This window comes from Caballeronia novacaledonica, from assembly GCF_900258035.1.
Classification (GTDB): Bacteria; Pseudomonadota; Gammaproteobacteria; order Burkholderiales; family Burkholderiaceae; genus Caballeronia; species Caballeronia novacaledonica.
Window position 1 is genome coordinate 1 of the sequence record NZ_OGTP01000002.1, and the last position, 115,343, is coordinate 115,343.

Here is a 115,343-nt window from a genome sequence, read left to right on the forward strand (position 1 = left end):
CGGCGCGGCGGGCGGTGCCGTGATCGGCGCGATCGCGGGCGACGCGGGCAAGGGCGCGGCCATCGGCGCGGCAACGGGCACGATGGCGGGCGGCGTGCGTGCGCGGCAGGACAAGCGCGCGCAGCAGGCGAACGCGCAGGCCCAGACCCAGGGCGCGATGTCCACGTACTATCGCGCGTGGGCGGCGTGCATGCAGGGACGCGGGTATTCGATCCAGTAAGTTCGTTGCGGCGCAAATAGAACAAGGAGCGCGATCATGAAGCGCATGAGCCTCGTTGTCTTGTCGTGTCTTGCGATATCCGCAAGCGCATTTTCCGCCGGGCCCGAAGACGACGTGAGCGTCACGCGCAATGCGAACGGCACCACGCTGCAGGGCGTCGCGAAGATCACGGCGACGATCGTCGGCATCGATCCGGCGAAGCGCACCGTCACGTTGAAGACGAAATCGGGCAAGGTGATCGAGCTCGAAGTGACCAACGAGGCGCGCAACTTCGATCAGCTCGCGCTCGGCGATGTCGTGACGGCGCAGTATCGCGAGTCGCTGACGCTGAGTCTCCTCGAGAAGAACGCGCAGGCGTCGCGCTCGGAGAACGACACGGTCGAGCGGGCGCCGCGCGGCGCGAAGCCGGGCGGCGAGCTTGGCCGGGAAGTGACGGTCATCGCGAACGTGATCGCCGTCGACCGTCATGCGATGCTCGTCACGTTGCGCGGGCCGCGCGGCGAGATCGTGGACTTGCACGTGCAGGACCCGGAACGCCTGAAGCGCGTGAAAAAGGGCGATCAGGTGAAAGCGGTCTATACGGAAGCGCTCGCGATATCCGTCGAACCCGCCACGAGCAAATAGGCGCAACCGCCGGAGCGACCCATGAAACGATGCTTCGCATTGGCTCTCGCACACGTTGCATGCGCGCTCGCGCTCGCCGGTTGCGCGCAGCCCGAGCAGCGCGTGCAACCCGGCATGGATCAGCAGGCGATCGTCGCGAAGCTCGGGCCGCCGAAGGAAACCTACGACCTGCCCAACGGCGGCAAGCGTCTCATGTGGCCCACGCAGCCGATGGGATCGACGACCACCGCCGTCGACCTCGACGCGTCGGGCAACACGGTCAGCGTCCGGCAAGTGCTTCAGGAAAACGAGTTCTATCGGGCCGAGGTCAACAAATGGACGCGCAACGACGTGATGGTCGCGTTCGGCCGTCCGTTCGAGACGGCGTTTTTCAAGCGGATGAATCGCGAGGTGTGGTCGTATCGGTACCTCGAAAACAACATCGACCACATGATCTTCAACTTCTATTTCGATCCGCAAGGCGTGCTCAGGCAGACGCAGAAGCAGCCGGACCCGAAATACGATCCGAGCCAGCGCAACGTGCTTTGACGCGATCCGCTAGAAGCTGACCGCGAAGCCGAACGACACGCCATGCACGTTGTGCCCGAACACGTAGCGCACCATCGCGCGCGTGCGCGTGATGACGACGGGATACTTGCTGCTGTCGAGTTCGAGGCCCACGCCAAGCGATGTCAGGTCGTTGAAACCGAGCACGCCGGCGCTGTTGCCGAAGTAATGCGAATACGCGGTTTCGAGCACGTAGCGCACGGGCCGGTCGAGTGCGGCAAGACCCGTCGGCGCACGCCAGCGCGCCCACAGGCTGAACTGCTGCGCCGCCGCCGAGCCTTGCACCGCGTCCGACGAACTGCCGAAGCTGCGTAAATAGATATCGGTTGCGCGGAGTTCGACGTCGATCTCGTAGTGCTCGCGATAGTGCTCCAGATCGAGCATCAGCGAGCCGCCGAGCCCGTAGGCATTGAGCGCGCCGTCTTCGAGGAACTGGAGATTGGTGTTGGCGACATGATTGAACACGGTCTGCGCGACGCGCAGATCGCTCGCCACACGGCCGATCATGCCGTTGACAATGGGCCGCAGACGCAATTCGTCGGTGATCGGAAAGTCCCAGCCGATGCCGACCGTCGTGCTCACCGTGTTCCATTTCGCCGGCACCGCGCGTTGCTGATTGCCGTCGCTTGCGACGAAGGTCGGATCGTAGCGGCTGTACGCGACCGTGCCTTCGAGATAGAGCGGAAACGAGCGGCTGAGCGTGAAGCCGCCGCCGATCTGCGACTGGCCGAAGCCGGGATTGCCGCTCGTGCCGCTGTTGATGGAGAGGGAACTCGTCGTGACGTCGGGCACCGCGGTGTACGACATGATCGCGAGCACGGCGTTCGCGTAGTTCTTGACGTTGGCGCCGACGACGGCCCGGTCCGGCGCGGCTTGCGCGTGCGCGACGACCGGTGCGACGGCGAGGACGAGCATCGAAAGGATACGCAACCGGCTCGAAGACAGGATCGGCTTTCGCATGTGCGCAGCGCCCGAACGTTGAACGGCTGATTGGTCGTACGTTGCAAACGGCCGCTCCGCTGGTGCGTTGATGCGCTGGTGCGCGATCGCATGCGCGGAGCCGTTGACTGATCCCACGGTCATACGCGGCAAATGTAGCCTACCGATCGCCGCGCGCCAAGCCCGATGTACACACGAACGTTCACACGGCGCCGCAAGATTTCCTAAACTGGAGCTATTCCGCGCAACGCATCCGGGAGACGTCGATGAGACTGAACGAGCCGCGCATGGTGGTTGCCTCGATCGGTGTGTTTATCTGGCTCGCCGGTCTCTACTACACGATCGACGGCCTGCTTTATGACATCAAGCACGAATTCCGCTACGGCATGTGGGCGCTCGGCATCGGCATCGTGATTTTCGTCGTCGCGTTGAATCCGCTTGCGCAGCGCAGATCGGGAAAGCGCGACGGACCGACATGATCGAACCGGCCGGCCGTTCGTGTACTAGGCTATAGAAGCGCCATTGAACTCAACGGAGAACTTCGCAATGGGTGACCTCTGGATTGGCAATGTAGACGAGTCCACGACCGACGACGAAATCCGGCAATTTCTCTGCAATTACGGTTTTCCTCCGTACGATTCGATTCAGCGCGTGCCCGGCACCGGCGAACATCCGGCTGCGGTCGTGACGTTCGACAAGATCGAGCCGCACGTGCTGCGCACCTTTCAGCCGCGCATCCACAACATGTTCTGGAAAAACCGCACACTCGTGGTGCAGGTCATGCCCGAGCGCAACGAAACCTGATGATGTCCCGGCCGGGCACGCGGCTGCACCGTTGAATAAAACCACATGGGGAGACAGCGATGAAAGAAGAGAAGGCTGTCGGCGAGAAAGGCGTGCGCGAAGGCGCGGGCGTGCGTGAGCGTCTGAGCCGCAAGCAGTACGAGAAGGAACTGGCGCGCCTGCATGTCGAACTCGTGAAGCTGCAGGAATGGACCGTCTATACCGGCGCGAAGATTTGCGTCGTGTTCGAAGGGCGCGACGGCGCGGGCAAGGGCGGCACGATCAAGGCGATCACCGAGCGCGTGAGCCCGCGCATCTTCCGCGTGATCGCGCTGCCCGCGCCGACCGAACGCGAGAAAACGCAGATGTACGTGCAGCGTTATCTGCCGCATCTGCCCGCCGCGGGCGAAATCACGCTCTTCGACCGAAGCTGGTACAACCGCGCGGGCGTCGAGCGCGTGATGGGCTTCTGCACCGACGAGCAGGCGAAAACCTTCCTGAAGGGCTTGCCGCTCGTGGAACGCGCGATCATCGATTCGGGTGTGATTCTGATCAAATACTGGCTCGAAGTCGGGCAGGAGGAACAGACGCGGCGTCTCGAAGAGCGCATCCACGACGGCCGCAAGATCTGGAAGCTTTCGCCGATGGACCTGCTCTCGTACAGCCGCTGGTACGACTATTCGCGCGCCCGCGACGAGATGTTCGAAGCCACCGACACCGATCTCGCGCCGTGGTACGTCGTGCGTTCCGACGACAAGCGCCGCGCTCGCCTGAACCTGATCAGCCATCTGCTGGCGAACATTCCGTACAAGTCCGTGCCGCGGGAAAAGGTGAAGTTGCCCAAGCGCCAGAAGCCGGAGGGTTATCGCGAGAAAGACCGGCCGCTGCGGCACGTGCCCGAGCGCTTCTGAGCGCGATACCGGCGCGCGGATGGCTGTTTCATGACGAGAAATAATTCGCGCGCGCGGAGCTGATCGCGGCGGCCGTCGGCAACGGCCAAGCACGCATGTTCCATACCCTCGAACATGTTGTGACGACGTACCCGGAGATTGTTTCGCGCAATGAAGGCGGCGTCACGCGACCTCGCGTTGCCTCTTTTTGCCACTTTCCTGTCGCACATTGCGCATATATTTTAATGATGGTATTCAAGTCATCGGTCCGCGCGTTCGTCTTGTCGGTCCATGCATCTGCTTCCGTCATTCCTTGCACGTTCTCTTCGCGGAGGTCACGTCATGCCGCATGCAGATCAACTGGCGCGAAGCCAGGAAATCGCGGAAAAAGTCGCGCGCATCTTCCAAAAGCGCGCGGAACTGGCGCAGCAGCAGTTCAGCGAGCGCGCAAACGAAGCGGGCACGCGTCTTTTCAGCAACGGCGACGCGAATCGTTTCGACGGCACGGGTCACGCGTATGCGGTCGATCTCATGCAGCGCTCCATTCTCTTCTGGGACACGTTGCGTCAGCGCGGCAACAATTTCATCGAGCAGACGAAGCGCGGTCTCGAACCGGTGCTGCACTTCGCTCATGAAATGCTGCTCGACGGCCGCACCTTCGCGCGTCCCGTGAACTATGCGTTGTTGCGTATCGTGCCGCCCGAGGGCGTGATTATCGATCCGCTGAGACGTCCGTATCTCATCATCGATCCCCGCGCGGGGCACGGTCCCGGCATCGGCGGCTTCAAGGACGATTCGCAAGTGGGCGTCGCGTTGCGTGCGGGTCATCCGGTGTATTTCGTCACGTTCTTCCGCGATCCGCAACCCGGCCAGACGCTGCTCGATGTCTGCGCGGCCGAGCAGCAGTTCGTCAGGCACGTGCGCGAGCTGCATCCCGACAGCGCGAAGCCCGCGATCGTCGGCAACTGCCAGGGCGGCTGGGCCGCGATGATGCTCGCGAGCTCGCAGCCCGACGACACCGGACCGCTCGTCATCAACGGCGCGCCGATGTCGTACTGGAGCGGCGCCTGGCGCGAAGGCGAGGGCGACAACCCGATGCGCTATTCGGGCGGCATGCCGGGCGGCACGTGGCTCGCGTCGTTGACGGCGGACTTAGGCAACGGCAAGTTCGACGGCGCGTATCTCGTCGAGAACTTCGAAAACCTCAATCCCGCGAACTCGTTCTGGGACAAGTACTACACCCTCTTTAACAACGTCGACACCGAGCCGCCGCGCTATCTCGACTTCGAACGCTGGTGGGGCGGCTATTACCTGATGAACCGCGAAGAGATCGAATGGATCACGCGCAATCTTTTCGTCGGCAACAAGTTATGGTCGGGTGAAGTGCGCGGCGTGTCGGGCGCATCGTTCGATCTGCGCGCGATCAAGTCGCCGATCATTCTCTTCGCGTCGATGGGCGACAACATCACGCCGCCTCAACAGGCGTTCAACTGGGTCGCGGACATCTACGGCAGCACGGACGAGATCAAGGCGCGCGGACAGGTGATCGTCGGGCTGATGCACAAGAGCATCGGTCATCTCGGCATCTTCGTGAGCGGCAAGGTCGCGAAGAAGGAATACACGCAGATCGCATCGGTGCTGGAGGCGATCGAATCGTTTCCGCCGGGGCTGTACGGCATGGAGATCGCGGAACGCAAGGGCGAAGGCGGCAAGCCCGAGTACGACGTGAGCTTTCAAGAGCGCCGCCTGGAAGACGTGTCGGCGCGCTTCAATCGATTCGAACGCGTGGACGAACTGCCGTTCGAAGCGGTGAAGCAGGTATCGGATTTCAATCAGCGCGCCTATGAACTGTTCGCGCAGCCCTTCGTGCAGGCGATGGCCAACGACACCACCGCGAGCATGCTGCGCGCGTTCCATCCGTTGCGCGCGCAACGCTGGATGTTCTCGGACTACAACCCGTGGCTCGCATGGCTCGGCCCGGCGGCGCAAGCGGTCAAGGCCGCGCGCAAGCCCGCCAGCGAACACGACGCGCTGCGGCGCGCGGAGCATTGCGGCTCCGACATGATCAGCGCGAGCCTCGACTTCTATCGCGCGATGCGCGATGCGGCGACGGAAGCGATGTTCTTCTCCGTCTACGGCAACATGTTCTCGGTGCATCGCGCGCAAGAGCACGAAGCGCGCGAGCAGGTCAGCGATCCGCGCGATCTGCCCTTCGTTCAGGAAGCGCTCGCATCGGTCGGGCGTGGCGGATACGCGGAAGCCGTCGCGCGCGTCGCGTGCCTGCTGATGCGGCACGACGAGCCGCTGCCGCTCACGCGCATGGTGCTGCGCCAGGAACTCGCGGCCGACTACGCGGAATATCTGCCGCAGATGCCGCGCGACGAATGGCGGCGCATTCGCGGCGAACAGGAAATCGTCGTGCGTTACGAGCCGGAGCAGGCGCTTTCGACCTTGCCCGATCTGCTCGACGACAGCGACGACCGCAAGAAGCTCCTCACGCTCTTCGACAAGCTGCACGCGGACAGCCGCATGCAAGGCTTCGAGCCGACGGCCGCGCAGCACGACATGCTCGTGCGCATTCGCGCGGCGCTGCCGCTCAAAGCCGCGCGCGCGGCCAGACGTCCGGCGGCCGCGCATTGAGGCGTCGGCGGCGCATCTCATGTTCGCACGGGAGGCGATATGACTCATACGCACGAGAAATATGAACTGCTTATCGAGGTGTGCCGGGAGTTGCCCCCGCTCTCCGTGGCGGTCGCGCATCCTTGCGACCGGACCTCGCTCGAAAGCGCGGTCAAGGCGCACGAGATGGGCCTGATCTCGCCGCATCTCGTCGGGCCGCGCGAGCGCATTCGCGAGGTCGCGGAGGAATGCGGACTGAACATCGCGGGCTTCCCGATCGTCGATGCGCCGCACAGTCACGCCTCCGCGGAAAAGGCGGTGGAACTCGTGCGCGAGGCGAAGGCCGAGGCGCTCATGAAAGGCAGCCTGCATACCGACGAAGTCATGGCCGCCGTCGTGAAACGCGATGGCGGCCTGCGCACGCAACGGCGCGTGTCGCACTGTTTCATCATGGATGTGCCGGGCCACACGAACGTGCTCATCATCAGCGACGCCGCGATCAACATCGCGCCGACGCTCGCCGACAAGGTCGACATCCTGCAGAACGCGATCGATCTCGGTCACGCGCTGCGTCTCGAACAGGTTCGCGTCGCGATACTCTCCGCGATGGAAACGGTGAACCCGAAAGTGCCGTCGACGCTGGAAGCGGCCGCGCTCTGCAAGATGGTCGATCGCCAGCAGATCACCGGCGCGCTGGTCGATGGCCCGCTCGCGCTCGACAACGCGATCAATCTCGAAGCGGCGAAGACGAAGAAGATCGATTCGCCCGTCGCGGGGCGCGCGAACGTGCTGATCGTGCCGGATCTCGAAGCGGGCAACATGCTCGCGAAGAGCCTGTCGTTTCTCGCGGGCGCGGATGCGGCGGGCATCGTGCTCGGTGCGCGCGTGCCGATCATCCTGACGAGCCGTGCCGATTCGCTGCAGTCGCGGCTCGCGTCGTGCGCCATCGCATCGCTCGTGGCGTCGAAGCGCCGCGAAGAAACGCAAGTGGCGGGCTGAATCATGGCCGACGTCATTCTGGTTCTCAACGCGGGTTCATCGAGCATCAAGTTCAGCGCGTTCAGCGTCGAAGGCCAGGCGCTCGAACTGGTCACGCGCGGCCAAGTGGAAGGTCTCTTCAGCTCGCCGCATTTCGTCGCGTTCAATGCGAAAGGCGAGAAGGCCGGCGAGCATGCGTGGGGCGACGGCGCGAAGCTCGAACATGCCGACGCGATCGCGTATCTCGGCGCGTATCTGCGCGGTCATGGCGCGGGGCATCATTTACGCGGCGTGGGGCATCGCGTGGTGCATGGCGGCGCGCATTTCACGAAGCCCGTGCTGACGAACCCCGCCGTGCTCGACGAACTCGACAAGCTCACGCCGCTCGCGCCGCTGCATCAGCCGCACAATCTCAAGCCGATTCGCATCATCGCCGAGCGCTTTTCGCATCTGCCGCAAGTCGCATGTTTCGATACGGCCTTTCACGCGACGCAGGCGCCGATCGCGCAGGCGTTCGCGCTGCCGGAATCGATCACGAAGAACGGCGTGCGGCGCTATGGCTTTCATGGTCTCTCGTACGAATACATCGCGAACGCGCTGCCGGACATCGCGCCCGACGCGGCGAGCGGGCGCACGGTCGTCGCGCATCTGGGCAACGGCGCGAGCCTGTGCGCGATACACGCGGGCAAGAGCGTCGCGAGCACGATGGGCTTCACCGCCGTCGACGGCCTCATGATGGGCACGCGCTGCGGCAGTCTCGATCCCGGCGTGATCCTCTATCTGCTCGACGAACTCGGCATGAACGCGCGCGAGATCGAAGACCTGTTGTATCGCGGCTCGGGCCTGCTGGGCGTATCGGGCATTTCGGGCGACATGCGCGCGCTTCTCGCGAGCAGCGATGAGAGTGCGCGCTTTGCCATCGACCTCTACGCGTATCGGATCGCCCGCGAACTCGGCTCGATGAGCGCCGCGCTGCAAGGGCTCGACGCCGTCGTGTTCACGGCCGGCATCGGCGAGCATTCGAAAGAGATACGCCAGCGCGTGTGCGAACAGGCCGCATGGTGGGGCATCGAACTGGACACGAACGCCAACGAAAGCGGCGGCCCGCGCATCAGCACGGCGTCGAGCAAGGTGAGCGCGTGGGTGATTCCGACCAACGAGGAACTGATGATCGCGCGTCACACGCTGGCGCTGATCGGAGGAGCATCTGCATGACGTTGAACTCGTCACAGCCCGTTTTGAAGGGCGCGAAGGCGCTCGTCACCGGCATCGCCAACGAGCATTCGATCGCGTACGGCTGCGCGAAGGCGTTTCGCGAACTCGGCGCCGATCTCGCCATCACCTACGCCGACGATAAAGCGCGCCCGTATGTCGAGCCGCTCGCGAAAGATCTCGAAGCGCCGATCTTCATGCCGCTCAACGCATCGAGCCAGGACGAGATCGACGCGGTGTTCGCGCACATCGCGCACGAGTGGGACAGGCTCGACATTCTCGTGCATTCGATCGCGTGGGCGCCGAAGGACGATCTGCAAGGCGGCCTGCTGAACTGCTCGGCGGAAGGCTTTGCAAAAGCGATGGACATCTCGTGCCATTCGTTCGTGCGCATGGCGCGGCTCGCGGCGCCGCTCATGAAGGACGGCGGCGCGATGTTCACGATGAGCTATCACGGCGCGAACAAGGTCGTGCCGAACTACAACGTAATGGGCCCGGTGAAGGCCGCGCTCGAAGCGTGTGCGCGCTATCTCGCCTACGAGCTCGGGCCGCAGGGCATTCGCGTGCATGCGATCTCGCCGGGACCGCTCAAGACGCGCGCGGCATCGGGGCTCAAGGACTTCGACCTGTTGCTGACCGAAGCCGCGCAACGCGCGCCGCTCGGCGAACTGGTCGACATCATGGACGTCGGCTTCACCTGCGCGTTCCTCGCGACGCCTTTCGCGCGACGGATGTCGGGCGAAACGCTCTATGTGGACGGCGGCGTGAACATCATGGGGTGAGCATGTTCAACTGGCTTTTCAGGCGCGAGGACAACACGTCGCGCAAAGACGTCCGGCAGGCGCTCGATCGCATCGTCGAGGTCGCGCCGCAGGTGAGGCTCGCGAGTCGCTACGAGTCGCGCATCGGTGCGGTCATCGGCAAGACGCTCGATCATGCACAGGAACTCGTCGCCGCGCTGCCCGCGCCGCGCGATGCGACGCCCGGCGCATGGGCGGACGATCCGTATCTGCGCGCGAAGTTCGCGACGCCCGACGACATCGTCAAAGTGATCGGCGAATCGCGCGACGTGCGTGCCTGGTTCGACGACAACATCGCCGCCGACCACACCTTCGCGGTGCTGGGTGCGACGCTCGCCGAGCGGCGCGTGCTCGTCTCGGCCGTCGAGAACGGCGTGATGCGCACGGATGTCGCGCGCACGGCGGTGAGTTTCGACGACAAGCGCGTGCGCTTTTGCAGCGAAACCGACGAGGCGCTCAGACAGGAACTCGTGCAGCGGATCGTCGAGCAGTTCGCGCTCGAAGCGATGTCGCGCGTCGAGCAGCAGGAAGCGCGGCGCGACGTGCTGAAGGAACATCGCGCGTTGCTGGCCGCGCGCATGCAGATGCTCGGCCGGCGCGGCGCCGGTTTCGGCAGCCTGATCGCGTCGACTGATCTATCGGGCGACTCCACGCGGCTTCAGCGCGATTTCGAGGAAAACGACGCCGCGCTCGCCGCGCTGGGCTCGCTCACCGATTCCATCGAGGCGCAGCTTCAGACCATCATCGATCTGCTCGCCGAACCGGCGGCGCTCATCTCGCTCACGCATCGCGAACTGTGCCTGAATCAGATGAACCTGCTGATGGAAGAGCGCTGCGACGGACCGCATGCGGACATCGCGATCGTGCTCGCGCATCTGCCGACGCAGCCGCCGCAAATCCGCGCGGTCGAGATCGTGCGGATCGCGCGGCGCGATGTGCCGCCCGCCGGCGCCGCATTCGACGAAGCCGCGCGTCTCGTGCTCTGACACGCGGCTTTACTGCGGCGCGGCACGCTCGATCGCCGTCGCGATGTCGCGGCTCACGCGCCCGAGCGCGCGGCTGTGCGCGGCCACGAGCGCATCCCAGTCGCCGCCGCTGACGGGTTCGCGCACGAGCGAGCGGCCGGTAGGCCCGTTTTCGTCGCCGAAGCGGCGCGCGGACCAGTGCGCGTCGATCGTCACGGCATCGCCGGGAACGGATTCGAACTGCTGGATATCGACGCGCACGCGCCACGCTTGCGGGTCCGCGATCGCACGCGTCGCGGGCGCCACGCGATCGGAGCCGAGCAGCAACGTGAGATCGCCCGCGATGGCGCTCGCGATGCTGCTGCCAAGCGGCTCGCCCCAGCGCGCGTATTCGTTGAGTGCGACCTCGTTGTTGGTGTTGCGCGTGACGATCTGCGGCCGGTCGACGAGATCGGGAACGGTCACCGGCCCGACGATCACGGGCCGCGAGTTCGTTCGCGCGGACGTCGCGGCGAGCGAGGGATCGGCGCTCAGATGGTAGAAGCTCGCGCGCGGCGAAGCGCAGCCGGCGAGCAGAACGGCGAGAAACAGCGAGAGCAGAGCGGGCCGCATCACTTCTTGTCCTCCGGCTTGCCGCGCAGCAACGCTTCCGGATGCTGCTGCAAATAGTCCGCGAGACTGCGGAACGAGGCCGCCGTGCGCGTCAGTTCGCGGACCGCTTCGGCCGTGTCCTGTTGCAGACCCGAATCCGGCATCAGCGTGGAATGCGCCGCATCGAGCGCGGCGCGCGCGGCGGCGAGCGTGGTCGCGGCTTGCGGCACGACTTCCGTGTTGAGGCCGCGCATCAGCGTGGTCGTGCTGTCGAGCGTCTGCCGCGCGCTCGCGGTGAGTTCTTCGATCGGCAGCTTGTCGATGCGCGTCATGATGCGGTTGATCGAATCCTGAAGCGTGTCGAGGCCACTCGGCGTCGTCGGCAATTCGGGCGGCGAGCGGCTCCAGTCGATGCTCGCCTTCTTCGCGGTCGGGAAGAAATCGAGCGAGATGAACAACTGGCCGGTGAGCAGGCTGCCCGTGCGCAACTGCCCGCGCAGGCCGCGCGCGACGAGCAGGTCCGCGAGCGCATGACGGTCGGCCACGATCCGGCCGCCCTTCGGTTCGCTGGCGAATCGCGACGTGAAGCGCTCCGGATACAGCCGGATTTCGACCGGTATGCTGATGCGCTTCGTGACCGGATCGAAGCGCGTGTTGATGGCCGCGACCTCGCCGACCTGAATGCCGCGGAACTCCACCGGCGCGCCCACCGCGAGCCCGCGCACCGAGCCCGAGAAGTCGAACACGTAGTTGTCGACGATGCGCTCCTGCACGCGCAGCGCTTCGGCGCGTGTCGGGAAGAGGTTGAAGGTCGTGTCGGGCGGCGCTTCCGACCAGCTCAGCGACACGGCGGGCGTCTCGAACGCGAGGCCGCCGATGAGAATCGACACGAGCGATTGCGTGTTCACCTTGAGCCCGTCGGTGCCGAGCGTGACGTCGATGCCGCCCGCCTGCCAGAAGCGCGAATCGGCATTCACGTAGCGGTCGTAGGGCGCGTTGACGAACACGTGCAGCGTGACGCCGCTGCCGTCCTTGTCGAGTTCGAAGGACGTCACCTGGCCGACCTGCAGGCGGCGGAAATACACCGGCGTGCCGACATCCACCGAGCCGAGATCCGTCGCCTTCAGCACGAACTGGCGTCCGGGCACGTCGCTCGCGAACACCGGCGGCGTTTCGAGGCCGGTGTATTCGCGCCGGTCCTGTTTCGCACGCCCGATATCCATGCCGATATACGCGCCCGACAGCAACGTGCCGATGCCCGACACCGAGCCGCCCGCCACGCGCGGCCGCACGACCCAGAAACGCGTGTCGTCGACGAGCATGTTGGTCGCGTCGCGCGTCAGTTCGGCCGTGGCGACCACGTGCCGGTAATCCTTCGACAGCGCGACCGACTTCACGACGCCGATCTCCACGTCCTTGAACTTGATCTTCGTCTTGCCCGCTTCGATGCCTTCGCCCGTCTTGAAGCTGATCGTGACGGTCGGGCCCTGTTCGAGCACGGCTTTCGCGGCGAGCCAGATGCCGATCACGACCGCGATGGCCGGCACGACCCACACCCAGGGAATGCGCCAGCGCTTTTTCGGTGCCACTTCCGCATCTGGGATATCGCCGGGTGTGTTCATCGTCGTTCGTCCCGAGGCGGCGTGAAATCCCAGATGAGGCGCGGATCGAACGACATCGCCGCGAACATCGTCAGCACGACGACCGCGCCGAACGCGATCGCCGCCGGACCGGCCTCGATCGTCGCCATCGCGCTGAACTGCACGAGCGCGACGAGCACGGCGATCACGTAGATATCGAGCATCGACCAGCGGCCCACCAGCTCGACGATGCGGTAGATGCGCGCGCGCTGCACGCTCTGCTGCGTCATGCGCAGATTCGCGGTCGCGGCGAGATAGCCGATCGCGAGAATCTTGAGCATCGGCACGGCGATGCTCGCGATGAACACGATGATCGCGAGCGGCCACGATCCCGAATGCCACAGGTACGCGACGCCGCTCATGATCGTGTCCTTCTGCGCGCCGAAGAGCGAGCTCGTGTTCATCACCGGCAGCAGGTTCGCGGGAACGTAGAGAATCGCCGCGGAACTCAGATACGCCCAGGTGCGCGACAGGCTCGCGGGCTTGCGCAGATGCAGGCGCGCGCCGCAGCGCGGGCAGCACAGATGCTCATGACGCTGCGTGCCGCGCGTGGAGAGCCCGCAATCGTGGCAGACGCAGATGCCGTTCGCCGCCGCCGTGCGCCCGGAAAGCGGCGTGTCGGCGGGCATGCCGGGCGGCGCGCCCTGAACGCGCATCCACATCGCGCGTTCGTCGAACGCGGACGTCGCCGCGACGAGCAGCAGCATCAGCGCGGCGAGCGACCACAGCGCCGGCCCCGTGACCACCGACGCGATATGCGCGAGCTTCACGACCGCGACCAGAAGGCCGAGCATCAGCACTTCGGTCATGCCCCAGTTGCGCGCGACGCGCAGCAGACGGAACACGGCGTCGGCGTGCCACGGCCTGCGATTCAGATACAGCGGCAGCAGCAGCCATACCGTGCCGAACGCCTGCAACGCGGGCATCAGGATCGTCGTGACGAAGATGAGGACGGCGAGCGGCCACATGCCGTCGCGGTAGAGCACGCGCACCGCGCCGATCAGCGTCGTCTCGACGATGTCGCCGTTCACCGCGAGACCGACGATCGGAAACGCATTCGAGATCAGCCACAGCACGCAGGCGGCGAACGAAAAGGCGAGCGCGCGCTCGAAGCCGCGTCCGCGCCGCCGGTACAGCACCGCGCGGCAACGGCAGCAGCGCAGCGTCCCGCCGGGCGGCACGCTGCCTTCGCGCTGCATCAGATCGCATTCGTGACACGCGATCAACGGGCGCGCGTCGCGATCATCGGAAGTGATCGTGTTCATTGCACCGTCTGGGAAGCGGGCTGGCCGGGTTTCGCGGAATCCGCGGACGGCGTCGCCGATTGTTGCTGCGTCGTCATCTTGTCGGCCGCGACGACCCAGCCGCCGCCCATCACCTTGTAAAGCGTGACGAACGACACGAGCGCGGCGGCCTGCGTCTGCGTCTGCGAAAGCTGGGCGTTGAAGAGACTGCGCTCGGCGTCGAGCACTTCGATATAGCTCGTGTAGCCGCCTTCGTAGCGCGCCCGCGCGAGCCGCGAATACGTGGAGAGCGCGGTGACCTGACGGCCTTGCACTTCGAGCTGCTCGTGCAGTTTCTGCGACGCGATGAGCGCGTCGTCGACTTCCTGGAACGCGACCTGGATCGACTTCTGATACGTGAGCAGCGCCGCCTGCTGCTGCGCTTCGGCCGACTGCACCTGACCCGAGATGTTGCCCGCCGTGAAGATCGGCTGCGTGATTTGCCCCGCGAACGACCACACGCGCGACGGCCCCGTGAAGAGCGACGAGAACTGGCCGCTCGCGGTCCCGAACAGGCCCGTCAGCGAAATCTGCGGGAAGTAGAGCGCGCGCGCCGCGCCGATGAGCGCATTGGCCGCGACCAGATCCTGTTCCGCCTGAAGCAGATCGGGACGGCGCTCCAGCAGGTCGGAAGGCAGGCCCGCCGGGATGACGGGCGTCGAAAGCTCGCCGAGCGTGCGGCCGCGCACGATCGGCCCCGGATTCGCGCCGAGCAGCACCGAGAGCGCGTCTTCCTGCTGCGCAATCTGCGTTTCGAGCTGCGGAATCGTCGCGAGCGAGGCTTCGTATTCGGACTGGCTCTGCGCGAGTTCCATCTGCGAGACTTCGCCGCCTTCGAAACGCAACGTGAACACATGCACCGATTCGGCGCGGCTCTGCGTGGTTGCCTTGGCGATTTCGAGCTGCTTGTCGAAGCTGCGCAAATTCAGATACGACGACGCCACCGACGCCACCAGCGCAAGGATCGTCGCGCGCCGTCCTTCCTCGCTCGACAGCAGGTTGGCGCGCGCGGCCTCGGTGAGCCGCCGGTTGCGCCCGAAGAGATCGAGTTCCCACGCCGCCGACACCGACACCTGGAAGTCGTTGTAGACCGGCCCGAACCCTTGCAGCGGCTGCGGTCCCGCCTGCGAAGCGCGCTGCCGCGCGGCCGACGCGCCCGCCGAAATCTGCGGAAACAGCGCGGAGCGCGTCGTCACGAACTGGCCCATGAACTGATCGACGCGCGCCGCCGCGATTTTCACGTCCTTGTTGTTCGCGAGCGCGGTCGAGATCAGATCGTCGAGCACCGGGTCCTGGAACTGCTTCCACCATTCGGTGTTCGCGGTATCGGCGACTTCGGCCGTGGCGAAGCGATACGTCGCCGGGGTATCGACCGGCTGACGCGAGTAGTTCGGACCGAGCAGGCAGCCGGAGAGCGCGAGCGCGGCGGCGAGGGCGACGAAAGTGCGCCGCATGTCAGTCCCCCTTGTCCGGAGCGGACGGCGAGGCGTTCGGGCCGCTGCCCGATGCGTTCTGGGACGGCTTCGCATCGGCGGCGGCGGGCGCTTCGTCGCCTTTCTTCTTCTTTCGCGAGGACATGGTTTCCAGTCCCCAGAAGAACATCGGGATGAAGAACACGGCGATGACCGTCGCGCCGAGCATCCCGCCGATCACGCCCGTGCCGATGGAATGCCGGCTGTTCGCCGACGCGCCCGTCGCGATCGCGAGCGGCACGCAGCCGAGAATGAACGCGAGCGAGGTCATGACGATCGGGCGCAGGCGTTCTTCGGCGGCGGTCATGGCGGCGTCGTAGACGGACGCGCCCGCCTCGCGGTTCATCACCGCGAACTCGAAGATGAGAATCGCGTTCTTCGCGGCGAGCGCGACGAGCATCGTCAGGCCGATCTGGAAGTACACGTCGTTGTTGAGGCCGCGCAGCAGAATGGCGAGCAGCGCGCCGAAGATCGCGAACGGCACCGCCATCAGCACGCCGAACGGCAGGCTCCATTTCTCGTACTGCGCGGCGAGGATCAGGAACACCATGATGAGGCCGAACACGAAGACGAGCGCCGACGAACTGCCCGACTGCTGCGCCTCGTAGGCCTCGCCGCTCCACCCGATGCCGTAGTCCGACGGCAAGCCCCTCGCGATATCTTCCAGCGCCTGCATGACCTGTCCGGACGCGTAGCCGGGCGCGGCGTTCGCCGTGATCTTCACCGCGGGGAAGTTGTTGAAACGCGTGATGAGATCGGGGCCCGTGACATAACGCGTCGTGACCATCGACTTGAGCGGCACCATCTCGCCGGTCTTGCTCTTCACGAAAATCTGCGTGAGATCGTCGGGCTTAATCCGGTATTGCGGCTCCGCCTGCAAGATCACCTGCCAGAGCCGGCTCGACCGGTTGAACTGCGAAACATACAGCGAGCCGAACATCGTCTGCATCGCGCTGTAGACGTCCTCCACGGGCACGCCGAGCGTTTCGGCCTTGTCGCGATCGACATTGGCGAGCAACTGCTGCGAAGACGCGTTGAAGGTCGAAGTGACGCCCGTCAGCTCCGGACGGGCCTTCGCCTTCGCGACGAAATCGTCGATGACGGCGGCGAACTGCCCGATGGTCGCGTCGCCCTTGCTCTGAATCCACATTTCGGTGCCGCCCGTCGTGCCGAGACCCGGAATCGACGGCGGATTCAGCGGCACGACGATGCCCTCCCGGATCTGCGACAAGTGCTTGTACGCGTCGAGAAGCACCGCGCGCGCGTTCTGCGTGCGGATATTGTCGGACTTGTAGCGCTCCTCGAAACTCTTGAAGCCGACGAAGAACGTCGACGAGTTGTTCTTGTTCTGGCTATCGAGAATGCTGAAGCCATCGACGGTCGTAATGCTGCCGACCGCCGGCTGCTTCATGAAGTACTCGGTGACGCGATCGGACACCGCGCCGGTGCGATCGAGCGACGCCGCATCCGGCATGATCACCGCGCCGAGCAGATAGCCCTGATCCTCGGGCGGCAGGAACGCGGTCGGTATGTCGCGCATCATCACGACGGCGAGCGCGATCATGCCGCCAAAGAGCAAGAGCGCGATCGCGAAGCGCTTGATGACGAGCCGCACGGCATTCGTGTAGCCGCGCGTCATGCGCAGGAACTGAGCGTCGAACCAGCGGAAAAAGCCCTTTTTCTCGTGATGTCCGGGTTTCAGCAGCAACGCGGCGAGCGCGGGCGACAAGGTCAGCGCGACGATGCCCGAGAGCACCACCGAGATCGCGATCGTAATGGCGAACTGCTTGTACATCTGCCCCGTGATGCCGCTCAGGAACGCCACCGGCACGAACACCGCGCACAGCACGAGCACGATGGCGACCACCGGGCCGGCCACTTCGTCCATCGCCTGCTTGGCGGCGGTTTTCGGGTCGAGCTTGTGCACGGTCATGTTGCGCTCGACGTTCTCGATCACGACGATCGCATCGTCCACGACGATCCCGATCGCGAGCACCATGCCGAACAGCGTCAGCATGTTGATGGAGAAGCCGAGCGCTTCCATGCCCATGAACGTGCCGACGATCGACACCGGCACCGCGATCACCGGAATCAGCGTGGCGCGCAGGCTTTGCAGGAACACGAACACGACGATCACGACCAGCACGACCGCTTCGAAGAACGTATGCACCACGTCGGAGATGGACGCGCGCGTGAACTCCGTCGTGTCCATCGCGATGGCGTAGTCGATGCCCTGCGGGAACGTCTTCTTCATCTCCTCGAGCGACGCGCGCACCTGCTTCGCCACGTCGAGCGCGTTCGCGCCCGGCTGCTGATAGACGGCGAGCACCGTCGCCGATTTGCCCTGGAAGCGGCTGCGGATCGAATAGTCTTTCTGCCCCAGCTCGGCGCGGCCCACGTCCTTCAGCCGCACGATCGCCGCACCGCCCGACTGCGCGCGAATGATGATGTTCTCGAACTCCGAAGGCTCGGTGAGCCGGCCGGTGGTCGTCACCGCGAAGGACTGCTCGACGGGCGAGCCCGTCGGCGATTGCCCGAGACGGCCCACGGCGAACTGCTGGTTCTGGTTCGCGACCGCGCGCTGGACATCGGCGGCGGTGATGCCGAGTTGCGCCATGCGGTCGGGCTTGAGCCAGATGCGCATGGCGTAATCCGGCGTGCCGAAGATGGCCGACTGGTTCGCGCCGGGAATGCGCTTGAGCGCATCGAGCACATACACGTTCGCGTAGTTCGCGATGTACGTCGCGTCGTAGCGTTCGTCGGGCGAATAGATCGCGATGACCATCATGAACGCCTGCGACTTCTTCTGCACCTGCACGCCCTGCGCCGTCACCGACTGCGGCAGTTGCGGCAGCGCGAGATTCACGCGGTTCTGCACGTCGACCTGCGCGAGTTCCGGATTCGTGCCGATCTGGAAGTACGCGTTGATGGTCAGGTTGCCCGTCGACGAACTCGACGAGCTCATGTAGATCATGTTGTCCGCGCCGTTGACCTGCTGCTCGATCGGCGCGGCGACGTTGTTCGCGACCACGTCCGCGCTCGCGCCCGGATAGGTGGCGGAGATCGTGATCTGCGGCGGCGTGATGTCGGGGTACTGCGCGGTCGGCAGCGCGAGCATGCACAGCGCGCCGCCGAGCGTGATGATGATCGATATGACCGACGCGAAAATCGGACGGTCAATGCAGAAATGTGAAATGTTCATTGGCCTCTTCCGCGCGACGTGCTTCCGATCGTCGTCAGATCAAGTCACTTTTCGGTTCCACCGCTTGCGTTCTTCGCTTGCCCGAGCGACGCCTCCTGCGCGCCCGACGCCGGCGCAGCGGGGGCGGCCGTGACGCGAACCTGCGAGTCCGCGCTGACCCGGATCGCGCCATCGACGATGACGCGTTCGCCCGCTTTCAGGCCGCTCGTGATGAACCAGTCGTCGCCGTGCCATTCGCCGACTTCGATCACGCGCTGATGCGGCTTCGACTGATCGTCGAGCACCCAGACGAAGTGGCTCTTCGCGCCCTGCAATACGGCGCGCTGCGGCAGGAGAATCGCGTTGGGCCGCACCGCGCCCGCGACGCGCGCCTTCACGAACTGGCCGGGCCGCAGCGTGCCCTGCGGATTCGAAAACACGGCGCGCACGAGGAACGTGCCCGTTTCCGTGCTGAAGGCCGGATTCGTGAAGTCGATGCGGCCGGTCTGCGGATACACCGAGCCGTCGGCCTGGATGACGGTCACGTCGAACTTGTTGTCGGATGGAAAGCGCAACTGGCCTTTCTTGATCTGCTCGCGATAAGTCAGCAACTCGTTCTCCGAGATGCTGAAGTTCACCCACATCGGGTCGAGCTGATAGACGTAGGTGAGCAGGCCCGATTGCGTCGGCGTCACGTAGCTGCCTTCCTGCACGCGCGCGAAGCTGGAGAGGCCCTTGAGCGGCGAGCGGATCGTCGTGTAGCTCAGATTGAGCTCGGCGGACTGCACTTCGCCTTTCGCGGCGATGACGGCGGCCTGCGCGCTCTTTTCGTTACCGACGGCGTCGTCGAGATCTTTCTTGCTCAACGCGTTCATCGCGGCGAGCGGCTTCACGCGCGAGAGATTCTGCTGGGTGACGAGCAGGCGCGCTTGCTGCTGCGCGAGCGATCCCTTGGCGGTCTGCAGCGCGGCTTCGAACGGGCGCTTGTCCATGATGAACATCACCTGGCCGGCCTGGACGAGCGAGCCTTCGGTGTACAGGCGCTTTTCCAGGAAGCCGTCGACGCGCGCGCGTATTTCGACCTCGCGCGAACTCTGCGTCTGCGCGGTGAATTCGAAATCGACGGGGGTGGACTGCGCGGCGACGGTCACGGCGGTGACATCGACGGGAGGCTTCTGCGCTTCGGGCGGCGGCTTCTTGCACGCCACGAGCATGAGCGACGCGATCGCGGCGGCTGCAACGAAACGCAGCGCGCGCGTCGGGCGCGACGGGTGAGCGAACGAGCAGCAGTCCAGCATCTTTTCCGACACGAACGCCATAGGCGCCTCCCTCTTGGGATGGCCGATCGTTGATCAGCGAGCGCGCCGCTGGGGCGTCTCGCCACGACATGCTCGCGGTGTGCGTTTCAGCGAATGCGTGCATTCGCCAAGCGATGAAATCGCGCGGGACAGGACTTTCTGGCGACGTCAGCGAGCGCGAGCCTGATGCTTGTGGTGTGTCGTAGCTGCCTCCGGTTTTGACGGTCGAGTTATAGCCAGAGATGCTCAGGGTTCGCCACGATGAGTGGCGTGACGTGTCTACTAATAGCCGAATACGGATGAAAACGCCATAGCGTTTAATGCCATTTTGGCTGAACGCTGTGGATCGGGGAACGCAGCAATTACTGACGGCTTCCATCCCGGAAGCTGAGGAAACGCGGCGGCGGGACGCTATGGATTGCTTGGCAGTCTGCCGAACGGGCATGCCGGAATCTGAAACGCCGGCGCAGACTGTGGATTTTCCTGGCCGGCGTGCCCGCGCGTCACAAATGCCCGAACAACGCCCGGGGCCGATCCCGCAACGTGCTCGCCAGCATCCGCAATCCGCTGACGAGCTGATCGCGGCTCTCCGCGCACGCGAGATTGATGCGCACGCCATGCTCGATCTCCGAGCGGTCCACCGCGAACGCCGACGACGGCATCACCACCACGCCGCGCGCCTTCGCGTTCGCCGCGAAATCGTCGGCGCGCCACGGCAGCGGCAGCTTCAGCCAGACGAACATGCAGGCCGGATCGGACTGCAACAGGTCCTGCGGCAGCAACTCGCGCGCGAGATCGTGCCGCGCGCGAATCTCGGCGAGCTGCGCATTCATGATGTGCTGCGCGGTGCCGTCCTCCATCCAGACGGCCGCAATCAGCATGGAAAGCGGAGCGGGCATCCACGCCGTCGTGCGCACGGCCTCCGCACAAAGCGCCGAATTGTCCTGCGGGCTCAGCAGATAGCCGAGCCGCAGGCCGGGCGCGAGTATCTTCGATGTCGCCGAGATATGGAACGTCAGTTCGGGGCACAGGCTCGCGAGCGTCGGCAGGCGTTGCGCGACGAGCGGGCCGTACACGTCGTCCTCGATGATCGCGACGCCGTGCCGCCGCGCGACATCGACGAGCGCCATGCGCCGCTCGAGGGTCATCGTCGTGACGGTGGGATTCTGCAGATTCGGCACCGTGAAAATCGCCTTCACCGGCACGCGCCTGCACGCGCGCTCGACCTCGTCGATGAGCAGGCCGTCGCGGTCGCTCGGAATGCCGACGATCTCGAACTGGAACACCGGCGCGAGCGCCTTCAGCCCGTAATACGTGAGCTGATCCGCAAGGATCACGCCGTCCGTGCCGATCAGGCTGTTGAGCACCGCGTACAAGCCGTGCTGCGCGCCGCTCGTGACGACGACCTGATCCGCCGTCGGCGCGAAGCCCGGCGCGCTCATCCAGCGCGCACCGGCCGCGCGCGCCCATGACGGCCCCTGCGGCGGCTGATATTCCTGTAATTGCGCGAAGCGCGGATCGCGCGGCAGCTCGCCCATCGTGCGCGCGAGGCACGCGAGGAATTCACCGGTCGCGGGACGGTTCACCGTCAGGTCGATGACCGCGGTGCCCGTGCTCGCGGGCGGCGTCTCGACGCTCGGCATCGCGCCGCCGGTCACGAGCGAGCCGCGCCGCTTGCTGCCGATCACGAGCCCGCGCAACTGCAACTCCTTGTACGCGCGCGACACCGTCGACACATTGATGCCCAGATCGCTCGCCAGTTGCCGCTGCGGCGGCAGACGGCTGCCCGGCGGATAGATGCCGCTGCGGATTTCCTTCTCGATGGAGCTGGATACCTCGATATAGGTCGATCGCTTTGCCGTGCCGTCGGTTTCGCCGTTCGCACTCAGCGCCTGATCCTTGTCGGAAGCCATGAATCTCTGTCTCCATACAAACGATGCTTTGTCCGCGATTTGTGCGGAAGTGAGCCGATTCTAACCCAGAGTCGGCCCGATGCAACGTCCGTATAGAAGCTCAAAACGCCGCAGCGCCTCACTGCAAGACGCGCTCCAGCCTGCACTCAGGGAAAATCCGGGCACCACACAATAACGGTTTTAATTGCACACAAAAAAATCTTGTGTGATTCTAGTATCGGAGTTTGTCTGGTGTGCGCGGCGCGTTTGCCTGGTCCGCGCTTCCGATTCATCCGATCTTTGTCCGCAGGAGATTTCCCGATGTCCTTGCCTCAAACCGCTCCACCCAAGCTCGGCTCGGCGCTGCGTCAGCGCCACGTCACGATGATCGCGCTCGGCGGCATCATCGGCGCCGGGTTGTTCGTCGGCAGCAGCGCGACGCTCGCCACCGTCGGACCGGCGGCGTGCGTGTCGTATCTCGTCGCCGGAATCGTCGTGCTGATGGTCATGCGCATGCTCGGTGAAATGGCGCTCGCCGTGCCCGGCGTCGGCTCGTTCACGGAATACGCGCGCATCGGCCTCGGCAACTGGGCCGGCTTCACGAGCGGCTGGCTGTACTGGTACTTCTGGGTGATCGTCGTCGCGGTGGAAGCGGTTGCGGGCGCGGCAATCTTGCAGCGCTGGATTCCGGCGCCGGTCTGGGTCATCGGCCTCGTGCTGCTGTCCGTGATGACCGTGATCAACCTGCTCTCGGTCAAGTCGTATGGCGAATTCGAGTTCTGGTTCGCGTCGATCAAGGTTGCTGCGATCATCGTGTTCATCGCGATCGGCGCGGGCTATCTGCTCGGCTTCGGGCACACGGGCAGCGCGGCGGCGCATCTCACCGGCAATCGCGGCTTTCTGCCGTTCGGCGCGATGTCCGTCTTCGCCGCCGTGCCGACCGTGATTTTCGCGGTCGGCGGCGCGGAAATCGCGACCATCGCCGCCGCCGAATCCGACGATCCCGCCAAGAGCGTCGCCGCCATGACGCGCTCGGTGATTCTGCGCGTCATCACGTTCTATGTCGGCTCGCTGTTCCTGATCGCGTGCATCGTGCCGTGGGGCAGCATCGTGACGGGGCATTCGCCGTTCGTCGCCGCGCTGGAGACGATGCGCATTCCCTACGCCGCCGACATCATGAACGCGATCGTGCTCGTCGCCGTGTTGTCCGCGCTGAACTCGGGCCTGTATGTGTCGTCGCGCATTCTGTTCCGCCTCGCCGAACGCGGCGATGCGCCGACCTCGCTGCTCAAGCTCACGCCGAACAAGGTGCCGCGTCTCGCGGTGATGCTGTCGAGCGTCGTCGGCTATGTGGCGATCATCGCGGCGATCGTGTCGCCGCAGGGCGTGTTCCTGTTCCTCGTGAACGCGTCGGGCGCGGTCATGCTGTTCGTCTATCTCGCGACGGCGCTCGCGCAGATCCGCATCCGCCGGCGCATTCAGAAGGAAGCGCCCGAGCGTCTCACGCTGAAGATGTGGCTCTTTCCGTGGCTCTCGTATGCGGTCGTCATCGCGATCGTCGGCGTGCTCGCGGCGATGGGCGCGGACCCCGAACTGCGCCCGCAACTGGTGGCGAGTCTCGCGAGTCTCGCGGTGGCGTCGGCGGCGTACTTGTTCGCGGCGAAGCGTCATCATCGACATGAAGCGCGCGAAGCGGCGACGGGCTTTCTGTCGACCGAAAGCAAAGGGGCGTGACCGATGTCGAATGTGGCGATCATCGGCGCGGGGTTCATCGGCATGGCGAGCGCCGCCTGGCTCATGCGCGACGGTCACAGCGTGACGCTGTTCGATCCGTCGGGCGTGGCGCAGGGCGCGTCGTTCGGCAACGCGGGCACGTTCGCGCCGTACGGCTGCGTGCCGGTGAACAATCCGTCCGTGTTCCGCGATATCCCGCGCTTTCTGCTATCGGACGAAAGCCCGTTCAGGCTGCGCTGGGGTTATCTGCCGCAACTCGCGCCGTGGCTCGCGCGCTTTCTGATGAGCTCGCGGCGCGCAAACTACGAAGCGAGTGCGAAGGCGTTGTCGGCGTTGCTCTCGCGTGCGCAGGAAGGCTACGCGCCTTTGCTCGAAGAAGACGGGCTCACACGTTTCGTGAAGCCGCGCGAGTGTCTGTATCTCTATTCGAGCGCCGCCTCGTTCGATGCATCGCGCGATTCGCTGGCCCTTCGCGAACGGCTCGGCGTGAGCTTCGACGTGCTCGAAAGCGGCGCGATCCGCGAACTCGAACCGCAACTCGCGCCGATCTTCGCGCGCGGCGTGCTGTTTCGCGATAGCTGGCATTTCACCGATCCCGCCGGTTTTCTTCAGGCTTTGCACGAACGGCTTGCGGCGCGCGGCGCGCAACTGGAACGCGCGAAAGTCGATGCCATCGAACCGGGCGCGCAAGGCGTGGCGTTGCGCGTGAACGGCGATGCGCGCCGCTTCGATCATGTCGTGATTGCCACGGGCGCGCGTTCGCGCGAGTTCGCGCATCAATGCGGCGACGACGTTCCGCTCGATACCGAACGCGGCTACCACGTCCGGTATGCATCGGCATCGAATTTGATATCGCGGCCGTGCGGCTGGGCGGAGCGCGGCTTCTACATGACGCCGATGAGCGACGGCATTCGCGTCGCGGGCACGGTCGAGCTCGCGGGCTTCACCGAAACGCGCAACCGCGCGCTGCTCGATCTCGTGACGCTGTCGTCGAAGCGCGCGTTGCCCGCGCTCGGCGCGCCCGATCGCGAATGGCTCGGCTTTCGCCCGACGCTGCCCGACGGCGTGCCGGTGATCGGCGCGTCGAAGGCGAGCGAGCGCGTCGTGTATGCGTTCGGGCATCAGCATCTCGGGTTGACGCTCGCGGGCGTGAGCGGACGCATCGTCGCCGATCTGATCGCGCGGCGCGCACCGCCGCTCGACCTCGCGAGCTATCGCGCGTCGCGCTTTCACTGAGCGCGGCACGCATTCGCATGAGACCTGCCCGCGGTGTCGCGCCGCGTGCGGGCCGTCTGAAACTGGCGCGACGTCCAACCATGTGGAGCACGAACATGAACCGCCGCTTTATGCTTTCGAGCCTTGCCGCCGGCGTGCTTGCCGCGTATATGCCGATGTCGTGGGCTGCCGATCCCGAAGTCGTCAAGATCGCATTCGTCGGACCGTTGACCGGGCCGGTCGCACGCGTGGGCAAGGACTTGCAGTACGGCGCGCAACTCGCGATCGACGAAGAGAACGCGAAACATCCGACCGTCGGCGGCAAGCCCGTCAAGTTCGAACTGGAGGTGTACGACGATCAGGCCGATCCGCGCGTCGCGATTCAGGTGGCGCAAAAAGCGGTCGATAGCGGCATCGTCGGCGTGATCGGGCATTACAACTCCGGTTGCAGCATTCCGGCGTCGACGGTTTATCACCAGGCGAATGTCGCGATGATCACGCCCGGCTCGACCAACCCGCAACTCACGAAGCAGGGCTTCAAGAACGTGTTCCGCACGATGGGCCATGACGGCGTGGGCGGCGTGGTGGCGGGGCGCTTCGTCGTGGAGCAGATGAAGCCGAAGCGCATCGGCATCATCGACGATCGCACCGCGTTCGGCCAGGGTCTCGCCGATTCGTTCGAGAAAGGCGTGAAGGAAGCGAACGGCAAGGTCGTCGCGCGCGAGTACACCAACGACAAGGCCGTGGACTTCCGCGCGATTCTCACGACGATGAAGAGCCAGAACGTCGATCTGATCTTCTTCGGCGGCCTCGACGAACAAGGCGCGATGCTCGTCAAGCAGATGCGCTCGCTCGGCATGACGACGCAGCTTTTCGGCGCGGGCGCGCTGAAGAGCAATGCGTTCCTGCAGATCGCGGGGACGTCGGGCAACGGCACGCAGGATCTCGAGCCCGGTCCCGCGCTCGACAAGCTCCCTTCCGCGCAGGAGTTCGGCAAGCGCTACAAGGCGCGCTTCAATCAGGACGTGGAGCTGTATGCGCCTTTTGCCTACGACGCCGCGCTCGCGATGATCAAGGCCATCCACGATGCGAACTCGCTCGATCGCGGCAAGATCGTCGAAGCGCTCGCGAAGGTCAACGTGACCGGCGTGACCGGCAAGATTTCGTTCGATCCGTATGGCGATCTCATCAAGCCGCCCTATACGCTCTTTCAGGTCGAGCAAGGGCAATGGAAGAGTTTGAAGACGGTCGGCGGAAGCGGCGTATGAGCTTCAGCGAAACCGTAGGCGTTCGCACGTATCGTTTCGACGATCTCGCAACGCTTCTGGCGAAGGCGACTCCGCGACGTTCCGGCGATGAACTCGCGGGCATCGCCGCGGCGACGGAAGAAGAGCGCGCGGCGGCGAAGCTGGCCTTGTCGGCGGTGCCGCTGCGCGCGTTCGTCGAAGAAGCGCTGATTCCGTACGATGACGACGAAGTCACGCGCCTCATCATCGACGAACATTCGAAGGATGCGTTCGCCGCCGTGTCGCATCTCACGGTCGGCGAGTTCCGCGAATGGCTGCTGGCGGATTCGACGGATACCGCCGCGCTCGTCGCGGTGTCGCAGGGACTCACGCCGGAGATGGTCGCGGCGGTATCGAAGCTGATGCGCAATCAGGATCTCATTCTCGCCGCGAAGAAGCGCCCGGTCGTCACGCGCTTCAGGAATACGGTCGGCTTGCCCGGGCACATGTCGGTGCGCCTGCAGCCGAATCATCCGACCGACGACGTGCAAGGCATTGCCGCATCGATGATCGACGGTCTCATGTACGGCTGCGGCGATGCGATGATCGGCATCAATCCCGCATCGGACTCGCCGCAGGCCATCGGCAAGCTGCTCGCGATGATGGACGCGTTCCGCGAACGCTACGACGTGCCGACGCAAACCTGCGTGCTGACCCACGTGACCAACACGCTCGCGGCGATCGAGCAGGGCGCGCCGGTCGATCTCGTGTTTCAGTCGATCGCGGGCACGCAGAAGGCGAACGCGTCGTTCGGCATTTCCATCGCGTTGCTGCAGGAAGCGTATGAGGCGGGAATGTCGCTGAAGCGCGGGACTGTCGGCCAGAATCTCATGTACTTCGAAACGGGGCAGGGCAGCGCGTTGTCCGCGAATGCGCATCACGGCGTGGATCAGCAAACCTGCGAGACGCGCGCCTATGCGGTGGCGCGCAAGTTCAATCCGTTTCTCGTGAATACGGTGGTGGGCTTCATCGGTCCGGAATATCTCTACGACGGCAAGCAGATCATTCGCGCGGGCCTCGAAGATCATTTTTGCGCGAAGCTGCTCGGCGTGCCGATGGGTTGCGACATCTGCTACACGAATCACGCGGAAGCCGATCAGGACGACATGGACACGCTGCTTACGCTGCTCGGCGCGGCGAACGTGAATTTCATCATGGGCGTGCCTGGCGCCGACGATGTGATGCTGAACTATCAGAGCACGTCGTTTCATGACGCGCTGTTCGTACGCGAGGTGCTTGGCCTGAAACGCGCGCCCGAGTTCGAAGCGTGGCTGCGCGCGATCCAGATCACGAACGCACGCGGCATGCTGCGCGAACAGACTTCATGGCCCGCGCTGACCGACTGGATGAACGCATGATCAAAGTCAGCGCGAATCCGTGGGAAGCGTTGCGCCAATTCACCGATGCGCGCATCGCGCTCGGACGCGCGGGCAGCAGCGTGCCGACCGCGCCGCTGCTGGCGTTCAATCTCGCGCACGCGCAGGCGCGCGACGCCGTGCATCGGCCGCTCGATGTCCCGGCGTTAAGCGACGAATTGACGTCGAAAGGATTCGAAAGCGCCACGGTTTGCAGCGCGGCGTCCTCGCGCGATGTCTACTTGCGCCGTCCCGATCTCGGGCGCAGGTTGAGCGACGAAAGCGCGACGCGGCTGGATGCGCATACGAAGCACACGGACCTTGTGTTCGTGATCGCCGATGGACTGTCGTCGAACGCGGCATCGGCGCACGCGATGCCGCTTATCGAAAGAACGATCGCGCGGCTCGACGGCTGGCGCATCGGTCCCGTCGTCATTGCGACGCAGGCACGCGTGGCGCTCGGCGATTGCATCGGATCGATCCTGAAAGCGCGCATCGTCGCGGTGTTGATCGGAGAAAGACCGGGGCTCAGTTCACCCGCGAGTCTCGGCGTCTACGTCACGTACGATCCGCGTCAAGGCCGCAGCGATGCGCAGCGCAACTGCATCTCGAACGTTCGCCCGGAAGGACTGGCATACGACGCGGCCGCATTCAAGCTCGCGTATCTGCTGAACGAAGCCCGCGCGCGCAAGCTGACGGGCGTCGGCCTGAAGGACGACAGCGCAATGACGCTGCCCGGGCGAACGATCGATCGTCTGTCCCGCGAATAGCGTCGCCCGACGCTTCGCGTAAACCCCGTCGAAAGAAAGTGCCTCGCGTAAGAAACGGGTAAGCGCACGCTTTTACCTTAGTCTCCAGCGCATCGGAATCAAAACTCGCCAGAAAACGCATGCGCGAAAGCATCGCATGACGTCCCCGCACGGGGCCTTTCTTGATTCAACGCATCGCTGACCGTTCGCGCGCCGCGCCGAACGCGGGCGTTTTCGCACGCAGAGAAGAGACATTCATGCAGGAGACGGATATGGATCTCAAGATCGTAGAGAAAATCAAGTCGAGCGCCGCGTACGGCGAACTGGTGCGAAAGCGCTCGAAGCTCGGCTGGACGCTGACGGCGCTCGTGCTGGTCGTCTATTACGGCTACGTGTTGCTCATCGCGTTCAACAAGGAGCTGCTCGCCGCGAAGATGGGCGCGGGCGTGATGACCTGGGGCATGCCGATCGGCCTGTTCGTGATCGTTTTCACGGTCGTGATCACGGGTCTCTATGTGCGCCACGCCAACAGCGCGTACGACGAACTCACCGACAAGATCAAGCGGGAGGCCGCATGAAGCCCAAGCATATCCTCGCGTCCGGCGCGCTTCTCGCGGTGTCCGCCGGCGCCTTCGCAGCGGGCGGCGATCTTGGTCAGGCGGTCAAGCAGGCGACCAACTGGACCGCGATCTGCATGTTCATCGCGTTCGTGATCGCGACGCTCTTCATCACCAAATGGGCCGCGAAGAAAACACGCTCGGCGGCCGAGTTCTACACCGCGGGCGGCGGCATCACCGGCTTTCAGAACGGCCTCGCGATCGCGGGCGATTTCATGTCGGCGGCTTCGTTTCTCGGCATTTCCGCGGCGGTTTACAGCAATGGCTATGACGGCCTCATCTATTCGATCGGCTTTCTCGTCGGCTGGCCGATCATCACGTTCCTGATGGCGGAGCGCCTGCGCAATCTCGGCCGCTTCACGTTCGCCGACGTCGCCGCTTACCGCTTCAAGCAGACGCCGATCCGCGCGTTCGCGGCATCGGGCACGCTGGTCGTCGTGGCGTTCTATCTGATCGCGCAGATGGTCGGCGCGGGACAACTCATCAAGCTCTTGTTCGGCCTCGAATACTGGATCGCCGTGGTGATCGTCGGCGCGCTGATGATGGTCTACGTGCTGTTCGGCGGCATGACCGCGACGACGTGGGTGCAGATCATCAAGGCGTGTCTGCTGCTCGCGGGCGCTTCGTTCATGGCGTTCATGGTGCTGTGGCAATTCCACTTCAGCCCCGAGGCGCTCTTCGCGAAGGCGGTCGACGTGCACGAGAAGAAAGCGTCGATCATGGGTCCGGGCAACTTCATCAAGGACCCGATCTCGGCGATTTCTTTCGGCATTGCGCTGATGTTCGGCACAGCCGGTCTGCCGCACATCCTGATGCGCTTCTTCACCGTGCCGAACGCGAAGGAAGCGCGCAAGTCGGTGTTCTGGGCGACGACGTGGATCGGCTACTTCTACATTCTCACGTTCATCATCGGCTTCGGCGCGATCGTGATGGTCAGCACCAACCCGATGTTCAAGGACGCGGGCGGCAAGCTGCTCGGCGGCACGAACATGGCGGCGGTGCATCTGGCGAGCGCTGTCGGCGGCAACGTGTTTCTCGGCTTCATCTCGGCAGTTGCGTTTGCAACTATTCTCGCTGTCGTCGCGGGTCTGACGCTCGCGGGTGCCTCGGCGGTGTCGCACGATCTCTATGCGACCGTGTTCAAGAAGGGCGAGGCGTCGAGCAAGAGCGAACTGAAGGTGTCGCGTATCACGACGATCGTGCTCGGCATCGTGGCGGTCGTGCTCGGCATCGTGTTCGAGAAGCAGAACATCGCGTTCATGGTGTCGCTCGCGTTCGCGGTGGCGGCATCGGCCAACTTCCCGGTGCTCTTCATGTCGGTTCTCTGGCGCGGCTGCACGACGCGCGGCGCGGCGATCGGCGGCTTCCTCGGCCTGCTTTCCGCGGTCGTGATGACCGTGCTTTCGAAGGCCGTGTGGGTCGATGTATTCCACTACGCGAGCGCGCCGTTTCCGTATGCATCGCCCGCACTGTTCTCGATGGCGATCGGTTTCATCGGCATCTGGCTCTTCTCGGTCACCGATCATTCCGCGCGTGCGCGCATCGACAAGGCCGGTTTCGAAGCGCAGACGGTGCGCTCGGAAACGGGCATCGGCGCGGTGGAGGGCGCGAGCCACTGATGTAAATTTCCCGCGGCGGCGCGCGCAATCTTCATATACCGGGGATGCCGCGCGCGCTGCGAATGGCGAGTAAAAAATGCGTTAAGCTCGATGCACCTGAATGCACGACGCTTCTCACGCATTGGAGCGAGCCATGGAACTGCAGTGCCCCAGTCTTTTCGAGCAATCGGCGTATATCGGCGGCGCGTGGGTCGACAATACTTCGCTGCCGCGCGTGCCCGTCGTCAATCCTTCCACCGGCGAGATCATCGGCTCCATTCCGCAAGTCACGGCGGAGCAGGTGACCGAAGCCATCGAATGCGCGAATGCGGCCTTGCGCGACTGGCGCAACTGGAGCAGCCGCGAACGCGCTTCGGTGCTGCGCGAGTGGGCGCGCCTCGTCGAACATCATCGCGACGATCTCGCCATCATCCTGTGCACCGAGCAAGGCAAGCCGCTGCACGAAGCGCGTTCCGAAATCACGCAGGCCGCGAATTATCTCGACTGGTTCGCGGAAGAAGCGCGCCGCATTTACGGCGACAACATCCCCGCGCCGCGCCGCAATCAGCGCATTCGTGTGCTGCATCAGCCGGTCGGCGTATGCGGCGCGATCACGTCTTGGACTTTCCCTTCGTCGATGGTCGCGCGACGCGTCGGCGCCGCGCTCGCGGCGGGCTGCACGGTCATTCATCATCCCGATCCGCAGACGCCGTATTCGGCGCTCGCGCTGTGCGCGCTCGGGGAAAACGCGGGCTTGCCGCGTGGCGTCTTGTCGGTTCTGACCGGCGAGAGCGAGCCGATCAGGAGCACGCTGCTCGCCAATCCCGATGTGAGGAAAGTGTCTTTCACGGGTTCCATCGACGAAGGCAAGCGGCTGATGAGCCTGTGCGCATCCACCGTGAAGAAGATGTCGCTCGAACTGGGCGCGAACTGTCCTTTCATCGTGTTCGACGATGCCGACATCGACCTCGCCGTGAAAGGCGCACTCGATGCGCGTTTCCGTCACTCGGGTCAGGCGGCCATGTGCGCGAATCGCTTTTTCGTGCATGAAGGCGTGTACGAAACCTTCGTCGCGAAGCTGGTTTCGAAGGTCGCGTTGCTGAAGGTGAGCGACGGGCTGGACGAAGGCGCTCAGATCGGCCCGCTCATCGACGACGCGGCGGTGACGCGCATGGAAAGTCTCGTCGATGAAGCGGTGAAGCTCGGCGCGAAGATCGCGGCGGGCGGCTCGCGTGTCGCGCCCGGATCGAACTTCTTCAGGCCGACGGTGCTGACGGGCGTCGATCCGTCGATGGGCGTATGCGGCGACGAAGTCCTCGGGCCGATTGCGAGCGTGCTGCCGTTCAGGGACGAAGACGACGTCGTCACGCTCGCGAACGATACGCGCACCGGGCTCGCGGCTTACTTCTACACGGCGGATATCAGCCGCGCATTTCGCGTGATGGAAGCGCTGGAATGCGGTGTCGTCGGCGTGAACGACAGCCTCGTGTTCAACGAGGTCGCACCGTTCGGCGGCATCAAGGAATCAGGGATGGGGCGCGAAGGCGCGTCGTCGGGCGTCGAGGAATATCTGGAAGCGAAGTATGTTTGTTTCGGGAATCTGGAGCGTTAGGGTTATGGCCACTCGCAAGCAACGATAAGTCAGGCCCTTTTTCGCCGCGCACATTCATCGCGGACCAGAAAAAAGTGCCATCGAAACTGACTTTTTTATAGGGACGCGCGCGGCGTCCTCTTCTATTCTCTGTCCCATCGAGACGATTCGCCGGCGCTGACATTCTTTCAGCGCCGCCGCCCAGAGAAGAGAAGCATGACTCATCCAATCATCGACATTCACCCGCACATCGTCTCCGACGATGAAACGCGCTATCCGCCCGCACCGCTTTTCGGCACGCGTTCCGATTGGTCGAAAGAGCGCCCGGCGACCGTCGAGGCATTGATCGCCGCCATGGATCAGGCGGGCGTCGCGAAAGCCGCTGTCGTGCATTCGTCGACGACATATGGTTTCGATAACAACTATGTCGTCGACGGCTGCGCGCAATATGCGGACCGTCTGGTCGCCGTGGGCTCCGTCGACGTGCTGCAACCCGATGCGCCGCGACGCATTCGCGAGTGGATCGGACTCGGGCTCGCGGGCTTGCGCCTTTTCACCGGCGGCAGCACGAAGGAATTCGATCCGCGCGAACTCGACGACGAGCGCTCGTTTCCCGCATGGGAGTTGTGCAGCGAGCTCGGCTTGCCGATATGCATCCAGACGGGCCCGGTCGGATTGCCGCAGGTGACGAGGCTCGCGAAACGCTTTCCCAGCGTGGCGATCGTTCTCGATCATCTCGCCCGGCCCGAAATCGACGATGGCATGCCGTACGAGAAAGCACAGAGCCTCTTCGATCTGGCGGCGTTCGACAACATGTATCTGAAACTCACGCCGCGCATTTTCGGCGATGTGAGGAAGGGAAACGCCAGCGCCGACACATTCTTTCCGGCCGTGGTTGACGCCTTCGGCGCGCAGCGGATGGCGTGGGGCTCCAACTTCCCGACTTCGCCGGGCTCGCTCGCGGAGATTCTCGCGACCGCGCAAGAAGGACTCGCTTCGCTGTGCGCGGAAGACCGTGCGTGGATTTTCGGCAAGACTGCGCAGCAGTTGTATCCGGCTTTGGCCTGAAGTCGTGCGAACGCGCTTTGCACGATAACCAACCTCATAAAAGAGAAAGAAGCAGATGGAGACAAGCAGAGCGGCAAGCGCATCAAAAGCGGGAAACGCGGGCCGCTGGGCCGTGCTCGCGCTTCTTGCGATCGGCGTGTTGATTTCATTCGTCGATCGGACCAGCATTTCGTCGACGCTCGCGGACGCGAATTTCATCCGGCATTTCGCGCTCACGGACATCGATCGCGGCTGGATCAACGCGGCCTTCTTCTGGTCGTACGGCGTCTTTCAGATTCCGATGGGCTGGGTCGCCGACCGCTACGGCGTCAAATGGCCCTACGCGATCAGCTTCGCGGCGTGGTGCATCGCCACCGCATTGATGGGCGCGGTCACGGCGCTGTCGGCGCTTGTCGTGATGCGGCTCATCATCGGCATGGCGGAAGCTATCGTGATTCCCGCGAGTTATCGCTGGATCCGCAATAACTTCGATGAAAGCCAGAACGGTCTCGCCGTCGGCATTCTCGCGATGGGCAACAAGTTCGGTCCCGCGCTCGGCGCACCGGTCGGCGCGTGGTTCATCGTCAACTATTCGTGGCAGATGATGTTCATCGCGACGGGCCTCGTCGGGCTGATCTGGCTCGCGCCGTGGCTCCTGATCGTGAAGAACGACATGCCGTCGAAGGAAGAGCGCACGTCGAACGATCGTAGCGCGCGCACCGTCAGCCTCGCGAACATTCTTTCGAGCCCGGTCGTGTGGGGCGGCATGACCACCAACTTCTGCTACGGCTATTTCACGTTCTATTGCATGACGTGGATGCCCGCGTATCTGGTCGAGCAGCGCAACCTGTCGATATCGAAGTCCGGCATTTTCACCTTCTTCAGCTTCGCGGGCATTGCGATTGTCGCGGCTGGCGCGGGATGGGCGGCGGACCGCATCATCGCGCGGGGACATGACCCGATTCTCGTGCGCAAGGCGTTCACGATCGCGGGGTTCATCGGCGGATGCACGGTTCTGCTCGGCGCTTATGCGCAGACCGTCGAGATGGCGCTCTTCTGGAACGTGCTCTCGCTTTCGCTGCTCGGCTTCGTCACCGCGAACAATCTCGTGCTGTCGCGTCTCACGTTGATTCCGAAGCAGGCGATCGGCCTCGTGACCGGCGTGCAGCAAGTCGCGACGAGTCTCGCGGGCGGCGTGGCGGCGAGCGTATCCGGCTGGCTGCTTCATATGAGCGGAAGTTACGACCTGCCGATGCTCGTGATCCTCGTCTTTCTGCTCATCGGCGCGACGGCCACGGCGATTCTGTATCGGCCCGAATGGGCGCCGAAAGTGATCGACGCGCCCGGCACGCTGCACCGCGCATAGCACTCATGGCAAGCCGACGCATGCGGCTTGGCAATCAGACTAAAACATAGAGAAATCGTACATGGCGAAGATCGTATTCGGGATGGCCGTGCCGCATAGCGGCATGCTCGGGCAGGCACCGGAAGACTGGTTGAAGAACGGCGAGCGCGACCGTCTCAATCCGGAGTTGTGGTTCCGCAATCGGACCTGGACGTATCCGGAACTCGAAGCGCATCGTGAAGCGGCGTTCGAAAAGTATCTGACGATCGAGGAACGCACCGCGCGCGCGGCGCGCTGCCGCGCCGCGCTCGACGAGATGGCCGCGGCGTATCGCGAAGCGAAAATCGATGTCGCGATCATTCTTGGCAAAGACCAGAAAGAGATCTTCACCGAGTTCTCGCCTTCGATTGCAATCTATAGCGGCGCGCAAGTGCATAACGGCCCGCCGCAGCGCGCGGTCTATGCGCCGGATCATCATGTGGTGCATGAATGTCATCCGAAGCTCGCGAAGCATCTCATCGGGCACTTCCAGCGCGACGGCTTCGATCTCACGGATCTCTTCGCGTGGCCGGACAACGTATGGATGAAGCCGCTGCCCGAATATCCGGTCGTGCCGCACGCATACAGCTTCGTCTATCACCAGATCATGGGCGACAATCCGCCGCCGCATGTGCCGGTCATCATGAACTGTTTCTATCCGCCGACGCAGCCGTCGATGGCGCGTTGCATCGAGTTCGGCCGCGTGCTGCGCGATGCGATCGCCGCGTGGCCGGACGATGTGCGCGTCGGCATCTTCGCGTCGGGCGGGCTCTCGCACTTTGTCAACGACGAAGAGTTCGATCATCGCATCATGAAGATGCTCGCCGATTACGACTACGACGGACTCGCCGCTGTCGATGATCGTTCTTATCAGTCGGGCACGTCGGAGATCAAGCTCTATGTGAGCGTGATGAAGGCCGTGCAGGAGACGCGCGCGCAGATGACGCTGGTCGATTATGTTCCGTGCTGGCGCACGCCCGCCGGCACCGGCGAAGGCATGGGCTTCATGTACTGGAAAGCCGCCGAGTGAATCGGAATAAATGCACGCCGCTCGCATAAGCATGAATATCGGAGACATATCGCTGTGAAATTCGCATCGTCTTTAGACAGGCTTCTGGCCTGCATGGCTATCGGGAGCGCCTGGGCTTTCATATCGACGGGAGCGCATGCCGCGCCCAATGGCGATCTCTTGCTCAATCGCGTGGGGCCGGTGACATCCGAGCTGTATGTGTCGAACGCGGACGGTACGAACGAGCACAAACTGCTCCCGACCGAGGGCTTCGACTATCACGCCTCCTTTTCGAAAGATGGGCAATGGATCGTGTTCACGTCCGAGCGCGATGGATTGGGACAGTCGAATATCTATCGCGTGAAAGCCGATGGAACCGGATTGCAGCGCCTCACCGATCACATCGCGATAGACGATGCCGCCGTGTTCTCTCCGAGCGATCCGAATACCATCGCCTTCGTTTCATCGCGCAGAGGCGCGGCGGAATTCGGCACGACGAACGTGTGGACATTGAACATCGCGACGGGCGCGCTCATGAACGTCACCGGCTCGATCAGGTTCGATCCGGAAAAGCCGCATGGTTTCTTCCGGCCGTCGTGGTCGCCGGATGGGAAGTGGCTCGCGTTGCCGTCGGATATCGGCTCGGATTGGCGCGGGCATAACTTGCCCGTGGGATGGGAGCGCACGCAGGAAAGCAGCATCTATCTGATTCGGCCCGATGGTTCGGGATGGAAGAAGATCGCAAGCAATCCCGGCTATGACGACGGCTCGCCTTCGTGGTCGCCGGATGGAAAGCATGTCGTGTTCTATGAAACGCCGGTTGAATCGACGTGGGGCGCGCATCGTCCGGAAGGCATCAATTCGGTGAGCACGCAGATCATGTCGGTCGATGTGGGCAGCCTCGCAAAGAACGCGTTGACTTCCACGCCCGGTTTCAAGGTGTTTCCGCAATATGTCAATGCGACCGACGTCGCGTATCACGTGAAGGGCGGCGAGACCGAAGGCATCTATACGACGGCCGGCGTTTTTCACTCGACGAGCAACACGGGCATCCGCTCGCCGCATTATTCCGCCGATGGCACGAAGATGGTCTACGAGAAGGTGACGTTCCGTCCCGCGCGCGCGAACGGGGCGGCGCTGTTCAGTTTCGATCCGGCGTGGGACTACAAGTATGTCGACGTATTCCCGCAGTTGTCGGCGGATCGCAAGAAGCTCGTGTACACGGAGAAGGCGCTCAATTCGTCCATCGCGATCGTCAACCCTGATTTCTCGGGTTATACGCGCATCTACGATGCCTCGACCAGCGGTCTCGATGCGGCCATGGTCAAGAAAGGACTCGCGGGCGCATTCCAGCCGACGTGGTCGCCGAATCGCGAGTGGGTTGCGTTCGGCTTGGGTGACTGGTTCTTCACGCGTGGCGCGGGGCCGGGCCGCATCGCACGCATCAAGGCCGATGGCAGCATGAACGGGCATCCCGAGATCCTGACCGATGGCTCGATCAATGCGGGCTTTCCGAGCTATTCGCCGGACGGGAAGAAGATCGTCTATCGCGTGTGGAGTCCGAAGGTGCAGGGCTTGCGCATACTCGATCTGGATATGCGCACGACCACGGTGCTCACGACGGATGCGGATAACCTGCCGGGCTGGTCGCCGGACGGCACGAAGATCGTATTCACGCGCAAACAGATCAATCCGGGCGATCCGAACAAGTTCAACTATGACGTGTTCACGATCAGTCCGGACGGCACGGGTCTCGCGCGACTCACAGCGGATGGATCGAACCAGGGACATGCGGTGTGGACGTGGGATGGACGCATTGCGTACAGCTCCGGAACATATGGCTTCAGGGACGAACTCGCACTCTACGACAACAGCTTCCAGCCGGACGGCCAGAACTGGGTGATGAACGCGGACGGAAGCGATCAGCATCCGATCACCGATACGCTGTGGGAAGAGGCGATGCCGATGTACATACCGAAGCCTTGATGCGCTAAATACACTGCAAGACCGAAGCGCCGTGCTCGCATCGCACGGCGCTTTTTTTCGCTTGAAAAGAAGTGCAGGTTATCGACAAAAATGCCAGTGAATATAACTTTTGTGTAAAGGCTAACCGTCCCGATTTAAATAATATTCCTTAGCACCGCAACACTAAAAGCCAAACGTCAGCGGCGCGGAAATAAAAACACCATGGACGGAGACATGAAAAAGATATCGGTAGCTTTGCGCAAGCCGCTTTTCGGCGCGGCGCTATTGTGCTGTTTGAGCGAGTTCGCTCAGGCGGAAGTCTACACGGCGCCCAGCGCATCGACGCCGACGCCGGCGAAGGAAACGCAGACGGTCCAGCCGAGCGCGACCGCACCGCTTTCCGCGCCGAGCCTCAAGTCGGCCGAAGAACTCGGTGAGCCGCCGGTGACGTGGAACGACACGTATATCGGCTATCGCTATGGCCGCGACTTCCACTATCCGGGCGTGCCCGACAAGGTCACGCAGAACATCGGCTATCTGACGACGACGGGCGGATTCCGTTTCGGCACTTACGCGTTCAATGTCGATTACCTCGTATCCGACGACGCGAATCCGGAAGCGGGCGGTCCTTCATCGGGCGGCGCGCAGGAGGTGTACAGCGTGGGCCGCGTCGAACTGAGCGCGGGGAAGATACTCGGGCGGTCTGTCGGCTATGGCTTCGTTCGAGACTTCGGCGTGACGGCCGGCTATGAATTCGGCACCAAGAACGACGCCTTCGCGCAGCGCGCGCGCATGTTCGTGTTCGGCCCGACAATCGAATTCTCGGTGCCGCACGGCTTCTGGAACGTGACGGCGGGACTCAGAACGGAGAGCAATCACAACGGCATTTCGGGCGTGGACGTCCGTTTCGATACCGCATGGCATGTCGAAAGTTCATGGCTTTTTCCGTTCAGGCTCGGCCCGCTGCCGTTCATCTTTCGAGGCTTCGCGAGCGTGACCGGTCCCAAGGGTAAAGACGGTTTCGGCGTCGAGACACAAACGGAATTCCTGACACGCATGTCGTTGCTCGCGGACCTCGGCTCGTTCGCCGGTCATCCGCGCACCGTGTATGCGGGCGTCGGCTACGAATACTGGCATCACATGTACGGCACGCCGACGAGCGCCGCGGTCAGCACGATCACATCCGTGCCGATGCTGATGGCGGAAATCCACTTCTGATTCGATGCACGCGCGCCGCGTGCGATATGCGCGGCGCCATCGTCCGGGTAAGCAGCAGGCGCACGTCACGGAAATCTATGGAAAAATAGCGCTCATTTCCGTGACTCTCCTTGCGGGTCGAGATGAGGCGGCCGGAATATAAATGACGGCCGCTATCGTTTGCCGCGGCCGCCAAGGAGACTTCATGACACACGGTGCCTCGGCAAAGCATCAACCCAAAGCGGGTGCCAAAGGAAAGCTCGCGACGGTTCCGAAAGTACGGCTCTACGTCGAACGCCCCGAGAAGGAACACTGGTTCGTGCACGTCGGGCATGTCACCGATCGCGGGCGCTGGCGCACCGAGCCTCATGCGCATCCCGCATACGGTCAACTCATCTTCGTGCGCAGCGGGCGCGGGGTGATGAATCTCGAAGGCAGCAGCGTGGCGTTCGAAGGCCCATGCGCGTTGTTGTTGCCCACCGAATGCGTGCATGGTCTCGACTACGAACTCGACGTCGACCGTTGGGTGGTTACGATCGAGGTCTCCTATCTGGCGCAAGTCAACGCCAGGCTCCATGAGTTCATTGCATTGTGGTCCTCGCCGCGCGTGATTTCTTTCACGGAATCCGCCGATGCGGGTATCGCTTTCTGCAATCTGATTCGAAGCCTCAAGGAGGAAATCGAATCCGATGCAGTCGGTCATGTGGTCGGCACAGAAGCGTTGCTCACGACGCTTCTGCTCAAACTGGTTCGCGAGACGCGCCTCGACGAAACGGGAGGCGAGAGCGCCACGCGTAACGATATCCGTCTGGTCGAGCGTTTCCGCAAGCTTATCGACGAGCATTTTCGCGAGAATCTCGGGCTGCAGGATTATGGGTCGAAGATGGCCGTATCGCTCGTGCAACTGCGCGCGGCGTGCGCGTCCGCCGCGGAGCAAAGCCCGACGAAGATGATCCACGCGCGCATCGTCACCGAGGCGAAACGCAATCTGATCTTCGGCGATATGTCGGTGGAGCAGATCGCATTCGGACTCGGTTTTGCGGACGCGGCGTATTTCACGCGCTTTTTCCGCAGGGAAGTGGGACAGGCGCCGAGCCAGTTTCGCGCCGTCGCGCGGCAACAGCCGCAGCGTAAAGCATCCGCGCAGTGACGCCAGCGAAAAGTCCCAGAGAATCGACGTTTTGTACAGGGACGTGCATCGGCGAATCGAATACGCTTGAGCCTTGTTTTCAACGGTCCAAAGCTATTTGCATATGATCCGGTCGTGGTTTGGAATCAGATTGACGGCGCTGTTCGTGCTTGGTTTGCTTGCTGGCACGGCGAGCGCGTCGGACCAGATCGCTTCATCGAACGATTCGGAAACAGAACTCGTCTATGTGGGCTCGCAAGAGCGGCATATCCATGCGCTGCGCCTGGATACATCGACGGGGACACTCACGAACATCGGAACGGTCGCGGATAACTTGCGTCCCACGTGGGTCGAAGCGCATCCGCAACGGCCCGTGCTCTACGCCGTCGACGACGACAACGCGAAAGAAGGCAGCGTTACCGCATACGCGGTGGATCGCGCGTCGGGCGCGTTGACGAAGATGGGCGCGGTCGCGACGAAAGGCATCGGCACCACGAATCTGCATGTGGACATCGCTTCGATGACCTTGCTCGCCGCGAACTACGTCAGCGGCTCCGTATCGAGCATTCAAATCGATGATGATGGCAATTTGATGTCGCTCGCATCCACGATCACGGAAACCGGCTCCGGGCCCAATCGACGTCAAGCCAGCGCGCATGCGCATAACGCCGTGATCGATCCATCGGGACGATATGCACTCGTTCCCGATTTCGGCGCGGATCGCGTGTTCGTCTATCGTTTCGATCGCACGACGCGCGCATTGTCTTCCGACGATGCGGCGCATACGTTCATCGCATCGCCGGGCAGCGGGCCGCGTCATATCGTATTCGGCGCGAGCGGACGACTTGCCTATCTGATCACCGAGCTATCGGCGCAAGTGCTGGTGTTGCGCTGGGATGCAACGCAGGGCCGTCTCTCGCTCGTGCAATCGCTGCCGATCACGAGCGCCGAATTTCAGGGCGTAAAAAGCGGCGCGGAGATCGCGGCGAGTCGCGATGGGCGTTTCGTCTATGTCGAGAATCGCGCGGAAAATGCTTTGCTCGTCTATCGCGTCGATGCGGAATCAGGCGAACTCTCGGAGATGCAGCGCGTTTCGTCGAGCGGCTCAAAGCCCTGGGGGTTCGCGATCGACGCATCGGGCAAATGGATGATCGTCGCGAATCAGCAGAGCGGCACAGTGAACGTGTTTCGCATCGATCCGGCGTCCGGCATGTTGTCGGACACCGGACAATCCGCCGATATCGCGTCTCCGGTCAGCATCGCGTTCGTGCGATGAGCGCTAACGGCCCATCGCCGCCGCAGCCTCTTCTTGCAGGCGCACGCTCATGACGGGCGCTTCCGGCCCGACGTGCGACAGTTTCATCAGACGCGGTTGCAACAACAGCGCCACGAGACCGCTCCATCCTGTCTGATGCGAAGCCCCGACGCCGCGCCCGTTGTCGCCATGAAAGTACTCGTGAAAGAGAATGAGATCCTGCGAGCGCGGATCGGCTTGCAGCATCGGATACGCGGCCATCACGGGGCGCTTGCCATCGGCATCTTTCAGAAACAGCGTGCCGATGCGCCGCGACAGATCGTCCGCGATTTCGCTCAGCGAATGCATTTTTCCGGAGCCCGTCGGATGCTCGACGCGAAACTCGTCGCCATAGTAGCGATGAAACTCGTAAAGCGATTCGATCAGCAAGTAATTGACCGGCATCCAGATCGGGCCGCGCCAGTTCGAATTGCCGCCGAATACACGCGAATCCGATTCCGCGGGCAAATATCGGATGCAGACATTCACGCCGTCGTGATCGAATACGTAGGGCTTTTCGCAATGCACGCGCGATAGCGCACGCACGCCATAGTCGGATAAGAATTCGCTTTCATCGAGCGTGCGCCGCAAGAGCGCTTTCATGCGATGTCCGCGCAATAGCGAAAGCAATGTGGTATTGCCCTTGCCGGGCTCGGTCCAGCGCGACACGAGCTTCGCGAGATTCGGCCGATGATCGAGAAACCACGCGAGCCTTTCGCGCAGTCCCGGCAGGTCGCCATACACGCGCTCTTCGAGCACGTGCACCGCGAAGAGCGGTATGAGCCCGACGATGGATCGAATGCGCATCGGCACGCGCGCGCCGTTCGGCAGATGCAGCACGTCGTAGAAGAATTCGTCGCTGCGGTCCCATAAGCCCGTCATGCAGGCTTCGCCGCAACTCACCGCTTCCGCGATATACAGGAAGTGCTCGAAGAACTTCACCGCGATCTCGACATAAGACTCGTTGGTCATCGCGAGTTCGAGGCCGATCTGCATGAGGTCGAGCGCATACGACGCCATCCACGCGGTGCCATCGGCCTGATCGATGCGTCCGCCTGTCGGCAGCGGCTGCGAGCGATCGAAGATGCCGATGTTATCGAGCCCGAGAAAGCCGCCCTGAAAGATGTTGCGGTCGTCGGCATCCTTGCGGTTGACCCACCACGCGAAGTTGAGGAGCAGCTTGTGAAACATCACTTCGAGAAACGCATGATCGCCGATGCCGGTCATCTCGCGATCCAGCTCGAACACGCGCCACGTCGCCCACGCATGCACGGGCGGATTTGCGTCGCCGAATGCCCATTCATACGCGGGCAATTGCCCGTTCGGATGCATGTAGCGCTCTTTCACGAGCAGCGATAACTGCTTCTTCGCGAAGTCCGGATCGATGGTTGCGAACGCAACCGCATGAAACGCGAGATCCCACGACGCGTACCACGGATACTCCCATTTGTCGGGCATCGATACGATGTCGCCATTGCACATGTGCCGCCAGTCCGCATTACGGCCGTGCCGACGATCTTTCGGCGGAACGGGCTGACCCGGATCGCCGTCGTGCCAGCGCGTGACGTCGAACTGGTAATACTGCTTCGTCCACAGCATGCCGGCGAGCGCCTGACGCTGCACGAGACGCGCATCGGCATCGTCGATATCGTGTTGCAGCGTCGCGTAGAACTCGTCGGCTTCCGTTTCGCGGCGCGCGAATAGCTGCGCCATGTCGAGCGGCGGATCGTTCGACACCGCTGCCGGCCGCCAGCGCAGATACATCACCGACTGTTCGTGCGGCCCGAGTTGCAGGCACGCATGCGCGGCGCTGCGCGTGCCATGATCGCGCCGGATGGCGTGTTCATCGCCTTCGACGAGATAGTCGTTGATGCCGTCCTTGAAGGGGCCCACGCCCTCCATGCCGAAAATGCGGCGAACGTTCGTTTCGTTTTCGCAGAAGAGCCATTCGATGGGCGTCTCTGCCGATGCCGTGACCAGCATCGCGCCGTGCGACGGATCGTGCGCCGCGACGCGCGCGCCTTCGCGTGCGTCCTGCTCCAGCGTCAGCGAAGGCTTGCCCCATTTGCTCGACCACGACCACCGGTTGCGCGCCCAGAACTGCGGCAGCACATGAAGTGTCGCGGCCTCGTTCGCGCGATTCTCGATGGTCACGCGCATCACGACGTCATCGTGCGTGTGCTTCGCATATTCGACGCAGACATCGAAGTAGCGGTCGTTATCGAATACGCCGGTATCGAGCACTTCGTATTCCGGAAGCTCGGGGCCGCGCCGCCTGTTTTCGTCGATGAGTTGCTGATAGGGATACGCGTCGTGCGGATACTTGTACAGCATCTTCATGTACGAATGCGTCGGCGTGCCGTCGAGATAGAAGTACAGTTCCTTCACATCCTCGCCGTGATTGCCTTGCTCGTTCGTCAGGCCGAAGAGCCGCTCCTTGATGATCGGATCGCGCTCGTTCCATAACGCAAGCGACACACACCAGTCGAGCGGATCGTTGCCGAATCCGGCGATACCGTCCTCGCCCCATCGATACATGCGGCTGCGCGCATGGTCGTGCGGAAAGTAATCCCAGGCGGTTCCATACTCGCTGTAATCCTCGCGGACCGTGCCCCATTGACGCTCGCTCAGGTAAGGCCCCCAGCGCCGCCAGCGGTCGCGTTCGGCGCCGTGCAGGCGAGCGCCTTCTTTCGTTTGCAGCAGATGGATTGCGCGTAACGGCGGCATGCGACCTCCGATCCGGATGACCATTCGATGTATTCGATGCGTGGTTTTCCGATGATAAGCGAAGTGAAAAAACGCGCGGCGAAGAACGTACGAATCACCGGGCGCCCCTAGGTTAATCCTATGACCGGCAAAGATATCTGATATTTGCGCGCTTTGCGGACAGGCATTCAAATAGAGGCCACACTGGTCGAAGTACTGAGAAAAGAAGCGAAGGCAATCTGATGACGACTTCCGTTATTGCGGAACACGACAACGCGCCGATTTTCAGCGTGGCGGATTACCGTCTTGCGGGCGTTCTGGTCAACGAACTGTGATGCAAGCGCCCGCCAAGTCGAACGCAGATCGATATCGTTCGTTTCTATTCGTGCCGGGCAATCGTCCCGAGCGGTTCGCGAAGGCGCTCGACAGCGGCGCCGACGCGATCATCATCGATCTGGAAGATGCCGTCGCGCCCGCGAGCAAGGACGAGGCGCGCGATGCGATTGCCGCATGGCTTTCGCCCGAGCGCCCCGTCCTGATTCGCGTGAATGCGTGCGATACGCCGTGGTTCGATCGCGATGCGCAGCTAGGGAAGCTGCGCGGCGTGGCAGGCATCGTGCTGCCGAAGGCGGAAAAGGCCGCGGACATCATCGCGCTCGTCTCGCGCACGAAGAGCACGATGCCCGTCTTTCCGTTGATCGAAAGCGCGCAGGGCATGTTCAACGCGCTCGAGATCGCGAAGGCGCCGTGCGTGCATCGGTTGATGTTCGGCACGCTGGATTTTTGCGCCGACATGAACATGGCCACCGATGACGATGTTCTCGATCCGTTCCGCGCGAATCTCGCGATGATATCGAGAGTCGCAGGCATCGGTGCGCCGATCGACGGCGTGACGCCCGCCATCGACGATGAAGACGTCTTGAAGAACGAGACGCTCAATGGCAAGCGCCGTGGCTTCTCGGGCAAGCTGTGCATCCATCCGAAGCAGGTTCGAACGATCAACGCATGTTATGCGCCGAGCGACGCCGAACTCGCATGGGCGAAGCGCGTACTCGATGCGTTCTCGAATGCGAATGGCGCGGCCATCGCCGTCGATGGAAAAATGGTGGATCGGCCGGTCGTGCTTCGCGCGCAATCGATCATCGAAAGCGTGCGTGCATAATGGGTGACCGGCGCCGGACATTGACGCGCGCGCCTGTCATCGACTCTTGCATTCCCACATGGACGTTCGCCAGCTTCGCTACTTCGTCAGCATCGTCGATTTCGGCAGTCTCGGCAAAGCGGCGGAAAAGCTCTACGTTGCACAGCCTTCGCTCAGCCAGCAAATGGCGCGGCTCGAAGAGGAACTCGGCGTCACGCTCCTTTTGCGCAGCAATCACGGCGTCACGCCGACGGCCGAAGGCGATGCGCTCTATCGTCACGCGCGTCTCGTGCTGCGGCAGATGGAACAGCTCAAACAGGAAGTGACGAAAGGCGCGGGCGCCGAATCGGGCACGGTCGCTGTCGGCTTGCCGACGACCATGGCCTCCGTGCTCGCGGTGCCATTGTTCGAGCGCATCCAGGATCAATACCCCGGCATTCGCCTGCAATTCTTCGAAAGCCTGAGCGGCTATCTGAACGAGTTGCTTGCCAATGGCCGGCTCGATCTCGGCATCCTGTTTCGCGAATCGGATACACCCGGCATCGCGGCCTTGCCCGTGCTCGATGAAACGCTTTATCTGCTGGGCGAACCGGGCGGCGATATCTCGCCGCGCGCATCGACCGTGCCGCTTCGCAAGCTCGCGGGCGTGAAGCTCGTGGCGCCCGGCGCCGCGAACGGTTTGCGTCTCTTGATCGAGCGCACGTTCGGGAGCGAGAAGGTCGAATTGAACATCATCGCGGATATCGATTCGTTGCCCGCGCTTTTACTGATCGCGAATTCGGGCCGGGCCTGCACGATTCTTCCATCATCGGCTATTGCGCAATGGAACGAGGCGCTGTTGCCGAAGATGCGCAGGATCGTCGAGCCGACGATCGAACGGCCAGCCAGCATCTGCTGGCCCAATGGCGCGCCGATGCACTCGGCGACGGTCGCCGTGCGCGAGACACTGATTCAGTTGATCGCCGAGCATGTCGAACGCGGTCGCTGGCAGGGCGTGACGATGCGCAAGCGCTAAATCGCGTTCGCCGCACGTAAGCGGTCGATGGCTTCATCGCCGAGACCGAGCTCGCGCAAGACCGCGCCGGTGTGCTGGCCGAGCGCGGGCACGGCGTCCATACGCGGCTCGTCGGCGCTGCCGAGTCCCGGCGGATAGAGCGCGGGAATCGTGCCGGCCGGCGTTTCGACACGTGTCCAGCGATGCCGCGCTTCGAGTTGATCGTGCTTCCACACGTCATGCATATCGTTCATGCGCGCATTGGCGATGCCCGCTTCCTCCAGCCGCTCGATGACTTGCGCGGCGGTCAGTGAAGCGAACGCATCGACGATGATGCCCTTCAGCGCTTCGCGATGCTGCGTGCGGCGGCTGTTTGCGCAAAAGCGTTCGTCGTTGTGCAACTCGGGCTGACGAATCACGCACTCGCAGAACTGCTTCCATTCGCGCTCGTTTTGCAGGCCGAGCATCACGGTCTTGCCGTCGCCTGCCTGGAACGCGCCATAGGGGAAGATGGTCGCGTGCGATGCGCCTGCCTGCGGCGGCGGCGTCTGCCCGTCGATTGCATAGTAGAGCGGATAGCTCATCCACTCGACCATGCTTTCGAGCATGGAAATGTCGATGCGCTTGCCGCGCCCCGTCTGTCCGCGTTCGATGAGCGCCGCGAGGATGTTCGTGTAACCGTACATGCCCGCCGCGATATCCGCTATCGAACAGCCTGCTTTCGCGGGCTGGCCTTCCGAACCCGTGATGCTCAGAAAGCCCGATTCGCTTTGAATCAGCAGGTCGTAGGCTTTCTTGTCGCGCATCGGGCCGTCCGAACCATAGCCCGAGATATCGCACACGATGAGGCGCGGATAGCGCACCTTCAGCGTGTCATAGTCGAGGCCCAGCCGCTGCGTTGCGCCGGGCGCGAGATTCTGCACGAATACATCGGTATCCGCGAGCAGCTTGTGCACGACGTCGAGTGCTTCGGAATGCTTGACGTCTAGCGTCACGCTTTCCTTCGAGCGATTCGTCCACACGAAATGCGATGAGAGACCCGACACGCGTTCATCATAGTTGCGAGCGAAATCACCCGTTCCGGGCCGCTCGATCTTGATGACGCGCGCGCCCAGATCGGCGAGTTGACGCGTGCAAAAGGGCGCAGCGATCGCATGCTCGAACGTGACGACCTTGATGCCCTGCAATGGACGCATGACCGCCTCCTTCAGAACGAGCGCGGCAGGCCGAGGATATGCTCCGCGACATACGAGAGAATCAGGTTCGTCGAAATCGGCGCGATCTGATAGAGACGCGTCTCGCGGAACTTGCGCTCGACATCGTATTCCGCCGCGAAGCCGAAGCCGCCGTGAAATTGCAGACATGCGTTGGCCGCTTCCCACGAGGCATCGGCGGCGAGGAGCTTCGCCATGTTGGCCTGCGCGCCGCAATGCTTGTGCGCGTCAAAAAGCTCGCACGCCTTGAAGCGCATCAGGTTTGCCGCTTCCACATTGACATACGCGCGCGCAATCGGAAACTGCACGCCTTGATTCTGCCCAATGGGCCGCCCGAAGACGACGCGGTCCTTCACGTATTGCGAGACCTTGTCGATGAACCAATAGCCGTCGCCGATGCACTCCGCCGCGATCAGCGTGCGTTCCGCGTTGAGTCCGTCGAGAATGTACTTGAAGCCCTGGCCTTCCTCGCCGATCAGATTTTCCGCGGGAATTTCGAGGTTATCGAAGAAGAGTTCGTTGGTCTCGTGATTCACCATGTTGAGGATTGGCTGCACGACGAGGCCGTGACCGATCGCTTCGCGCAGATCGACGATGAAGATCGACATGCCTTCGCTTTTCTTCTTCACGTCCGCAGCGGGCGTGGTGCGCGCGAGCAGAATCATCAGGTCGGAATGCTGCACGCGCGAGATCCATACCTTCTGACCGTTGATCACATAACGATCGCCTTTCTTTTCGGCGGTCGTCTTGATCTTCGTCGTATCGGTGCCGGTGGTCGGCTCGGTTACGCCCATCGATTGCAGACGCAATTCGCCCGAGGCGATCTTCGGCAGATAGCGCTTCTTCTGTTCCGCCGAGCCATGACGCAGCAACGTGCCCATGTTGTACATCTGGCCGTGGCATGCGCCCGAGTTGCCGCCCGAGCGGTTGATCTCTTCCATGATGACCGATGCTTCCGTCAATCCGAGCCCCGAGCCGCCGTACTCTTGCGGAATCAGCGCGGCGAGCCAGCCCGCTTTCGTGAGGGCATCGACGAATGCTTCGGGATAGCCCCGCGCTTCGTCGATCTTGCGAAAGTATTCGCCGGAGAATTGGCCGCAAAGATCGCGCACGGCTTCGCGGATGTCCTGATAAGCGTCGGGGGCGGATTCGATCATGATTTGCTTGCTGGTGAGTTCTTATCGTCGAACGAGTCGAACGAGTCAGGCGAGCGTGGCGCGCGCGGTCATGCCGAGCCAGCCTTCGTGATCCTTCGACCACAACTCGACGGTCTTGCCATCCGCCGACGGCTGGCCGCACAGATGCAGCGCATTGCCGGCGAAACACGGACGCTGCGCCTTGAAAGAGAAGCCGGCGACAGTCGCGTCGGGCAACTGGCGGCGCAGCAGATCCATCAGCAGCGTTGCGATGAGCGGCCCGTGCACGACGAGGCCCGGATAGCCTTCGACTTGCGTCACGTAGGGCTTGTCGTAGTGGATGCGATGCGCGTTGAAGGTCAGCGCGGAGTAGCGCAGCAGCAGCGTTTCGTCGGGCACGATGTCGCGTTGCCATTGCGCGTCGCGGGGCGCGGCGGTCGGAGCGGGAGCGGGCGCACCCGGCACGGCGGGTTCGCGATAGACGATGTCGTGTTCTTCCTCGATCGCGGTGAGCTCGCCACAGCGAATGCGATGCCCGACCGTCACGAAACCGAGCTTGCCCGTGCGGCCTTGCTTCTCGCTGACATCGAGAATGGTCGATTCACGCGCGATGCGTTCACCCACGATCACCGGCGCGGGAAAGCGCAGACGCCCGCCAGCCCACATTCGGCGCGGCAGGCCGAGGTCGGGCAGAAAGCTGCCTTTCCTGGGATGCCCGTCTTCGGCGATGAGCGATTGCTTCGCGATCGGCCTGAAGAAAATCCAGTGCCACAAGGGCGGAAGCGCGTCGCCTTCGTTCGGCGCGGCATCGTAATCGAGCGTGGCGGCGAGCGCCGCGACGGAACTGGGCGCGACGATATCGGCAGCGCTTTCCGTTTGCATTGTGTCGTCTCCGTTGCTGGACGAACCAGCGAATCCTGATTGGATAGGGTGACTCTAAGGAAATGTTCCGTCGAGCGGAAATACCAGTTTCATGTGCCGGGCATAGGGCGAACCTATTGCGGTCGCCACGCCCGATCAATGACATCGCATCATCAATCCGATAACCCGCGCGTCATTTTTCCCGGCGAGTGCGCGCCATAACATGCAATCCGTTGCTGTCAAACGCATTGCATAAGGAGTCGGATCATGTATGTCATCACCGGAATTACCGGGCAAGTCGGCGGCGCGCTCGCCAATGCGCTGTTGAAAGCGGGGAAACCCGTACGCGCCGTCGTGCGCGACGAGAAGAAGGGCGCAATCTGGGCGGCGCGCGGTTGCGAGCTGGCCCTCGCCACCATGACCGATGCCGATGCGCTCACCCGTGCCTTCGAAGGCGCCGAAGCCGTGTTCATTCTCCCGCCGCCGGAGTTCGATCCGGCGCCGGGTTTTCCTGAAGCGCGCGAAGTCATCGATACGATCGTCGCGGCCGTGACGCGTGCGAGGACGCGCAGGATCGTGTGCCTGTCGACGATCGGCGCGCAGGCCACGCAAACCAATCTCCTGACGCAGCGCACGCTGCTCGAGGAAGCGCTCGGCAAGCAGACGGTTCCCGTCGCGTTTTTGCGGCCGGGCTGGTTCATGGAGAATTGCGCGTGGGATGTCGACTCGGCGCGTAACGAAGGCGTCGTGCAATCGTTTTTGCAACCGCTCGATCGCGCGATTCCGATGACCGCCACCGACGATATCGGCGAACTCGCGGCGAAGCTCATGCAGGAGCAATGGTCGGGCGTGCGCGTCGTCGAGCTGGAAGGGCCGCGGCGCACGAGCCCGAACGATATCGCCGCCGCATTCGCGGAAGTGCTCGGCAAGCCGGTACGCGCGAACGGCGTTCCGCGCGACACATGGGAAGCGCTGTTCGTGAGTCAGGGCATGAAGCATCCGACGCCGCGCATTCGGATGCTCGATGGCTTCAACGAAGGATGGATCGACTTCGAAGGCCGGCGCGATGAGATCGTCAAAGGTGCGACGCCGCTCATCGACGTGATTCGAAAGCTCGTCGCGCGCTAATCGGAAGGCTTCAGCCGATTGCGCTCACGTGCGGAATCATCGCCGCTTGTCCGCGATGAACGCCGTCGCGATCGAACAATTGCCACACGGTCGCGCGTTCGATCCGGAAGCGCTCGCCCGATTGAGCGACGCGAACGCCGCGATAGCCGTCGACATAGCCGTCGCGCGTCACCTGTTCGAGAAACGCCTGACGCTCGCTGCGTTCGGGCGCTTCGGCGGACAGGCGCGACGGCAGCGCGGTCAGTTCATTCCACGTATAGCCGAACAGACGTTGCGCGCGCAGATTGCCGTAGACGAACACGGGATCGGCCTGAGTATCGTGCGCGAGGATGCCGAATGGCGCGTCTTCGTAAAGCCAGCGCGCGGCTTCGGCGGGTGTCAGCCCTTCATCCGGAACCAGCGGCTTGCCCAGCAGGCGCTCATAACTTTCGCTTACGAGCGTGAAGAAATCGATATCGGTTGGCTGCATCGTGCGGCGTGCCTCGAACGAGCGGAAAACAGCACCTTACCCTTTCGTTTCCGTTTGCGCATGTTCGAGGTCCGCATGGCTTCGTCGAATCATATCGACTTGACTTCGCCGCCATCCATTCTCAACGTGCTGCCCGTCATCCATTTCGCGGCGGGCGACACGAGGAACGCCATCAACTCCGCGATCTCTTCCGGCGTGCCATAACGTGCGATGCCCGCTTCGACCGGAAAACGCGCGGTCGCTTCCTCCACGGTCATATCGTGCAACGGCGCCCAGTGCTCCAGATACGAGCGCCTTCGGCCTGTCATCACCGGACCGGGCAACACGCTGTTGACCTGCACGCCGTCCGTGATGCCGCGATCGGAAAATGCCTTCGCCAATGCGACGATCGCCGCGTTGATCGTGCCGACCGCCGCATACGGCGCTTTGGGAAACAGCGCCGAATTGCCCGACATCAGCACGACCGATCCCGATGTCTCTTTCAACGAAGGCCACGCCGCGACGGTCAACCGGCGCGCGCCGTGCAGCTTCAACGCGAGGCCCGCGTCCCATTGCTCGTCGGTCATGTCGAACAGATCGATTTGCGGCACGGCGCCCGCGATATTCAACAGCGCGTCGATGCGGCCGAACGCGGCAAGCGCACCATCGACCACCTTTTGCGCGGCGTCGGGTTGTGAGAGATCGATATCGAGCGCAAGCGTCTTCGCGCCGGCTTGCGCGACCATCGACGCCGTTGCGTCGAGATTCGCGCGATGACGTGCGACGAGCACGATGGAGTCGAAATCGCGTGCGAGGCGAATCGCGGTGGAACGTCCGATGCCCTGGCTCGCGCCCGTGACGATCGCTACTTTCGCGGACATGTCATCTCTCCCGATTCAATGAACGACGACCATCTTGCCGTTGGCTTCGTTCGCTTCCATCACGCGATGCGCTTCGTGAATCTCGTCGAACTGAAACACGCGTGCGGGCTTCGCGTTGAAGCGTCCCGCGGCGACGTCGGCGGCGATCGCTTGCAGCGGCACGTCGGACAGCGGAAAGCCCGGCGTGCCGAACACGAAGCTGCCGAAGAACGTCAGATGCACGCCGCTCGTCATTTGCAATAGCGGGTTGAAATCCGCGATCGGCGCAAGACCGCCGAGCCAGCCCGCGAGACATGCGCGGCCGCCGCGGCGCAGCATCGCGAGCGAATCGAGAATCGTGCTGTTGCCGACGAGATCGAGCACCGCATCGATCTCTTTCGCTTCCGCGATGCGCTTGCTCAATTCCGGTCCTTCCAGTTCGACGCGCGATACGCCCAGCGCTTCGAGCTTCGCGAAGCGATCGCGGTTGCGCGTCGTCGCGATGACCTTCGCGCCCGCATTCACCGCGAGATTCACCGCTGCCTGTCCGAACGACGACGTCGCGCCGCGAATGACGACCGTCTGTCCCGCCTCGATCTCGAGATTGCGAAAGAGGCACGTCCATGCCGTCGCGTACGTTTCGGGCAGAGCGGCCAGTTCGGCCCACGGCAGACCGGATTCGATCAGCGCGACGTTGGACACCGGCGCGCGCGTGAATTGCGCATAACTGCCGTCGATCGTGCGGCCGAGCCCGCCCATCAACGCGGCCACTTTCGCGCCGACGGGAAACTCGCCGCCCGGACACGACTTCACGATGCCCACGCATTCGATGCCGCTCACTCTCGCGGCTTCGGCCCACTCGCCGCGCCGCATGTGCATTTCCGCATGATTGAGGCCGAACGCCTTGATCTCGATGACGACATGGCCTTCCAGCGGTTCCGGTTCCGGAATCTCGGTATAGACGAGGCTGTCGATACCGCCGAACTTGTCGAGCACGATTGCACGCATGATGTTTCTCCTGTGATGGATGGTCCGCGTTTTCAATGAGCGAGGAAATCGGTGATGGCTGCGGCGATATCTGCCGCGTGCGTTTCGAGCGCGAAATGACCTGTGTCGAAGAAGCGCACGTCCGCATGCGGGATATCGCGCTTGAATGCTTCCGCGCCGGGCGGCAGGAAGAACGGATCGTTCTTGCCCCACACGGCGAGAAATTTCGGCTGATGCTCGCGGAGATACGCCTGAAATGCCGGATACAGCGCGATGTTGTTGCGATAGTCGCCGAAGAGATCGAGCTGCACTTCATGCGCGCCGGGGCGGCTCAAATAATAGTCGTCGAGCGCATAGCCATCCGGGGCGACTGTGGATGCGTCGGGCACGCCGTGTGTGTATTGCCACTGAGTCGTGTCTTTCGTGAGCATCGCGCGCAGCGCATCGCGATTCGCTTGCGTGGGCGCTTGCCAGTACGCGCGAATCGGATTCCAGCCGTCGCTCAATCCCTCTTCATACGCGTTGCCGTTTTGCGAAACGATCGCCGTGATGCGTTCGGGATGCCTGAGCGCAAGACGAAAGCCGGTCGGCGCGCCGTAATCGAAAACGTACATCGCATAGCGATCGAAGCCGATTACTTCGGTGAAGCGATCGATCACGTTGGCGATGTTGTCGAACGTGTACGAGAACGCATCGCGACTCGGCATGTCGGAGAGGCCGAAGCCGGGAAGATCGGGCGCAACGATATGAAAGCGTTCGGACAAGAGCGGAATCAAATTCCGAAACATGTGGCTCGAACTGGGAAAGCCATGCAGCAGGAGAAGTTTGGGAGCGTCTTCCGGACCGGCTTCGCGATAGAACACGTTGAAGCCGTCGACGTCGATATGACGATGCGCAATGGCGGACATGGCGTTTCTCCACAGGATGAGGAAAAGTTTGTGTAACCGTTAAAAGCGTGAAATGAAGGTTACAAACTAGATCCGTAACTTGTCAAGAGCTTTTTTAGCGGTTACGATTGAGTCATCGTAGCAACACGTCTGGATGTGCAAAATGGACTACCGCCCCATGCCGGCGATTTTCGTGGCCGACGCGCCTGGTCTCGATTTCCTCAACTCGATCGCGACACCGGTCGATGAACCCGTCGAATGGATCGGCGATGGCGAAGGCTTGCTGTCGTGGCTGGAACAGGCGCAACTGGTGCCCGCCGACGTGCTCGCTTCCATGCGTTCGCACATCGCGCCGGCCGAACTGGACGAGGTCGCCGCGAAGGCGCGCGGCCTGCGCGAATGGTTTCGCGCGTTCGTGCGGAAGAGGAAAGGGCGGCCGTTGTCGGCGAAAGATCTGGCCGAACTCGAACCGCTGAATGCCGTGTTGCAGCGCGACGAACAACATGCGGTGATCGTCGCCGATGCGAATGCGTCGAGCGGTCTCGCGTTCGGCATGCAGCGACGTTGGCCGACGGCCGAATCGCTGTTGATGCCGATCGTCGAAGCGCTCGCGAAGCTCGTCTGCGAAGAGGACTTTACTTACGTGAAGGCGTGCGAAGGTCCGAAATGCACGCTGCTTTTTGCGGATCACACGCGCGGACATGCGCGGCGGTGGTGCAGCATGGCGGCCTGCGGGAACCGGGCGAAGGTGGCCGCGCACCGGGCGCGGCTCAAGGAAGAAAAGGGAGCGTGAGCGGCTCTACTTCGCCTCTTCCGCTCGCGACGCACACATGCGCCACGATGACGCCGCCTTCGGCGCATCCGCGACTTCGCGCCACCATCGCTCGCCGCGATGCGGCGCTTCGAGAGCCAGCCGCTCGCCCATGCGCGGTGTCGTCACCGCGACGCCGCGCGCGAGCGCGAGTCCCGTCACGCGCTCGAACGGCTCCTGCCATGAATGCATGGCGAGATCGAACGTCCCGTTGTGTATCGGCGCGAGCCAGCGTCCGCGCAAGTCGATGTGCGCCTGCACCGTTTCCTCGGGCTGCATGTGCACGTACGGCCATTGCGCGTCGTATGCGCCTGTTTCGATCAGCGTGACGTCGAACGGACCGAGGCGCTCGCCGATCGTCCTGAAGCCGTCGAAATAGCCCGTGTCGCCGCTGAAGAACACGCGCAGATCGTCGTCGACGATGACCCATGACGCCCACAGCGTACTGTTGCCGTCGAAGAGACTGCGGCCGGAGAAATGCTGCGCGGGCGTCGCGGTGAACAGCAGGCCGCCGACTCGCGCGCTTTGCCACCAGTCGAGCTGGCGCACCTTCGATGCATCGATGCCCCATTCGATCAGCCTGTCGCCGACGCCGAGCGGCGTGAGAAAGACCGCTGTCGTCGCGGCGAGCGCGAGCACCGTGTCCCGGTCGAGATGATCGTAGTGATCGTGCGACAGGATCACGCCACGCAATGGCGGCAGATCGCCGAGTGCGATGGGCGGCGCATGAAAGCGCTTCGGCCCGACGCGCTTGAACGGCGACGCGCGTTCGCCGAAGACCGGGTCGGTCAGCCAGTATTCGCCGCGCAGCTTGAAGAGCATCGTGGAGTGGCCCAGCCGATAGAGGCTGCGATCGGGCGCGGCGTCGAGCTGCGCGCGCGTGAGCGTTTCGACGACGGGCGCCTGCGCCGGCACGGTATTGCGCGGCTTGTTGAACAGCACGTTCCAGACGATGCGCAACGTCTTGCCGATGCCTTCTTGCGGACGCGGCTTCACGTTGCGAAAGCGCGCGCCGTCATGTTGCGGCGACGCGCTCGACAATGCGCGCCCGCGTTCCGCGGCGGCGAGACCCAGGGCACGGCTGAAGCGATCGGTGAACGAAGTCATAGGACGTGACGGGGCGCGAGCCCGTATCGGAAGTAGACTGTACAGTGTAGTTTAATTTCGAGAAAAAAGTAAACCGGACGGTGTAAAATATGGGGATGGAATCGAATGACATGAACGACCTTCCCCAGCGGCTCACCGACCGCAAGCGCGCCGCCATCGTGAACGCGGCGGTCGCGGAGTTCATTGCTGCGGGTTATGACGCGACCAGCATGGACCGGATCGCCGCGCGCGCGGGTGTCTCGAAGCGCACGGTGTACAACCACTTCGAGAACAAGGAAGCGCTTTTTGCCGCGATCCTGCATCGCTTGTGGGATGCGAGCGAAACTGGCGATGCCGCCGTCTATAGCGCCGACGAACCGCTGAACGCGCAATTGCTCGCGCTGCTCACGCGCAAGCTGCGGCTCATGAACGACGAGTCGTTTCTATCGCTCGCGCGCGTGGCGATCGCGGCGGGCATTCACTCGCCGGAACGCGCGCGGGACATGGTGGCGCGCATCGGCGAGCGCGAGGAAGACGTGACGGCGTGGATCAGAAAGGCCGCCGCCGATGGCCGTCTCGCGGTCACGGACCCGGTCTTCGCCGGGCAGCAACTGCATGGCATCGTGAAGGGTTTCGCGTTCTGGCCTCAGGTCACGATGGGCCAGCCGCCGCTTTCGAAACACGAGCAGAAAAAAGTCGCGGAAGCGGCCGCCGACATGTTTCTCGCGCGCTATGAGCGCGCCGCGCCGAAACGCTCATAACGATTCGCGCTCCCGGATCGAACGTTCATGCGACGCGCGAACTATCGCATTTAACTTCGCGCCGGCTTGGGTATATGTTTGTTATGTGCGCATTGGCTTGCGCACCCGGTTCACCTGACGGTTGTTTCGTCGGGCAGCGGTAAGTCTTCGTCGAAGGAGAACGTCATGAAGACCTTCCTCGTTACGACCACGCTCGTGGCCGCGTTTTCACTCGGAAACCTGACTCAGGCACAGGAACCCACCGACACCTTGCAGTCCATTCCCGCACCCCGTCAACAAAACGCCCAGACCGCGCCACCTTCCGGCGACACCGCTTATGGCGGCGCGGCAATGGGGCAGAGCGCGAGCGGGAGAACGTCGAACCGGAGCGGCGCCATGTCGAACAATTGCGCTCCGCGACCCTTCTGCAACATCTATTCGGGTGGACAGTAGGCGCAACGCCGGCAGGGCGGTCTTTTCGGGTCCGAATCATCTTCCGGTGAGACCGCCGCCGGCCGCAACGAGGTCGTCACCGGAGGCTGTTAAAATCCCGGTACGTTTTTACGGGCACGATGTGATGGGCTTCGAACAACTCGCCGGACTGAAAGAGCAACTCGCAAAACAGGCTGCAAGCGCCGCAGCAAAGAAAAAGGCGCAGCGCGCGCGGCGTCCCGTGCCGGCGGCCGCGTCGAAGCCGGCTGAACCCGCCAAACCGGCTAAACCGGCGGCAGCGCCGTCGAAGCCGGTCGATCCGGTCGTGCATGTCATCGGAAAGCTGCAGAAGCGTTTTCCGCTCGCGTTTCCGAAGAATCCCGCGCCGAAGGTTCCGCTGAAAGTCGGCATTTTCGAGGATCTGATGAAGCACGCGGAAGAGCTCGGCCTCAACGAGAAAGAGCTGCGTGGCGCGATCAAAGTCTGGTGCCGCGGCAACCGCTATTGGACGTGTCTGGTGCAAGGCGCGCCGCGAATCGATCTGACGGGCGGCGCGGCCGGTGAAGTATCGGCGGCGGATGCGGAACGCGCCGTATATCTGGAAACGAATCGCCTCGCTCGATCGGCTCCGGCGCCGAAGACTGCAGAAGCCGTCAAGTAACGCGACACACCGCTTCTCGTTCGCATGCGGTGTGTTTAGCGTTTATCGAACAGATAAAAAAAGCGCGATGCCGCTCTGGCATCGCGCTTCAATCGAATCAGCTTTCAATCAGAACTTGTGACGCAGACCGACGCGCGTCACGAGCTGCGTGTTCGCGCCCGCATTGCCGATGAACGACGACGACGAGCCGATCTCCGCCTGCACCGGCACGCCGCGGTTGCTGCCCGACGCCTTCTGATAGGCGCCGATCACATAGACATCGGTGCGCTTCGACAGCGCGTAGTCCACCACGCCGTTGACCTGATGCCACCTGCCGTCGAAGTTGCCGCTGAGATCCGAGAACGTATAGCCGAGGCCCGCGCTCAATGCCGGCGTGAACGTGTACTTGCCGCCGATTTCATAGTTGTTCAGCGTCGACGATCCGGTCGTGATCTGATGGAACATCGTGTGCGTCCAGTTTGCCCAGACCACGGCGGCGGCGATCGCGTAACGCGCGCCGACGCCGAACGTTTCCAGATCATGCAGGCCCAGCGTGTTCACGTTGGCGATGCTCACGCTGAACGCCGGCGTCGCGGCATTCGGATAGCGCAGCTTGGTGTACGCCGCGCCGATGCCGAGCGGCCCTTGCGCATAGTTCAAGCCGAAACTGTACGCGCTCGACGAGCCTTGCACCGCAGTCGCGCCGGTGCCGGTCGTGGGCGAGCCCGCGAAGTTCGTCGAGTTCGAGAAGCCGTACATCGCGCCGAATGTCACGCCGTAGAAACTGGCGCTGCTGAACTTGACCGCGTTGTTGATGCGGCTCGACGTCAACTGGTCGAGATCGTTGATGTGATAGGCGTAGTTGCCGGCGGGCGTCTGGCTGCCCATCGTGTAGCCGCCGCCGAGATAGTCGGTCGAGAACGAGTATTGACGGCCGAAGGTCAGCGAGCCGTAGTCGTTCTTCGCGAGACCGACATAGGCCTGCCGTCCGAATAGTGCGCCACCTTGACCGAGTGTGCCGTCGCCGCTGTTGAAGCCGCTTTCGAGCACGAAGATCGCCTTCAGACCGCCGCCCAGATCTTCCGTGCCGCGCAGGCCCCAGCGGCTGCCTTGCGCCACGCCGTCGCCATACTTCACGATGCTGTCGTGGCCGCCGGGCACCGCGACCTTGTTCGCATACGTGATACCGGCGTCGATGATCCCGTACAGCGTGACGCTGCTCTGCGCGTGCGCCGCGATGCCGAACATGCCGAATACCGCAGCCGCTACGATGTGCTTCTTCATTCTTCTTTTCCTTGTTGTTGTCCGCGTGACGCGGCCTGCTTGAGACATGGCGCGGCGCGTTCGAAAGCGCGAGCGCGGCCATCCCGGCTTCGCGAGAAACCGCGCGAAGGTCGAGTCCTGCGTGATGTTATTGAAGCCGCTTCTTTCGATAGAAGTGGCAAAAGAGCCCACCGCGATGAAGCAGATGAAACGCCGCTTCACGTTATAGCGGAGCGAATATAACGCTTCGTCGGGCGTTCGTAAATTTGCGTTACGCTATTTGTAGCATTTCTTCCACATTACCTTCATCAAACAGCGCAACTAACTGTCGATCCTTCAACCCGACTTCAAGCGGGCGCGCGCATTGCATATAAAGGGAAAATGCAAAAGGAAAAGCCATGACCGAAAACCGTCATCCGGACGCTTGCAGAATCGGCGTCGCTTTCATCGAAGCGCAGGTCACCACGCTTCACGCGTATGCGAGCCTGTTGTCCGACTGGATCGAGCGCGGCGCGCCGCCGCCCGATTTTGCGAAGGCGCAGTCCTTACTCGCGCGCAAGCATTCGCGTCCTGAAGCGCATACGCACAGCGAGGACGGCACGCCGATGAAAGATGCGCCGACGGAAGACACGCTTTCGTGGCCATCGTTCGATACGGCCGAGAAGCGCATCGCGTTCGCGCTGATCGTCCCGTGCACGAACGCGATCCTCGCGGTCGCCGAATACTTCGATGTTCATCGGCTTTCCGCGTCGCGTGCGCCCGAAGTGCAATTCCTCATGCGTCTGCGCGATGCCGCCGCGAACGGCAACACATTCAGCCTCGCAGCCGATGAATACCGGCCGCACGCCGCGTATGCCGGCCTGATCGTCGATGACGCGCTGGACGGCACGCTGCTTTTCAGCGATGGCGTCAAGCCAGGTTTCATCGAATTCGGCGATACGGTCGGCTTGCTTCGCTATCTGGCGAAACTGTTGAAGAGCATGCAATCGGCGATCAGCGCCGGCGACGCTGGATAGACGATTCGTCCAGTCAGGCGCGCGCTTTGCTCGAAGATCGATGACATCACCCTGTCATACGAAAATGGACGAATCACTGAAACGCCTGAGGGAAAGAATCGCGAAGCAGATCGCGGAGCGTGAGGCGGCGCTCGCGTCGTTGCGCGACGGCGCGGAACAGGCCCGCACGAAACACGATCGCGAGCGCATTCTTCTGACGCTCGCCGTGCTCGACGAAGAGCTCGCCGGATGGAAGCAGGTCGCTGCGCGCATCGAGCAGGCGGTGTTGTTCGAGCCGCGCAATCATCGCGCGATCCGCATGCCCGCGCTGCGATAGCTTCGCGTACTCATCCTTCGAACCATCCGACACACGCGCATGGAGCAACCCAATGTCCGCGTCTTCCAACGGTAACGACGGCAACAACGACACGCCCGTCTGGTTCATCACCGGCTGTTCGACCGGCTTCGGCCGCGAACTGGCCTGCGCCGTGATCGAAAAGGGCTGGCGGGCGGTCGTCGCCGCGCGTGATCCGGCAAGTGTCGCGGATATCGTCGAGCGCGCGCGAGGCCGTGCGATCGCGGTGCGTCTCGACGTGACGCGTGCCGATGAGATCAAGTCCGCCATCGGCGATGCCTATGCCGCGTTCGGCCACATCGACGTGCTCGTGAACAACGCGGGCTTCGGCTATCTCTCGGCCGTCGAAGAGGGCGAAGACGACGAAGTGCGCGCAATGTTCGAAGCGAACTTCTTCGGTGCAGCCGCGATGATCCGGGCCGTGCTGCCGCGCATGCGCGAGCGGCGTTCGGGACATGTGGTCAACATCACGTCGGTGGGCGGTCTCGTCGGCAATCCGGGCAGCGGCTATTACGCGGCGACGAAGTTCGCGCTCGAAGGCCTGGGCGAAGCGCTCGCCCGCGAAACCGAATCACTCGGCATCAAGGTCACGGCGGTCGAGCCGGGTCCGTTCCGCACGGACTGGGCCGGCCGGTCGCTGAAGCAGACGCGCACGCCGATCGACGATTACGCGCAGACGTCGGGCAGCCGGCGCGCGGCCATCGCGGAGCGCAGCGGCAAGCAGCCGGGCGATCCGGCGCGCGCCGCGCAGGTCATCATCGAAGCGGTGACGTCGCCTGAGCCGCCGGGGCATCTCGTGCTCGGCGGTCCCGGCCTCGAACTCGTGCGCAACAAACTGGCGAAGCTGACCGCCGAGATCGATGCATGGCAGGCGCGCAGCGAGTGGACCGATCATCCGGAGCAATGATCGTGAAGCGGCCTCGCGCGGAGGAAGCGCACATCCTTTCGCTCGTCGCCGCCGATGCCGCCGCGCTCCACGTCGCGCCGCCGCATGTGCGTTTCGTGACGCGGTCGAGCGGGCCGTGCTACGAAGCCTTGTTCAATCGCATCGAACTGGATCGAGCGACGCTGGCGTTGCCGGAGCCGTTGCTTCGAATCGTCGTCGCGCACGAAGTCGGGCACGCGACGCAACGCGGCACGATGCTGCTCGATTTCGCGTGGACCGTTCTTTCGGTGACGATGCTGCTGTCGATACCCTGCATCGTCTTCGCGCTCTCGCCCGATCAGGAACTCTGGCGCGTGAGCGTTCCGGGATTCGCCTTCGTGGTGGCGTTCTTCGTGTGCGGGAAGATCTGGCGCACACGCAGCGTCGAGCGCTCGGACGCATTCGAACTCGATGCGGACGCGAAAGCCGCATCGCTGTGTGGCGCGGCATCGGCGTTGGCGGCGCTCGAAGCGATGTCGACGCGCGGCCATATCGACACAGCGCGCCTTGACGCGATGCGCGCGCGTCTCATCTCGAACTCGCGGTAGCGGAAATGCACGGGCGTCCGTAACCGGACGCCCGTGCATTTTCATGAGCAGTGCCGCGTGATTGCCGGGTTATTGCGCTTGCGAAGCGGGCGCCGGCGTCGATTTCTTGTGATGCTTCTGGCCTTTCTTGTGATACGCGGGGCGCGGCTTGTTGTTCGGATAATCGGCCGCCGCGAACGACAGCGTCGGCGCCGCGAAGGCCGCCAGCACCAAAAGCACGAGGGATTTCTTCAAGGACGTTTTCATCGGAGACTCGCTGGGAGAAGATGGCCTTAGAAAGCGCAAAGCGGCGGGCGGGCGGCCGCTTCGCACTGTAAGAAATATAAGACTCGATATTCCGCTGCAACCATGCACGTGTGATTCGGGCAGCGGCGTTGCGGTTCCTCCGCGTCGGGCGCTGCCGAGGCAACAGTATATTGCACAAAAAAGTGCAATTCATCGATGCGCATGCATAACACATTGACGCAACAAGATTTTTGTCGGTTTGCACTGCTTCGTGAGATGTGCTCGGTTGCCTTGGGTCCGCGACAAATGTCATCGACTGCATCTACTATCGTGCCTGTTCTCAACTCAGGGACGACCCAGTGAAAGAAGACGACATCCGCAGGAATGCTTTCGCCATGCCTGTGCATAACCCCGCTTACCCGCGTCCGCCGTTCCGCTTTCTCAATCGCGAGTACTTCATCATCTCTTACGAGACCGATCTCGACGCGCTGCGCGCCGTGGTCCCCGAGCCGCTCGAAGTCGACAACGGCCTCGTGCATTACGAATTCATTCGCATGCCGGACTCGTCCGGCTTCGGCGATTACACCGAAAGCGGCCAGGTGATCTCCGTCATCGATCCGGACGGCAACAAGGCCAGCTACACGCATGCGATGTATCTCGACGACGAAGGTCCGATCGCCGGTGGCCGCGAGATCTGGGGCTTTCCGAAGAAGCTCGCGTCGCCGCGCCTTTCCGTCGATGGCAAGGACACGCTGCTCGGCACGCTCGATTACGGCTCGCAGCGTATCGCGACGGGCACGATGGGCTACAAGTATCGTCCGCTCGACCTCGAAGCCGAGCGCAAGAAGCTCGCCGATACGCCGAACTATCTGCTGAAAGTGCTGCCGCACGTCGACGGCACCGCGCGCGTGTGCGAACTCGTTCGTTTCTTTCTGCGCGACGTGAGCGTGCTCGGCGCATGGGAAGGCCCGGCCGCGCTGGAACTGCATGCGCATGCGCTCGCGCCTGTCGCGGATCTGCCGGTGCGCAAGGTGGTCGGCGCGCGGCATGTCATCGCGAATCTGACGCTCGATATCGGCGAAGTCGCTTACGACTATCTCGCGCCGCCGGACGAACTCAAGCTCGCCGTCAATCAATAACTTCGCATCACGTCGACAAGGGAACAAGCAAATGGCATTGCAAGGAAAAGTCGCGCTCGTCACGGGCGCAGCGAGCGGCATCGGTGAAGAGACGGCGCGCAAGCTCGCAGCCGACGGCGCGGCGGTCGTGATCGCTGACCTGAACCTCGCGAACGCGCAGAAGGTCGCGGACAGCATCGTCGAAGCGGGCGGCCGTGCAATCGCCGTGTCGATGGACGTGACGAGCGAAGACGCGGTGAACGCCGGTATCGAAGAAACGGTGGCGAAGCTGGGCGGCATCGACGTGCTGGTGTCGAACGCGGGCATTCAGATCGTCGCGCCGATCGAAGAATACGCATACGCCGACTGGAAGAAGATGCTCGCGATCCATCTCGACGGCGCGTTCCTCACGACGAAAGCCGCGATCAAGCACATGTACGCATCGGGCAAGGGCGGCTCGATCATCTACATGGGATCGGTGCATTCGCATGAGGCATCGAAGCTGAAGTCGGCTTATGTCACGGCGAAGCATGGCCTGCTCGGGCTCGCGCGCGTCGTCGCGAAGGAAGGCGGTCCGCGCGGCGTGCGCGCCAACGTGGTGTGCCCCGGTTTCGTGCGTACGCCGCTCGTCGAGAAGCAGATTCCCGAGCAGGCGAAGGCGCTCGGCATTTCGGAAGCGGACGTCGTGAAGAACGTGATGCTGAAGGAAACGGTCGATGGCGAATTCACGACCGTCGACGATGTCGCGAACACGGTCGCGTTCCTTGCCGGGTTCGAATCGAACGCGCTGACGGGGCAGTCGATCGTCGTGAGCCACGGCTGGTTCATGCAATAAGGAGAATCCATGCGCCGCAGTCAACGCAACACACTTAAGCAGGCGAACCACGTCGCGCTGCCGGATTACGATGAGGTTTGCCTCGTGCTGCAAGGCGGCGGCGCGTTGGGTTCGTATCAGGCGGGCGTGTTCGAAGGGCTCGCGGAAGTCGGCGTCGATCCGACCTGGACGTCGGGCATTTCCATCGGCGCGCTGAATACCGCGATCATCGCGGGCAATGCGCCCGAGAATCGCGTGGCCGCGCTGCGCGGATTCTGGAACACCATCTGCCAGCCGGCGGATCTGATCGGACATGTGGGCGCGTTTCTGCCCGCGGCGTTCGGCTTCGGCAATTTCGGCCGCAAGTTTTCGAGCATGTGGGCGGCGGCGCGCGCGCTGACCGAAGGGCAGAGAGGCTTCTTTTCGCCGCGCGTGCATGTGCCCGATCTCGGTCCGCGCACGAAGAGCAAGCGCCCGAACGAGGTGAGCTACTACGACACGTCCGCGTTACGCGCGACGCTGCTGCAATTCGCGGATTTCGACCGCATCAACGACGGCGCGATGCGTGTTTCCGTGGGCGCGGTCAACGTGCGCACGGGCAATCTCGTCTACTTCGACAACACGAAGATGCGTCTCGCGCCCGAGCACTTCATGGCGTCGGGCGCGTTGCCGCCGGGCTTTCCTGCGGTCGAGATCGACGGCGAGTTCTATTGGGACGGCGGTCTCGTGTCGAATACGCCGTTGACGGAGATCATTCGCGAAAGCCAGCACAAGGACACGCTCGTATTTCAGGTCGATTTGTGGAGCGCGCGCGGCACGTTGCCCGGCGATTTCCTCGACGTGAGCGAACGCACGAAGGACATTCAGTATTCGAGCCGCACGCGCGCGATCACCGATTTCGTTTCGCACAATCAGAAGCATGCGCGGCTCATCAAAGAGCTGCTGGAGCACATTCCCGAGAAGACGCGGCGCTCGCATCCGCTGTTGCGCGAGGCGCAGAAGGTCGCGGACGGCGGCGCGGTGAACGTCGTGCATCTGATCTACAAGAACAAGTTCTTCGAAGGGCACTACAAGGACTACGAGTTCAGCAACGACACGATGGACGAACACTGGGCGAGCGGGCTGGAGGATATTCGCCGCTCGTTCGGGCATCCGGAGTGGTTCGAGGTGCCGAGTCACGATCTGGGTTTCGTGACGCACGACGTGCATCGGTACGAGCCCGCGCCGCAAGCGATGGCCGAGATGCCGAAGGCGGTGTCGAAGAAGCTGGTCGATGTGGATGAGGTGGAAGGGGTTTGAAGCCCGCGCGGGATTCCATTACCCTGATTAGCCTCGTCACGATGAACCGAGGCCGGTCATGACCACCTGGAAACCCGCAACCTACCCTTCCGTGAGCCCTTATCTCGTCTGCGAAAACGCGGACGAGATCATCACCTTCCTGCAAAGCGTCTTCGAAGCCGAACTGGTCCGCCGCTTCGACCGTCCCGATGGCTCGCTGATGCACGCGGAAGTGCGTATCGACGACAGCATCGTGATGATCGGCGGCGGCGCGACCGATCAGCAATCGCCCGGACCGCATATCCACGTCTATGTGCGCGACGCACAAGCCGTCTACGACCGCGCGATGCAGCACGGCGCGCAAAGCGTGCAGACGCCCACGCGCAAACGCGCCGACGACGATCTCAGAGGCGGCTTTCGCGACGCCGCCGGCACGACGTGGTGGGTCGCCACACAATGACGCGCTAACGCTTTTTTCTCTTCGCGCGCACGGCGGGCGCGCCCAGGCTTTCGCGCAATGCGCTCGTCAGCGTCTTCAGAAACTGATCGACCGCGGGCGGAAGACGGCGCTCGCGCATCACCGTCACCTGTAGCAGACGCTCGTTGAGCAAGGGCTCGTCGATGGGCGTGGCGACGAGCGTCGGCGGGCCGGGATCGCCTTCGAGCGCGACCGCGCTGCCGAGCGTGATCGCGCCGGTGAGCGCCGCGAAATGATGCATCGCGCTCGAGTTGTTGCTCGTCAGGACCGGCTCCAGATGCACGCCGCGGGCGCGACGGGCAGCAAGGCCGCGCCGCGCTTCTACATGATGTTCACGGCCGTGATCAGTCTCGGGGCGCTCGCGGCGGTGAGCCGCGGCAAAGGCCCGATGAGGACGGCGGGCGCGGCGGCCTGAGCGCCGCGCCGGTCACGGTTCCAGCGCACGAATCAGTCTCGCGAGGTTGACCGGATCGACGTGAATGATCCCGCCTCGCGGACTGTCGATATCCGCGATCAGCGCGAGCGACAGCGCCACCGTCACCGGCAGGATCAGCACGAGCAAGCCTCGCCGCAGCTTGCCTTTCGCGCCGTAGCCCTGCACCGCGCAGCCGCATAGCGCGATCACGAGCATCAGAATCCATGCGCCGATCGGAATGCGATTCTTGCGCGCCGCCTCCGAATAGTCCTGCGAGTTGAGCACGTCGTTCATGCCGGCCACGACGAGCGCGCCGATCGGCGTCGGCATGTCCTTGCCCACTTGCGTCGCCATTTTCCATAGCTCGGACTGGGCGTTCGCCGTATCGCGATTGATACGCGTGAGTTCCGCCCGATCGCGTGTCCGGAAATCGGCCAGCCGCAAGCGCACGTACCGGACCAGCGCGGCTTTCATCGGCGCGCTCATGCGGGCGACGGTCAAATCCGCACGGGCGTATTCGGTGCCGATCGCATTGGCCTCGCCTTCTTCCAGATTCTTGCGCTGGTCGTAGCGGTTGACCGCCATCGACAGGCTGAAGCCGATCAGCAGCGCGAGCAGCGTCAGCGTCGCGGTCTGCACGACGCTGAAGTCGTCGCGCTCGTCGACCGGGAGCGGCGCGATACGACGCAGGACGAACGCGCCGAAGAGAACCGCCGCGATGAAAACCAATAGCAGCACCACGAACAGCACGTCCGGGTGATCGACAAACGCCGCCATACGATTTCTCCCAAAAATGTCCGCTTTCGATATCGATATTTCAAACGGAGCAATTTGAGGATCGATTAAATCAATTGGAATTTTCGAACGATAGTGGGCGCTTTGTATCGCACTGTATCCGCACGGAGCATCGACACACGCGGTTTCATAACCCGCTTTTCGCGAAACAAGCCGGATACGTCCGCCGGTTTTAATACCTCCAAGCCCGAACGATTCGCAACACGAGGCGGATCGGCCAGACGGCTTCCATCACATTCTCTGGAGGTAAATCATGAAAGTCATTCAATCGCTCATCATTGCTGCCGCTGTCGCGCTTCCGGCGCTCTCGTTCGCGCAGTCGAATCAGCCGGTCACCCGTGCGGAAGTGCGCGCGCAACTCGTCGAACTGCAAAAGGCCGGCTACAACCCGGCGAGCGACCAGACGCAATATCCGCAAAACATCCAGGCTGCGCTGTCGCGCATCGATGCCGCGAAGGGCCTGACGGCCTACGGCGCGCCGGTGAGCGGGACTTCCGCGTCGGGTGCGCGTTCGACGGATACGACGGTCGTCGGCCTCGGTCCCGTATTTGCAAAGCCGTAAGCATGCGGTTCTGCCAGATTTCCGGAGCCCGGACGGATTCACCGCCCGGGCTTGATGCGTTTCTGTGAATAACGTATTACATCTCGAATTTATGGCCTCGCAGGCGATACACTCTCGCTGCCAAAATCCGTTTTCGACGGCACGCCACGTGCCGCGGACGGGGCCGGCGCGGAAAATGGGTATCATCCTTTCCGCCCCGGCGTGGATTCAGCCGAATGTAACAACCTATCGCAATTTTCAAGTGCGACGCCACTGATTTTCGAGGCGCTTTATGCCCACAGACGTAGACAACATGACTGACGATCAGATCGCATCGATCGCCGATCGCCTGACGCAAGAAGGCCGCAAAGTTTCCCCCGTGACCGTTTGGACGGAAGCCGGCGGCGGCTCGGTCGTCGCCATCGCGGCCGGCCTGCAGCGCTGGCGCGACTCGCATTCCCCGGAAGCGCCGCAGCAGCAGGCGCCGTCCGACCTCCCCGGCGACGTCGCCGAGACGCTCGTGAACGTCGCGCGGCAGCTCTGGACCGTTTCCCGCGACGAAACCGAACGGCTGTCCGGTCAGCGCCTGTCCGCGGTGAGCCAGCGGCTCTCGACCGCGCTCGCGGAGCGTGACGAGGCGCTCGCCGAATTCCAGAAGACCGGCGACGAGGCCGCGAAAAATCGCCAGCACATGACGGAAGTACTGGGCGCGCTGCAGGCATCGGAGGAGTCGGTCGCGCGACTGCGTCAGGAATTCGAGGCGGCGTCGGCGCGCGCGCAGACCGCCGAAACGCGCGTCGAGGAAGCGGCGCAGCGTGCATCGGCGGAACAGGCTCAACTCGAAGCCGTGAAGGCGTCGCTCGAAGAAGAGCGGCGCGCGAAAGACGCGCTGAACGCGGCGCTGTCGGCGAAGGACGAAGACATCGCGAGCGTCGCGCGGGAACGCGATCAGGCGCGGCAGGACCATACGGAACTGCATGCGTCGATGTCGGGCAAGGACGAAGCGCTCGCGCGTATCGCCGAAGAACTCGATCAGGCGCGCCAGCAGCACGGGAATCTGCACGCGTCGCTCGCGGGCAAGGACGAAGAGCTTGCGCGCATCGCGCAGGAACGCGACCAGGCGCATCAGAACCGCGCCGAACTGCATGCGCTGATGGCGGGCAAGGACGACGAACTCTCGCGCATCGCGCAGGAACGCGATCAGGCGCGTCAGGGCCACGCGGAACTGCATGCGCTGATGGCGGGCAAGGACGACGAGCTCTCGCGCATCGCGCAGGAACGCGATCATGCGCGGCAGCAGCATGAGGCGGTGAGCCTGGCATCGCAGGAAAAATCGGCTGAAGTCGAACGCTGGTCGCAGGACGCGAACGCGGCGCATGCGCGCGCGCAGGCCGCCGAGGCACACACGAGCGAAAGCCTCGCGCGCGTCGCCGCGCTCGAAGCGGAGTTGAACGAAGTGCGCGCCGCGCTCGCCGCCGAACGCGAGAGCGTGGCTGCGCGGAACGCGGAACTTTCGGCGCACCGCGATCATGCGGCGCGTGTCGGCCGCGATCTGGACGACGCCCGCAAGCAGATCAGCGCGCTGATGGAAGAGAAGGCGGAGCAGGGCGCCGAACTCGCGCGCGTGTCGAACGATGTCAACGCGCTGCGCGAGCGCGCCGAGGCCGCCGAGAAGAACGCGACCGACCTCGCGAAGCGTCTCGTCGAGAAGGAGCAGGGCGAAGAGTCGGAACTCGCGTCGCTGCAGCGTCAGATTTCGGCGCAGGCGAAGGCGCATTCGAAGGCCTACGACGATCTGCGGGCCAACGCCGAGCAATGGGTCACCTACGCGAAGGACCTGCGGCAGCGTCTCGACGTGGCGAACGAAAAGATCCTTTTCATCGATGCCCGCAGCACCGGCGAAGTCGCGCTGATGCGCAGGCTCGCAGTCGAGCTGGAGCGCCTGAAGCCGGATCACGAACTCGTGTTCCGCGAGGCGCAGCAGAAGCTCATCGGCGACAAGATGGCGCAGCAGCTTGCGCAAAAGGGTTATCGCTACGACCCGGCTACCGCCGTGATGTCGAAAATCGAAACCGCGTGACCCTCGTATAGCGATGGAGACGCGGACCATCACCGTAACGATCGATCGCGACTGGCGCGAGCTTTATGACGCGATCTGGCGTCCGGAAGTCTTTCCGACGTGGGCGTCGGGACTCGCGCAGTCGACGCTCGAAGACATGGGCGATCATTGGCGCGCCCGCGGTCCCGAAGCCGAGGTGACGATTCGCTTCACCGCTCATAATGCTTTCGGCGTCATGGATCATCGCGTCGGTCTGCCGAACGGTGAAGAGGTCTACGTGCCATTGCGTGTCTATCAGAACGGCGCGGGCGCCGAAGTGGCGCTCACGCTGTTCCGTCAGCCGGGCATGTCCGACGAAAAATTCGCCGCCGATGCCGACTGGGTCCGTCGCGACCTCGCCGCGCTCGCGGCGCGCTACGCGAAGTCCTGACTTCGCTTCCTGCTGCATCCACTCGAATACAGCCAGCCACAAACGGCCATCGGGCCGACAAGCTATCATGTGCGCATTCCAAACATGCCGCACGGGCTGGAGAATCATATGGCTGGACCTCAGGAAAGCGTCAACATGGCGTTGTTCTGCGACTTCGAGAACGTCGCGCTCGGCGTTCGCGATGCGAAGTACGAGAAATTCGACATCCGCCCGGTCCTCGAACGCCTGTTGCTGAAGGGAAGCATCGTCGTCAAGAAAGCCTATTGCGACTGGGATCGCTACAAGGGCTTCAAAGCGGCGATGCACGAGGCCAGCTTCGAGATGATCGAAATTCCGCACGTGCGCCAGTCGGGCAAGAATTCGGCCGACATTCGCCTCGTCGTCGATGCGCTCGATCTCTGCTATACGAAATCGCACGTCGATACGTTCGTCATCATCAGCGGAGACTCCGATTTCTCGCCGCTCGTGTCGAAGCTGCGCGAAAACGCGAAGAAGGTTATCGGCGTGGGCGTGAAGCAATCGACGTCCGATCTGCTCGTCGCGAACTGCGACGAATTCATCTTCTACGACGACCTCGTGCGCGAGCAGCAACGCGCCATCGCCAAGCGGGAGCAGCGCGAAGCGAAGCGCGCGACCGATGAGGAGCGCCATCCGAAGCAGGAGACGGAATCGCGCAAGTCGCAAGCGATCGCGATCACCGTCGAGACGTTCGAGGCGCTCGCATCGGAGCGCGGCGAGAGCGGCAAGATCTGGGCGTCGGTGCTGAAGAGCGCGATCAAGCGCCGCAAGCCGGGCTTCAGCGAATCGCACTATGGCTTCCGCGCGTTCGGCAATCTGCTCGACGAAGCGCAGTCGCGCGGTCTGCTGGAAGTCGGCCGCGACGATAAATCCGGCGCGTTCGTGTTTCGCTCGGCGCAGGCCGCGCCGGTCGTCGCGGTGGATGTGAGGCAAGCCGAAGCCCAGGCCGTTCCGAAAGAACACGAAGGCGCGGGGAATACCCGGCGCAGAGAGAAACGCGGCGGAAGAAAAGCTGCGCGTGCAACCGCGCCGGAGCCTGTCGCCGTGGTTGAAGAAGCACCGATGTTCTTCGAACGCGAGACGTTCGAACCGCAGGCCGAACCCGCGCCCGAGCCAGCGCCGGCGCCGAAAAAGCGCGCCGCGCCGCGTCGGGCGCGCAAGACCGCTGCGAAGCAAAGCGAAGCCGGTGCGTCGATTGAAGACGTTGCAATCGTCGAAGAACCGAAAGCGAAAAAGCCCGCGCGCAAATCGACGTCACGCGGCAGCCGTTCGCGCAAGGTTGCCGAGTAACGCGGGCTTGCTTCACTTATTGCGCCGCAAGCTGTTGCGGCTTCGATTCGTGCACGGAATGGCTCGCGCCCGGAATGACAGTCGTGTGACTATGCGCGCGCTCGTAGTGCCAGCGTTCGCGGTCCGGATCGATGATCTTGTCGTCGCCCGCGACGATGCCCCAACTCGGCTTTGACGTCCACGCCGCCGCCGTCAGGATCTGCGAGTGCGATTCGAATCGCGCTTGCCGGAGCGGCAGATCCGCGGCGAAGTCTTTCGGAAAGTCGGCGGGATTCAGGTACGTGCAGCCATCCGCTGATTCGCTTCATGGAAAAACTCCGCTTGTGCGAATGAGAGACCGACGCATCCGACGCGCGGATCAGCTACCGAAGAACGGCTGGCAGAAGTCGATCGGTCCGACGCACGCGTTGTTCATCGATGCATGCTTCGACGCGCTCGATGCGCTCTTGCCGGATTGCACGCCGCCATAGGCTTTCGTTGCGTCGGCATGTTGCGCGGCGACCTTGGCTTCCGCCGCCTGAATGTCCGACGGGTAGTACGGATCGCTCGCAAGCGCGGGGTTATAACCTGCCTTTTCGACGGCGACGAGATCGGCGCGAACCTGTGCGCGCGTGACGGGACCGTTCGATTGCGCGAAGGCGAGAGCGGGCGCAGCGAACGTGGCGGCGACGAGGGTAAAGCTGACGAGGTACTTTTTCATGATCGACTCCTGGGTGGGTGATGACTCAATTAATCTGCTATCCGAACTAAATGTGTTTCTCGGGTTTTGCTGATCAGGCCGTGGGTCCGTGTTCATGTCGCGACCTTGACGACACTGTATCGCCGGGAGCGCGCCTCGAACACACCTACGAAGGAGCGTGCTCGCACCAACCATCGGTGCATCGGTTAAACGATCGAATGGCGTGCGCGCCGTGAATCGAACCGTCCGGCTGTATCGCATGGAATGCCTGGATGAGACGCATCATCTGCGTGTCTCGAGCGCTCATACGAAGGTGTTATCCCTTCGCCGATATCAAACCTTGATATAGGTTGACTCAACCATTTGGGGGTGTCGTCAACCGTATGTACGGCTAGGCGCGCAGTTTCCGTTTGATTAACTTGGAGTCGTCGCGATGCCGGTCATCGAGCGGCATCACAGGCTTCAGTCAGGCAACGGAAACCATCATGAACATCACTCTCGTATCGCAACTTGAGGCGCCGCCGCGAGCGCCATTGATCGAACTCGAAGACCGATGGCGCATTCCGGGCGACATCCGGCCAATTCGACGCATCACGATGGCGCGCTGGCTGCATCACGGCGACGCGCCGCTCGAAGTGTCCAACGAGGGCAGCGGCGCATTTCATTGCATCGGCCTGAATCTGAAGTGCGCGTCGCTGATCTTTCATCACGCGGGACGTAAGCTGCTGCACGGACGCGTGCCTGCGGGCGTCGTGCAAGTCACCGCGCCCGCGACGCGCGTGAGCGCGGTATTCCAGTCGGCGATGGACGTACTGCATCTCTTCGTGCCGCAGCACGCGCTGGCGGAGTGTTATGACGATCTCTTTCATCGTCCGCATGCGGGCGATATCGTTCTCGGCGATCCGAAGCTGATTCGCGATCCCGCGCTCGAACGGCTCGTGCAAGCGCTCGCCGTGTGCAAGACCGAAGGCGCGGCGCTCGGCGGCATGTTCATCGAGAGCGTGAGTCTCGCGATCGTCTCGCGGCTCGTCGCGCGTCATTTCACGGCGCCCGTCGCGCGCAGTCGCGAGCCTTCGGCCTTGCCGCAATGGCGCATCGATCGCGTATCCGAATTCGTCGATGCGCACCTCGCCGAGAACATTCGCCTCGCGGATATCGCATCCAGCACAGGGCTCACGCGCATGCACTTCGCCGCGCAGTTCCGTCGCGCGACGGGCATGCGTCCGCACGAATACCTGCTGCAAAAACGCATCGAGCGTGCGCAGGCGCTGCTGCGCACGTCGGGGCACAGCATGCTCGATGTCGCGCTCTGCTGCGGCTTTCGTTCCCAGGCGCATTTCACGACTGTCTTCAAGCGCTTTGTCGGCGCTACGCCGAAGCACTGGCAGACGGCCATGCTCGACGCGGCGTGAGCGGATCGATTCACGACATTCTTCGATAAGGAGCCGGACATGGCTGACGCTGCAATCGCGCTCGATCCGTGGGCGCAAACGATCTTTCAACTGAGGTCGCTGAATGACGGCGCGCGCTTCGAGGCAGCTTCTTCGAGGCGTGCCTTCGCGCATACGGGCGAGCGCCGCGTGACCGTGAAGCTGATCGAACGTCCATCGACCACGACGGCGACGATCGAATGGCGCGATTCGACGCGTTGCTGCTACGGCGATCAGGTGTGGCGTGCGATGCGCGCGCGCACCACGGGCGTGTGCGCGATGAGCGGCCGCGAGATTCGTCCAGGCGATCAGGTCTACGGGCCGAATCCCCGGCCGGTTCCGGGCAATTTGGGCGCGATGATTCTGGCGTCGGTGCTGGATCAGGCGACGCCGTTATGAATCGCTTACGCGCGCGCCCCGTTCGCGCTGCGCGAGAACGCGAAAAAGGAGGTAACCGACAACCATCGACCGGCTCGAAGACCTAAAGTTTTCCGCCCGTAGGCCGATAGCGCATGAGGAACCAGTCGCCGCGCACCGTCGCGGCACCGGCCGCAGCCGAGTCGGGGCGTACAAGAAAGCAGTCGCAAAAGACTGACACGAAAGAGAGAGGGCCGATGACTGGTGTCTACAATCCGCTGCTGGTCTGTCTGTCGCTGGTGGTCGCGTTTCTCGCGTCCTACACGGCGATGGAGCTGTCCGGCGGCCTGAACGCGCTCGCGAGCGCGAAACGCCGTCCCGCATGGCTCGCGGGCGGCGCGGTGTCGATGGGCGTCGGCATCTGGTCGATGCACTTCATCGGCATGCTCGCGTTCTCGCTGCCAATCGCCGTCGGCTACGATTTTTCGATCACCGCAGCGTCGCTCGTGCTTGCGATCGGCGTGTCGTTCATCGCGCTCGCCACCGCGAGCCGGGGCGCGCTGTCGCGTGCGCGGCTCGTCGTCGCCGGCACGATCATGGGCGTGGGCGTCGCCGCGATGCACTTCACCGGCATGCAGGCGATGCAGATGTCGCCCGGCATCGACTACACGGGCTGGAAGCTCGTGCTGTCCGTGGCGGTCGCGATCGTCGCCTCGATGGCCGCGCTCTGGCTCGCCTTCACGCTGCGCGCATCCGACCTGGAGAACCTCGTCGTCAAGCGGCTCGGCGCGGCCGTCATCATGGCGTTCGCGATCACCGGCATGCACTATCTCGGCATGAACGCGGCCAACTTCGCGTCAGACAGCCTGTGCCTCGCCGACGCCAAACTCGACGCGAACTGGCTCGCGCTCGTCGTCACGGCGATGTCGTTCACGGTGCTCGTCGGCACGCTCGCCTTGCTCGGCTTTCATACGAGCAGCCTGTCGATTTCACTGAAGCGCGCCAACCGGCAACTCCACTATCTCGGCACGCACGACGCCCTGACGAATTTGCCGAATCGCCAGCAGCTTTCGTTGCGCATCGCGCAGGCGGTCGCCGACAGCGCGCGCCGCGCGTCGCCGTTCGCGGTGCTGTTCATCGATCTCGACGGCTTCAAGTCGATCAACGATTCGCTCGGCCACGGCGTCGGCGACGACCTGCTTCAAGTGTGCGCCGAGCGCTTGCGCCAGGACTTGCGCCACACCGACATGGTCGCGCGTCTCGGCGGCGACGAGTTCGTGATCGTGGTCGAGAACGCGGCGGAGACGTCGGCGGCTATCGCGGTCGCCAACGGCGTGTTGCGGCGGCTCTCGCAGGAAATCGTCGTCAACGGCTTGCCGCTGCGCGTGAGCGCGAGCATCGGCATTGCGTTTCATCCGCGCGACGGCGCCAACGCCGAAGAAGTGCTCCATAACGCCGACGCCGCCATGTACGCCGCGAAGCAGAGCGGGCGCAACACGTACTGCGTGTTCGAACCGCGCATGAATCACACCGCGCTCAGGTCGCTGATCCTGCAACGCGACCTGCATCGCGCGCTGAGCGACGACGAACTGAGCCTGTCGTTTCAGCCGAAGTTCAGCGTCGCGTCGCAATCGGTGACGGGCGTCGAAGCGCTGATCCGCTGGCGTCATCCCGAGCTTGGCGAGATCGCGCCGCTCGAATTCATTCCGATCGCGGAGCGCTCGGGCCTCATCGTCGAGATCGGCGACTGGGTGTTGCGCGAAGTTTGCCGCAACATCGCGCGATGGGATGCGGACGGATTGCCCGCGATTCCGGTCTCGGTGAATCTCTCGCCGATCCAGTTCAACGTGCCCGATCTCGTCGCGCGCATCGACGGGCTGGCCGGCGCGGCGGGCGTCGATCCGTCGCGCCTGATGTTCGAGATCACCGAAACGACGGCGATGCAAAACGTCGAAAAGACCAGTTGCACGATCGAAGCGCTACAGGCGCGCGGCTACACCGTGGCCGTCGACGATTTCGGTACCGGCTATTCGAGCCTCGGCTATCTGCAACGCTTTCGCTTCGACCAGATCAAGATCGACGGCTCTTTCGTGCGCGATCTCGACGCGGCGGGGCAACGCGGCAGCGCGCTGCTGTCGGCGGTGGTGACGCTGGCGCGCGCGTTGCAGATCGAGGTCGTCGCGGAAGGCGTGGAGACGGAATCGCAATTCCGCACGCTCGGCGAACTCGAATGCGATCAGATGCAGGGCTTTTTGCTGAGCCGGCCGATGCCTGCGGCGGAGTTTCCCGGCTTCCTGAACGGAATGGCGGGGCGAGTCGTCGCGGCCCGGCGCGCTTGCGCGGTGCCTGCCGTGTGAGTCGCGCGCGCTACGATCGCCTCATTTCCCTTTCGCGTTCTGCGCGATCGCTTCGTCGGTTTCCCAGCCGCCGCCGAGCGCGCGGAACAGATTCACCTGGTCGATCGCGACCTGTCCTTCGGCCGCCGCGACTTGCGCAGCGACGCCCGTCAGCGTGCGTGTCGCGTCCAGATCGTTGAGAAAAGACTCGCGGCCCGCGCGATACAACTGGTTCGTTTCATCGGCCGACTGGATCGCCGATTTATACGCGGTGCGCAATGCGTCCGCGCGCGTGGTGTCGGATGCGTACGTCGCGAGGCTGCTTTGCGTTTCCTCCAGCGCCTTCAGCACGACGCCGTCGAAATGGGCGAGCGCGCCGCCCGTCGCCGCTTCGGCCTGATGCACGCGGGCACGTTGACCGTTGATCGGAAAGGTCCAACTGATGAGCGGCCCGAACGCCCAGCGGTTCGTGTTCGCGCCGAACAGATCTTCCACGACGCCGACCGATCCGACCGACGCACCGAGACTCACCGACGGATACAACGCCGCCGTGGCAACGCCGATGCGCGCCGTCGATGACGCGAGCTGCCGCTCGGCCTGACGCACGTCCGGACGGCGCTTGAGCAGCGCGGCACCGTCGCCGACAGGAATCGGCGCGCGCAGCTTCGGCAGCTTCCGGCAGGCGAGAGCGGCCTTGGGCAAGTCGGAAGGCGCGCGCGCGAGCAGCATCGCGAGCCGATATTGCGCGACACGGCGCCGCGCGACGAAGCGCGGAATGTCGGCGGCGAGCGTATCGGCCTGAGTCTGTCCGCGCGTGACTTCCGACTGATTGCCCCGGCCCGCGTCGCGCAGACGCTGCGTGAGCTTCACGCGCTGCTTCTGCAAGTCGAGCGACTTCCTTGCGATCTCCAGTTCTTCAGCCGCCGAGCACGATTCGACATACGCGCGCACGACATCCGCGACCACCGTGATGCGCGCGAGATCCTGCGCGGCTTCGACGGCTTCGTCGTCCGCGTTCGCCGCTTCGACGCCGCGCTTCAGCTTGCCGAACAAATCGATCTCGTAGGAAATGGAAAGATCGAGCGCGCCTTCATTGACGACGGGAATTTTCTCCGTCAACAGATATTGCTCCGCCGATTCCTGCGCGCGCTGAAACGCCGCCGATGTTTTGCCGGAGAAGCCGCCTTGCTGATTCGCAAATTCGACTTCGGCGCGCGAGCGGGCGAGATTCGCGGCGGCCACGCGCAAATCCGTGTTCGATGCGAGCGCCGCGGTCACGAGCTGATCGACCACCGGATCGTCATAGAGACGCCACCATTTGGCGGGCACTTCGCCTTGCGTGACGGGCGCCTGATCCGCGCCGTCGATGGCCGCGTTCGCGTAGGGCGCGTTCGCGGCGGCGTTGTCCGGCAGCGTGTAGTTCGGCCCGACGGTCGTGCAGCCGAACAGCACGAACGCCGACGAAACCGCGATGGCGATCGCTTTCATGATGCGCGCGCCGTTCATTGCGATGCGCCCGACGCCGGCGCCGACACGCTCGACGTCGGCGCGGGCGCGGAAGCAGGCGACGTCTCCGACGCCGCGCGCCTGCCGATCTTCGGGCCGATGCCGCGCACCGACACCGTCGCGGTGCGGCCCGCGATCAGGCGAAAGTCCGCCGGAATTTCATCGAGCGTCACGCGCACGGGAATGCGCTGCGCGAGACGCACCCAGCTGAAGGCCGGATTCACGTTCGGCAGCAGACTCGAACTTTGCTGACGATCGCGGTCTTCGATCGCCGCGACGATGCTCTGCACATGTCCGCGCAGGATGCCGGGCTCGCCCATCACCTTGATATCGACAGGCTGGCCGATATCGATGCCGCTCAGCTTCGTTTCCTCGAAATAACCATCGACGCGGAACGAATGCATGTCGACGACCGAGAGCACCGCGCGTCCCGACGACACATATTCGCCGACGCGCGGCGCGCGATCGTTGAGATAACCGTCGACGGGACTGAGAATCTGCGTGCGTTGCAGGTTGAGGCGCGCCGTATCGATCGCGACTTCGGCATCGGCGAGCGCGGCGGCCGCCTGCTCGACGCGCGAATGCGTTTCCTCGACGACTTCCCGCGCGACGAGATTGCCGAGCCCGCGATTGCGCGTATCTTCGCGGCGCGCCTGATCGAGCGTCGCACGGCGTTGCTGCGCGGTCGCCTGCGCGTTGCGCAGCGTGAGCGCGTAGCGCGCCTGATCGATCACGAAGAGGACATCGCCCCTCTTGACCTGCTGATTGTCGACGACCTTTACCTCGGTGATGAGGCCGGACACGTCGGGCGCGACCTGGATCACGTCGGCGCGCACGTGACCGTCGCGCGTCCACGGCGCGAACATGTAGTAGTCGACGAGCTTCCACAACACGACGCACGCAATCGCGACGACGATGAGCGTAAGCAGAATCTGCCCGAGAGAGAACCAGGTTTTTTTCACGAGATGAGCCGCTGCGAAACGATGACGACAACCCCCAGCACCAGAACATAGATGCCGAGATCGAAAATGGAACGGTGCCACACGAAGCGATAGAAACCGACGCGCGCGAGCACGTTCCGGATCGCCAGATTCACGAGATAGGCGATGAACATCAGCACGAGCACGGCGGGCACGAACACGCCGAGAATGTCGATTTCGCCGATCATGTGTGGCGTTCCGATGAAAGAGGCAAGGTGAGCATCATGCCGGCTCCTCGCGCGGCGGCGTCTGCGTCGCGGGCGGATGCAGCGACAGGCGCATGCCGATCAGCGCATGCAGCGTATCGCGCAGCCATTTCTCCGCGACGACATCCTGCGCCTGCGCGATCGCGCGTGACGTGACCTGCGCGCTCGTCGTTTCGATGTCGCGAATGAGTTCGGCGGGCACCGGCTGTCGCGCGCGGCGCGCGATGCAAAGCTCGAAGTAGCGGCGCAGCGCATCGAGCACGGTATCGACGGAGGTCTGCAATTCGACCGGCAGCTTGCGGCGCGTGCGGCGCAAATCGAGCGCATTCAGCGCGATGCGGAAATCGCGAAAGCTCTCGATGGACGGATGACGATGCGAATCCGTCGCGGCATGACGCGGCAGAAGTTGCATCAGCCGGTCGAGCATGCGCGCGTAGAGATCGCGCTGATCCTCGATGACGGCCGTCGCCGACGCGCTCACCACGATATCCGCCCATGCCGATCGCGTGAGACGCGCGGCGGCGAGTTCCGCGCCGAACGGGCGTGTCATGCGCGTCCAGATGAACGCGAAGAGCAGGCCCGCGACGCCCGCGAGATTGCTGTTGATGAACACGAAGAAGTTCGCCTCGTAGGCGCTCTGAATGCTGATGAACGTCGCGGTGTTGACGGCGGTGAGCATCGTGACGAGCGTGAAGCGCGGCCTCGGAATCAGCGTGCCGATGATGAGAAACGGCACCGAGAAGATCAGCACGAGCATCGGGAAGTCGTGTACTTTCGGCAGCACGACGAAGATGTAAAGGCCGGCGAGCACGACGCTCAGGCAGGTCGCGAGAAAGAACGTGAACACTTGCGGCGCGGGCTCGTCGAGCGCGGCGAAGAAGCAGCACGCGATGGCGGCGAGCGTCACGGCGCTGGCGCCGTCGTTCCAGCCCGATTCGATCCACAGCCCGCACGCGACGATGATCGCGCTCACCGCGACGCCCGTCGAAAAGAGCATCATGCCGCGATCGAAAAAACGCGCCGTGCCGCCGAGACGCCAGTGACGAAAGTGCGGACGCCATTCGCTCGTCTCGTTGAGAATCGCCGCACGCAGCGCGCGAATGTCCTGCCATACGTCGATGACCTGACCGAGACGCCACAGCGCATTCGACAGCAATGCGCCTTCCGCGCTCGCGAGCGCCTCGACCGGGGGCCGCAGCGCCTCGATGCGCTGGCGCAGCGCATCGGGCTCGGGCTCGTCTTCGACATCCTTCTCCGCGCGCGGCACGGGCGAGCCGACCCACGCGGCCACGTCCTTCAATAGCTGTTCCAGTCCTTCGGGATGCGCGCCGCGCTTGCCGATCAGCTCGATCAGCGGATCGGCCATGGACGAAATCAGGGGCAAAAAGATTTGCATGCGGCCCTGCAACGCGCGCGCGCGGCGGATGATGTCGGGCCGCGTGTGATCGTAGGTCAACTGGCTCAGCAGGAGTTCGAGACCGTTGACGGTTGCCGCGAGCCGTTGCCGCGCCGCTGAAATCGGCGCACCCGCGATATGTCCCGAGAGCGTCTCGCAGGCGTAGAAGGCGGCGTCGCGAAACCATGCGTCCGTTCGTTCGATGAGCGTCGGCGCGAGCCGGCTCGGAAACACCGCGCTGCCGACGATGCTCGCCACCACGATGCCGAGCAGAATCTCTTCGGTGCGGGTGATCGCGAGATCGAAGACGGTCGTCGGGTTGGTGACGGCGGGCAACGCGATCAGCGGCAACGTATAGCCCGCGAGCAGAAACACATAGCTGCGCGCGCTGCGGTCGAACATGGAGAGATAGAGCAGCGTGCCCGTCCATAACGCGACGATCACGCTGAATAGAATCGGCGACTCGACGAACGGCGGCACGATCAGCACCGCGCCCGCCGCGCCAATCATCGTGCCGAACGCGCGATAGAGCGCCTTCGAACGCGTCGCGCCGACGAACGGATTCGACACGATGTAGACAGTCGCCATCGCCCAATACGGACGCGGCAATTCGAGCGCGAGGCCGATGTACAGCGCGATCATCGCGGCGGCGAAGGTCTTGGCGGAAAAGAGCCACTCGCGCGCGGAAGGAAAGGCCATGGCGCTATGCTCCGCGCTTCGCGGTTGAGCGAACCGGCTTCGCGGTGTTGTCGAGTGCTTCGAGCGCGGCGAGCAGATTCGCGTTCGGCGAACTGCTGAACGCGTTGAGCACGCGCAGCGTCGTTTCGAGATCTTCGCGGCTCACGCCCTTCAGCAGCCGCGCGCGCAGCGTGACGAGGCGCTCTTCCATGCGTGCGGTGACCGCGCGGCCTTCGTCGGTGAGCGTGATGGTCTTCGCGCGCTTGTCTTCCGGATCTTCGTCGCGGCGCACGAGGCCTGCCGCGCAAAGCTGATCGAGCAGCCGCACGAGCGACGGCCCCTCGATGCCGACGTGCTCCGCAAGCGTCACCTGGCGCACCGCCTCGCCCAGCCGGTTGGCCGTGAGAAGCGGCACGGCGCACGCTTCCGACACGCCGTACGAAGCCAGCACGCCGTGACTCGTGCGGCGCCAGCGTCGCGCGGCCAGCACGAGCGTGCTGCTCACGGAGCGGCGCAGAATGTCGAGTTGGGTCATGCGGCGGGATTATAGCGAGAACTCAATTCGTTAGCATGCTATCGACTTATATTTTTTCCGCGGATCACGGCGCGTCAAGCGCCTGCGCGACGATCCAGTCGCGAAAGAGCCGCATGCCGTGCGAAAGCCGCCGCGACTTGAGCCAGGTGAGCCAGTAGCCGCCGGTCTTCACGTCGATATCGAACGGCTGCACGAGCAGCCCCGCCTGCAATTCGCGCACGAACATGCGGGGCGGCGCGAGCGCGACGCCCGCGCCTTGCACGGCGGCTTCCACCATCAGACGCGACGAATCGAAGACGGGGCCGTTCATCGTCCAAGGATCGAGACCGGCGGCATTGAACCAGTCGATCCAGTCGTCGGCGCGATAGGAACGCAGCAGCACTTCGTTCGCGAGATCGGACGGTTTGCCAAGACGCCGCGCGATATCGGGCGCGCACAGCACGGCGAGCGGCGCATCGAGCAGCGGCGCGTTGTGCGTCGCGGGCCAGGTACCGGTGCCGAAGCGGATCGCGAAGTCGAGTCCTTCCGACGCCGGATCGACGAGATTGTTGTGCGTGAGAAGCCGCAACTCGACGAACGGATGCGTTTCACGGAACGCCTTCAATCGCGGCATCAGCCAGCCGACCGCGAACGTGCCGACGACGCCCACGGTCAGCACTTCGTGAAAATGCCCGCCCTCGAACTGCTTGAGCACGGCTTCGATGCGCCCGAATGCATCGCTCAACACGGGCAGCAGCGCGCGGCCTTCGTCGGTGACGCTCAGGCCGCGCGGCAAACGTCTGAAGAGCGGCGTGCCGAGCCGTTCCTCCAGCGCGCGCACTTGCTGGCTGACGGCCGCCTGCGTCACGTTGAGTTCCTGCGCGGCGCGCGTGAAGCTCAGATGCCGCGCCGATGCTTCGAACGCGCGCAGCGCATTCAGCGGAAGATGAGGGCGCATGGTTCGCATAAGATTTTCTATTGCGTGCGGCAAATTATCCTCGATTGTCGGCACGCGAAAAAGAGCGGATATTTCGCTTCGTTCCAATCATGCAAACCAGAACGAAGGATCAAGACGATGAAGTTTCGTGCGCTGAGTCTTTTGGCGACAGCCATTTTTTCTTTTGGCGCGACGCCCGCCGCCACCTTCGCCGCCGACAGCGATACCGCGAAGATCAAACACACGGTCGATGCAACGATCAAGCCGCTGATGGCGCTGCATGGCATCGCGGGCATGGCGGTGGGCGTCGTCGTGGACGGCAGGCCGTACGTGTTCGACTACGGCATGGCGTCGAAGGCGGCGAAGCAGCCCGTCACGCGCGATACGCTCTTCGAACTCGGCTCGGTCAGCAAGACGTTCACCGCGACGCTCGCGTCCTACGCGCAGATCGAAGGCGCGCTTTCCCTGAACGATGCGGTGAGCAAGTACATTCCGTCGCTCGACGGCACCGCGTTCGGCAAGGTGACGCTGTTGAATCTCGGCACGCACACGCCGGGCGGTCTGCCGCTGCAAGTGCCCGACGAAATTCACGACAATGCGCAACTCATGCGGTACTTCAGCACGTGGCGTCCGGCCGGGCCGCCCGGCACGATCCGCACTTATGCGAATCCGGGCATCGGCACGCTCGGGCTGATCGCGGCGAAGAGCATGAACGCGGACTTCGACACGCTGATGCAAACGCGCCTCTTTCCCGCGCTCGGCTTGAAGCACAGTTATATCGACGTGCCCGCTTCGAAACAGCGCGACTATGCGCAAGGCTATGCGAAAGACGACACGCCGATCCGCATGAAAGGCGGCGTGCTGTCGTCCGAGGCCTACGGCGTGAGATCGACGGCCGCCGACATGACGCGCTTCCTGCAAATCAACATGAACATGGTCCGCATCGATCCTGCGTATCAGCGTGCCGTCGATGCGACTCATACCGGCTATTTCCAGGCCGGCCCGATGACGCAGGATCTCATTTGGGAACAGTATCCGTATCCGGTTGCGTTGCAGTCGCTCATCGACGGAAACGCGGCGGCGATGATCCTGAACGCGACGCCCGTCACGCGCATCGATCCGCCGCAGGCGCCGCGCGACGACGTGTGGATCAACAAGACCGGCTCGACGAACGGCTTCGGCACCTATATCGCGTTCGTGCCGAAAGCGCGCGTGGGCATCGTGATGCTGGCGAACCGGAACATCCCGAACGAAGAGCGCGTGAAGGCCGCGTACGCGATCATCACGTCGCTCGTCAACGGCCAATTGCAAATTCGCTGATTGGGTTCGAGCAGTAAAACGTGCGGCTTATCCACGGCGATCTGGCAATGTGCGACCGCACATCGAAATAGAACGCCACGCATGCATCCGGCTTTTTCTTCGCGCCGTATGTAGCTATGGAGACGCCGCACCCTCATGCCTTCCCATAGGTCTTTCGATCCGGCCTCCGCTTGCAAACCGCCAGCGTGAGCGCATCGTCGGACTGCTGTCTTGGCTTTTCGTCCGTGCCTCATTCGATTCATCGAAAAGTTTTCGGAGAAAAGTCATGTCGAATGCCAAGCTTCTCATTGATACGCTGGATCGCCGCGTCGAGCGGCGCGAGCATCGCCGGCAATTTTTCAGGAACGCCGGAGGGTTGGGGTTGGGACTGATCGGCGGCACGTTGATCAGCGCATGCGGCGGCGGCTCGGGCGACAACGCGAACGCGAGTCCCGCCGCGCCCACCGACGCGGAGATCCTCAACTTCGCGCTTAATCTGGAATATCTGGAGTCGCAGTTCTATTCGTTCGCGACGACCGGAGCGGGCTTGCCCGCAAGCATGACGACCGGCGTCGGCACGGCAGGCGCCATAACAGGCGGCCAGCAAGTGCCGTTTCAGGACCCGGTCGTGAAGGCCTACGCGAACGAGATCGCGAAGGACGAACTCGAACACGTGACGTTCCTGCGCACCGCTCTCGGCGGCTCGGCGGTCGCGCAGCCCGCGATCGATATCGGCGGAACGGATCCGAACGGCGCGTTTTCGATGGCCGCGCGCGCGGCGGGTCTGGTAGGCGCGGGCGTCGCGTTCAATCCTTATCAGGACGACAACAACTTTCTGCTCGGCGCGTTCATCTTCGAGGATGTCGGCGTCACCGCGTATAAAGGCGCGTCGCCGCTCATCAGCAACAAGACCTATCTCGAAGCGGCCGCCGGCATTCTCGCCGCCGAGGCCTATCACGCGGGTCTCGTGCGCACCGTGCTCTATGCAAAAGGCATCGAGATGGGCAGCCTCGTCACGGCCGCCAATGCCATATCGAAAGCGCGCGGCAGTCTCGATCACGTCGGCACCGACGATCAGGGCATCACCGGCGCGACGCCGGGCTCGTCCAATATCGTGCCGCTCGACAACAACGGCCTCGCGTTCAGCCGCAACTATGCCAACGTACTCAATATCGTGTACTTGACGAGCACATCGGCGACCAAGGGCGGCTTCTTTCCGAATGGCGTCAACGGCACGTTGCAGATGAGCGCATAGCGCGAACAGGCGGGGCATGTCCCCGCCGACGGCTCGTGACATACTTCGCCATCGACCTCTACACGTCAGGCGAATGCGCATCGATCCCTACAGTCTCGAACTCTTCATCTCGGTCGTCGAGGAAGGATCGATCGCGCGCGCCGCGAGCCGCAGTCACATCGCGGCTTCGGCGTTGAGCAGGCGTATCGCGGATCTCGAAGCGGCCATCGGCGTCGCCTTGCTGATTCGCTCGCCTTCGGGCGTGCAACTGACCGAGGCGGGGCAGCATGCCTACGCGAGCGCGCGTTCCATTCACGGACAGCTCGAAGGCATGGCGCGCGAGGTGCGTTCGATGAGCGGCCAGATCGCGGGCGTCGTGCGCTTGCATGCGAATGCATCGGCGATCGTGGGCTTTTTGCCCGAGCGTCTGACGCTGTTCAAGACGCGTTATCCGCTCGTCGAGATCGCGTTGACGGAACAGATCAGCGACGAAGTGATTCGCGCCTGTCTCGACGATCGCGCGGATGTCGGCGTGTCGGCGAGCACGAAGACGCACGCGGGCCTCGACGCGTGGCACTTCGCCGACGATCCGCTGATGGTCGTCCTGCCGCCCGGTCATGAACTTGCGCAGGCCGAGGGCTTGAGCTTCGCCGAAGTGACGCGCTTTCCGCTCGTCGCGTTGCAGGCGGGCGGATCGCTCGATCAAACCTTGAAGGAACGCGCCGACGCCGCGCGCGTGCCGCTCAACGTGACCGTCACCGTCAATAGCTTCGACGCGCAATGCCGCATGGTCGAGGCGGGGCTCGGCATCGGCATCGTGCCGACGAGCGCGGCGTCCGCCTTCGCAGGTTCGCGCAACTTCGTGCGCGTGCCGCTGCGCGAAAGCTGGGGAAGCGGTCGATGCCTGCACGTGCATGCGCCGCGCAAATCCTCGCGGCTGAAGGCCGTGCAGGCGCTCGTCGATACGCTGCTTCAATTCGAGGGTTAACGCGGACATCGTATCTCGCGACGCCCCCTGTGCCGAACGAACACTTCGCGCACGCGTGCATACGCGTCTAGATTGGCATCGGAGGAGAATGCGATGGCCAATCTGGATGTAAGCGGGCGAATCCTGTTTCTTTGCGCGGACCCGGCGAAAGTCGAACGGCAACTCGCCGGCGAAGACCTGACGCTCGATGAAGCAGGCGCATTGCGCGACGACGTTTCCACCGACGAGATCACGCCGATCAGCGTGCTCACGCGCTTCGACGAGCGGCTCGGCCAATGTCCGTATGCCGGTTTTCATGCGGACGGGCGCAATCCGGTCGGCATCGGCGGCGTGCGCGCGGGCGGCTTTCAGGTCACGGTGGCGGGCACGCGCTACGGCAAGGGTTCGTCGCGCGAACATAGCCCGCTTGCGGAGTATCACGCGGGCATTCGTCTCGTGATCGCGCGCAGCTTCGAGCGGATCTATCGGCAGAACGCGGACAATCTCGGGCTCTTCACATCGACGGATTTCGGGTTGATCGAACGGATCCGGCGCGGCGAGGCGATCGATATCGACGAACTCGTCGCGGACCGCGATCCGCTCGCGGCGGCGATTCTGAAGAGCGGCGGCCTGCTGCGCTACGGAAAGTTGCATATGCAACGAGTGAGCAGCGGCGAAACATCGAACGACGACATGCCGCGCACGCTCGTCGAAAAGATTCTCTCGCGCCATGCACTGACGACCGATGTGACGAGCGCTTCGCTGGAACCGGGCAACGGCGTGTTCGTTCGCGCCGACTGGCGTTTCATTCACGAGTACTACACCGGCATGGCCGCGCACTTGCTGCATGCGACGTTCGGGCGTCCGCTCATGCTGCGCGAGCCGCACAGCATGCTCGCGTTCGAGGATCATCTTTCGTATTCGCATCGCAGCGAACTGCATGTGCGCAACGGCCTGCTGGCGAACGTGCGCGAGTTGTCGAACGCGCATCGCGCTTTCGCGCATGACTACGATGTGCGCAATCACGGCTATCTGAACGAAGCGAACAGCGAACTCGTCGAAGGCTCGGAAGGCATCTCGCACGCGATGATGGCCGAGCGTTACGCGTTGCCGGGGCAAGTGGTCGTCGGAACGGATTCGCATACGCCGCATAGCGGCGCGCTCGGTTGCGTCGCGTTCGGCGTCGGCACGACGGACATGGCGAACGCGTTCGTCACGGGCGCGGTGCGCATGACCGTGCCGCAATCGTTGCGTATCGAACTACTGGGTCCGATTGCACCGGGCGTGACGGCGAAGGACATCGTGCTTCACCTGCTTGCGGATTCACGCATTCGCGCGGGCGCGGGCGTCGGCAAGGTGTTCGAATTCGCGGGCACGGCCATCGCGAGCCTGTCCATCGACGAGCGCACGACGCTCACCAACATGACCGCGGAACTCGGCGGCTTCACCGGCATCGTCGCACCCGACGATGAAACCGTGCGCTTCCTGAAGGAACGTCGCGGCATCGACTTCGCCATCGAACCGTGGATGAAGAGCGACGAAGGCGCGCGCTACGCCGATATCATCGCGATCGATTGCGCGCGCCTCTCGCCGATGCTCGCCGCGCCCGGCGATCCGGGCAACGGCATCGAGCTTGCCGCGCTCGATGAACGGCCGCGCGTCGATATCGCTTACGGCGGTTCATGCACGGCGGGCAAGCGCGAAGACTTCGATCACTATCACGACGTGCTCTCGTGGGCGGCACAGCGCGGCCTGCGCGTGCCCGGCGACGTGAAGCTCTATTTGCAATTCGGCACGCAGGACGTGCGAGACTATTGCATCGCGCAAGGTTATGTCGATGCCTTCGAACGCGTCGGCGCGATTCTGCTTCAGCCGTCGTGCGGCGCGTGCGCGAACTGCGGGCCGGGTTCATCGACGCAAGCGGAACAGGTCACCATCAGCGCGATCAACCGCAATTTTCCGGGGCGCTCGGGTCCGGGAAAAGTGTGGCTCGCGAGTCCGCCGACGGTCGCGGCGAGCGCGCTTCTGGGGCGCATCGCGTCGTTCGCGGAGTTGCAGCGGCGCTTCTCGAAGTAAGCATCATCGAGCCGCCATCGATGCGGCATCAAAACACATACAGGAGACAGCAATGGCCATCATGCAGGGCACCTCGCGTCTGCACGACGCCGCCGGCCACGCGCTAACGAATGCGCCCGCCATCGCGGATACGGCGGGCATCTCGGCGCGCCTCGACCGGCTTCCCGCGACGCGCGCAGTGTGGAAGCTCGTCTTTCTCTTGAGCCTCGGCTTCTTCTTCGAACTTTACGATCTGCTCTTCACCGGCTATATCGCGCCGGGGCTCGTGAAAAGCGGCATCCTGACCGCGACGACCGCGGGGCTCTTCGGCACGACAGGCGTCGCGAGTTTCATCGCGGCGTTGTTCTGCGGGCTGTTCATCGGCACGATTGCCTGCGGCTTTCTCGCGGACCGTTATGGACGTCGCGCGATCTTCACGTATTCGCTGCTCTGGTATGTCGCCGCGAACACGGTGATGGCGTTTCAGGACACGGCGCTCTGGCTCAACTTCTGGCGCTTCGTGTCGGGGCTGGGCATCGGCGTGGAGCTCGTGACCATCGGGACTTATATGTCGGAGCTCGCGCCCAAGCATTTGCGCGGCAGGGCGTTCGCGGTGTGTCAGGCGATCGGTTTTTCAGCGGTGCCGGTGGTCGCGTTTCTCTCGTATCTGCTCGTGCCGCGCGCACCGTTCGGTCTCGATGGCTGGCGCTGGGTCGCAGGGATCGGCGGCGTGAGCGCGCTTTTCGTGTGGTATTTCCGGCGCAATCTTCCGGAAAGCCCGCGCTGGCTCGCGAGCAAAGGGCGAATCGACGAAGCCGATGAAGTCCTGCGACGCCTCGAAGACAAGGTTGCGCTTCAGTACGGCAAGCCCTTGCCCGAGCCGGGCCCGTCCGACCCGATCGCGAGGAAAGCCGGTTTCGCGGACATGTGGAAGCCGCCATACCGAAAGCGCACGATCATGCTGATCGTCTTTCATATCTTCCAGACGGTCGGCTTTTACGGCTTCGCGAACTGGGTGCCGACCTTGCTCGTGAAGCAAGGCGTGACGGTCACGTCGAGTCTGCTCTATACCACGGTGATCGGACTTGCCGCGCCCATCGGACCATTGCTCGGTTACTGGATCGCCGATCGTTTCGAACGCAAGCATGTGATCGTGTTCATGGCGGGCGTGAACATCGTCGCGGGACTTCTGTTCAGCCAGGTGTCGGCGGCGGTCATGATCGTCACGCTCGGCGTGCTGCTCACGCTCGCGGGCAACATCATCTCCTTCACTTATCACACGTATCAGCAGGAGCTTTATCCGACGACGATCCGCGCCCGCGCCGTCGGCTTCGTGTATTCGTGGAGCAGACTGTCGGCGGTGTTCAGTTCGTTCGTGATTGCGTTCGTGCTGAAAGAGGCGGGCGTGACCGGCGTGTTCGGGTTCATCGCGGGCGCGATGCTGCTCGTGATGTTATCGATCGGTTTGATGGGACCGCGCACGCTCGGGCAATCGCTCGAAAGCATTTCGCACTGATCTAGCCGCCGCACGCGTGAATCAGGAACTGCTGCACGGCGGTCGAGGGCGCGCTCAACGTCGCGCCCTTGCGCCAGATCATGCCCGCTTCCAGATGAGGAATGGCATCGTTCACGGGCCGCGCGTCGATGCGCTTGCCTTCGAGCGACCACGGCCGAAACACCATATCCGACAGCACCGTGACGCCGAAGCCGTGCGCCACCAGTCCGCGCAGCGCTTCCATTGAACTCGTGCGAAACGCGATGTTCGGTTCGAGGCGCTTCTTGTGCCAATAGCGCATCGTCGATTGCTCGCCTTCATCGACGGTGATGAGAATGTAAGGATGCGCGGCGATATCCTTCAGCGATACCGCCTGCTGCTGCGCGAGCGGATGCATCGGTGCGACCCACAACTGCCGGCGCGAGCGCATCAAAACCTGACTGTCGAAACGATTCGGCCGCTGCAGATTCGATAACAACACCACGCCGATATCGACATCGCCATTCGCGACCGCTTCTTCGATCTGCGGCCGCTCCATGTCGCGCAGATCGAAATCGATGAACGGATACGTCGCACGAAAGCGCGCGAGCAATTCCGGCAAAAAATACCCGAGCACCGTATAAGACGCCGCAATATGCGCGACGCCGCGCATGTCGTGCGCGCGAAACGGCGGCATGTGCAGCGCGTCGCGGGCGGCGTCGAGCACACGGCGCGCGTGGTTATGGAAGTCCTGGCCATCGGGCGTCAGCGCGACGCCTTGTGGCATGCGCTCGAACAGCTTCGTGCCGAGCGCGCTTTCGAGGGCCAGCACCGCGTTGGTGATGGCCGATTGCGATACATGTTCGTTCGCCGCCGCCATCGAAAACTGGCCGGTTTGCGCGGCGGCCACGAAATAGCGCAATTGCCTGAGCGTGAGATCGAAGGCCATCTGATTTTCAGATACCAGAGTTGTTTATTCGTGATTTTACGATGTCGAATCGGCTTCTTATACTCGGCAAAAAAACAAATTCCCTATTCCGGAGACGAGCCCCGATGAACGCACCCGACCGCGCTGCGCTGGAAGCCGAAAGCATTTCCCTCGACGACAAATACACGCTGGAGAAAGGCCGCGTCTATATCAGCGGCACGCAGGCGCTCGTGCGTCTGCCGATGCTGCAAAAGGCGCGCGATCGCAAGGCCGGGCTGAATACGGCGGGCTTCATTTCGGGCTATCGCGGCTCGCCGCTCGGCGCGCTCGATCAGTCGCTGTGGAAGGCGAAGCAGCATCTGAAGAATAACGACATCGTGTTCCAGCCGGGCGTGAACGAAGATCTCGCCGCGACATCGATCTGGGGCACGCAGCAGGTCAATCTATGGCCCGGCGCGACGCGCGATGGCGTGTTCGGCATGTGGTACGGCAAGGGACCGGGCGTGGACCGCACCGGCGACGTCTTCAAGCACGCGAATTCCGCGGGCTCCGACAAACACGGCGGCGTGCTCGTGCTCGCGGGCGACGATCACGCGGCGAAGTCGTCGTCGGTGGCGCATCAGTCGGATCACGCGTTCATCGCGGCGGGCATTCCCGTGCTGTATCCGTCGAACGTGCAGGAATATCTCGACTACGGGCTGCACGGCTGGGCGATGAGCCGTTATTCCGGCCTCTGGGTCGCGATGAAATGCGTGACGGACGTGGTCGAATCCACCGCATCGATCGATCTCGATCCGGACCGCGTGGAGATCGTCACGCCGACCGATTACGCGATGCCCGCCGATGGCCTCAACATCCGCTGGCCCGATTCGCCGCTCGCGCAGGAAGCGCGTCTGCTCGACGAAAAGTGGTACGCGGCGCTGGCCTACGTGCGCGCGAACAAATTGAATCGCGTCGTGATCGATTCCGACAAGCCGCGCTTCGGCATCATCACGGCGGGCAAGGCATATCTGGACGTGCGTCAGGCGCTCGTCGATCTCGGCCTCGACGATGAAACCTGCGCGCAGATCGGTCTTCGCGTGCTGAAGGTAGGCTGCGTATGGCCGCTCGATGCGCAGGACGCACGCGCGTTCGCAACGGGTCTCGAAGAGATTCTCGTCGTCGAAGAGAAGCGGCAGATTCTCGAATATGCGCTGAAGGAAGAGCTGTATAACTGGCGCGAAGACGTGCGCCCACGCATCTACGGCAAGTTCGACGAGCGCGACAACGAAGGCGGCGAATGGTCCGTGCCGCGCGGCGACTGGCTGCTGCCCGCGCATTACGAGCTATCGCCCGCGCTGATCGCGAAGGCCATTGCGCGGCGTCTTGCGCGCGCCGATCTTCCCGCCGATGTGCGCGCCCGCATGCTCGCGCGCGTCGAGACGATCGAAGCGAAGGAGCGCGAGGCGATCAAGCCGCGCGTGGATGTCGAGCGCAAGCCGTGGTTCTGCTCGGGCTGTCCGCATAACACGTCGACGCGCGTGCCCGAAGGTTCGCGCGCGCTCGCGGGCATCGGCTGCCATTACATGTCGATGTGGATGGACCGCAAGACCGAGACTTTCAGCCAGATGGGCGGCGAGGGCGTCGCGTGGATCGGCCAGATGCATTTCTCCGGCGACAAGCACGTGTTCGTCAATCTCGGCGACGGCACGTATTTCCATTCGGGCTTGCTCGCGGTGCGCGCGGCGATCGCGGCGAACGCGAACATCACGTACAAGATTCTCTATAACGACGCCGTCGCGATGACCGGCGGCCAGCCCGTCGACGGCGTGTTGACGGTGCCGCAGATCGCGCATCAGGTCTTCGCGGAAGGCGCGAAACGTATCGTCATCGTGACGGACGAGCCGCAGAAATACGATGCGAACGTCGCGTTGCCGCAGGGTGTAAGCGTGCATCATCGTGACGAGCTGGACCGCATTCAGCGCGAGCTGCGCGATACGCAAGGCACGACCATTCTGATCTACGACCAGACCTGTGCCACGGAAAAGCGCCGTCGCCGCAAGCGCGGCACGTATCCCGATCCCGCGCGCCGCGCGTTCATCAACGATGCCGTGTGCGAAGGCTGCGGCGATTGCTCGGTGCAGTCGAACTGCCTCTCCGTCGAGCCGATGGACACGCCGCTCGGCACGAAGCGCAAGATCAATCAGTCGTCGTGCAACAAGGATTTTTCGTGCGTGAAGGGCTTTTGCCCGAGCTTCGTCACGGCCGAAGGCGCGCAGGTTCGCAAGCCTCGGGCGTCGAAAGAAGCCAGGCCGGATTTCGATGCGCTGCCTTCGCCTTCGTTGCCCGCGCTGTCGAAGCCTTACGGCATTCTCGTGACGGGTGTCGGCGGAACGGGCGTCGTGACGATCGGCGGATTGATCGGCATGGCCGCGCACATCGAGCGAAAGGGCGTCACGGTGCTCGACATGGCCGGTCTCGCGCAGAAGGGCGGCGCGGTGCTGAGTCACGTGCAGATCGCGCCGGAGCCGCAGGCGCTGCACGCGACGCGCATCGCGACGGGCGAAGCGCGGCTCGTGATCGGTTGCGATGTGATCGTATCGGCATCGAACGATGTGCTCTCGCGCACACGGCACGGCATCACGCAGGCCGCCATCAACAGCGGCGCGACGCCGACCGCGGCCTTCGTCACCGATGCGAAATGGACCTTTCCCGCCGCGCAGACGGAACAGGCGCTATCGGACAGCATCGGCGCGGGCTGCGCGTTCATCGACGCCAATGCGCTTGCGCTGAAACTGCTCGGCGACACGATCTATTCGAATCCGCTGCTGCTCGGCTTCGCATGGCAGAAGGGCTGGCTGCCGCTCGAACTGGCGAGCCTGAAACGCGCGATCGAACTGAACGGCGTCGCGATCGAGAAGAACGTGCTCGCCTTCAACTGGGGCCGCTTCGTCGCGCAACACGGCGCGGGCGATCTGCTCAAGTCCACGCAACATGCGATCGTCGTGAAGATGCCCGAGTCGCTCGACAACGTGATCGCGACGCGCGAGGCCTTGCTGACGGCGTATCAGAACGAAGCGTATGCGCGCTCGTATCGCAAAGTTGTCGAGCGCATGCGCGAAAAGGAGAAGCCGCTGAACGCGAAACTGCCGCTCACGCGCGCCGTCGCGGTGAATCTCGCGAAGCTCATGGCCTATAAGGACGAATACGAAGTCGCGCGTCTCTATGCCGATCCCGCGTATCTCGACAAACTGCGCGAGCAGTTCGAAGGCGAGCCGGGCCGCGATTACAAGTTGATGTTCCATCTCGCGCCGCCGCTCTTCGCGAAGCGCGACGAGCACGGTCATCTCGTGAAGAAAACGTTCGGCGCGTGGATGCTGCCCGCGTTCCGCGTGCTCGCGAAGATGAAGGGCTTGCGCGGCACATCGCTCGATGTATTCGGCAAGACGGACGAGCGCCGCACGGAGCGCCGGATGATCGCGGATTACCTCGCGCTCGTCGACGAATTCTGCGCCACGCTCGATCTCGACCGCGTCGATACCGCGTTGCAACTCGCGAAGCTGCCCGATGAAATCCGTGGCTTCGGTCATGTGAAGGAGCGCAACGTGGCGGCGGTCGCGACGAAGCGCGAGCGATTGATCGAACGTTATCGTGCGCCGGTGGAGTTGGCGGCAACAGCCTGATCCATGCGATAGGGTATCTTTACGCTCGAACCCACACTCGGAGCGTAAGGAGACATCGCAATGAAAGGGACTTACAAGCTCGCCGTCGTCGGCATCGGCAAGATCGCGCGGGATCAGCACTTGCCCGCGATCGCCGCGCAGCCGGGATTCGAACTCGTCGCGTGCGCGAGCCGCAATGCGAGCGTCGAAGGCGTGCGCAACTATCAGGATCTCGGCGCGCTGCTCGCCGCCGAACCCGCGATCGACGCCGTGTCGCTCTGTGCGCCGCCGCAGGTCCGCTACGAGCAGGCGCTGGCCGCGCTCGATGCGGGCAAGCACGTCATGCTGGAAAAGCCGCCGGGCGCGAGCGTGAGCGAAGTCGCGGCCTTGCACGAGATCGCGCAGGCGCGCGGCTGCACGTTGTTCGCGTCGTGGCATTCGCGCGCGGCGAGCGCCGTCGAACCGGCGCGCGAATGGCTTGCGAAGGACGCGGGCGCGATTCGTTCCGTCGAAGTGCGCTGGAAGGAAGACGTGCGCCGCTGGCATCCCGGACAGCAATGGATCTGGGAGCCGGGCGGACTCGGCGTGTTCGATCCGGGCATCAATGCGCTGTCGATCGTCACGCGTATCCTGCCGCATGAAGTCGCGTTGCGCGGCGCCACGCTGACCACGCCGAGCGATACGTCCACGCCGATCGCGGCCGAACTCGATTGCATCGCGAGCAACGGCGCGCCGGTGCGCGCGGTGTTCGACTGGCGTCACGGGCCCGTCGAGGAATGGGATATCGACATCGAGACAGACGCGGGCCGCCTGTCGATGCGCGAAGGCGGCAAGCGCTTGTCCATCGCGGGCAAGGAGATCGATCTCGGACGCGAGCGCGAATATCCCGCGCTATACGAGCACTTTCACGCGCTCATCGAATCGAAGACGAGCGATGTCGATGTGCGCCCACTGCGTCTCGTCGCCGATGCGTTTCTCAACGGCCGGCGCGTCGAAACCGACGCATTCGGGCGCTAGGCGGCACGATATGTCGCGCTTCGTATCGCGTTGATCGCGCACACGTCGCCTTCGGGCGCGGCACTCACGTTCGCGTGCCGCGCCACGAGCGGAATGCGCCGCGTGGCGCCCGGCGCGAGATGGAACCAGTCGATGCGCGCAACATAGTTCGGATCGACGACATGCACCCAGCGCGCGAGCTGCGCCGTTTCGACGACGAGACTAAAGCCGTCGCTGTCTTTCTCGACGATCGCACTCAAGCCGATATCGCGACGCTCGCCGACCGACGGATCGGGAAAATGGAACGCTTCCGACAGCACGTCGCCCGTATCCGTATCGCGCAGGACGACGTGCGTTGCGTCGTGCGCGCGCGGGCCGAAGCGGTACGCATAGGCGATATCGAAGAACGCGCCGATCAGTGCATTCGACGACACGCGCTGCACGCTGCGCGCCTGCAACACGACATCGCACGAACCGCCCGCGACCTTCACCGCGCCTTCACGCAGACAAGCCAGTTCGACGCGCGCCCGTATCTCGCGCGCGGTCTCGTTGACGAGATGCACGTCGAGGCCGTCGAGCCCTTCATCGAGGATCAGCGCCTGCACCGGTTGCAACACGCGCGCGAGTCCATGCAGCGCGCTCTTCGGCGCACCGAGCACGTCGATGACGCCCCAGCCCGCGCCCGGCCGCACGTCGAGAAGATTCCATACGATGCCGCCCGCACACGTCGATCCTTCGCGACGCCACTCCGAAAATACCGCGCCGATCACATCGGCGACGACGGCGCGCGATAGCTCCAGATAGCGCTCGGGGTTTTCGTAGCGCAAACGCGGCACGTCCAGGCGATAGAGCGACTGCATGTAGTGCTCGCGCACGTCGTCGAAGTCCCATGCCGAGCCGGGATCGCGCGGCACGCCTGTTTTCCAGCGCGGTTCGTGCGCGCGCGGATTCGGCATGGCGCGCAATGCGACGTCGTCGGGCACATTGGCGAACGCGAGGCATTCCGATGCGAAGCGCACTTGCGCGCGGCGCACGTCGTCGAAGGAACGCTGATACGCGGGCACGCCGTAGTAATGCGTGATGCCGCCGCGCGTGCCGAACGGCATCGACGCCGTATCGCCCGGCGCGGCGCTCGGCGAGTTCACGACATACGCGGCATCGGGCCGTTGCTCGGCCACTGCATTCGGCAAGAGCGCGTTGAAGAGGCGTTGCTGATAGGCATCGAAGGGAAGGCCGAGCATCGCCGCTTGCTGATGCACTTCGCTTCCGCCGCACAACACCGCGAGCGATGCGAAGCGGCGCGTGCGCATGAGGAACTGTTCGGCTTCGCGTTGCACGCTCGCGCGAAAGGCTTCGTCGTCGGGGTAGTCGAAGTTTGCGAACGCGAAGTCTTGCCACACGAGCACGCCGTATCGGTCGGCGAGTTCGTAGAAGGCGTCGGATTCATAGAGCGTGATGCCGCTCACGCGAACGATGTTGAGTCCCGCGTCGCGGATCAAGCCGAAGATGTGGTCGAGCTTTTCGCGCGACGCGTCGAGCGCGACGATATCCGCCGATGTCCAGCACGCACCGCGCGCGAACACGGGCACGCCGTTCACGACGAGCTGAAAGCCTTTGCTGTCCGCGCCGCGATCGACTTCGATCGTGCGAAAGCCGACTTCGCCGACTTCGATATCGCCGAGCTTTATGGCATAACGTGACGGATCGCCATGCGTATGCGGATACCACAAGTCCACGTCCGGCACGCGCACGCGGCCCGTGAGCGTGTGCGCGTCGGTCCATTGCATCGTGGCTTGCGCTTCGCCGCATCCGATCCGAACCGGCGCCTGTTCCTGCGCATGAAAGTAGCGCACGGTGACATCGAGAATGCCGTCGCTGCCATCGACGCTCGTGCGTATGTCCACGTTGTCGATGCACGCACGCGAGTCGCCGATCAGTTCGACTGCGCGCCATGGTCCCGCCGGTTGAATCGCCGGGCACCATCCGGACATGTGCCCGAGCAGCGTCGTACGCACGTTGCGCAACGTGGCGGGCTGCGCGAGCTTCGGACGCCAGCGCGCACGTCCGCGTTTCGCGGCGAGCGCGGGCGCGATCGAACGAAAGCATAGATGAAGCGTGTGTTCGCCGTCGAGATCGACATCGAGATCATGCGCGACGAACATCGAATCCGATTCGAGCAGCTTGCGAGCGTCGAGCCATATCTCGGCGATGGTCGCGAGTCCGTTGAAGCGCAGACGCCGCTTGCCTTTGCCGCTCAGCTTCACGCGATACCAGTGATCCGAATGCGCGAACGGCTGCGCGAGCGCTTCATCGGCGACGCCATTCGCGCGCAACGCGGAAGCGATCGTGCCGGGCACAGGCGCGTCGATCCATTGCGTGAATGCTTCGAGCGATGCGGGCGTGGCGCATGCGCCCGCGGGCGTGCTCACGCATTGCCAGCCTTCGGAGAGACGCCGCGGCGCGTGCGGGCACCGATCGTGCATGGACCTACCTCATCGATGGGATTCGAAGAACGACGTTAAAGCCGCGCGATGATCGCGCGGCTTTAACGTTCAGAGAAAGCGCGCGGCAAGCGGCTCGATGACCTTGTCGTAGGAAGTCTGCATCGAATCGAGGCAGTCTTCGCACGCGTCGATACGCGAGCGCATGCGGGCGCGCGCGAGACGGAACTGCATGACCATCGCTTCGCTTGCAATCGCCTGCGCGCTCGTCTGGATGTCGCTCGCGACGTTCACGCCATGCTTGTTCAGCCAGCCGAGATACTTCGACAGCAACTCGAAGTTCGAGCCGAGCTGACGCATCACGTTGAACGTGTACAAGTGATAGTACGCGGGATCGCGTTCGAGCAAGGCGCGCAAATGCTCGGGAAATGCCGCGCGCCATTGCGCGACCGGGTTCGTCGCGGGACGATCCGCGAGTCGCAGCGCGAGCAGTTCGACCGAGCGTTGCACCATTTCATCGCCGGACAGCGGAGCACGCGCGCGCTTCACGAACTCGACGTACGGAAAGAGCGCGTGCACGTCGCTCGCGAGGCCGGGCATCAGGCGGAACACGCCATCGTAGTCTTCGCCCGACAACGCGAAATAGCCCGCGTTATGGAAGTACGTGATGTGCTTCGCTTCGGTGTCGATGGCATCGATGGCGACGGTCGTCTTCGTATGCGTCTGCCGATACGCGGTCGCGCGCGTATCGGGCAGATAGTACGAATCCATTTCGACCACGACCATCTGCCCGCGACGCGTCTGCTCGCGCACGTGCGCTTCCAGCGTGTCGTAGATCGCGAGCTCCTGTGCCTGGAGGCCGTAGAGCCGCGATATATCGTCGAGCGAGTACTTCGGGAACGTGAACTGATCGCCCTCGAACGCCTGCGTCACCGTGAAGCCGAGCGCCGCATGCGGATCGCAGCCGTAGTGATGCAGCAGTTCGATCCACAGGTCGACGTAGCAGTTCGTCTCCAGCCACACGCGCTCTTCGCGATGCAGCGCGTGCTGCTGATACGCGCCATCCGCGGACGTGGAGGTGTCGATGACGGCTTCCGCCGGCGAGGGCGCGTTCATGCCGGGCTTCCCATGTTCGCGAGACCGTCTTCGATGAGCGGTGCCTTGTCGCCCCACAGCAACTGACGCACGTTCTCGGGCCACGCGTTGACATCGAGTCCGTGGTGACGGAAGAGCGCAAGAGTTGTGCGCTCCATGCCGAAGCCGACGCATGCGGTATGCGCGACCTGATCGTCCGCCTGGCGAATGTGCCAGAGCTCGCCGAAGTGATCCTGGTGATAGTTGAACGACAGGCACGCGGTCGGACGGTCGGGCGTCGCGACCGGCACGAGCAGTTCGAACTTGAGTTGCTGCGCGCGCTGGCTATCCGCGACGATCATGCCGCCGCGCCCGAAGAACGGATCGTTGGCGAGGTCGATCTCGAAGGGCAGTTCCAGCAGCTTCACGAGCAGCGAGCCGCGTTCGATCCACTTCTGACGGAACGCCATCACCTGCTCGGGGCTGCCGACGCGAATGTACTCGCGCATGCGGAACATCTGCATGCGGCCCGGATCGATGGACGGTTCGTGGCGGAAGCAGTACGAGAACGCATCGAAGATCGCGCCGTCTTCGGCGAGCTTGCCGCGCTTCGCGACGAGCGGATAGATCGGATAGCAGGCGGCCGGCGTGAGCACGAGGCGCGTGGGCTTCTGCTGATCCATCCATTCGTCGGAACGCTCTTCTTCCTCGCCGACATGCACGATCTTGTCGAGCGCTTCGAGCAGGCGATGATGCCCGCGGTCGTTGCCCTGGAACGAGTGAATCGTGCCCGCGAGATTCGGGAAGCTCTTCAGATACTCGCTGTCCTCGAAATCGCGGCGGCGCATCGCGGGCGGAAAGCGCAAGACTTCCGCGTGTTGATCCGCGCCGAGCATCGTGATCGCCTGATTGAGACGCTCGACGATATCTTCGAATACTTCGCTGCGGCCATAGAGACCATCTTCGCCCGTATCGAGCAGGATGCCCGCTTCGATCAGGCGATCGCGCAAGGTCAGATCCGATTTGTCGTACGGTGCCTGAGTCTCTTGTGATTGTGCTTGTGCTTCGGCCTGCATCATGGCGGCCTGTTCCGTCGGCATGTTCATATCGTCAAAGGGTTCCCGTTGCGGCGCGCTGTGCAAGCAGCAGATTCGCCGTGTTCAATTCGATGCGGTCGTTGCTGATCATGAGCGGCGCCGAGTGCAGATCGCGCAGATGGCGCCCCACGCTGAACGGCGTGTCGTTCTTATAGCCGGCCATGCCGCAGATCATCAGCGTTTCCTGCACGACATGCACGGCCGATTGCGAGATCGCCAGCTTGAGCATGTTGAGGTCGGCGTTGATGCCGATCGAAGCCGTGAGCGGCGCGTCGTCGTCATTGCTCTGGCTCGCCTTGCGCGCAGCACGTTCAGCCTGAGCCGATTCGACATTGGCGAGCGATTCGCGCAGACGTGCCTGCATCATCTTGATGAGCGTGAGCACCTGCGAGAGCCGCGCGGCCGAAGGCGGCAGCGCAGGCTTGCCGCGCGCCTGATTGCGGAAGAACTGATGCGCGCGGTTCGCGGCATCGCTCGCAATGCCGCACCATACCGACGACCACAAGGTATGCGACACGGGCAGCATGCTTTCGTCCGCGATGCGCGAGAACGGCGCGGGCAGAATCTGTTCGGCGATACCGCTCGCGACGAGCCGGTGTCCTTCACTGCAGGTTCCGCGCATGCCGAGCGTGTCCCATGTGCCGCGCTGTTCGAGCGTGAACGTATCGCGCGGCGCCACGATCAGCACCTGATCGGAAGGCGGCGCATCCGGATGACGGCGCGCCGTCACGAGAATGCAGTCCGAATACTTGCCGTACGAAATGGTCGGCGCGAGCTTCTCGATGCGAAATGCGTTATCGACGAGATCGACCGCGCATGCACTCGTACGCATGTTGCCGCCGATGTTCTCTTCCGATGTCGCCGATGCGAGCAGCAATTGCTCGCTCACCATGCGCGCGAGGAAGTCGCGCTGCCAGGCGACATTCGCACCATGATCGACGATGCACACGACCTGGCTCTGATGCATCGCATAGATCATCGCCGACGATGCGCAGCCTTGCGCCATGGCTTCGCACAAGCGCGCGATGCCGGTGAGCGAAAGGCCATCGCCGCCGTATATCGTCGGGATCATCGCGGAGAAGAGGCGCTCTTCCCGCATCGCAGCAACGGCTTCGGCGGGGAAGCGCGCTTCGCGATCGACCGCATCGGCGTGCTTTGCCGCGACGGCGGCCACGCGTTTCGCGGCTTCGATCAGTTCGCTTTCGCTGCGCGCGCCCGCACTCTGCGCGAGCTCGGCGATTTCAAGCTCCTGAGCGGGCGCGTTCATGCGGCCGCCTGTGAGCGGAGCAGTTCTTCGACGGCCGATGCGAGCGAATCGACGCTCGAGAAGAGACGGCGCGTGAGCATGTGATCGGGAATCTCGATGCCGAATTCGTCTTCGATCGCCAGCATCACGTGGACCGTGGCGAGCGAGGAAAGACCGGCGGCGTAGAGATCGTCGTTATCGGCAAGCGTGTCGATGGGCACGTCGAGACGAGCGGACTCGGCGAGGATGCGGCGCAATTCAGTTTTCATTGTCGGTGTTTTCCCTTGTACCCGGCCAGTGGTGCAATAAATCCGGATTGCGACGATGAGTTCTTATCGAAGGTCGCTAACTCCGGGGCAATTCGGCAGCGGTGTCGTGACGTCTCATGAAGAGCATCCACGAGCGCTCTCGCACGCGCTGTCTTGTGTGTTTGTTTGATCGTATTTAACGAATTTGCGGCCCTGCGCGTCCGTGCGATGGCGCACGGAGGGCCTCGATGATGAATCGCCGTTTTGTGCGATATCGAGCATGTCGCGATGCGATGCCATCATTCAAACTATCGCCAGTCACGCTTGGGCAAGGAACAGGTAACTCCTGCGCATGTCCAGACGTATATCCTGTAAGAACGATGCGCCTACGAAAGCTATTTGAAAATTTGTACGGGGAAGGTAATTGATACTGATCTCAATACTGCTGGTATTCGCTGCGCTGTTCGTCGTCTGGAAGAAACGGCGCGGCGCGATCCTGTTCGTTGCGGGTGTGGTGTTCTGGTTGCTCGGCAGTTTGCTTCCGGGCCCACTCGTGCGACTCGCGAACGATACATATGCGTCGATGAAAGACCCGAGCTTCGGCCCGCGCGTGGCGATCGTCGTGCTCGGCGGCGGGACATCGTACGATCGCTCGCGGCATCTCAAACCAAAGGGCGATGCAATGACGCGTATCGATCTCGCGGCGTCGCTTTATAAGCGCTGCATCGAGACGGAGAAGACGTGCTTCGTCGTTATGAGCGGAGGCAATCCGCAGCATCACGAGCAAAGCGAGGCGGAAGTGTATGGAAGCCTGCTACTCGATGCAGGCGTGGCGCGCAAGGATCTGATCCTCGAAACCCAGAGTCTCGACACTTATGAGAACGCGCGCAATACGGAGAAAATACTGCGTGCGCGGCAATACGATACGTCGGTGCTCATAACGTCGTCGCTTCACATGCGCCGCGCGATGCTCGCATTCGATGCGTTCAATTTGCATCCGCAGCCCGCGGTGGCGTATATCCGTCCTGAATTGACCTGGTGGCTGCCGCGTCGGAAAGGATGGTTCGATTCGAACAGCGCGTTGCATGAACTCGTCGGCATTGCGCGTTTTTATGTGTGGCGATGGATGGGTTGGTATTAGGAGCGGTCGCGGCTCGCTCCCGTCATTCGTTATAGTTGGGCGTAAATCACACGCATGTGTTTGTCGCCGCGCCGGTACTGTGGTCGCGGGCCCGCGAAAGTCGCTCCTGTCGCCGCCAAGTTTCTGATTTTCGAGAGACAGCAAAAATCCCATTCGTGTCCTGGTTTGATATGTTCTCCTTCGGTTTGAAAACATCTCAGGACGTCGTTGCCTGCCGTCGATTGTCCGACTGCGTGCGGTTCGACTACTCTTCGTAGGCCGTCGTAGTGGAATGAAAGTACCTTCTTGGAGTTGATCGCTTCAATCAAAAAATCGAGCATAGATAGTCTGCCTCATAACAGTCAAATAGGTGCCTTATTGCACATTTGCCAAGCATTTCTAACGGTGCTTGATTGACTGTTTTAAGCTTTCGTATCTAACGAAGCAAACCGAAAAATCCGAAAATCACCTGAAGCTAGATAGCATCTTTTAGATAACTTGAGGTTTTGCTGGGAGCAAACCTCGCGACGCATTGCGGCGTGCCCGTCACGACAATCCGCCCGCCATCCTCGCCCGCGCCCGGACCGATATCGATCACCCAATCGGAGAGCGAGGCGACGCGCATGTCGTGCTCCACGACGACAACCGTGTTGCCCGCATCGACAAGTCCCTGCAGTTGCGCCATCAGCCGGTCCACATCGGCGGGATGCAGGCCGGTGGTCGGTTCGTCGAGGATATAGAGCGTGTCGCCGCGATGCGCGCGCTGCAGTTCCGTCGCGAGCTTGATGCGCTGCGCTTCGCCGCCGGATAACTCCGTCGCGGGCTGTCCGAGCCGCAGATAACCGAGGCCGATGTCGCGCAGCACGGCGAGCGCACGCATCACGTTCGGTTCATCGGCGAAGAACTCGCATGCGGCATCGACGGTCATGGCGAGCACATCCGCGATGTTCTTGTCGCGCCAGGTGATCTCCAGAGTCTGCGGGTTGTAACGCGAGCCGTGACAGGTCGCGCACGACGTATAGACGCTCGGCAGAAACAGCAACTCGACGCTGACGAAGCCTTCGCCTTCGCACGTCGGGCAGCGTCCCTGCGCGACGTTGAACGAGAAACGGCCCGCGCCATAACGCCGCTTGCGTGCGGCGGGTGTATCGGCGAACAGCTTGCGCACGTGATCGAAAAGACCTGTGTAGGTTGCGAGGTTCGAGCGCGGCGTGCGGCCGATCGGCTTCTGATCGACGCGCACGAGACGGCGAATCGTCTCCATGCCTTCGACGATGCGTCCGCCAGCCGATGCGTCGGCCGGCGCGAAGAGCGGATCCTGTTCGTCTTCGTCGGCATCGTCGAGCGCACGGCCGAGCCGTTCCGAGACGAGTTCCGGCAGCGCCTGACTCACGAGGCTCGACTTGCCGGAACCCGAGATGCCGGTGACGGTCGTGAAGGCGCCGAGCGGAAACGCGGCGTCGATGCCATGCAGGTTGTTGCGCGTAATGCCTTCGAGCCGCAGCCAGCCGCGCGGGATGCGCGCGGCGCGTTCGATCGTCTCTCGCGGCGCGAAGAGATGCTTGCGCGTCTCGGACTCCTCGATCGATGCGAGGCCTTCGGGCGGTCCGCTATAAAGCACATGTCCGCCTCGTTCGCCCGCAGCCGGACCGACATCGACGAGCCAGTCCGCGCGTCGCATCGTATTCAGATCGTGCTCGATGACGAAGAGCGAATTGCCCGCGGCCTTCAGGCGCTGCAGCGCGGCGAAGAGCGCTTCGTTGTCGGCGGGATGCAGGCCCGCGGATGGTTCATCGAGCACGTACACGACGCCGAAGAGTTGCGAGGCGAGTTGTGTCGCGAGCCGCAGACGTTGCAGTTCTCCGGATGAGAGCGTCGGCGTCGCGCGATCGAGCGACAAATAGCCCAGACCCAGATCGATCAGCGTGGCGAGCCGCTCGAGCAAATCGGCGGCGATGCGCTCGGCGGCGGCGCGTTTCTCGTCGGAAAGATTGGCGGTACGTCGAATGTCGGGCGCGGCCTTGTGTGCCGATCCGCCGGCCGCCACGCGCTTCGCCGTCGCCGCGATCCGGTCTTTCTTCGCGAGCGCGGCGCTCGGCGCTTCGTCGTGAGCAGGCCAGTCTCCGCGTGCGATGGGCGCGAGCAGATCGGCGAGACGGCTCAGTGGAAGACGCGCGAACTCGGCGATGTCGAGCCCCGCGAACGTCACGGACAGCGCTTCTTTCTTGAGCCGCTTGCCGTGACACGTGTGGCAATCGCTGCCGACCATGAAGCGCGACACGCGCTTTTTCATCAGCGCGCTTTGCGTGTGCGCGAAGGTGTGCAGCACATAACGACGCGCGCCGGTGAAAGTGCCCTGGTAGCTCGGCTCGGCGCCACGCTTCAACGCGGCTTGCGTTTCCTTGGGCGTGAGGCCGGCATACACCGGAACCGTTGGCTGTTCCTGAGTGAAGAGAATCCAGTCGCGATCCTTCTTCGGCAAGTCGCGCCACGGTGTGTCGACGTCATAGCCGAGCGTGACGAGAATGTCGCGGAGATTCTGGCCGTGCCATGCCGGCGGCCACGCAGCGACGGCGCGCTCGCGGATCGTGAGCGAGTCGTCGGGCACCATCGACTTTTCGGTGACTTCGTAGACACGCCCGAGGCCGTGACACGCGGGACACGCACCCTGGACCGTGTTGGGCGAAAAATCTTCCGCGTAGAGCATCGGCTGCTTCGGCGGATAGCTGCCGGTGCGCGAATACAACATGCGCACGAGGCTCGACAGCGTCGTCACGCTGCCCACCGACGAACGCGCATTCGGCGCGCCGCGCTGCTGCTGGAGCGCGACGGCGGGAGGCAACCCTTCGATCGAATCCACCTGCGGCACGCCGACTTGTTCGATCAGCCGTCGCGCATACGGCGCCACCGATTCGAAATAGCGCCGCTGCGCCTCGGCGTAAAGCGTGCCGAATGCCAGCGACGATTTTCCCGAACCGGATACGCCGGTGAAGACGACGAGCGCATCGCGCGGCACGTCGACATCGACATTTTTCAGGTTGTGCTCGCGCGCGCCGCGAACGCGCACGAAACCTGCTCTCGAAGTGGAGGCGGCGTCGTTTTCGGCCGGCTTGCGGTTGGTTTTGCGGACATCCATGAGCAGGTTGGAATGGCTTGCCGCACGCGGCAACGGAAGTGGAAGGGTGCGCATGCAGCATGCCACATACCAAATGGCATTTTGCGTTAGGCATTTTGCATGCGAAATGCACGCCGACTTTTAGTGAACCTGATCGACGGGGGAAAAAATGAGGACAGCCAGATTGAGGCTTTTGATCGCGCTGACGGCCGGCGCGACGATAGGCGTGGCGGGCGCGGCGATGGCCCAGTCGGGCGGCGGCAATGGCAATGGCGGTTCAGGCGGCGGCAACGCCCACGGAGCGGCGACCGCCGGACCGACCGTCGGCGGCGAGAGCACGTCCGCGCCGGGCAGCACGCGCCAAGGCAGCTTTCACTCCAAGCACAAGTCAAAGCCCAAGCCCGCGACGACGACAACGCAATGACGCGACGCGCGCTGCGGATCAGGCCGCGGTGCTTTCCACGTCGATATCGTCGGTGCCGAGGCGGGAGAAAATGTCGCACACCGCGCGCATTTCCGCTTCGTCGCGAATGCTCACGATCACGCGCATGACGCCGCAAGACAGGTCTGCGTCGCCGCCGTCGGCGCCGAACGAGGGAAGAATGTCGTTGCTCGAAACGTCCATGCCGTACGGGTAATCATGCGTGTCGACGACGCCCAGATGCTCCCCGTGGCCCGCGTATTCCGCCGCGATCCACTGCGTCTGCGCGTTGTTGCTCTGCACCTGCGATGCGTGGAAGTCGGCGAATCCGCTCATGCTTGCCACGCGCACGCGATCGCCCGCGATGCCTTCCGCGCGCAAATCTTCGAGTGCTTCATCCAGCTTACGGGAGCCGTTGAACGCTCCGGTCACTTCACGCATCATTTGCTCGTCTCCTTGCCTGCCAACCACGATGCCGCGCCTCAGTATCGCCGCGAAATCGGCGAATGTGAATACGGATGTACACCGGCGTGCGCTTGATCAAAGTACGAGACGCGCGAGAGGCGCAAGGCGCGTGGTTTAGCGCATAGACACGCGCGGCGACAGGCCGGTGAACCGCTGTGATCAGGCTCGCGACTGCGCGAGGAGATGGCGAATCCAACGGATGCGGCATGGATTCGCGAGCCATGTTTCGGACGAACGGCGCCGGCGGCGAGCGATTCGGCCGCCCGGCCAGCGCAAATTCACTTCATGCGGTACTTGAACTTTACGCCGCAACAGCCGGTTTATCAACGCTTTGTTTTGGCCCTAATCGTATGATTCTGATGGGTTTTCCATCATGATCAGGGCGGCTCCGAATGCGTTTGGTCCGAGTCGGCTGTTGCTCGCTCATTAAAGCGAGTATTGCGTCTAGCTGCACGCGATGCGACGCCGCCCAGAGGTTAATAGTCATCGTACAAGCTGTGGCGCGCCCTATAATGGCCAATCGAGCATACAAAGATCGGTCTTTCAATGTCCCAAGCCCTCGCGTCCGGCGCGCTTCGCCGCTCCCGCAATCTCACCGAGGAAGTCGTCGCCGAGTTGTCGGAGCGGATTCGCAGCGGCGCGCTTCGACCGGGCGACAAGCTGCCGACGGAATCGGAAATCATGGCGCAACTCGGCGTGAGCCGCACGGTCGTGCGTGAATCCATCTCGCGGCTTCAGGCGGCGCGCCTCGTGCAGACGCGGCACGGCATCGGGACGTTCGTGCTCGAAGCCGGCGATCAGGACCGCTTTCAGCTCGAGGCCGCCGGCGATCTCACCGTGCGCGACGTGATGGCGATTCTCGAATTGCGCATCAGCCTCGAAGCGGAGGCCGCCGGTCTCGCCGCCATGCGCCGCACCGATGAAAATCTCGCGCAGATGCGCCGTGCGCTCGACGAGTTCGAGCGGCTCATCGAAGCGGGCGAGGGCAACGCCGTCGCCGCCGATGTCGCGTTTCATCTCGAACTCGCGAAGGCCACGGGCAACCGCTATTTTCATAGCATCCTGAGTCAGCTTGGCAATACGATCATCCCGCGCACGCGCGTCAACTCGGCGGCGCTCGCGCATAACGATCCGGCGGGCTATCTCGATCGCGTGAATCGCGAGCACGAGGATATCTACGATGCAATCGAGCGCCGCGATCCCGAAGCGGCGCGCGCGGCAATGCGCATGCATTTGTCGAACAGTCGCGAGAGGCTGCGGCGGGCGCAGGAAGCGTCGTCGAAGACGCAGGACGGGATTTGATAGTGGCCGGTTAATCGGCACTAGCGCGCTCGATGCATTGTCCAGCCACTGTCCATAACCAGCAATCTTAGTGAAAGAAAAGACAAACGTTTGCGCATTGCAAAGCATTTCTTAACGCTTGCTTAAGCCCTTGCGCAGCAATTGAGTTGCTGACACTTCGCACAGACTCACGCTAAGATCGCATCGACCCAAGCTGACAAATCTGCCAGCCACGCGTCAACCAAACCGCCACGTCGGGCGTTAGCTCACCAGGTCATCAGGTCGCTTCGTCGAACCCTGCCAATCGACCTTGAAGCGAATATCGATTGGTCATGAAAAGCAGTGTCGACAACGCGCATTCATTGCGCTGACAAGCCCTGCGTCTCTTTTCAATAAGCCTCATTCGAGGCTTATTTAAATTCCCTTGCTTATTCTTTACGAATTACCAAGGGCAGAAAGCTATTCGAATTATTACCAAATATTTCCGGCTTTGCCGGCGGGATTGTGGAGACCAGGCATTTGAAGATCCTACATAGCGAGTCCTCGAAGGGATGGGGCGGGCAGGAGATTCGCACGTTGAAAGAGATGGTCGCGCTACGGGATAGCGGCCATACCGTCGAACTGATTTGCCCGAGCGATGCACGCATCGGCCAGCATTGCGTCGAACTCGGGTTCGCCGTTCATCACGCGCGCATGCGCAGTGGCGGCGACATGCAATCGATGCTGCGTATCAAGGCGCTTTTGCGTCGCCGCGCATTCGACGTGCTCAATACGCATAGCGGTCACGACAGTCTCGTCGCGGGCACGGCGGGGAGACTGGCGGGCACGCCGCTCATCGTGCGCACGCGACATCTGGCATTGCCCATTTCCTCGCTTGCGACTTATAACTGGATTCCGCATCGAGTGATCGCGGTGAGTCATTACGTGCGCCGCTATCTGATTTCTGCGGGCGTCGCGGAGAAGCGCGTGCAGACGATCTACGACGGCATCGTCAAGCCTCAGGCCGTCCCCCCTTCGACCTTGCGTGCGGAACTCAATCTCGGACAGGACGCGTTCATCGCATGCATGGTCGCGATCATGCGCGACAAGAAAGGGCATGAGGATCTTATCGCCGCGGTGCGTCCGATGATCGACACGCATCCTAATCTGCACGTCGTAATGGCGGGCGACGGTCCACGTTTCGATAGCATCAAGGGCATCGTCGATAGCCTTGGGCTCGCCAATCGCATTCACTTGCTGGGCTTTCGCACCGACGTACCCAATATCTTTCGCGGTTCCGATCTATTCGTGCTGCCCACGCATCAGGAAGCGCTTGGACAGGCGTTTATCGAGGCGATGGCGGCGGGTCTGCCGGTGATCGGCACGCATGTCGATGGCGTGCCCGAACTCATCGAAGACAACGTGAACGGACTGCTCGTGCCGCCGCACGATCCGGTTGCATTGCGTGGAGCGATCGCACGCTTGATCGGCGATCCTGCCTTACGGCAGCGCCTCACGAACGAAGGCCGGCGCATTACCGAACGGGGCTTCACGGTGGGCCACATGGCGGACGAAACGGCGCACTTTTATCGACGCGCATTGCACGAGCGAGGCCATCGCAGATGAGCGCAAAGCAGGCGCGGGCCGTTCCCGTGTTGATGTATCACCACGTCAGCACGTCGCCCGGCATGATCACCGTGACGCCCGATAACTTCGCCGCGCAAATGGACTACCTTGCACGCGCAGGTTATCGCACGATCAGCGCGGCGCAGCTCGCCGCTTTTCTGAATGGCGAGGACGTGCCTGCGAAATCCATCGTCATAACTTTCGATGATGGTTATCTCGACAACTGGGTGCATGCTCATCCGGTATTGAAACGCCACGGCTTTACAGCGCTTTGCTTTCTCGTAAGCAGTTGGCCCGGCGAAGGGAGCGTGCGTCCGAATGCTTCGAATGGAACTTCAAGCCTTCCGCGTTTGCTCGATCATCACGCGGGTGAGAAAGCTATAGAGAATGGAAGCGCCGACGATGTGATCTTGCGCTGGTCCGAAATCGAAGCGATGCGCGAAGCCGGCACGTTCGAGTTTCATAGCCATACGCATACGCATGTGCGCTGGGATCGGGTCACGGCGTCGTCCGGCGAGAAACGCAAGAGCCTTCAAGACGATCTGAGCGCCGCGCGTGCCGCATTGCGCGCGCGTCTCGGCGAGGTGTCGGATCATCTTTGCTGGCCGCAAGGCTATTACGATGACGACTATCGCGAAGTCGCGCTGAAAGCGGGTTTCAGGCACTTCTATACGTGTCATACGGGGACGAATGTCGGGGCGAACCCGTTCGATCGCAACGCATCCAGCGAGGCCGAACGCACGATCAAGCGACTGGAAGTACGCGACCGTCCGGCCTCGTGGCTGGCGTCGCGCTTATGGGTGCATACGCGGCCCGCGATCAGCCGCGCCTATCTGAGGATCAAGCGCTGATTCAACTTTGATGCGTGCGCACGAAAGCGGCGATCGCATCGTTCACTTCATTCGTCGCATCGCGATGCGGCGAGTGCCGGCATTGCGTCAGCTTGACGAGTTGCGCGTGATCGACTGCCGACTTGATCTTGTCGAGTTGCAACATCGATGCGTATTCGTCGTCATAACCTTGAATCACGAGCAACGGCTGCCTGATCGACGTTATCTCTTCGGTGATGTCCCAATGCAAGAACGCGGGATTCAGCCACGCATCGTTCCATCCGTAGAAGGCTGAATCCACATCGTCGTGATAGGCACGCAGCTTGTCTTTGAACGATGTCGTTTCATAGGTGATGCGGGCTTTCTCGATGCCTTCCACTGTCATCGGTTCGACAAAAACGTGCGGCGCCATGATGGCGAGACCGGCGAGCGCTTCGGGAAACGCGCTCGCATAAAGCAGGGCGATCGTGCCGCCATCGCTATGTCCGATGAGCCACATGCGCGAGCGTTCTTCGGCGCCGATTCCAAGTGCATCGAGCAAGGCAGGCAAAACGTCGTGCGCCTGCCTGTGCAGAAACTCGACCGGCCATTGTTCGCCGGGCCGGCGTGGCGTGGAGCGCCCATAACCCGGCCTCGAATACACGAGTCCGCGGCAATTCAGGCGATCGCAAAGCATTTGCGGCCAGTCCTTCCATAACGCGATCGAGCCCAGACCTTCATGCAGGAACAAGGCGATGGGCGCATCGGCCTGTTCGGCATTCAGCCACTGATATTCGATGCGCACCGGATAAGCGCCGCCGTTCAATCCGATGAAGCGCGTCGTGTCGATGCTTGCTGCTGGGTCGGTCATGTGCGTGGGAAGACTGAGCTCGGAACGCCCAAGAGATTATCAGACGCCACGCGTGCAGCTAAATCCGATCGCCGGCCACGCGGATCATAACGTCATATTTTTTTCTCTGGACGCCGCTGAACTTTTTCTGCGAAAGTTATTCGTAAGGAATTCGCTGCACTGCAACGAGAAGTGAATGTGGCCCTTTTGTGAATCCTGGGGCGTCGGCATCGGTGGCGCGCCAGTTATGGAGAGAACTGCATGAATCGACCCAAACGAATGCTATTGGAAAATATTGCATGGGCACGCGAAACTGCGCACGCCGATGCGCAATTCTTTCCGCGTCTCGCGCAAGGACAAAGCCCGAAGGTATTGTGGATCGGCTGTGCGGATAGCCGCGTGCCCGCCGAAACGGTGACGAACGCCAATCCTGGCGATCTCTTCGTTCATCGCAACATCGCAAACCTGTTCTCTCCATCCGATGACAACACGATGAGCGTGCTGGAATACGCGGTTCGCGTGCTGAAAGTCGATCACGTGATCGTATGCGGCCATTACGGATGCGGCGGCGTGCGCGCTTCGCTCCTGCCGCAATCGAGCGACTTGCCGCACGTCAATCGCCGGATCGCGCCGTTGTGTGCATTGGGCGAACGGCATCGAAACGAACTGGATTCATTCTCCGAACTCGATGCGCGCGCGAACCGCCTCGCCGAACTGAACGTGCTCGAACAAGTGCGTCTCTTGCGCGAGCACGCAATCGTTTGCGAGCGGGATGATCCGCCACGCGTTCACGGCTGGATCTTCGGTCTTCATGACGGCCTCATCGAGGTTCTCGCTTCCGGTTACGAGGAAGCGGGCGAAGAACCGGACGTTGCACGCGCACAGGTCACATCGTTGCGGGCCGCTTAAGTCCGTTTCTTCCAGCCTATTGCCTGATGATGCGGTGCCGCTTTCGCGACACGCGCAGGCCCCAACTCGTTCGAAGAAAAATCATGAACTCTCGTAACCGTTTCGCCAATTTCCCGCGCGATATGTTCGCGGGCACTGTCGTGTTTCTGGTCGCGATGCCGCTATGCCTCGGCATCGCCAATGCATCCGGCGTCGAGCCATTCGCCGGGCTGCTGTCGGGCATCATCGGCGGACTCGTGGTCGCGTTGCTGAGCGGCTCGCACTTGAGCGTGAGCGGTCCGGCGGCGGGCCTGATCGTGATCGTCGTCGATGGCATCGCCGGGCTCGGCAGCTTCTCCGCATTTCTCCTTGCCGTGTTGCTATCGGGCGCGATCCAGTTTGGCTTCGGCATGTTGAAAGCGGGGCGCTTCGCGGCTTACGTGCCTTCGTCGGTCATCAAGGGCATGCTCGCCGCGATCGGTCTTCTGCTCGTCATCAAGCAGATTCCTCTCGCTGCCGGTTTCGCCAATGCAGGCGCGCCGGCCGCGAACGGCCCCGGCATGCTCGGCACGCCGTTCGGTCCGATATCGACGGCAGCGTGCATCGTGGCCGTCGTATCGCTCGCGATGCTCGCAGGCTGGGAAACGCGCGCGATGCGCCGCTTCGCGCTCGTGCGCGCCGTGCCCGCACCGCTCGCGGTGGTGGCGTTCGGCATCGGCGCCACCTTGTTGCTCGACGTGTTCGCGCCGGGTTTCGCACCGCCCGCGCAACATCGCGTCGCGTTGCCGTCGCTCGAATCGTTCGCGGCATTCACGCATGCACTCGCATTGCCGAACTTCTCGCAGTTCGTGAATCCCGACGTATGGCGGCTCGCTTTCACGCTTGCAATCGTCGCGAGTCTCGAAACGCTCCTGAGTCTCGAAGCCGTCGAGCAACTCGATCCGAAGAAGCGCGCGGCCCATCCCGATCGCGAATTGAAAGCGCAAGGCATCGGCAACATGATGGCCGGCGCCATCGGCGCGCTGCCGATCACCTCGGTCATCGTGCGCAGCTCCGCGAACGTGCATGCGGGCGCGCAGAGCCGCTGGTCATCGTTCGTGCATGGCGCGCTGCTGCTCGTGAGCGTGTTTGCGCTGACGAGCGTGATCAACCTGATTCCGCTCGCCTGTCTCGCGGCGATCCTGATCTTCACGGGTTTGAAGCTCGCCCGGCCATCGTTGTTCGCGGCGGTCGCGAAGCAGGGCATCGAACGCTTTGCGCCATTCATCGCGACGATTGCCGGCGTGTTGCTCACCGACCTGTTGATGGGCATTCTGCTCGGTATCGCCTGCAGTCTCTTGCTCGCGATCCGTGCGAATCTCAAACGTCCGATCACGATGACGCAGCACGACGATCATTATCTGGTCTCGTTTCGCAAGGACGTTTCGTTTCTCGGCAAGGTCGCGCTGAAGCATCATCTGCGCACCATTCCGGATGACGCGACGGTTATCTTCGATGCATCGCGAGCGGATTATGTCGATCTCGATGTGCGCGAGGAAATCGACAAGTTCATTGCGGCTGCGCCTTCGCGCGGCATGCATGTCGAATGCAGGAAATTGCCGCCTGCCGGATCGACGCGCGGAAGATGGCCCCGATTGAGCAGGCAAGCAATGATTTCCGAGTAAGCGATCAACCCGGCGTCGATGGCGTGAGTTGCGCATAGACATCATGCGCGAGTTCGAGCATCACCTTGCGATCGATGCCGCCGGATATCGCATAACCGAAATCGCCATCGATCCAGTAGAACACGTTCACGGGTCCGTCCTGATAGAGCTTGAACGCAGTGGTGTTCGTGCTCGTCTTGCGCTGCGAGATGCAGAGCGTCACGCGTTCGCCTTTCGCGCCGCGATACATGAACTGCGCGGTGGGACCGTTCTCGCCGGGGAGAATGCGCCCTCCCATCAACTCGAAGCCGCTCTTGGTGAGCAGTGGCGGATGCACATCGGTGCCGAGCTTGTTCGACAGATACCGGACGAAGTCCTGATCGCGGTCCTTGCCGATATCGTCGGGACGATCGACCGCAGGCATGTACACGACATGCGCGATCGCGGCCTGACGCGCCATGCCTTCCATGCCTTCGGCGCTCACATCGCGCGTATTCGATGTATTCGATGTAGTCGATGCAATCGTGCCCGGCAGCGATACGGAATCGCGTCCCATGTTCGTGCCGATGCCAATGCCGATGCCCATCACCAGAGCGGCCGCCATGCCCGCGAATTGCGGCCAGTTCGCCGCGCTGAACCAGCGCGGCTGCTTCAACGTGCGCAAGCGCGCGGGAACGGGTTCGTTGAGCACACGATCGAAGCGCTCATGGAACATGTTGTTGAGCGAGAAGTAGTCGCTGACGCGCGCGGCCAGCGCGGGATTCAGTTCGATGGCGCGCTCGACCTGTTCGCGGCGCTCGGCCGAAAGCGCACCGTCGACGTACGCGTGCAGATCTTCTTCGCTGATCGGAGTCTGTTGGTCGTTCATCGCACCACCTTCAACTTCGCATTGGGTTGCGCGCCGGCCATGAGCGCGCGCAGGCGTTCGCGCCCGCGCGACAGGCGCGACATCACGGTGCCGATCGGCACATCGAGCGCGGTCGCCACTTCCGCATAGCTCATTTCTTCGAGCCCGATGAGAAGAACGACTTCACGCTGCTCGGCGGGCAGGCGCTGCAAAGCATAGTCGAGGTCGCGCACTTCGAGCGAGCGCATCTGAGCGCCGGGCGTCGCGAACTCGCGCTCGTTCAAGTCGTCATCGTCGACGGAAACATGAATTGCACGCGCCGACGCCTTGCGCACCTGATTCACGAATACGTTATGCATGAGGGTGAAAAGCCATGCGCGCAGATCGGTGCCCGCTTCGAATTTTTTCGCGCGCGCCAAGGCCCGCTCGATCGTGTCTTGCACCAGATCGTCGGCGAGATCCCGATTGTTCTGCAGCGCGCGCGCATAGCGACGCAGTCTCGGGACGTGCTCCATCAAGTCGTCGCGGATGTCCATTGCGTTATCCGTCGTCTATCGCATGACGCGGGCAATCGCCGCCGCGCCTCTCGATATCGTGAACAAGGCAGTTTGCATTTTATTCCGGCTCTCGCATGTTCATCGTCAACGCGTCGGCGGCGCGCATGACGCCATGCGTATTCGCGCGGCCCGCGAGCACATAGCGCTTGCCGCCAACCGTCCACGTCAGCAGGCGGAGTTCGCCGACGCGCCGCGCGCTCCAGTGCGGCGCGTCGCTCGCGAATGGCGCGGACGCGATGAGAAGAACGACACTTTCGCCGTCCATGTTGCGGTAATCGAGTTCATCGATATGCACGAACGTGCCGCCGCGCCGCGTCCGGGCCGCGATCAATTCGAGGCCGACCGGCGTGAGTTCGATGAAGTGCGGATCGTGCGACACGAGCGGCCGCACGTTCGTGCCGCGCTCGCTCGATGTCTCCATCAATGCCATCACGGCGGCGGCATCGAGCATATCGGCGGAAACGTGTGTTGCGGCGCACCAGCCCGCGACCGCCATCGCGATGCACACGCCGATGAAAGCGTAGCGCATCGCGCGTCCCGTTCGCGAGCGATTGCGCGTGATTTCATGCGATGCGGCGTGATTGGATGCCCGCTGCACGGGCCGATTTAATTGCTCATATCGGCCGATGCGCGTCATCTTTGCGGACGACAGCACGCCGTCTGCAAAGGCTCGAATGTCTCGTTCGGTAAGCGGCTCGTCCATGATGGTGCATCGAATTTTCAGGGCTCTCGATGCGCTAACCTTCCGGACGAGCGTTTTATTCCACAACCGCCCTCGAAATTTTTAGTTTTTATGACACGATCGAAAACGAGAATCCGTCCCAGCCCTTGCTGCCGACCGTCTGAATGGCCGTGGTAGAAACATTCGCGTCCTTCGCCAGCATATCCAGAAACGCTCGCACGCCGATCACGTCCGGGTCGCGGCTTTGGGCGTCCGCAACGCGGCCCTCGCGAATCACGTTGTCCGCGACGATCACGGTTCCCGGCCGGCTCAGACGCAGCACGAGGCGCAGATAGGCGGGATAACTTTGCTTGTCGGCATCGAGAAAGATGAAATCGAAAGGCGGAATGCTATCGCGAACGAACGCTTCGAGCGTATCGACGGCATCGCCCACGATGATCGACACGACGCTCGACAAACCCGCGCGTTCGATATTCTTGCGCGCCACACTCGCATGATGTTCGACGGCTTCGAGCGTAAGCAGCGTGCCATCCTCGGGCAAGGCTCGCGCGAGCCAGATCGTGCTGTATCCGCCGAGCGTGCCGAGTTCGAGAATGCGGCGCGCGCCGCGCAAACGAGCG

The 115,343-nt window shown here is 63.1% G+C and carries 102 protein-coding genes and 3 pseudogenes (1 of these 105 running past the window's edge); 62 read left to right on the plus strand and 43 right to left on the minus strand.

What is annotated here, in order from left to right:
• The 3 genes from NOV72_RS03830 to NOV72_RS03840 all read left to right on the plus strand — a co-directional run.
• A partial coding sequence (locus NOV72_RS03830; RefSeq protein ID WP_245932886.1) for a glycine zipper family protein occupies positions 1–220 on the plus strand: 220 nt, incomplete at its 5' end.
• Between the two features lie 36 nt (positions 221–256).
• On the plus strand, positions 257–844 hold the full coding sequence (locus tag NOV72_RS03835) for a hypothetical protein (protein WP_106853289.1): 588 nt from the start codon (positions 257–259) through the stop codon (positions 842–844).
• 21 nt (positions 845–865) lie between these two features.
• A complete protein-coding gene (locus tag NOV72_RS03840) occupies positions 866–1,372 on the plus strand; it encodes a hypothetical protein (RefSeq protein ID WP_106853290.1) in 507 nt (168 codons plus the stop codon).
• 9 nt (positions 1,373–1,381) lie between these two features.
• On the opposite strand, the gene NOV72_RS03845 is transcribed toward NOV72_RS03840, so the two are convergent.
• On the minus strand, positions 1,382–2,350 hold the full coding sequence (locus NOV72_RS03845) for a hypothetical protein (RefSeq protein ID WP_106853676.1): 969 nt from the start codon (positions 2,348–2,350) through the stop codon (positions 1,382–1,384).
• 245 nt (positions 2,351–2,595) lie between these two features.
• On the opposite strand from NOV72_RS03845, the gene NOV72_RS03850 reads away from it, so the two are divergent.
• From NOV72_RS03850 to NOV72_RS03885, 8 genes are all read left to right on the plus strand, one after another.
• Positions 2,596–2,808: a DUF2964 family protein gene (locus NOV72_RS03850; RefSeq protein WP_245932887.1), complete on the plus strand. Its 213-nt coding sequence runs from the start codon at positions 2,596–2,598 to the stop codon at positions 2,806–2,808.
• Positions 2,809–2,875: 67 nt separating this feature from the next.
• Entirely contained in the window at positions 2,876–3,133 is a 258-nt protein-coding gene (locus NOV72_RS03855) for an RNA recognition motif domain-containing protein (protein ID WP_106853291.1), read from the plus strand.
• Between the two features lie 59 nt (positions 3,134–3,192).
• Positions 3,193–4,023: a polyphosphate kinase 2 gene (gene ppk2 / locus NOV72_RS03860; protein ID WP_106853292.1), complete on the plus strand. Its 831-nt coding sequence runs from the start codon at positions 3,193–3,195 to the stop codon at positions 4,021–4,023.
• Positions 4,024–4,344: 321 nt separating this feature from the next.
• Positions 4,345–6,642: a DUF3141 domain-containing protein gene (locus tag NOV72_RS03865; protein ID WP_106853293.1), complete on the plus strand. Its 2,298-nt coding sequence runs from the start codon at positions 4,345–4,347 to the stop codon at positions 6,640–6,642.
• A 39-nt stretch (positions 6,643–6,681) separates the two neighbouring features.
• A complete protein-coding gene (locus NOV72_RS03870) occupies positions 6,682–7,620 on the plus strand; it encodes a phosphate acetyltransferase (protein WP_106853294.1) in 939 nt (312 codons plus the stop codon).
• Between the two features lie 3 nt (positions 7,621–7,623).
• Positions 7,624–8,814: an acetate/propionate family kinase gene (locus tag NOV72_RS03875; RefSeq protein ID WP_106853295.1), complete on the plus strand. Its 1,191-nt coding sequence runs from the start codon at positions 7,624–7,626 to the stop codon at positions 8,812–8,814.
• Positions 8,811–9,593, plus strand: coding sequence for an enoyl-ACP reductase FabI (gene fabI, locus NOV72_RS03880; RefSeq protein ID WP_106853296.1), 783 nt, complete (start codon positions 8,811–8,813; stop codon positions 9,591–9,593). Before NOV72_RS03875 ends, fabI begins: the two co-directional genes overlap by 4 nt.
• A 2-nt stretch (positions 9,594–9,595) precedes the next feature.
• Positions 9,596–10,597: a hypothetical protein gene (locus NOV72_RS03885; RefSeq protein ID WP_106853297.1), complete on the plus strand. Its 1,002-nt coding sequence runs from the start codon at positions 9,596–9,598 to the stop codon at positions 10,595–10,597.
• Positions 10,598–10,606: 9 nt separating this feature from the next.
• On the opposite strand, the gene NOV72_RS03890 is transcribed toward NOV72_RS03885, so the two are convergent.
• From NOV72_RS03890 to NOV72_RS03920, 7 genes are all read right to left on the minus strand, one after another.
• Positions 10,607–11,188, minus strand: a complete 582-nt coding sequence (locus tag NOV72_RS03890) for a PqiC family protein (RefSeq protein ID WP_106853298.1) — start codon at positions 11,186–11,188, stop codon at positions 10,607–10,609.
• Positions 11,188–12,789, minus strand: a complete 1,602-nt coding sequence (locus NOV72_RS03895) for a PqiB family protein (RefSeq protein ID WP_106853299.1) — start codon at positions 12,787–12,789, stop codon at positions 11,188–11,190. The genes NOV72_RS03890 and NOV72_RS03895 overlap by 1 nt, the downstream gene beginning before the upstream one ends.
• A complete protein-coding gene (locus tag NOV72_RS03900) occupies positions 12,786–14,072 on the minus strand; it encodes a paraquat-inducible protein A (RefSeq protein ID WP_106853300.1) in 1,287 nt (428 codons plus the stop codon). The genes NOV72_RS03895 and NOV72_RS03900 overlap by 4 nt, the downstream gene beginning before the upstream one ends.
• Positions 14,069–15,544, minus strand: a complete 1,476-nt coding sequence (locus NOV72_RS03905; protein WP_106853301.1) for an efflux transporter outer membrane subunit — start codon at positions 15,542–15,544, stop codon at positions 14,069–14,071. Before NOV72_RS03905 ends, NOV72_RS03900 begins: the two co-directional genes overlap by 4 nt.
• Position 15,545: 1 nt before the next feature.
• Positions 15,546–18,764, minus strand: coding sequence for an efflux RND transporter permease subunit (locus tag NOV72_RS03910; protein ID WP_106853302.1), 3,219 nt, complete (start codon positions 18,762–18,764; stop codon positions 15,546–15,548).
• A gap of 44 nt (positions 18,765–18,808) precedes the next feature.
• On the minus strand, positions 18,809–20,062 hold the full coding sequence (locus NOV72_RS03915; RefSeq protein WP_106853303.1) for an efflux RND transporter periplasmic adaptor subunit: 1,254 nt from the start codon (positions 20,060–20,062) through the stop codon (positions 18,809–18,811).
• Positions 20,063–20,544: 482 nt separating this feature from the next.
• Positions 20,545–21,954 (minus strand): aminotransferase-like domain-containing protein, encoded by a 1,410-nt coding sequence (locus NOV72_RS03920; RefSeq protein WP_106853304.1) that lies wholly within the window; start codon positions 21,952–21,954, stop codon positions 20,545–20,547.
• Between the two features lie 300 nt (positions 21,955–22,254).
• Here NOV72_RS03920 and NOV72_RS03925 point away from each other — a divergent pair, with 300 nt between their 5' ends.
• The 15 genes from NOV72_RS03925 to NOV72_RS03995 all read left to right on the plus strand — a co-directional run bounded on the left by NOV72_RS03925 (position 22,255) and on the right by NOV72_RS03995 (position 41,085).
• Positions 22,255–23,667, plus strand: coding sequence for an amino acid permease (locus NOV72_RS03925; protein WP_106853305.1), 1,413 nt, complete (start codon positions 22,255–22,257; stop codon positions 23,665–23,667).
• A gap of 3 nt (positions 23,668–23,670) precedes the next feature.
• Positions 23,671–24,903: an NAD(P)/FAD-dependent oxidoreductase gene (locus tag NOV72_RS03930; RefSeq protein WP_106853306.1), complete on the plus strand. Its 1,233-nt coding sequence runs from the start codon at positions 23,671–23,673 to the stop codon at positions 24,901–24,903.
• Between the two features lie 95 nt (positions 24,904–24,998).
• Entirely contained in the window at positions 24,999–26,150 is a 1,152-nt protein-coding gene (locus NOV72_RS03935) for a branched-chain amino acid ABC transporter substrate-binding protein (protein WP_106853678.1), read from the plus strand.
• Positions 26,147–27,526: an ethanolamine ammonia-lyase subunit EutB gene (locus tag NOV72_RS03940; RefSeq protein ID WP_106853307.1), complete on the plus strand. Its 1,380-nt coding sequence runs from the start codon at positions 26,147–26,149 to the stop codon at positions 27,524–27,526. The genes NOV72_RS03935 and NOV72_RS03940 overlap by 4 nt, the downstream gene beginning before the upstream one ends.
• Entirely contained in the window at positions 27,493–28,293 is an 801-nt protein-coding gene (gene eutC, locus NOV72_RS03945; RefSeq protein ID WP_425428709.1) for an ethanolamine ammonia-lyase subunit EutC, read from the plus strand. The genes NOV72_RS03940 and eutC overlap by 34 nt, the downstream gene beginning before the upstream one ends.
• 251 nt (positions 28,294–28,544) lie before the next feature.
• Positions 28,545–28,850 carry a DUF485 domain-containing protein gene (locus NOV72_RS03950; RefSeq protein ID WP_106853679.1) on the plus strand — a complete coding sequence of 102 codons (306 nt, stop codon included), beginning with the start codon at positions 28,545–28,547 and terminating at the stop codon, positions 28,848–28,850.
• Entirely contained in the window at positions 28,847–30,508 is a 1,662-nt protein-coding gene (locus tag NOV72_RS03955) for a cation acetate symporter (RefSeq protein WP_106853309.1), read from the plus strand. Before NOV72_RS03950 ends, NOV72_RS03955 begins: the two co-directional genes overlap by 4 nt.
• Before the next feature lie 133 nt (positions 30,509–30,641).
• Positions 30,642–32,099 (plus strand): NAD-dependent succinate-semialdehyde dehydrogenase, encoded by a 1,458-nt coding sequence (locus NOV72_RS03960; RefSeq protein WP_106853310.1) that lies wholly within the window; start codon positions 30,642–30,644, stop codon positions 32,097–32,099.
• A gap of 195 nt (positions 32,100–32,294) precedes the next feature.
• On the plus strand, positions 32,295–33,146 hold the full coding sequence (locus tag NOV72_RS03965) for an amidohydrolase family protein (protein ID WP_106853311.1): 852 nt from the start codon (positions 32,295–32,297) through the stop codon (positions 33,144–33,146).
• A 55-nt stretch (positions 33,147–33,201) separates the two neighbouring features.
• Complete coding sequence (locus NOV72_RS03970; protein ID WP_106853312.1) at positions 33,202–34,491, plus strand: MFS transporter; 1,290 nt, start codon at positions 33,202–33,204, stop codon at positions 34,489–34,491.
• A 61-nt stretch (positions 34,492–34,552) separates the two neighbouring features.
• Positions 34,553–35,539 carry a DODA-type extradiol aromatic ring-opening family dioxygenase gene (locus tag NOV72_RS03975; protein ID WP_106853313.1) on the plus strand — a complete coding sequence of 329 codons (987 nt, stop codon included), beginning with the start codon at positions 34,553–34,555 and terminating at the stop codon, positions 35,537–35,539.
• Between the two features lie 93 nt (positions 35,540–35,632).
• Complete coding sequence (locus tag NOV72_RS03980) at positions 35,633–37,504, plus strand: PD40 domain-containing protein (protein WP_106853314.1); 1,872 nt, start codon at positions 35,633–35,635, stop codon at positions 37,502–37,504.
• Positions 37,505–37,717: 213 nt separating this feature from the next.
• A complete protein-coding gene (locus tag NOV72_RS03985; protein ID WP_146149942.1) occupies positions 37,718–38,701 on the plus strand; it encodes a hypothetical protein in 984 nt (327 codons plus the stop codon).
• A gap of 184 nt (positions 38,702–38,885) precedes the next feature.
• Positions 38,886–39,830 (plus strand): helix-turn-helix domain-containing protein, encoded by a 945-nt coding sequence (locus NOV72_RS03990; RefSeq protein ID WP_106853316.1) that lies wholly within the window; start codon positions 38,886–38,888, stop codon positions 39,828–39,830.
• 130 nt (positions 39,831–39,960) lie between these two features.
• Positions 39,961–41,085 (plus strand): lactonase family protein, encoded by a 1,125-nt coding sequence (locus tag NOV72_RS03995; protein WP_245932888.1) that lies wholly within the window; start codon positions 39,961–39,963, stop codon positions 41,083–41,085.
• Between the two features lie 3 nt (positions 41,086–41,088).
• On the opposite strand, the gene NOV72_RS04000 is transcribed toward NOV72_RS03995, so the two are convergent.
• Entirely contained in the window at positions 41,089–43,830 is a 2,742-nt protein-coding gene (locus tag NOV72_RS04000; RefSeq protein ID WP_106853318.1) for an MGH1-like glycoside hydrolase domain-containing protein, read from the minus strand.
• A 313-nt stretch (positions 43,831–44,143) separates the two neighbouring features.
• On the opposite strand from NOV72_RS04000, the gene NOV72_RS04005 reads away from it, so the two are divergent.
• Together NOV72_RS04005 and NOV72_RS04010 are read left to right on the plus strand one after the other, a co-directional pair.
• Positions 44,144–44,971 carry an HpcH/HpaI aldolase/citrate lyase family protein gene (locus tag NOV72_RS04005; RefSeq protein ID WP_106853319.1) on the plus strand — a complete coding sequence of 276 codons (828 nt, stop codon included), beginning with the start codon at positions 44,144–44,146 and terminating at the stop codon, positions 44,969–44,971.
• Between the two features lie 58 nt (positions 44,972–45,029).
• Complete coding sequence (locus NOV72_RS04010) at positions 45,030–45,965, plus strand: LysR substrate-binding domain-containing protein (protein ID WP_106853320.1); 936 nt, start codon at positions 45,030–45,032, stop codon at positions 45,963–45,965.
• On the opposite strand, the gene NOV72_RS04015 is transcribed toward NOV72_RS04010, so the two are convergent.
• From NOV72_RS04015 to NOV72_RS04025, 3 genes are read right to left on the minus strand one after another with little or no spacing between them, the layout of a single operon-like run.
• Entirely contained in the window at positions 45,962–47,140 is a 1,179-nt protein-coding gene (locus NOV72_RS04015) for a CaiB/BaiF CoA transferase family protein (protein ID WP_106853321.1), read from the minus strand. The genes NOV72_RS04010 and NOV72_RS04015 overlap by 4 nt on opposite strands.
• An 11-nt stretch (positions 47,141–47,151) precedes the next feature.
• Positions 47,152–48,315 (minus strand): acyl-CoA dehydrogenase family protein, encoded by a 1,164-nt coding sequence (locus NOV72_RS04020; protein ID WP_106853322.1) that lies wholly within the window; start codon positions 48,313–48,315, stop codon positions 47,152–47,154.
• A 45-nt stretch (positions 48,316–48,360) separates the two neighbouring features.
• On the minus strand, positions 48,361–49,176 hold the full coding sequence (locus NOV72_RS04025; RefSeq protein ID WP_106853323.1) for an HTD2 family dehydratase: 816 nt from the start codon (positions 49,174–49,176) through the stop codon (positions 48,361–48,363).
• Positions 49,177–49,422: 246 nt separating this feature from the next.
• Here NOV72_RS04025 and NOV72_RS04030 point away from each other — a divergent pair, with 246 nt between their 5' ends.
• Positions 49,423–50,283, plus strand: coding sequence for an NmrA family NAD(P)-binding protein (locus NOV72_RS04030; protein ID WP_106853324.1), 861 nt, complete (start codon positions 49,423–49,425; stop codon positions 50,281–50,283).
• Between the two features lie 10 nt (positions 50,284–50,293).
• Here NOV72_RS04030 and NOV72_RS04035 read toward each other — a convergent pair whose 3' ends face one another.
• The 4 genes from NOV72_RS04035 to NOV72_RS04050 form a co-directional block, all read right to left on the minus strand.
• Positions 50,294–50,752: an MEKHLA domain-containing protein gene (locus NOV72_RS04035; RefSeq protein ID WP_106853325.1), complete on the minus strand. Its 459-nt coding sequence runs from the start codon at positions 50,750–50,752 to the stop codon at positions 50,294–50,296.
• Between the two features lie 89 nt (positions 50,753–50,841).
• A complete protein-coding gene (locus NOV72_RS04040; protein WP_106853326.1) occupies positions 50,842–51,612 on the minus strand; it encodes an SDR family oxidoreductase in 771 nt (256 codons plus the stop codon).
• Positions 51,613–51,627: 15 nt separating this feature from the next.
• Entirely contained in the window at positions 51,628–52,599 is a 972-nt protein-coding gene (locus tag NOV72_RS04045) for a zinc-binding alcohol dehydrogenase family protein (protein WP_106853327.1), read from the minus strand.
• A gap of 32 nt (positions 52,600–52,631) precedes the next feature.
• Positions 52,632–53,486: an alpha/beta fold hydrolase gene (locus tag NOV72_RS04050; RefSeq protein WP_106853328.1), complete on the minus strand. Its 855-nt coding sequence runs from the start codon at positions 53,484–53,486 to the stop codon at positions 52,632–52,634.
• Positions 53,487–53,628: 142 nt separating this feature from the next.
• Between NOV72_RS04050 and NOV72_RS04055 the strand changes: the two genes are divergently transcribed.
• Positions 53,629–54,258 carry a CGNR zinc finger domain-containing protein gene (locus NOV72_RS04055; protein WP_106853329.1) on the plus strand — a complete coding sequence of 210 codons (630 nt, stop codon included), beginning with the start codon at positions 53,629–53,631 and terminating at the stop codon, positions 54,256–54,258.
• A gap of 6 nt (positions 54,259–54,264) precedes the next feature.
• Here NOV72_RS04055 and NOV72_RS04060 read toward each other — a convergent pair whose 3' ends face one another.
• Positions 54,265–55,383: an MBL fold metallo-hydrolase gene (locus tag NOV72_RS04060; protein WP_106853330.1), complete on the minus strand. Its 1,119-nt coding sequence runs from the start codon at positions 55,381–55,383 to the stop codon at positions 54,265–54,267.
• 110 nt (positions 55,384–55,493) lie between these two features.
• Between NOV72_RS04060 and NOV72_RS04065 the strand changes: the two genes are divergently transcribed.
• The 3 genes from NOV72_RS04065 to NOV72_RS04075 all read left to right on the plus strand — a co-directional run bounded on the left by NOV72_RS04065 (position 55,494) and on the right by NOV72_RS04075 (position 57,195).
• Entirely contained in the window at positions 55,494–56,123 is a 630-nt protein-coding gene (locus NOV72_RS04065; protein WP_425428710.1) for a TetR/AcrR family transcriptional regulator, read from the plus strand.
• A 165-nt stretch (positions 56,124–56,288) separates the two neighbouring features.
• Positions 56,289–56,555, plus strand: coding sequence for a hypothetical protein (locus NOV72_RS04070; protein ID WP_106853332.1), 267 nt, complete (start codon positions 56,289–56,291; stop codon positions 56,553–56,555).
• Positions 56,556–56,679: 124 nt separating this feature from the next.
• Complete coding sequence (locus tag NOV72_RS04075; protein ID WP_106853333.1) at positions 56,680–57,195, plus strand: ProQ/FinO family protein; 516 nt, start codon at positions 56,680–56,682, stop codon at positions 57,193–57,195.
• A 108-nt stretch (positions 57,196–57,303) separates the two neighbouring features.
• Here the strand turns inward: NOV72_RS04075 and NOV72_RS04080 are convergent, their stop codons facing one another.
• Complete coding sequence (locus tag NOV72_RS04080; RefSeq protein ID WP_106853334.1) at positions 57,304–58,458, minus strand: porin; 1,155 nt, start codon at positions 58,456–58,458, stop codon at positions 57,304–57,306.
• Between the two features lie 377 nt (positions 58,459–58,835).
• On the opposite strand from NOV72_RS04080, the gene NOV72_RS04085 reads away from it, so the two are divergent.
• The 4 genes from NOV72_RS04085 (at position 58,836) to NOV72_RS04100 (ending at position 61,260) form a co-directional block, all read left to right on the plus strand.
• Positions 58,836–59,453 (plus strand): hypothetical protein, encoded by a 618-nt coding sequence (locus tag NOV72_RS04085; protein WP_106853335.1) that lies wholly within the window; start codon positions 58,836–58,838, stop codon positions 59,451–59,453.
• A 64-nt stretch (positions 59,454–59,517) separates the two neighbouring features.
• The gene (locus NOV72_RS04090; RefSeq protein ID WP_106853336.1) at positions 59,518–59,769 is read left to right on the plus strand and encodes a hypothetical protein; all 252 of its coding nucleotides are present in this window, start codon (positions 59,518–59,520) and stop codon (positions 59,767–59,769) included.
• Between the two features lie 52 nt (positions 59,770–59,821).
• A complete protein-coding gene (locus NOV72_RS04095) occupies positions 59,822–60,694 on the plus strand; it encodes an oxidoreductase (protein WP_106853337.1) in 873 nt (290 codons plus the stop codon).
• Positions 60,691–61,260 carry a M48 family metalloprotease gene (locus NOV72_RS04100; RefSeq protein WP_106853338.1) on the plus strand — a complete coding sequence of 190 codons (570 nt, stop codon included), beginning with the start codon at positions 60,691–60,693 and terminating at the stop codon, positions 61,258–61,260. Before NOV72_RS04095 ends, NOV72_RS04100 begins: the two co-directional genes overlap by 4 nt.
• 69 nt (positions 61,261–61,329) lie before the next feature.
• Here the strand turns inward: NOV72_RS04100 and NOV72_RS32180 are convergent, their stop codons facing one another.
• On the minus strand, positions 61,330–61,506 hold the full coding sequence (locus NOV72_RS32180; protein WP_181290866.1) for a hypothetical protein: 177 nt from the start codon (positions 61,504–61,506) through the stop codon (positions 61,330–61,332).
• A 338-nt stretch (positions 61,507–61,844) separates the two neighbouring features.
• Between NOV72_RS32180 and NOV72_RS04105 the strand changes: the two genes are divergently transcribed.
• Genes NOV72_RS04105 through NOV72_RS04120 form a run of 4 tightly spaced genes read left to right on the plus strand, consistent with a single transcriptional unit; the run spans position 61,845 to position 65,155 of the window.
• Positions 61,845–62,624 (plus strand): acetoacetate decarboxylase, encoded by a 780-nt coding sequence (locus NOV72_RS04105; protein WP_106853339.1) that lies wholly within the window; start codon positions 61,845–61,847, stop codon positions 62,622–62,624.
• A gap of 31 nt (positions 62,625–62,655) precedes the next feature.
• Complete coding sequence (locus tag NOV72_RS04110; protein WP_106853340.1) at positions 62,656–63,438, plus strand: 3-hydroxybutyrate dehydrogenase; 783 nt, start codon at positions 62,656–62,658, stop codon at positions 63,436–63,438.
• Positions 63,439–63,447: 9 nt separating this feature from the next.
• Positions 63,448–64,716, plus strand: coding sequence for a DUF3734 domain-containing protein (locus tag NOV72_RS04115; RefSeq protein WP_106853341.1), 1,269 nt, complete (start codon positions 63,448–63,450; stop codon positions 64,714–64,716).
• Positions 64,717–64,774: 58 nt separating this feature from the next.
• Entirely contained in the window at positions 64,775–65,155 is a 381-nt protein-coding gene (locus NOV72_RS04120) for a VOC family protein (protein WP_106853342.1), read from the plus strand.
• 4 nt (positions 65,156–65,159) lie between these two features.
• On the opposite strand, the pseudogene NOV72_RS04125 reads toward NOV72_RS04120, so the two are convergent.
• A pseudogene (locus tag NOV72_RS04125) lies at positions 65,160–65,465 on the minus strand (LysR substrate-binding domain-containing protein); the annotation flags it as partial.
• Here NOV72_RS04125 and NOV72_RS04130 point away from each other — a divergent pair.
• A pseudogene (locus NOV72_RS04130) lies at positions 65,460–65,588 on the plus strand (MFS transporter); the annotation flags it as partial. The pseudogenes NOV72_RS04125 and NOV72_RS04130 sit on opposite strands and share 6 nt — an antisense overlap.
• Before the next feature lie 12 nt (positions 65,589–65,600).
• Here NOV72_RS04130 and NOV72_RS04135 read toward each other — a convergent pair.
• On the minus strand, positions 65,601–66,365 hold the full coding sequence (locus NOV72_RS04135) for a bestrophin-like domain (protein WP_106853343.1): 765 nt from the start codon (positions 66,363–66,365) through the stop codon (positions 65,601–65,603).
• 271 nt (positions 66,366–66,636) lie between these two features.
• On the opposite strand from NOV72_RS04135, the gene NOV72_RS04140 reads away from it, so the two are divergent.
• The 4 genes from NOV72_RS04140 (at position 66,637) to NOV72_RS04155 (ending at position 70,721) form a co-directional block, all read left to right on the plus strand.
• Complete coding sequence (locus NOV72_RS04140; RefSeq protein WP_106853344.1) at positions 66,637–66,945, plus strand: DUF4148 domain-containing protein; 309 nt, start codon at positions 66,637–66,639, stop codon at positions 66,943–66,945.
• Between the two features lie 292 nt (positions 66,946–67,237).
• A complete protein-coding gene (locus NOV72_RS04145) occupies positions 67,238–69,004 on the plus strand; it encodes a DNA-binding protein (protein WP_342753362.1) in 1,767 nt (588 codons plus the stop codon).
• 13 nt (positions 69,005–69,017) lie between these two features.
• Positions 69,018–69,413, plus strand: coding sequence for an SRPBCC family protein (locus NOV72_RS04150; protein ID WP_106853346.1), 396 nt, complete (start codon positions 69,018–69,020; stop codon positions 69,411–69,413).
• A gap of 108 nt (positions 69,414–69,521) precedes the next feature.
• Positions 69,522–70,721, plus strand: coding sequence for an NYN domain-containing protein (locus NOV72_RS04155; protein WP_106853347.1), 1,200 nt, complete (start codon positions 69,522–69,524; stop codon positions 70,719–70,721).
• A gap of 16 nt (positions 70,722–70,737) precedes the next feature.
• Here NOV72_RS04155 and NOV72_RS04160 read toward each other — a convergent pair.
• Positions 70,738–71,013 (minus strand): annotated as a pseudogene (locus NOV72_RS04160) (alpha/beta hydrolase); the annotation flags it as partial.
• Positions 71,014–71,079: 66 nt separating this feature from the next.
• Positions 71,080–71,421, minus strand: coding sequence for a DUF4148 domain-containing protein (locus tag NOV72_RS04165; protein ID WP_106853348.1), 342 nt, complete (start codon positions 71,419–71,421; stop codon positions 71,080–71,082).
• A gap of 464 nt (positions 71,422–71,885) precedes the next feature.
• Between NOV72_RS04165 and NOV72_RS04170 the strand changes: the two genes are divergently transcribed.
• The 3 genes from NOV72_RS04170 to NOV72_RS04180 all read left to right on the plus strand — a co-directional run bounded on the left by NOV72_RS04170 (position 71,886) and on the right by NOV72_RS04180 (position 75,544).
• On the plus strand, positions 71,886–72,812 hold the full coding sequence (locus tag NOV72_RS04170) for a helix-turn-helix transcriptional regulator (RefSeq protein ID WP_106853349.1): 927 nt from the start codon (positions 71,886–71,888) through the stop codon (positions 72,810–72,812).
• Positions 72,813–72,851: 39 nt separating this feature from the next.
• Positions 72,852–73,229, plus strand: a complete 378-nt coding sequence (locus NOV72_RS04175; RefSeq protein ID WP_106853350.1) for a DUF3331 domain-containing protein — start codon at positions 72,852–72,854, stop codon at positions 73,227–73,229.
• A gap of 215 nt (positions 73,230–73,444) precedes the next feature.
• On the plus strand, positions 73,445–75,544 hold the full coding sequence (locus tag NOV72_RS04180) for a putative bifunctional diguanylate cyclase/phosphodiesterase (protein WP_106853351.1): 2,100 nt from the start codon (positions 73,445–73,447) through the stop codon (positions 75,542–75,544).
• A 21-nt stretch (positions 75,545–75,565) separates the two neighbouring features.
• Here NOV72_RS04180 and NOV72_RS04185 read toward each other — a convergent pair whose 3' ends face one another.
• From NOV72_RS04185 to NOV72_RS04210, 6 genes are all read right to left on the minus strand, one after another.
• Positions 75,566–77,011: an efflux transporter outer membrane subunit gene (locus NOV72_RS04185; protein ID WP_245932890.1), complete on the minus strand. Its 1,446-nt coding sequence runs from the start codon at positions 77,009–77,011 to the stop codon at positions 75,566–75,568.
• 14 nt (positions 77,012–77,025) lie between these two features.
• Positions 77,026–77,991 (minus strand): efflux RND transporter periplasmic adaptor subunit, encoded by a 966-nt coding sequence (locus NOV72_RS04190; RefSeq protein WP_106853353.1) that lies wholly within the window; start codon positions 77,989–77,991, stop codon positions 77,026–77,028.
• On the minus strand, positions 77,988–78,197 hold the full coding sequence (locus NOV72_RS04195) for a DUF1656 domain-containing protein (protein WP_106853354.1): 210 nt from the start codon (positions 78,195–78,197) through the stop codon (positions 77,988–77,990). The genes NOV72_RS04190 and NOV72_RS04195 overlap by 4 nt, the downstream gene beginning before the upstream one ends.
• 34 nt (positions 78,198–78,231) lie before the next feature.
• Positions 78,232–80,310 carry an FUSC family protein gene (locus tag NOV72_RS04200; RefSeq protein WP_106853355.1) on the minus strand — a complete coding sequence of 693 codons (2,079 nt, stop codon included), beginning with the start codon at positions 80,308–80,310 and terminating at the stop codon, positions 78,232–78,234.
• 4 nt (positions 80,311–80,314) lie between these two features.
• Positions 80,315–80,824, minus strand: a complete 510-nt coding sequence (locus NOV72_RS04205; protein WP_106853356.1) for a MarR family winged helix-turn-helix transcriptional regulator — start codon at positions 80,822–80,824, stop codon at positions 80,315–80,317.
• 64 nt (positions 80,825–80,888) lie between these two features.
• Positions 80,889–81,770 carry a LysR substrate-binding domain-containing protein gene (locus NOV72_RS04210; RefSeq protein ID WP_106853357.1) on the minus strand — a complete coding sequence of 294 codons (882 nt, stop codon included), beginning with the start codon at positions 81,768–81,770 and terminating at the stop codon, positions 80,889–80,891.
• Between the two features lie 108 nt (positions 81,771–81,878).
• Between NOV72_RS04210 and ampC the strand changes: the two genes are divergently transcribed.
• From ampC to NOV72_RS04235, 5 genes are all read left to right on the plus strand, one after another.
• The gene (ampC, locus tag NOV72_RS04215; RefSeq protein WP_106853358.1) at positions 81,879–83,060 is read left to right on the plus strand and encodes a class C beta-lactamase; all 1,182 of its coding nucleotides are present in this window, start codon (positions 81,879–81,881) and stop codon (positions 83,058–83,060) included.
• A gap of 265 nt (positions 83,061–83,325) precedes the next feature.
• Positions 83,326–84,294: a ferritin-like domain-containing protein gene (locus NOV72_RS04220; protein ID WP_106853359.1), complete on the plus strand. Its 969-nt coding sequence runs from the start codon at positions 83,326–83,328 to the stop codon at positions 84,292–84,294.
• A 73-nt stretch (positions 84,295–84,367) separates the two neighbouring features.
• Complete coding sequence (locus NOV72_RS04225) at positions 84,368–85,261, plus strand: LysR family transcriptional regulator (RefSeq protein ID WP_106853360.1); 894 nt, start codon at positions 84,368–84,370, stop codon at positions 85,259–85,261.
• Between the two features lie 93 nt (positions 85,262–85,354).
• Complete coding sequence (locus NOV72_RS04230) at positions 85,355–87,316, plus strand: aconitase family protein (RefSeq protein WP_106853680.1); 1,962 nt, start codon at positions 85,355–85,357, stop codon at positions 87,314–87,316.
• A gap of 52 nt (positions 87,317–87,368) precedes the next feature.
• Positions 87,369–88,811: an MFS transporter gene (locus NOV72_RS04235; RefSeq protein WP_106853361.1), complete on the plus strand. Its 1,443-nt coding sequence runs from the start codon at positions 87,369–87,371 to the stop codon at positions 88,809–88,811.
• Position 88,812: 1 nt separating this feature from the next.
• On the opposite strand, the gene NOV72_RS04240 is transcribed toward NOV72_RS04235, so the two are convergent.
• A complete protein-coding gene (locus NOV72_RS04240; protein ID WP_106853362.1) occupies positions 88,813–89,718 on the minus strand; it encodes a LysR family transcriptional regulator in 906 nt (301 codons plus the stop codon).
• Between the two features lie 104 nt (positions 89,719–89,822).
• On the opposite strand from NOV72_RS04240, the gene NOV72_RS04245 reads away from it, so the two are divergent.
• Together NOV72_RS04245 and NOV72_RS04250 are read left to right on the plus strand one after the other, a co-directional pair.
• The gene (locus tag NOV72_RS04245; protein ID WP_106853363.1) at positions 89,823–93,359 is read left to right on the plus strand and encodes an indolepyruvate ferredoxin oxidoreductase family protein; all 3,537 of its coding nucleotides are present in this window, start codon (positions 89,823–89,825) and stop codon (positions 93,357–93,359) included.
• A 60-nt stretch (positions 93,360–93,419) separates the two neighbouring features.
• Entirely contained in the window at positions 93,420–94,355 is a 936-nt protein-coding gene (locus NOV72_RS04250) for a Gfo/Idh/MocA family protein (RefSeq protein ID WP_106853364.1), read from the plus strand.
• On the opposite strand, the gene NOV72_RS04255 is transcribed toward NOV72_RS04250, so the two are convergent.
• From NOV72_RS04255 to NOV72_RS04275, 5 genes are all read right to left on the minus strand, one after another.
• The gene (locus NOV72_RS04255; protein WP_106853365.1) at positions 94,352–96,817 is read right to left on the minus strand and encodes a glycosyl hydrolase 2 galactose-binding domain-containing protein; all 2,466 of its coding nucleotides are present in this window, start codon (positions 96,815–96,817) and stop codon (positions 94,352–94,354) included. The genes NOV72_RS04250 and NOV72_RS04255 overlap by 4 nt on opposite strands.
• 69 nt (positions 96,818–96,886) lie before the next feature.
• A complete protein-coding gene (locus tag NOV72_RS04260; RefSeq protein ID WP_106853366.1) occupies positions 96,887–97,891 on the minus strand; it encodes a DUF1839 family protein in 1,005 nt (334 codons plus the stop codon).
• Positions 97,888–98,955, minus strand: a complete 1,068-nt coding sequence (locus NOV72_RS04265) for an amino acid--[acyl-carrier-protein] ligase (RefSeq protein WP_106853367.1) — start codon at positions 98,953–98,955, stop codon at positions 97,888–97,890. The genes NOV72_RS04260 and NOV72_RS04265 overlap by 4 nt, the downstream gene beginning before the upstream one ends.
• A 4-nt stretch (positions 98,956–98,959) precedes the next feature.
• A complete protein-coding gene (locus NOV72_RS04270) occupies positions 98,960–100,213 on the minus strand; it encodes an acyl-CoA dehydrogenase family protein (RefSeq protein WP_106853368.1) in 1,254 nt (417 codons plus the stop codon).
• On the minus strand, positions 100,210–100,461 hold the full coding sequence (locus NOV72_RS04275) for an acyl carrier protein (protein WP_106853369.1): 252 nt from the start codon (positions 100,459–100,461) through the stop codon (positions 100,210–100,212). The genes NOV72_RS04270 and NOV72_RS04275 overlap by 4 nt, the downstream gene beginning before the upstream one ends.
• Before the next feature lie 403 nt (positions 100,462–100,864).
• Here NOV72_RS04275 and NOV72_RS04280 point away from each other — a divergent pair, with 403 nt between their 5' ends.
• Positions 100,865–101,581: a YdcF family protein gene (locus NOV72_RS04280; protein ID WP_106853370.1), complete on the plus strand. Its 717-nt coding sequence runs from the start codon at positions 100,865–100,867 to the stop codon at positions 101,579–101,581.
• 454 nt (positions 101,582–102,035) lie between these two features.
• On the opposite strand, the gene NOV72_RS04290 is transcribed toward NOV72_RS04280, so the two are convergent.
• From NOV72_RS04290 to NOV72_RS04300, 3 genes are all read right to left on the minus strand, one after another.
• A complete protein-coding gene (locus NOV72_RS04290; RefSeq protein ID WP_106853372.1) occupies positions 102,036–104,696 on the minus strand; it encodes an excinuclease ABC subunit UvrA in 2,661 nt (886 codons plus the stop codon).
• A 120-nt stretch (positions 104,697–104,816) separates the two neighbouring features.
• Complete coding sequence (locus tag NOV72_RS33095) at positions 104,817–105,032, minus strand: hypothetical protein (protein WP_216858854.1); 216 nt, start codon at positions 105,030–105,032, stop codon at positions 104,817–104,819.
• Between the two features lie 85 nt (positions 105,033–105,117).
• Positions 105,118–105,540, minus strand: a complete 423-nt coding sequence (locus tag NOV72_RS04300) for a hypothetical protein (RefSeq protein ID WP_106853374.1) — start codon at positions 105,538–105,540, stop codon at positions 105,118–105,120.
• Positions 105,541–106,107: 567 nt separating this feature from the next.
• Between NOV72_RS04300 and NOV72_RS04305 the strand changes: the two genes are divergently transcribed.
• From NOV72_RS04305 to NOV72_RS04315, 3 genes are all read left to right on the plus strand, one after another.
• Positions 106,108–106,863 (plus strand): FadR/GntR family transcriptional regulator, encoded by a 756-nt coding sequence (locus tag NOV72_RS04305; RefSeq protein WP_106853375.1) that lies wholly within the window; start codon positions 106,108–106,110, stop codon positions 106,861–106,863.
• Between the two features lie 498 nt (positions 106,864–107,361).
• Positions 107,362–108,447, plus strand: a complete 1,086-nt coding sequence (locus NOV72_RS04310) for a glycosyltransferase (RefSeq protein WP_106853376.1) — start codon at positions 107,362–107,364, stop codon at positions 108,445–108,447.
• Positions 108,444–109,298, plus strand: a complete 855-nt coding sequence (locus NOV72_RS04315) for a polysaccharide deacetylase family protein (protein ID WP_106853377.1) — start codon at positions 108,444–108,446, stop codon at positions 109,296–109,298. The genes NOV72_RS04310 and NOV72_RS04315 overlap by 4 nt, the downstream gene beginning before the upstream one ends.
• Before the next feature lies 1 nt (position 109,299).
• Here the strand turns inward: NOV72_RS04315 and NOV72_RS04320 are convergent, their stop codons facing one another.
• A complete protein-coding gene (locus NOV72_RS04320) occupies positions 109,300–110,127 on the minus strand; it encodes an alpha/beta fold hydrolase (protein WP_106853378.1) in 828 nt (275 codons plus the stop codon).
• A 240-nt stretch (positions 110,128–110,367) separates the two neighbouring features.
• Here NOV72_RS04320 and NOV72_RS04325 point away from each other — a divergent pair, with 240 nt between their 5' ends.
• Together NOV72_RS04325 and NOV72_RS04330 are read left to right on the plus strand one after the other, a co-directional pair.
• Complete coding sequence (locus NOV72_RS04325) at positions 110,368–111,015, plus strand: carbonic anhydrase (protein ID WP_106853379.1); 648 nt, start codon at positions 110,368–110,370, stop codon at positions 111,013–111,015.
• A gap of 83 nt (positions 111,016–111,098) precedes the next feature.
• Entirely contained in the window at positions 111,099–112,658 is a 1,560-nt protein-coding gene (locus NOV72_RS04330; RefSeq protein WP_106853380.1) for a SulP family inorganic anion transporter, read from the plus strand.
• A 4-nt stretch (positions 112,659–112,662) separates the two neighbouring features.
• On the opposite strand, the gene NOV72_RS04335 is transcribed toward NOV72_RS04330, so the two are convergent.
• From NOV72_RS04335 to NOV72_RS04350, 4 genes are all read right to left on the minus strand, one after another.
• Complete coding sequence (locus tag NOV72_RS04335) at positions 112,663–113,505, minus strand: anti-sigma factor family protein (protein WP_106853381.1); 843 nt, start codon at positions 113,503–113,505, stop codon at positions 112,663–112,665.
• Positions 113,502–114,020: an RNA polymerase sigma factor gene (locus tag NOV72_RS04340; RefSeq protein ID WP_106853382.1), complete on the minus strand. Its 519-nt coding sequence runs from the start codon at positions 114,018–114,020 to the stop codon at positions 113,502–113,504. The genes NOV72_RS04335 and NOV72_RS04340 overlap by 4 nt, the downstream gene beginning before the upstream one ends.
• A gap of 79 nt (positions 114,021–114,099) precedes the next feature.
• Entirely contained in the window at positions 114,100–114,570 is a 471-nt protein-coding gene (locus tag NOV72_RS04345) for an anti-sigma factor (protein WP_245932891.1), read from the minus strand.
• A 262-nt stretch (positions 114,571–114,832) separates the two neighbouring features.
• A protein-coding gene (locus tag NOV72_RS04350) for an O-methyltransferase (RefSeq protein WP_106853384.1) crosses the window boundary here: on the minus strand, positions 114,833–115,343 show its 3' portion. Its footprint extends 155 nt past the window's final position; 511 of the gene's 666 nt are visible here — the last part of the coding sequence; the start codon falls outside the window, past its right edge; its stop codon occupies positions 114,833–114,835.

Bases quoted from the DNA above. Each gene is read 5' to 3' on its own strand.
- NOV72_RS03930 (WP_106853306.1), top strand. From the start codon at position 23,671: ATGTCGAATGTGGCGATCATCGGCGCGGGGTTCATCGGCATGGCGAGC.
- NOV72_RS03875 (WP_106853295.1), top strand. From the start codon at position 7,624: ATGGCCGACGTCATTCTGGTTCTCAACGCGGGTTCATCGAGCATCAAG.
- NOV72_RS03960 (WP_106853310.1), top strand. From the start codon at position 30,642: ATGGAACTGCAGTGCCCCAGTCTTTTCGAGCAATCGGCGTATATCGGC.
- NOV72_RS03970 (WP_106853312.1), top strand. From the start codon at position 33,202: ATGGAGACAAGCAGAGCGGCAAGCGCATCAAAAGCGGGAAACGCGGGC.
- ampC (WP_106853358.1), top strand. From the start codon at position 81,879: ATGAAGTTTCGTGCGCTGAGTCTTTTGGCGACAGCCATTTTTTCTTTT.
- NOV72_RS03835 (WP_106853289.1), top strand. From the start codon at position 257: ATGAAGCGCATGAGCCTCGTTGTCTTGTCGTGTCTTGCGATATCCGCA.
- NOV72_RS04060 (WP_106853330.1), bottom strand. From the start codon at position 55,383: ATGACTTCGTTCACCGATCGCTTCAGCCGTGCCCTGGGTCTCGCCGCC.
- NOV72_RS04155 (WP_106853347.1), top strand. From the start codon at position 69,522: ATGGCTGGACCTCAGGAAAGCGTCAACATGGCGTTGTTCTGCGACTTC.
- NOV72_RS04135 (WP_106853343.1), bottom strand. From the start codon at position 66,365: ATGGCGGCGTTTGTCGATCACCCGGACGTGCTGTTCGTGGTGCTGCTA.
- NOV72_RS32180 (WP_181290866.1), bottom strand. From the start codon at position 61,506: ATGAAAACGTCCTTGAAGAAATCCCTCGTGCTTTTGGTGCTGGCGGCC.
- NOV72_RS04225 (WP_106853360.1), top strand. From the start codon at position 84,368: ATGCGCATCGATCCCTACAGTCTCGAACTCTTCATCTCGGTCGTCGAG.
- NOV72_RS04250 (WP_106853364.1), top strand. From the start codon at position 93,420: ATGAAAGGGACTTACAAGCTCGCCGTCGTCGGCATCGGCAAGATCGCG.
- NOV72_RS03845 (WP_106853676.1), bottom strand. From the start codon at position 2,350: ATGCGAAAGCCGATCCTGTCTTCGAGCCGGTTGCGTATCCTTTCGATG.
- NOV72_RS04110 (WP_106853340.1), top strand. From the start codon at position 62,656: ATGGCATTGCAAGGAAAAGTCGCGCTCGTCACGGGCGCAGCGAGCGGC.
- NOV72_RS04055 (WP_106853329.1), top strand. From the start codon at position 53,629: ATGGACTACCGCCCCATGCCGGCGATTTTCGTGGCCGACGCGCCTGGT.
- NOV72_RS03870 (WP_106853294.1), top strand. From the start codon at position 6,682: ATGACTCATACGCACGAGAAATATGAACTGCTTATCGAGGTGTGCCGG.
- NOV72_RS04265 (WP_106853367.1), bottom strand. From the start codon at position 98,955: ATGAACATGCCGACGGAACAGGCCGCCATGATGCAGGCCGAAGCACAA.
- NOV72_RS04025 (WP_106853323.1), bottom strand. From the start codon at position 49,176: ATGCAAACGGAAAGCGCTGCCGATATCGTCGCGCCCAGTTCCGTCGCG.
- NOV72_RS03865 (WP_106853293.1), top strand. From the start codon at position 4,345: ATGCCGCATGCAGATCAACTGGCGCGAAGCCAGGAAATCGCGGAAAAA.
- NOV72_RS04260 (WP_106853366.1), bottom strand. From the start codon at position 97,891: ATGAACGCGCCCTCGCCGGCGGAAGCCGTCATCGACACCTCCACGTCC.
- NOV72_RS04000 (WP_106853318.1), bottom strand. From the start codon at position 43,830: ATGCCGCCGTTACGCGCAATCCATCTGCTGCAAACGAAAGAAGGCGCT.
- NOV72_RS03920 (WP_106853304.1), bottom strand. From the start codon at position 21,954: ATGGCTTCCGACAAGGATCAGGCGCTGAGTGCGAACGGCGAAACCGAC.
- NOV72_RS03840 (WP_106853290.1), top strand. From the start codon at position 866: ATGAAACGATGCTTCGCATTGGCTCTCGCACACGTTGCATGCGCGCTC.
- fabI (WP_106853296.1), top strand. From the start codon at position 8,811: ATGACGTTGAACTCGTCACAGCCCGTTTTGAAGGGCGCGAAGGCGCTC.
- NOV72_RS04320 (WP_106853378.1), bottom strand. From the start codon at position 110,127: ATGACCGACCCAGCAGCAAGCATCGACACGACGCGCTTCATCGGATTG.
- NOV72_RS04065 (WP_425428710.1), top strand. From the start codon at position 55,494: ATGAACGACCTTCCCCAGCGGCTCACCGACCGCAAGCGCGCCGCCATC.
- NOV72_RS03915 (WP_106853303.1), bottom strand. From the start codon at position 20,062: ATGGCGTTCGTGTCGGAAAAGATGCTGGACTGCTGCTCGTTCGCTCAC.
- NOV72_RS04145 (WP_342753362.1), top strand. From the start codon at position 67,238: ATGACTGACGATCAGATCGCATCGATCGCCGATCGCCTGACGCAAGAA.
- NOV72_RS04345 (WP_245932891.1), bottom strand. From the start codon at position 114,570: ATGCGCTACGCTTTCATCGGCGTGTGCATCGCGATGGCGGTCGCGGGC.
- NOV72_RS04015 (WP_106853321.1), bottom strand. From the start codon at position 47,140: ATGCGTCCATTGCAGGGCATCAAGGTCGTCACGTTCGAGCATGCGATC.
- NOV72_RS03935 (WP_106853678.1), top strand. From the start codon at position 24,999: ATGAACCGCCGCTTTATGCTTTCGAGCCTTGCCGCCGGCGTGCTTGCC.
- NOV72_RS04040 (WP_106853326.1), bottom strand. From the start codon at position 51,612: ATGTCCGCGAAAGTAGCGATCGTCACGGGCGCGAGCCAGGGCATCGGA.
- NOV72_RS03850 (WP_245932887.1), top strand. From the start codon at position 2,596: ATGAGACTGAACGAGCCGCGCATGGTGGTTGCCTCGATCGGTGTGTTT.
- NOV72_RS04010 (WP_106853320.1), top strand. From the start codon at position 45,030: ATGGACGTTCGCCAGCTTCGCTACTTCGTCAGCATCGTCGATTTCGGC.
- NOV72_RS04255 (WP_106853365.1), bottom strand. From the start codon at position 96,817: ATGCACGATCGGTGCCCGCACGCGCCGCGGCGTCTCTCCGAAGGCTGG.
- NOV72_RS04335 (WP_106853381.1), bottom strand. From the start codon at position 113,505: ATGAACGACCAACAGACTCCGATCAGCGAAGAAGATCTGCACGCGTAC.
- NOV72_RS04175 (WP_106853350.1), top strand. From the start codon at position 72,852: ATGGCTGACGCTGCAATCGCGCTCGATCCGTGGGCGCAAACGATCTTT.
- NOV72_RS04035 (WP_106853325.1), bottom strand. From the start codon at position 50,752: ATGCAGCCAACCGATATCGATTTCTTCACGCTCGTAAGCGAAAGTTAT.
- NOV72_RS04290 (WP_106853372.1), bottom strand. From the start codon at position 104,696: ATGGATGTCCGCAAAACCAACCGCAAGCCGGCCGAAAACGACGCCGCC.
- NOV72_RS03940 (WP_106853307.1), top strand. From the start codon at position 26,147: ATGAGCTTCAGCGAAACCGTAGGCGTTCGCACGTATCGTTTCGACGAT.
- NOV72_RS04340 (WP_106853382.1), bottom strand. From the start codon at position 114,020: ATGGACATCCGCGACGACTTGATGGAGCACGTCCCGAGACTGCGTCGC.
- NOV72_RS04300 (WP_106853374.1), bottom strand. From the start codon at position 105,540: ATGATGCGTGAAGTGACCGGAGCGTTCAACGGCTCCCGTAAGCTGGAT.
- NOV72_RS04210 (WP_106853357.1), bottom strand. From the start codon at position 81,770: ATGCGAACCATGCGCCCTCATCTTCCGCTGAATGCGCTGCGCGCGTTC.
- NOV72_RS03890 (WP_106853298.1), bottom strand. From the start codon at position 11,188: ATGCGGCCCGCTCTGCTCTCGCTGTTTCTCGCCGTTCTGCTCGCCGGC.
- NOV72_RS04325 (WP_106853379.1), top strand. From the start codon at position 110,368: ATGAATCGACCCAAACGAATGCTATTGGAAAATATTGCATGGGCACGC.
- NOV72_RS04205 (WP_106853356.1), bottom strand. From the start codon at position 80,824: ATGACCCAACTCGACATTCTGCGCCGCTCCGTGAGCAGCACGCTCGTG.
- NOV72_RS04150 (WP_106853346.1), top strand. From the start codon at position 69,018: ATGGAGACGCGGACCATCACCGTAACGATCGATCGCGACTGGCGCGAG.
- NOV72_RS03985 (WP_146149942.1), top strand. From the start codon at position 37,718: ATGAAAAAGATATCGGTAGCTTTGCGCAAGCCGCTTTTCGGCGCGGCG.
- NOV72_RS04195 (WP_106853354.1), bottom strand. From the start codon at position 78,197: ATGATCGGCGAAATCGACATTCTCGGCGTGTTCGTGCCCGCCGTGCTC.
- NOV72_RS03980 (WP_106853314.1), top strand. From the start codon at position 35,633: ATGGCTATCGGGAGCGCCTGGGCTTTCATATCGACGGGAGCGCATGCC.
- NOV72_RS03905 (WP_106853301.1), bottom strand. From the start codon at position 15,544: ATGCGGCGCACTTTCGTCGCCCTCGCCGCCGCGCTCGCGCTCTCCGGC.
- eutC (WP_425428709.1), top strand. From the start codon at position 27,493: ATGGCCCGCGCTGACCGACTGGATGAACGCATGATCAAAGTCAGCGCG.
- NOV72_RS04085 (WP_106853335.1), top strand. From the start codon at position 58,836: ATGACCGAAAACCGTCATCCGGACGCTTGCAGAATCGGCGTCGCTTTC.
- NOV72_RS04030 (WP_106853324.1), top strand. From the start codon at position 49,423: ATGTATGTCATCACCGGAATTACCGGGCAAGTCGGCGGCGCGCTCGCC.
- NOV72_RS04090 (WP_106853336.1), top strand. From the start codon at position 59,518: ATGGACGAATCACTGAAACGCCTGAGGGAAAGAATCGCGAAGCAGATC.
- NOV72_RS04070 (WP_106853332.1), top strand. From the start codon at position 56,289: ATGAAGACCTTCCTCGTTACGACCACGCTCGTGGCCGCGTTTTCACTC.
- NOV72_RS03855 (WP_106853291.1), top strand. From the start codon at position 2,876: ATGGGTGACCTCTGGATTGGCAATGTAGACGAGTCCACGACCGACGAC.
- NOV72_RS04140 (WP_106853344.1), top strand. From the start codon at position 66,637: ATGAAAGTCATTCAATCGCTCATCATTGCTGCCGCTGTCGCGCTTCCG.
- NOV72_RS04245 (WP_106853363.1), top strand. From the start codon at position 89,823: ATGAACGCACCCGACCGCGCTGCGCTGGAAGCCGAAAGCATTTCCCTC.
- NOV72_RS03900 (WP_106853300.1), bottom strand. From the start codon at position 14,072: ATGAACACGATCACTTCCGATGATCGCGACGCGCGCCCGTTGATCGCG.
- NOV72_RS04305 (WP_106853375.1), top strand. From the start codon at position 106,108: ATGTCCCAAGCCCTCGCGTCCGGCGCGCTTCGCCGCTCCCGCAATCTC.
- NOV72_RS04120 (WP_106853342.1), top strand. From the start codon at position 64,775: ATGACCACCTGGAAACCCGCAACCTACCCTTCCGTGAGCCCTTATCTC.
- NOV72_RS03885 (WP_106853297.1), top strand. From the start codon at position 9,596: ATGTTCAACTGGCTTTTCAGGCGCGAGGACAACACGTCGCGCAAAGAC.
- NOV72_RS04115 (WP_106853341.1), top strand. From the start codon at position 63,448: ATGCGCCGCAGTCAACGCAACACACTTAAGCAGGCGAACCACGTCGCG.
- NOV72_RS04050 (WP_106853328.1), bottom strand. From the start codon at position 53,486: ATGTCCGCCATTGCGCATCGTCATATCGACGTCGACGGCTTCAACGTG.
- NOV72_RS04235 (WP_106853361.1), top strand. From the start codon at position 87,369: ATGGCCATCATGCAGGGCACCTCGCGTCTGCACGACGCCGCCGGCCAC.
- NOV72_RS03955 (WP_106853309.1), top strand. From the start codon at position 28,847: ATGAAGCCCAAGCATATCCTCGCGTCCGGCGCGCTTCTCGCGGTGTCC.
- NOV72_RS04100 (WP_106853338.1), top strand. From the start codon at position 60,691: ATGATCGTGAAGCGGCCTCGCGCGGAGGAAGCGCACATCCTTTCGCTC.
- NOV72_RS03910 (WP_106853302.1), bottom strand. From the start codon at position 18,764: ATGAACATTTCACATTTCTGCATTGACCGTCCGATTTTCGCGTCGGTC.
- NOV72_RS04020 (WP_106853322.1), bottom strand. From the start codon at position 48,315: ATGATCGAATCCGCCCCCGACGCTTATCAGGACATCCGCGAAGCCGTG.
- NOV72_RS04170 (WP_106853349.1), top strand. From the start codon at position 71,886: ATGAACATCACTCTCGTATCGCAACTTGAGGCGCCGCCGCGAGCGCCA.
- NOV72_RS04220 (WP_106853359.1), top strand. From the start codon at position 83,326: ATGTCGAATGCCAAGCTTCTCATTGATACGCTGGATCGCCGCGTCGAG.
- NOV72_RS04185 (WP_245932890.1), bottom strand. From the start codon at position 77,011: ATGAAAGCGATCGCCATCGCGGTTTCGTCGGCGTTCGTGCTGTTCGGC.
- ppk2 (WP_106853292.1), top strand. From the start codon at position 3,193: ATGAAAGAAGAGAAGGCTGTCGGCGAGAAAGGCGTGCGCGAAGGCGCG.
- NOV72_RS04275 (WP_106853369.1), bottom strand. From the start codon at position 100,461: ATGAAAACTGAATTGCGCCGCATCCTCGCCGAGTCCGCTCGTCTCGAC.
- NOV72_RS04165 (WP_106853348.1), bottom strand. From the start codon at position 71,421: ATGAAAAAGTACCTCGTCAGCTTTACCCTCGTCGCCGCCACGTTCGCT.
- NOV72_RS04200 (WP_106853355.1), bottom strand. From the start codon at position 80,310: ATGGCCTTTCCTTCCGCGCGCGAGTGGCTCTTTTCCGCCAAGACCTTC.
- NOV72_RS04270 (WP_106853368.1), bottom strand. From the start codon at position 100,213: ATGAACGCGCCCGCTCAGGAGCTTGAAATCGCCGAGCTCGCGCAGAGT.
- NOV72_RS04080 (WP_106853334.1), bottom strand. From the start codon at position 58,458: ATGAAGAAGCACATCGTAGCGGCTGCGGTATTCGGCATGTTCGGCATC.
- NOV72_RS04315 (WP_106853377.1), top strand. From the start codon at position 108,444: ATGAGCGCAAAGCAGGCGCGGGCCGTTCCCGTGTTGATGTATCACCAC.
- NOV72_RS04045 (WP_106853327.1), bottom strand. From the start codon at position 52,599: ATGCGTGCAATCGTGCTCGACAAGTTCGGCGGTATCGACAGCCTCGTC.
- NOV72_RS04005 (WP_106853319.1), top strand. From the start codon at position 44,144: ATGCAAGCGCCCGCCAAGTCGAACGCAGATCGATATCGTTCGTTTCTA.
- NOV72_RS04075 (WP_106853333.1), top strand. From the start codon at position 56,680: ATGGGCTTCGAACAACTCGCCGGACTGAAAGAGCAACTCGCAAAACAG.
- NOV72_RS04180 (WP_106853351.1), top strand. From the start codon at position 73,445: ATGACTGGTGTCTACAATCCGCTGCTGGTCTGTCTGTCGCTGGTGGTC.
- NOV72_RS04330 (WP_106853380.1), top strand. From the start codon at position 111,099: ATGAACTCTCGTAACCGTTTCGCCAATTTCCCGCGCGATATGTTCGCG.
- NOV72_RS03975 (WP_106853313.1), top strand. From the start codon at position 34,553: ATGGCGAAGATCGTATTCGGGATGGCCGTGCCGCATAGCGGCATGCTC.
- NOV72_RS04240 (WP_106853362.1), bottom strand. From the start codon at position 89,718: ATGGCCTTCGATCTCACGCTCAGGCAATTGCGCTATTTCGTGGCCGCC.
- NOV72_RS03925 (WP_106853305.1), top strand. From the start codon at position 22,255: ATGTCCTTGCCTCAAACCGCTCCACCCAAGCTCGGCTCGGCGCTGCGT.
- NOV72_RS03950 (WP_106853679.1), top strand. From the start codon at position 28,545: ATGGATCTCAAGATCGTAGAGAAAATCAAGTCGAGCGCCGCGTACGGC.
- NOV72_RS03895 (WP_106853299.1), bottom strand. From the start codon at position 12,789: ATGAACACACCCGGCGATATCCCAGATGCGGAAGTGGCACCGAAAAAG.
- NOV72_RS04095 (WP_106853337.1), top strand. From the start codon at position 59,822: ATGTCCGCGTCTTCCAACGGTAACGACGGCAACAACGACACGCCCGTC.
- NOV72_RS03965 (WP_106853311.1), top strand. From the start codon at position 32,295: ATGACTCATCCAATCATCGACATTCACCCGCACATCGTCTCCGACGAT.
- NOV72_RS03990 (WP_106853316.1), top strand. From the start codon at position 38,886: ATGACACACGGTGCCTCGGCAAAGCATCAACCCAAAGCGGGTGCCAAA.
- NOV72_RS04230 (WP_106853680.1), top strand. From the start codon at position 85,355: ATGGCCAATCTGGATGTAAGCGGGCGAATCCTGTTTCTTTGCGCGGAC.